This is a genomic window from Thalassospira sp. SM2505, from assembly GCF_054901115.1.
This window is the reverse complement of the sequence record NZ_CM142731.1, coordinates 3,750,687-3,863,953: the sequence shown is the minus strand read 5'-3', so window position 1 is coordinate 3,863,953 and position 113,267 is coordinate 3,750,687. Positions and strand designations below refer to the sequence as shown.

The following is a 113,267-nucleotide window of genomic DNA, read 5'->3' as shown; positions in this document are numbered from 1 at the left end:
AAACAGATGAAAATGTCCAAGCAGGAAATCAAGGACGAATATAAGCAGACCGAAGGTAGCCCGGAAATCAAGGCCAAGGTCCGTCAGATCAGGATGCAACGCGCCCAACAACGCATGATGTCGAACGTGCCAAAAGCCGACGTTGTCATCACCAACCCGACGCACTATGCGGTGGCCTTGCAATATGATGTTGGTGCGATGGCAGCCCCGGTTTGTGTTGCCAAGGGGCAGGATAATATCGCGCTTAAAATCCGTGAAGTCGCCGAAGAACACAAAATCACGATCATGGAAAACCCGCCGGTTGCCCGTGCCCTGTTCGCAACCGTGGAAGTCGATCAGGAAATCCCGCCAGAACATTATAAGGCCGTTGCAGAAATCATCTCCTTCGTCTTCCGCCAAAAAGGCAAGAAGCTGGGTTAGGGCGAACAGCACCTGTTCAGTTTCCTGTCATGTTTCCCCGTCATAGAAACTGTAAAAATTCTGAATTGTAGCGATCTGGATCAAGGCAGATTTGGTAGGTCGCGATAATCTGAATATTGCAGTTCCCTTTTGGTGGTTATCATACTATACGAATGTAATGCGTTCTCGTTCGTGTGAGTTCGTGCGACGGTCAGAGATGGTGAGATTAATCTGATGAATTTAAGGATATCCGGGCAGATTTTCCTGTCTAATGCGATCATCGTTGTTATGTTGATCATCGTAGCTATTGGTATCGGTGCTGTTAATTCAGACGGCCGTCAGGCAACATCGGAGGCGGTAAGGATCGGTGTTGTTGCCAGCACGGATATCCCTGATCTGATCAAAAGTATCGAAGGCGCACGCTATAACGTCATTCAGGTTCAGCAATGGCTCAGCGACATTTCCGCAACTCGCGGGCTTGATGGCCTTAATGACGGTTTTGACGAGGCAGAAGTCGCGGCAAAGGGGCTTGCCGAGAACCTTATTGTCGCGAAAAATCTGGCCAAAAAGCTTGGTCAGACAGAACTGTTGAGTTCGCTTGATATCGTCGAGGCTGCCTTCCCTGCTTATTATGAAGCTGGCAAGAAAATGGCGCAGGGTTACATCGATGGTGGCCCGGAAGTCGGCAACAAGATGATGAGCAGCTTTGACGATGCCGCCGAGAAGCTGTCTGCGGCACTGGAAGTTGCGGTCGACAATACAGATACCTACGCGAGTTCTGTCGAAGCGGAACTGGTTGAGAAGTTGGTCGGCCTCGAAAAAAATGTACAGTCGATTTTCTGGCTGACAACATCTGTTACCGTTGCCTCGATCCTGATCTGTGCGCTGATTGCGTGGGTCATGCATCGCCGTATTTCCAGCCCGGTCGCCCAAAGTGTCAATATGCTCGGTCAACTGGCCGATGGTAATTATGATCTGTCGCTCAATAAATCGGATCGCAAGGATGAAATCGGGGATCTGGTTCGGGTGATGCATGTCTTCCGCGAGACAGGTCTGAGTAACCTTAAAATGCGCGAGCAGCAGGAAGCTGATCGCAAAGAGGCTGAAAAACAGCGACAGCAATCATTGATGCAGATGGCTGAACGGGTTGAAAGTGAAACCCGCCGTGTTGTTGAAATGATTTCCGGGCAGACCAATGAGCTTGCAAATGCTGCCCAGCGTATGTCGAGCTCGGCTGATCTGGTTCAGGGGAATTCCGAAACCGTCGCGGCAGCATCTTCGCAGGCACTGGCAACCGTCGAAGCCGTCGCCGGCGCGGGTGAAGAACTCAATTCTTCGCTTGGTGAAATCAACGGTCAGATTGCACGGGCCAACCGTGTCAGCGAAGATGCTGTTGAAGCAAGCCGTTCGACCGAAACCACGGTTTCACAGCTTGCCGACAGTGTCCGCGGCATTGGCGAAGTGGTTGAGCTGATTTCCGGTATTGCTGAACAAACCAATCTTCTGGCCCTGAATGCGACGATTGAAGCTGCCCGTGCCGGTGACGCTGGCAAAGGTTTTGCCGTGGTCGCGCAGGAGGTCAAAAACCTTGCGACCCAGACCAGTCGTTCGACTGATGAAATCGCCCGCCAGATTTCTGAAATTCAGGCGGTAACGGACTCTGCGGTCAAGGCTATGGCAATGATTGCCGAGAAAATTCACGAGATGGACGAAGTTTCGACCGCGATTGCTGCTGCTGTTGAAGAACAGAGTGCTGCAACGGCCGAAATCGCGCGCAACGTCAGTGAAACAGCATCAGCTTCGCGCGAAGTCTCGATGCGGATCAGCGAAGTTTCAACCGAGGCTTCCGAAACTGGTCGTATGGCCGCTGAGGTCGGAACGCTTGCACAGAATGTGGCAGACGCCGTCCGTGATCTGCGCGTTGTTCTGGTGGAGGTTGTTCGTACCTCGACATCCGATGTTGATCGCCGGACTTCCAAGCGTCATCCGTCTGTTGTCGAGATTTCCTATCGCTATGGCGGCAAATCCGGACGGGCCAAACTTGAAAACGTCTCGGAAAAGGGGGCATTGCTGGTGTCGAATGAAAACTTTGGCAAGGGCAGCAAGATCGATCTCGAACTTCCGGGCATTTCTGGTTCCATGCGGGCGGTTGTCCGCAATGTCAGCGACGGCAATGTTAGTGTCGAGTTTGATGGAACAAAACTTGACGAAGCACAGGTTAAACGCTTGGCGCGTTAAAAGACAAAGCATCGCAACGGGCTTGCATCGTCGTGATCGCCCGACAATCTGATGAGAAGGCAGGACCGGAAATGGTTCTGCCTTTTTGCTGTTTGATCAGCGGTGTTTTGTGTGGTTGGTCGAAACAGTGACGGCGCGGGATAAAGGTGTCGGCAAAACTTGCCGGTAGCCAGTCGCGTGATAACCAGCTAAAAGTATAGACTATTTTGATAAGTTATTGTCGTTAAAGGCGGTCGCGTGCTGTTTCGGGGGCTCATCCTTGCTGTAAGTGTCGCATTTGTTGTGTTTGTCTTTGTCCTGATGGATGTTCTGGCAAAGGCAGGCCTTGATGCGCGTTTAATGTGGATCATCGGTGCGATGGTCACGGGCGTTGCCATTATTTCGGTGGCGGCGCTGGCCCTGTCTGCGCGCTGGCGCAATGGCGGTCATTCCGAGCTCGGACCGCTGATTTCCGGTTTTGGCAAATCCGACATCGGCATTGCGCTGATTGATGCCTATGGCCGCACCCTTTATGCCAACCCTGCCTTCTCACGCAAACTTGGTATCGAACCCGGATCGGACATGTTGTCCGCGCTTGAAGCGCGCCTGTCGTTTCTGGGGATCGGGAGTGACGATCTGGCCGAACTGCGCACACGTGCAATGCGTGGTGAGAGCGGTCAGATGTTTGTTGATCTGTCGCGTTCTGAAAAGTTCGAAGCCGATAACGCAACTTCCGAAGATGCCGCCGCGCCTGACGGCGGCGAAGCAGAAAATACTGACGTCGATAACACGGTTGATGCAGCCAAAAATGCGGAAGCGGGAGCAGTTGTCTGCCTGCGCATTTCCGTGACCGAGGCAAATGCCCGTGCCGGTCAGATGCTTTGGACGGTTGATGGTGTTGATGGCTCTGTCATGTCGGAAAGCGGTGCTTCGCTGTTGCTGCCATCGACCGAAAGCCAGCCCAGCTTTGCCCTGTCTGCACCGATTGCGCCTGAAATGGTGTCGAGCTTGCCGGTTGCCCAGGCCGCGGGCGGGTTTGAGCATGCCGATCAGATGATTGAACGGCTTCCGGTGGGGGTATGCGGGCTGGATGAAGAAGGCCGCATTCTTTATCTCAACCGTCGTCTGGCAAGCTGGCTTGGCGGGGAACCCGAAGAGTTCAATGACGGTACGGTCGAACTGGCTGACCTGATTGTTGGCGACGGGATCAACGGTGAAGTCAAATTCAAGGTGTCTGGCGGTGAACCCATTCGCTGCTTTGTGACCCATTCGATCAATGCACCGGGCACAGGTCCGGTCCGCAGTCAGGCCGTGATCTTCCCTGATCCGATGCCCGCCCATGAATGGGAACACGCCCTTGCCGAGACCGAGCGCCGGGTGCGCTGGTTCTTTGATGAAAGCCCGCTTTCGATCGTTCTGGCTGATATGTCGGGCACGGTGACCGATGCCAACCGTGCATTTATGCAAACCGCCGGTCAGAAGCATTCCAATGTCGTGGGGCGCTCGATCCTTGAGCTGATCCTGCCCGAGGATCGTGATGAAGTGGCCCGCTATTTGTCCAAGGCCGTGATGGGCATGGGTAAGGGCGGTCAGATCGAAGCCCGCCTTGCAGGTGCCCGAGGGGTGGCCGCGCAGATTTATCTGCAACGTGTGGCGGGCCGCTCAGGCGAAGCCGGGGCGTTGCTTCTGAACTTCCTGGATACGACCGAACAGAAGAACCTGGAAGAACAGTTCGCCCAGTCCCAGAAAATGCAGGCTGTCGGTCAGCTTGCCGGTGGGGTGGCCCATGACTTCAACAATCTTCTGACCGCGATGATCGGGTTCTGTGATCTGCTGCTATCGCGCCATGGGCCGGGTGATCCGAGCTTTGCCGACATCATGCAGATCAAACAGAATGCCAATCGTGCTGCCAATCTTGTCCGGCAGCTTTTGGCGTTTTCCCGTCGTCAGACCCTGCAGCCGAAAATCATCAATATCACTGATGCGCTTGCAGAAATGTCGAACCTGCTGCGTCGTCTGATTGGCGAGAAGATTGATCTTAAAGTCACCCATGGCCGTGACATTGGTCTGGTCAAGGTCGATCCGGGCCAGCTTGATCAGGTGATCATTAACCTTGTCGTCAATGCGCGCGATGCCATGGCGGGTGAGGGCGGAACGCTGACGGTTCAGACCAGCAGCGAGATCGTCGATGAACCGACTGCAACCGGCACCGAAGTCATTCCGCCCGGCGATTATATCGGCATCAAGGTGACCGACACCGGCATCGGCATTCCCAAAGACAATCTGACCCGCATTTTCGAGCCCTTCTTCTCGACCAAGCAGCGTGGCGAGGGGACCGGTCTTGGTCTTTCGACGGTTTATGGCATCGTCAAACAGACTGGCGGCTTTATTGCGGTCAATAGCGAGGAAGGCAAAGGCACGACCTTTACCATCTATCTTCCGCGCTATGAGGCGACCGAACAGGAACTGGCCGAAACCCAGGCCGTAACCGAAGAAGCCCCGTCACGCGATCTGACCGGGACCGGTGCGATCCTTCTGGTCGAGGATGAGGATGCAGTGCGGACCTTTGGCGCGCGTGCCTTGCGCAGCAAGGGCTATGACGTGCTCGAAGCCAATAATGGTGAAAACGCGCTTGAGGTCCTCAACAAGACCGACAAGACCATTGATCTTGTGATTTCCGATGTCGTCATGCCCGGCATTGACGGCCCCAGCCTGATCCGCATGCTGCGCGAGAAAAAACCGGAACTCAAAGTTATCTTCATCTCGGGCTATGCCGAAGATACCTATCGCGACGAGCTTGACGAGGAAAACGGTGTGCATTTCCTGCCCAAACCTTTCTCGCTCAAGGATCTTGCGACCAAGGTCAAGGAAGTCCTCTAATCACAAAAAAGGCGACCAGCATGCGGTCGCCTTTTTCTTTTGTTCTTCGGCGTGATCTTGTCACGGGATATCGGGCATTTGGGCGCGCGGGCGCATCCAGGCGGGCACAAGATTCAAGACCAGTGCGCAGCCAACCATGATCGTGACCCCGCCTGCGAACTGCATGGCGGAAAGCTTTTCATCAAGTACGGTGGCACCAACAAATACCGCGATCACCGTCACCAGAAACTCCACACTGATAGCCCGTGTCGGGCCAATGGATGCGACCAGTCGGAAATAGACGATATAGGTGCAAACACTCATCAGTACGGCCGCGATGATCAGATACATGTAGTCTTCTGCGACCGGTGTGCGTTCAAGCGGTACGGCAAGGATCAGTGGCAAGGTCATCAATCCGCCAGTCAGAAATGCGCCGATGGTGGTTTCCCAATTGCCCGTTTCGCGCAAGTGACGGCTGGCATAGTTGCTGCCAAAGGCGGCGCAGAATGCAGCTAGGACGGATGCCACACATCCCAGTGCAAATTCGGTCGTAACCGGAACAGCTGGAAAACCAACCAGAAGCACTATGCCGCCAATACCCAGAACAAGACCGGCAAAGCTTTGACGGGTGGCGCGTTCAAGGCCCCAAAGCTGGCTGATGATCATGGAAAACAGTGGAATGGCGGCAACAAAGATCGCCGCCATGGCGGTTCCGATCCGCGGGGCCGCATAAGACAGCCCGATCAATTGTCCGGCAACCGTGGTTGCCCCGACAATGGCAAACGGACGCCAGCCAGCCGCGAAATCCAGCTTCCGACGAAACAGGCGGGCCAACAGATAAAGCGATCCGGCGGCGATCAAAGCGCGGAACGTGACAGCGCCCACCCAGCCAAAGGCTTCAACGATTTTGATAACAACAAGGAATGAAAATCCCCACACGATGGCAAGGAACAGGTAACGGGCAATATCCCCGAATTTCATTTGGTCGACGTCCGGCGTTGGGGCACCTTCATCCGTCAGGGATGTGGCGCGACATTTTGAAAGACCGGGGACGTGTCATGGTGGTGGCGCAGGCCCCGAAGTTGCGGCAGGTCACCGCGACGCGATGGTGCGTGGGGCAATGGATTTGGTCAAGCGCGAAAAGACATCATGATGTCGTATTTCTAGATATAGCCAAATGACCGCAGCCGTCCTATCCTGACGAACAGCAAATCAGAATCGCTTGATAGAATGTAAAAGGTGTCGCTGAAATCGTGACGATTTGTTTGGGCCGCCATAGCCGGGAAAGCGGACGCCCTGCGACAAACAAGGTGACGCCAAATCACAAACGCGGTTTCGAACGAAACTGTGTTTTTGCAGCATACACTTTGCTCGGGCTGGTTTTGTCACTGGCTTCTATGTCACCGGTTCAGGCTGATCAGGTTTGTCTGCGTATTGCATTGCCGGAAATTCACGTCGATGACCAGAAACTGGAACTGTATCGTCGGGTGATGGAAGAGGCCGGTCTGTGTGTTCGTCCCGTCGCATTGCCACAAATAAGGGCATTTTCCGAGATCCGTTCCGGGGAAATTGATGGTGTGTTTGCCGCGCGGGATGATCTTCACGAACAGTTTGACGTGCCGATGGTGCATGGTGAGGTCGTTCTTGGCAGGCTTAAAGGTTTTCTGGTCGTAAGCAACGGCCCGATAGCTGGCATCCAGGATCTGAACAACGAGGTTCTTGGCGTGCCGTTGGGCGCGACCTGGCCAGAGAAGCTTATTGCGAACTATCCGAATGTTGTCAAAGTCCCCAAAGGGGCAGATATGCTAAAGCAGATGCTTCAAGAAGGGCGGATTGATGCCATGTTGCTTGACGCCTATTCGCTGGAAATCTCTGGGGGTGTTCCCGACGGGTTTAAGGCTGTCCCTGTTGACGAGTTCTTTGTTTATAGCTGGCTGAAAGCAGAATTTGCCTATTTGATGCCCCGGTTTGACATGGCAACTGCGAATTATCTTCGGATCGTAAATCCCTAGGCTGCGACGGTACGAAGCCATGTGATGTGCGCGATGTCCTGACTGGATATTTTAAATCCACGGTGGTGATTTAGATTTCTTGCATGTTTGTTTCGTTTTTATCTATAGTTGAATCCGGTTGGCGGTAACATTCCGCCGACAAGACCAAAAAAGAATACGAACAGGTCCGGTACTCAGTAAATGAAGACCGGAAAACAGGCGAGAAACAGTACATGAACAAGGTTCGATAAATGAACCTGTCGTGATGCTGGCTTGGGGGTAAGAATGGCGAAACGCACGTCGACCGGGATCGCACGATCCTGCATGGTGGCTATTATTTTTATCGTGGCCTTGTTGCTATCATTTGAATTGCTACCGTCTGCGCAGGCAGATGGGATTGATGCGCCAGCATCCTTCGTGACCGTGTCAGAACATAATTGATTCCGACAGGTATCCGGCGCAATTACAATGGCTTTACCTTCCCGGTTCTGCCATACAGACAATCATATATGTGCCGTCGGCACCAAGGGCATGTGAACACCGACAACCAGAACAACTGAATTCCTTGCCTGATACGGAGCTGATCTGCTAAGTGCCTGATCCAAAGTGATTGAAAAGGTTGAGACCGGAGTTGCGTCGTTGCCGTTATCGTCCGTTGCCCGGGTTTTTCTGGCCTCGTTAGTATGCTTGACCTTTATGTCGTCAGCACAGGCGCGTAACTGTCTGTCTTTATCTTCACCAAACGACTATCTTGGCTTGAAAGTCGGCGAAGAGCTTGAACATCTTTTTGCCCTGCAGAGTCCCTGTTTCATTGTCAGTTACAATCCGGCTGCCAGATCGGCACAAATGCTGCTTGATGGTGAAGTGGATGGTGAATTACTTCGGATAGAAGGGTTCGAGCCATACAAGACAGCAGACATGGTTATGGTGCCGGTTCCCCTGATCATCGGTGAGGCCATTCTTGTCACCCGTGATTTCAAGGTGTCAGCGATTGAAGATATCTCTCAGGCTACTCTCGGGATACGTCGCGGCACAGAATGGTCAGATAGTTTGTCGCAAGGCCATGAAAACACGATCACTGTGCCGAGCTACGAATTGATGGTCGAGATGTTCAAAAAGGGTCGTATTGATGCCTTTCTGATCGATGATCTGAACCTTCGCGAATACAGGGATACACTCGCCGGGATGAACAAGGTCGTCCTGAAACAGAGCGGTGCCTATATCTGGCTTTCCAAAGAACATGAAAACCTGGTGCCGGACGTCGCCCGTATTCTGCGTGAATTTTACGCCCAAGGACATTCATTCGCAGGCCTGTAAGCCCGGATATTCCTTACATTTCCGGTGTGCGTGTGGATTGAGGATCAGCTTCAATCGCCTGATTTGAGCCCAGATGGGTGATGTCGATCGGGGCGTTCTGGTTCTGATTGGCGTAAACGCGCCCAAAGAAATCCGACAGCTGCTTGGCGACATCTTCGGGATGGCTGACCTGATGCAGGGTGAAGGTATGCCCGATCCGGTCGGTGATATGCAGATCACCATAATCAAAGATATTGCCGACAACACTTTTGCTGATGCGGGTGGATTTGATCGCCTCAAACCCGCGATCATCCTGATCTTTGCGCAAAACACCGCTGCGCGTGACAATCCGGTTATTGGTAATGACGCGTTCAAAAAAGAACAGATCACGGATCGCGGTCAGGGGCAAAAGCAGGCTGTCTTTTGCGGCCCGTGTTGAAACACCAAGGACGCGGCGCAGGATGCTCCAGACAATCGAAATGGCTGCCAGGATCAAACCGATCAGGGCAAAGGAAAAGACGAATTCATATTCCTCCCAGATCCGGTCAAGGGCGGCAAATGCCTCGGGCCCGGTCAGAAGGCTCCGGAATTCCGGCATCAGGAAATTGTAAATTTCACGCCAGTGATAGGACGCATAGATCAGGGCGGCAATCCAGATGATCTTGATCAAACCGGGGACGAGAACCGACACCGCCGATATCGGCAAATCCATGATCACGACTTCACCGTCATGAAGGTATCGGCGAATTCCCTTGAACGGTTTACCGTTGCTGTCTTTTTGTCGGGCCTTGGTCATGCTTGGATCCTTAAATGCGTGATTTCATGAACATACGATGCATGCAGAAATTCGCAAGAAGTTGCGACCGCGATGCCGTTAGCCCCGATAATTCAGATTGCAAACGCCCCCAAATTTGCGCTTATGGATAGCTGGCCCCCAACGCCCGAAGCCGGTCAAAAGTCCGGTATGATATCAATGACAGGAAACGCGCCCCATGATCCCCCTGTTTGGTGAGGCAGCCGCCTTTACCGCCGCCCTGTGCTGGGCAACATCAAGCATGATCTTTTCCAATATTGGCGGCAAGGCCGGGGCCCAGACGGTCAATCGCGGGCGGTTGGCCTGTTCGATTTTCTGTCTGACGGTTTTGCATTTGCTGCTTGAAGGATCCCCCTGGCCTGCGGCCGTAAGTTGGGAACAGCTTGGCTGGCTCAGCCTGTCTTCCATTGTCGGGCTTGTGATCGGGGACGCCATGCTGTTTCAGGCCTTTGTCCTGATCGGGGCAAGGCTTTCGATGTTGTTGATGTCGACCGTACCGATCATGGGGGCAGTTCTGGCATGGTTGCTGTTTGACGAAACCCTGCGCCCGATTGAAATCGCGGGCATCGCCTTTGGCGTCAGTGGTGTTCTGATTGTTATTCTTGGTAAAAAGGGGCGACCTGTCGGCCTCGGCGGGCGCAACTATGTTCTGGGGATTTTGTTCGGGCTTGGCGGGGCGATCGGGCAGGTCGCCAATCTGATCACCGCGAAATATGCATTGATTGATGGCTATTCCGCCTTGTCAGCGACCTGGATCAGAACGCTGGTTGCCGTCATTGTCATGTGGGGCATTGCCATCCTTTTGGGTCGGGTGCGACGGACCGTTACTGCCTGTATTGCACCTGATGTTGGCAAGTGGTTGCTGCTTGGGGCGTTAATCGGACCTGCTATCGGGGTGTGGCTGTCGATGGCGGCTGTTCAGAATGCCAATGTCGGGATTGCCTCGACATTGATGGCTTTGCCGCCAGTCTTGCTGATCGTCTATGAAGGACTGGTCATGCGCAAGCCGGTCGGCTGGCAGGCCGTTGCTGGAACCTGCCTTGCCTTTGCCGGTGTTGCACTATTGTTCATGCACTGACAGTTTTTTCCAGGCATGTTGGCGCCAGATCAGCAAGCCGCCAAACAGGTTGGCCAAAAGGCTTAACCCGAACAGGATATCTGCCCAAAGGGGCAGGTCAAACAGCGCAGAGGTGCCTTGCATTGCATTGGATGATGCATGTTCGGTTTGTTCGGGGTTCGGTGCGCTGTCCGGCTGATGGCTTAGTTGCACGACATGCCCCATGCCGTCAGCGACCTTTAAGTGCCATTTTCCGGCGGGACCGTCCGTTTCTGAGGCGGGGTCTACGGCAAAGGCGAAATGGCCCGTCCGGTCTGTACGCGCCTTTTGCCAGATTTTCCCGTCCGGAGCGGTAATAACAATTTCGGCAAAAGCCATCGGGCTTCCGTCGGTATAGCCAAAGCGATAGCGAACCGTCGTATCGCTATCGACCAGCTGCCATCCAGCCCCATGGGCAAAAGCATCTTCTGGTCCGGCAAAAAGCAGGACCAGAAGAACTGGCAGCCATCGAAGAGGGCGTGCGAACATTATTCCTGACCATCCACATAGAAGCTCAGCGTGGCACGCAGGTTGTGAACCCGAACATCTTCTTGCGGGTCGGAAACGTCGGCTGCGACACGTACAACCCAAAGACCCGGTGACGAAATGCGGACTTTGGCAATTGCACTGCCGTGCTCGTCGGTGAGTGTTTCACTGTAATAGGCCCAGGATGACGGGGTATCGGTGAACCCGGCATAGGTCGCAAGAACAGTTGTCGTTAAAGGGTGGCCATCCAGCAGAATTTGAAACTCGGCATCGGCCCCGATTGCGGTTTTGCGCGGATCGGCAAGCGGCACGATTTCAAGTTTGTCACCAAGTGCTGCGGTGATGAGGTCGTTTTCTTGCGATCCGCCAACCAGGTGTTTGGCGAATTTTTCATACCGCGTTGATGTGATTGCATCGGCATGCTGATCAAGCCTGCCTTCAAGCCAGCCGTCAGGCGTTTGCGACCACACGACCGGAAGGCGATGGCTATGGAGCCAGGCTGATTGATCAGGATAGGTAAAGGACGCCACAAGATTGGGGGCATCGGGGTTTGTGACCACTTCAAGGTCGGTTTTTCCCGCTGGTGTGATCAGTTGGGCGCGCACATGGCTGGTAGCTTCGGCCTCTTCGGGGATGCCGAACTGATGGGTCGAATCCATCGTCAGGACCGCACTGCTGCCGGGGGCGACATCTGTCTGGCTCGTGCGGGCAATGAATTCATGGGCTGCCGCTGCGCTGCCCAAAAGGCATCCGGTCGCACCAATTATCAGGGCGCGTGCGAACTTTGATTGAAACATCTGCTATCCTTTGGGAAATTAGGTCTGTAAAACAGGTGGTATGAATTTTTCAAAATTGTTCATACATGTCAAGACGATGATTCTGAAAGGGAATTGCCATGACCCGCGTGACGGTATCGATTGAAGACGATCTGATGGAGGCCTTTGACGCCTTCCTCGAAGGCCGTGGCTATACCAATCGGTCCGAAGGGTTCCGCGATCTGATTCGGGAAAAGCTTCAGAACACCAAGCTCAGCGAGGATGCTGACGGCGTCGGTATCGCCGTTCTGAATTATGTCTATGACCATGAAGAACGCATGCTGGCATCCCGTCTGATGAGCACCCAGCATGAACACCACAACCTGACGGTCTCGACGGTGCATTTCCACATTGATCACGATACCTGTCTTGAAAGCGTGACCCTGCGTGGTGCGTTATCGGAAATTCGGACCTTCGCCGACAAGGTTCTTGCCCAGCCCGGTGTCCGTCACGGACAGCTTTATACGGTTCCGGGCGAACTGCATGTTGAAACCCATCATCATGGCAATGATCATCATGGTCATGCGCATAAGCATGAACACCTGAAAATCACCAACTAAAGACAGGTTTCTTATCCGGAAATGCTGCACCCCGACCGAATTCTGGTCGGGGTTTTTGATTCTGGCGATAAATTCTGGCATCGAAGAGAAAAAGAACAAACTTGCAACATCCGATTTTTTATGAGAGTGTTCACATTATGTTCTCAAGCGTTCTGCTGACGTGAACAGGGAAAACAGTCTGTCTGGGCAGCAGGTTCTTCAAGCGGTGGCGTTCCGCATTTAGGTCCGGGGAACCGCCTGCGTTGCATCCTACCCGGCCCTGTGGAATAAGAGAGTTCGAGCAATGATTCAGACCGCGCTGCATTTGGTGGATAAGGATACTATGGATAAGCAGAAGGCACTCGAAGCCGCCCTTGGGCAGATCGAACGGGCATTTGGCAAAGGTTCGATCATGAAGCTGGGTCAGCGGGATAGCGCCGTTGACATTTCAGCCATTTCGACCGGTTCACTCGGTCTTGATATCGGTCTTGGGATCGGCGGTTTGCCGCGTGGCCGTATCGTTGAAATTTATGGTCCGGAAAGTTCGGGTAAAACCACGCTGGCCCTGCACACCATTGCCGAGGCGCAAAAACTTGGCGGGACCTGTGCCTTTGTCGATGCGGAACACGCGCTTGACCCGGGCTATGCCCGCAAGCTGGGTGTGAATACCGACGAACTTCTGATCTCGCAGCCTGATGCCGGTGAACAGGCGCTTGAGATTGCCGACACGCTGGTCCGTTCCGGGGCGATTGATGTTCTGGTCGTTGACTCGGTTGCTGCCCTTGTACCGCGTGCCGAGCTTGAAGGCGAGATGGGCGACACCCATGTTGGTCTGCAGGCCCGCCTGATGAGCCAAGCCTTGCGTAAACTGACCAGCTCGGTTTCGCGGTCGAACTGTATGGTGATCTTCATTAACCAGATCCGTATGAAGATCGGTGTGATGTTTGGCAGCCCGGAAACCACCACCGGTGGTAACGCGCTTAAATTCTATGCCTCGGTTCGTCTTGATATCCGCCGTATTGGCCAGATCAAGGATCGTGACGAGGTCGTTGGTAACCAGACCCGCGTCAAGGTCGTCAAAAACAAGATGGCACCGCCCTTCAAGCAGGTCGAATTTGACATCATGTATGGCGAAGGCGTCTCCAAGATGGGCGAAATCCTTGATCTTGGTGTTAAAGCCGGGATTGTCGAGAAGTCGGGTTCATGGTTCTCCTATAACTCGACCCGGATCGGTCAGGGCCGCGAGAATGCCAAGACCTTCCTGCGCGAGAATCCGGAAATGACCCAGGAAATCGAAAAGAGCATTCGCGAGAGTGCCGGTCTGATTGCCGAAAGCATGACCAATATGAGCGAAGATGAACCGGTCAATGACGATTGATCGAGCTGATTTTTCAGCTTAGTTTTCCAAAGGACGGGCCGTGATTGCGGTCCGTCCTTTTGCTTTTGGACGTTAATATAGCTGCCACCGGTCAGGAGCCCCGCCATGATCACCTGCTATCTGAAATATATCATCGACAGCCATAAAATCCCCGAGTTCGAGGAATATGCCAAACGCTGGATTCCCATCGTCAACCGCATGGGCGGCACGCATCATGGCTATTTCCTGCCCCACGAAGGGGCCAGTAACGTCGCCTATGCGCTGTTCAGCTTTCCGAGCCTTGCCGAATATGAAGATTATCGAACCCGTATGGCTGATGACGGGGAATGTCAGGAAGTCCTGAATATGGAAGTTCGGAACCGCTCGATCATTTCCTATGAGCGCAGCTTCATGCGCCCGGTGATGGGCTGACAACGGTAAAAAGGGATACCCTACAGGGTCAGTCAGCTTGTGACTGTTGTTGCCACTGGCTGGGCGTCTTGCCAGTAATGCGCAGAAATTCCCGATTGAAGTTTGACTTGGTGTTAAAGCCACTCGAAAGCATGGCCGTTGTCACATTCTGACCGCGGCCAAGTTCGTTACAGGCATGTTCGATCCGGAATTTATTGATATAGCGCGATACGTTTTCACCGGTCGTGGCGTTGATCGCGGCCGAAATCTGCTTTAGCGGTATACCCATACGCCGCGAAATGCGCGCAAGTGTCAAATCCGGGTCGAGATAAAGCCGCTGCCCCACCAATAAATCCTCAAGCTGGATCATTGTGGATTTGTGTTCTGTGATGTCGACGTTTCGGGGAATGTGGCTGGATGCCGGATTTTCCGGCGGATCGTTTGTATCGATATCAATTGCAATATCCGGGGAAAGACACAGAAAGCCGATGGTGAGCAGAGCCATCGAAGATGTGACACTTAAAATGACACCGACAATCTGATCATTTCCGCCTGTCTTTGCGGCAATGATCATAACGTCACTTATGGCAGAAGCGATTAATGCCAACGCGATGAAACGCCAAACCAGTGATGGTATGTGGCCCGAGGCCAGTCGCATATGTGCAAAATCGCCAGCTTGGCGATGAAGCATGACCAAGATCGCGCATCCATACCCTACAAAAAGACTGCAAAGTACCACATCAATGATTGCAGGCAAAAAAAGCACGCACAGTAAAACAACGGCCGGTACCAGAAAATGCAACCAGTCCCGGCTATGCAGTCGGATACGGATACTGGCTTCGACAAATGCAATCCATGCCAGAGCGGGAATTACCGACGCAGTAACGGGTTGAAGCCACCTTAGACTGGTGAAGCCATAATATTGCACAGTCCCAACCAAAACACTTTGCCCTGCAGACGCAAGCAGGAGCGCCATAAGCATCTTGGGGGTTTTTCCCCCCACGGCCGCGCGGACAAAAAGAAAAACCAGAACCAGGGCAACAATGATTGGGACAGGGAGGACAAGCATCGGACAGTCAGTTCCCGACAAAGGTATCAAAACCGGTTTTGATACGTTCACAAACCCGTTCGAGGACGCAGGAAATTCTAGTTTGCGCCAGAAGGTTCCCACAAGCTTAAACTGCGAACAAGGAACCTGATCATGAAACTTAATTATGTCGTCGTCCTGCTTTCCCATCTTCTGGTGGCGGGTTTGTCCCCATCGTTTGTTCACGCAAAACAGCAATCAGATTACCCCGGATATGATCGGTTCGATGTGCGGGCAGCCCATCGTTCCATGCCATTGGCAGCATCAGTCTGGTACCCGGCTGATACCTTCATTTATCGTGCTCCTGTTGGCGGGAACGTCATCTGGAAAGGTACGGATGCTTATATTGGTGCTGCAATCGCGCCGGGACGCCACCCCCTGATCCTTCTTTCCCACGGTTCAGGAGGAAATATGGACGGACTTGGCTGGCTGTCTTCACAATTGGCTTTGCGCGGGGCGATCGTTGTTGCGCTAAACCATCCAGGTACAACATCGGGGGACTCTTCGCCCCGACGGACGCCATTTGTAGGTGAACGTGCTGAAGATATCAGTGCCACTCTTGATCAGATACTCTCCAATCCGGCTTTTGCCCCGTACATTGATCCTCGGAATATCGCGGCAATCGGGTTTTCTTTAGGGGGGACGACGGTGCTGAGTCTTTCCGGGGTGCAGTTCGATCAGGCGCTTTATGCTCAATATTGTAAAAGACTTGGTGATGCGGCGCAGGATTGTGACTTTTTGCGCAAAGGCGGTGTAGATGTCGATCATTTGCCAAATGACTTCGCCGCTTCGAAGTCGGACGACCGGATCAAACGCATCGTCGCAATCGAACCGGGCATGGGGTTTGCAGCCACGCAGGCCAGCCTGTCGAATGTAAGCAATGCCATATTGTTTGTTGGCCTTGGTGATGAAGACAGGTGGGCGGCTACCGACTTTGGCCCTTCGGGCAGCAATCTGGTTGCACGGATCAAAAACGCATCCTCGGCAATCTTTGCACCGGCAAATCACCTGACGTTTCTTGCGGAATGTGTGCCGGGGGCGGTTGAACTTCTGAAAGAAGAAGGAAGCGATCCAATTTGCTCTGATCCTCCGGGCACAGACCGTGGCCAGATTCATCAAAGGATTGTTACAGCGATTGCTGAATTCCTGAACCTGCCGGGGTCCTGAATTCGGGAAAGCTTCAAGGAAAAAGGAGGACCAATATGTCCTCTTTTTTTTCCCTGCCTCAAAATGATCACGATTGGTCAAGGGGCCCGGAATTAAAAGGGTTGAGGCTGCCTTAATTGTTTCAAATCAGGCAATTGGCGTGAGTTGCGGGAACATCACCCGTTTCTTCCCGTTTTGAGTGTTGTGAAACATTTCACTTACGAGCAAACAGGAGAACAAACATGTCGGACCTGATGAAAAAGATTTTTGCCGTTCTGATGATTGCGGGTATGGGCGTTGGCCTGGCCGCTTGTGAAACCGCCGAAGGTTTTGGCGAAGACGTCGAAGACGCCGGTGAAGCCATTCAGGATAGCGCACAGTAAATGTGACCGTCCGAAAATGTGACGGTCTGATCCGTTGCCAGATGTGCAACATCCCCCGCTCATCACAGGAGACAGGCCATGTTAGGTTGGGCCATATTCTGTCTGATCCTTGCCCTTATTGCCGCCGTTCTGGGATTTGGTGGTCTGGCCGGGACATTCGTCGGGATTGCCAAAGTCCTGTTCTTTGTCTTTATCGTGCTTTTTGCCATTTCACTTCTGGTGAATGCGCTGCGCGGTCGTCGTCCGCCGATGTAGGCCGATGATGCAATTCCAGGATTGGCCGTCCGGAACCCGGATCGGCACAAGGTCAGAAGGGCGCCATAATGGCGTCCTTTTGGTCTGTAAGGGTGATCGGGGCAAAGGGCTGCGTTATCAGTTGTAAGCTGTGCGCGGTCACGCCAGAATGGCCCCATAATCAATAAGCGGCATCTGATCCGCCCAGCTACGGAGCAACCTGGTACGATGGTAATGATAACGAAGCGTTTGTTGGCACTTGCACTGGTTCTTGGCTTTGGCGTGGCTCTTTCAGCCTGCGAAACCGCTCAGGGATTCGGCCGCGACGTGGAAAAGCTTGGTCAGCAAATTCAGGAAGGCATTAATGACTAACTCCTTTGTGGAGTTCTGAAGCGAACGGTTGTTCTATACGTCGTTGCAGGTCGCCGATATTGGCGACCTTTTTGCGTTCCTGGGAGATCCCGTCGCAATGCGCTTTACCCATTGCGACAAAACAATTGATGACTGCGAAAGGCGATTGAGTGCCTTTGAGGCGCGCCGCAAATCTGACGGTTTCGCCCCCTGGGTGATCCGGTTGCGTCAGGATCAAAGAATAATCGGCTGGGGTGGATTGTATATCGATCCGTTCGATCCTGACTGGGGGCCGGAACTGGGATATTTCTTTAATCCCGATTTCTGGGGGCAGGGCTATGCCACAGAGCTGGCAAAGACCGCAATTGATCATGCCCGCCACCAAACAGCCATTCCCGTGTTGACGGCTTTTGCCCATCCCGGAAACAGATCATCTGCCAAATTATTGCGTCGACTGGGTTTTGAGAAGCTTGGCTTTGTGAGGCAAATGAACAGGGATCGGTTTTCAATGGTCTTGAAGACTGTATAGCATCCAGCGGTTTCGAGCATGAGCCAAGCCGTAATCTCATAAATCTTGATACAATTGGCGCTGAACGCTTTCGCCTGACTGGACAGGGCAGGGCCGACCCGCTAAATAGGGCAGTCCGTCCGCCAACACGGCGGATGAATTTGTTCCGCGTTTTCCGGGTTGGAGAGATATGCAGACCGTTAACGATATCCGCACCACGTTTCTGGAGTTCTTCCGCAAGAACGGCCACGAAGTCGTTTCTTCCAGCCCGCTGGTGCCGCGCAATGACCCCACCCTGATGTTTACCAATGCCGGGATGGTCCAGTTCAAGAACGTTTTCACCGGTCAGGAACAGCGCGATTATACCCGCGCGACCACCTCGCAGAAATGCGTGCGTGCCGGTGGCAAGCATAACGACCTTGAAAATGTCGGTCATACGGCCCGCCATCACACTTTCTTTGAAATGCTCGGCAACTTTTCGTTTGGCGATTATTTCAAGGAAAACGCGATTGAATTCGCATGGAACCTGATCACCAAGGAATATGGTCTTCCCAAGGACAAGCTTCTGGTCACGGTCTATCACACCGATGACGAGGCCCATGGTTTGTGGAAAAAGATTGCCGGTCTTTCCGATGACCGCATCATTCGTATTCCGACCTCGGATAACTTCTGGTCGATGGGCGATACCGGCCCGTGTGGTCCGTGCTCGGAAATCTTCTTTGACCATGGCGATCACATCTGGGGTGGCCCTCCGGGCAGTGCCGACGAAGACGGCGACCGTTTCATTGAAATCTGGAACCTCGTCTTCATGCAGTATGAACAGATGGCAAATGGTGATCGCGTTGATCTGCCCAAGCCGTCGATTGATACCGGCATGGGTCTGGAACGTATTGCTGCCGTCCTTCAGGGCAAGCATGACAACTATGACATCGATCTGATGCGCGCACTGGTCGAAGCATCGGCCGACGCCACCAATACCGATCCGGATGGTCCGCATAATGTGTCGCACCGCGTGGTTGCCGACCATCTGCGTTCGACCAGCTTCCTGATTGCGGATGGTGTTCTGCCGTCCAATGCCGGTCGCGGTAACGTTCTGCGCCGTATCATGCGTCGCGCCATGCGCCACCTGCATATGGTCGGCACCCAGGATCCGGTCATGTATAAACTGGTCCCGGCACTGGTCCGCAAAATGGGCGGTGCTTTCCCGGAACTGGTGCGTGCACAGGCACTGATCGAAGAAACGCTCAAGCTGGAAGAGCAGGGCTTTAAAACCATGCTGGATCGCGGGCTCAAGATGCTTGATGACGCGACCGATGGCATGGGCGAGGGTGCGACCCTTTCGGGTGACGTTGCTTTCAAGCTTTATGACACCTATGGCTTCCCGCTTGATCTGACCGCCGATGCGCTTAAGGCGCGTAAAATCGGCATCGATGAAGACGGTTTCTCGTCGGCCATGGAAGAACAGAAAGCCAAGGCCCGTGCTGCATGGTCGGGTTCGGGCGAAGCGGCCACCGAAGAAGTCTGGTTTGACATCAATGACCGTGATGGCGCGACCGAATTCCTTGGTTATGAAACCGAAACCGCCGAAGGCGTTGTGACCGCGCTGATCAAGGATGGTGCCGAAGTCAAATCCGCATCGAAGGGCGACGAGGTTGCTGTTCTTGCCAACCAGACCACCTTCTTTGGTGAGTCCGGTGGTCAGCAGGGCGATGCCGGTGTGATCAAAACCGAAAAGGGTGCGGTCATTGAAATCACCGACACCCAGAAAAAGCTTGGTGCCCTTCATGTGCATTTGGGCAAGGTTGTCGAAGGCAATGTTGCTGTTGGTGATGCTGCGGAGTTCCGCGTTGATCATACCCGCCGCTCAAGCTTGCGTGCCAACCACTCGGCAACGCACCTGCTTCATGCGGTCATGCGCAAGCATCTTGGTGGTCACGTGACCCAGAAGGGCTCGCTCGTCGCACAGGACCGCCTGCGCTTTGACGTATCCCATCCCAAGGCCGTAACCGCCGAGGAAGCCGCACTGATCGAAGCCGACGTTAACCGTCTTATCCGCGAAAACAGCGAAGTCACCACTCGTCTGATGACCCCGGACGAGGCGATTGAACTGGGTGCGATGGCGCTGTTTGGTGAAAAATACGGCGATGAAGTCCGTGTTGTTTCCATGGGCCTGCCCGAAAGCAACGAACACGCTTATTCGCTCGAACTTTGCGGCGGTACGCATGTCAAGCGCACCGGCGATATCGGTATGTTCAAAATCGTTTCCGAAGGTGCGGTTTCAAGCGGTGTGCGCCGTATCGAAGCCCTGACCGGTGCCGATGCTGCCAAATACATGGCCGCACGCGAAAACGTGCTGGCAACTGTGGCAGCTGATCTTAAGGCCGTTGCCGAAGACGTCCCGGCGCGCGTGAAGGCGCTTCAGGAAGAACGTCGTCGTCTTGAACGCGAAGTATCCGATCTGCGCAAGAAACTTGCGACTGCCGGTTCCGGTGGTGCATCGGGTGGCGATGCCTTCAAGGAAATCAATGGCGTCAAACTTGCCCTGCGTTCGCTCGACGGTATTCCTGCCAAGGAACTCAAAGGCATGGTTGACGAACTGCGCGATCAGATGGGTTCAGGTATCGTGGCCCTTGTTTCGGGTGATGGTGGCAAGGCGTCCATCGTGGTTGGCCTGACCGAAGACCTGACCGCAAAATTCAGCGCGGTTGACCTTGTCCGTATCGGTGTCGAGAAACTCGGCGGCAAGGGCGGCGGTGGCCGTCCGGACATGGCGCAGGGTGGCGGTTCCGACCCGTCACAGGCCGACGCCGCACTGGCTGCCATCGAGGCGCATGTGGCTGGCTAATGCCGTCACAGACAAAAGTATGAATAATGAAAGGGCCCCCGTTCGGGGCCCTTTTTTTTTCGGTTATGGAACTGGGGTACTTAAATTATATCTGCTTAATAAATCTTTTGGTTGCGGTACTTGTGTTCTCAGGTCTAACCTTTGGTTGCATTTGAAGGGGGGAGACAGATGAGACCAGAATATTTGTCCCAAGGTGAAGCAGCGCGATTGTTTCCAGTTTTGGCGACAACTTCGAAAGAGGGCAGAACAACCGCAGTCGTGCTAAGTTGTTTAACAAGTATTCATGAGTTCGGACAAAATTTACTGAAGTCATTAGGTGTTCGTGTTGGTCGTACCTCTACGATTGACGCCTTTACCGAGATTGTTTTTGCTGGGGATAAAACAGCGTCGAAAGATCGCCCGGATGGCCTGTTAATAGTGCAGACTGGAAAACGCGAATGGCGGGCGCTCGTTGAAACCAAGGTCGGTTCAAACCTGCTGGATGATGACCAAGTAGAAAGATATCGCAACCTTGCTAAATTGCATGGGGTCGATTGCGTAATTACGATTTCCAATCAGTTTACATCCAAGCCTGAAAATCACCCGTTGCAATCTGTTCGCAAAAGTCGGTCTCGTATTCCAGTCTATCATTGGTCCTGGATGTTCATTCTTACGACGGCAGACTTGTTGATAAGCAACGATGAGGTTTCTGACCCAGATCAGCTTTATCTACTCAATGAATTAAAGCGTTTTTTAACCCACGAAAGTACGGGGATAAAAGGTTTTGACCGGATGCCGCAAGAATGGACAGAGCTGAACAAGCTTGTCTCTGCATCTGAAGGGATACCAGCTAAGTCCGAATCAGCCCAAGTTGTTCTTGAAGCTTGGCATCAGGAAACCCGCGATCTTTCCCTTATTTTGAGTCGGCAGACCCAGACACTGGTTCGTGAGAAGCTCCCAAGAAAGCACATGGATGATCCGAACCTGCGTATGAAAGAAGAGTTTGCCTGTCTGCGGGAAACAAAACGTTTAGGTACAACGCTCATCATTCCTGATGCCGCTTCTCCTGTAGAGGTTTATGCCAATTTGATGACGCGCTCCATATCAGTGGAGATGTTCCTCAGGGCGCCGGAGGATAAGAAATCAACCAAAGCCCGCGTCAACTGGCTTCTGAGACAACTGAAATCTGTCGAAACGCCGGATATCCACATTCGTTTGATGTGGCCTGGTAGCAGTGAGGCTACGCTCTATCCACTCGAAGAGCTTCGGGAAGATGCCACGATTGCGGAAACCGGGAAAGAAGGTATGCAAGTGCTTGGTTTCCACGTTTTACTGTCGCGCAGAATTGGTGCGAAGTTTACGCAGCAAACCAATTTCATCTCATCCTTGGAAGAAATTGTTCCAGAGTTTTACAAAGACATTGGGCAAAACCTTGTCGCGTGGCGGAAGGCTGCGCCCAAAATCAAATCTAAACGAGACGGGGCGTTGGATGTCAGTGTTGATGCTCTGGAGGAAGAAGCCGAGGAAATGGCGTTGGAAGGCTGAGGCGCGAAAGTATGAATAATGAAAGGGCCCCCGTTCGGGGCCCTTTTGTTTTGTGTGATGAATGTGCCGATGTCAGGTTTGCCAGACTTCAGAATACCACTTTGCGCGGAGTGCGCGGGCGGATGATCTGCCAGCCAAGATTCATGCCCGCCGCTGCAATCAGAATGGCAATTGCGCCGATGATCTGGCCCATATCCGGGCGATAGCCAAAGGCAATCAGATCGACAATGATCGCGACCACCGGATAGATGAAGCTGAGTGATCCTTGCAAATGGGTTGGCAGTTTCTGAACCGCCCCATACATCAGCACATACATGATCCCGGTATGAACCACCCCGACCGTGATCAGTGATCCCCAGCTAAGCGCGCTGTCTGGCAGATTTTCAAGATCGGCAAACGGGACAAGCATCAGGATGCCGACACAGACCTGAATAAGGGCGATCAGATGCGGCGGCGTGCCTTTGAGCTTTTTGGTGATGATGGCTGCCGTTGCCCAGAAAAATGCCGCACCAAGCGCCATCAGAATGCCCCCGGCATAGTCCGATCCGCCAAGACCACCCTGGGGTTTTCCGGCAATGATCAAAAGCAGTCCGGCAAAGGCGATGCCGAGCCAGATGAATTTGTTGGCAGTCAGTTTCTCGCCAAAGAAGGCTGCACCAAACAGCACCAGCATGAAGGGCTGGGTGTTGTAAACCGCAGTCGATACCGAGATCGAGGCCATCGGATAGGACTGAAACAGCATGTACCAGTTCGTCACAATGGCAACACCGCCAAGTGCTGCCCAGCCCAGCATGCGCAGGTTCAAAAGCCCGCGCAAAAGACCCATCACCGTGCAAATCACCAGAAGGGATGCCGCGCCAAACACGCAGCGCCAGAAAACCACATCCATTGCCGGGCGGTCAGACATCACCACAAACCAGCCAATGGTCCCCAGAATTGTCATGGCAGCCGTCATTTCGATGGTGCCGCGTACTTGTTCTTTCATCGGAAAGCTCCGTTCAGGAATTCATTTGATGGCATTACTTTCCGCTTTTTGCGACCGGTTTTATATGGCTTGTGAAAGGTAAAATTGCCATGTAGCCTTTTTAATGAAAGCACGGTTACGATTTTTACGGGATTTATAAAGTCATGGATGAAATCGATCAGAAGATTCTTAAAATCCTGATGCGCGATGCCCGAATCTCGCAAAAGGAACTGGCGGCCAAGGTCGGCCTGTCTGCACCCGGTGTGGCCGAGCGGGTCCGTCGGCTCGAAGAGCGCGGGGTCATTCGCGGCTTTACGATTGATGTCGATCCCGAGGCACTGGGCTATCCGCTTCAGGCCATCGTGCGTATCCGGCCACTTCCGGGGAAGTTACATATCGTACAGCAGCTGATTTCCGAAATTCCCGAGTTTGGCGAATGCGACAAGGTAACGGGCGATGATTGCTTTGTCGCACGGCTTTATATCCGGTCGATGAAGGAGCTGGACGGTTTGCTTGATCAGATTGTCGACAAGGCCGAAACCAATACCGCCATTGTCAAATCCAAGCCGGTAGAACGGCGCATGCCGCCCCTGTCACCCAGATAGCAACGCATCCTTGTCAGGCGGATTGCGCAGTGCAAAGGCCGCCAGTTCGTCGATAAACACCCGTTGGCGCATCGGCATGAAATCGGTTTCATGCCAGACCGCATAGAAATCGCGCATTTCCGTATCCCAGTCGGAAAGGATCGGGACCAGAGTGCCTGCGGCAAGATCATCGGCAATGATGTTATGGGCAAACAGTCCAAGCCCGTGGCCTTTGCGGACCATTTTGATGGCCATTTCCATTTCATCGACATTGAACCGGCCTGTCGCGGGAACGCTTTCTTCGGTCCCGGTCTTGCGATCATAAAATCGCCAGGTCAGAAGCGGGCGGGAGATGATCATGTCGTGATTGGCAAGATCGGCCGGTGATGTCGGGTATCCCTTGCGTGCCAGATAGGACGGTCCGGCGCAGGGGACAAGCCAAGTGCCTGCCAGCCTGCGCATCATCAGGGACGGGCGGGTTTGTTTGCCGACCCGGATGGCGATATCAAACGGAAAGTCTTCTTCGGGCAGAATGGCGTTGGACAGGGTCAGATGCAGCTCAATCCGCGGATAGCGCGTCATAAAATCCGAAAAGAAATCGGGCAGCCAATAGTTGGCAAGATTGACCGGAAGCGCCAGACGCAGAAGTCCGGCGCATTGGCTTTGGCGCTGATCGATCTCGTCCAGCTGCAGGGCAAGTTCGGACATGATCGGCTTGATGCGGTTATAATATTCCCGTCCTGCCTCGGTCAGGGAAAAGATTCCGCCACCCCGATCAAGCAATTTGCAGCCAAGGGCAGCTTCAAGCTTTTGCAAGCGCCGACTAAGGGTCGCAACCGGAATGCGCATCTGGGTTGATCCGCGGCGCAAGCTGCCCGCATCTACCAGATTTGCGAAAATCGCGAGATCATCAAGATTTTGCAGGTGTTCCATTTATGGGAATTTATCTTCCAGTATTATCGTCTTTTCTCAAAAACAAGAATAGGGGATGTTTGACCCAGACGACAGCCCCAATATGAGGATCCGATATGTTCCCCCCGCAGATGCAGCGCTTTGTGTTTTCCTTCTTCATGTCGCTTTGGCTGTGTTTCCTGATGACCGGCATTGTCACCCTGATCAATACCGGCATTGATGCCGGATACCCGTCCCGTTGGGCGCGTGCCTTTATCGTTGCATGGCCGATCGGTTTTACGCTGGTGATGATCAGTGCGGGCACCGTCAACAGGATTACATCGCGCCTTGTTCGGCAGATTGCCTGAAACACAACAGACCCCCGACGCGCCACCAAAGACGCGCTTGAAAGCTCGGCAGTTCTGATTGCCGGGCTTTTTCTATGTTTTCCTGTTCTTCGTAATTTCAGTGTTCTGTCGACCTGTCATGCGGGCGTGAAACCCACCCATGCAAAAACGGTGATTGTTTAAATCAAGAAATTGAACCAAATTCGATTTTACGTCAAAAATGATCCATTGGCAGAGGGCCGCATTGGCATGGTTGCGCAAAACCGCATGGAAAAACGCCGGCAACGCGAAGAAATGATCCTTGATGCTGCAGGGGAGCTGATTGCAGAAGTCGGCTTTTTCGAGCTCAAGATGTCCGATCTTGCGCGGGCCTGTGATATCTCGGTCGGCACCCTTTATGGCCATTTTGCCAGCAAGGAGGATTTGCTGATCGGGCTTGCCGTTATGGCCGGTGCCAAACGGGCCGACAAGTTCGATATCGCACGCAATCACGATGGCAGTGCAATTGAAAAATACATCATCGCCAATTTGCTTGATCTGAGCTTTTCCATCGATAATCCGCAATTGTTCGAGGCCGAATATCTTGCCCTTGCGCCGTCGGTCTGGAAGCGTGCCACACCGGCCCGACATCAGGCGCAGCTTGATCAGATCAATGCCATTACCACCATGTTTCAGACCTTCCTGACCGAGGGTGAGGACGAGCTTGGCATTGCATCGGACATGACCAGTCGTAGCCGCAACCTTAACCTTGGAAGTTGGGGGCTTGGTTACGGGATCAATGTGCTGGTTCTGTCTGAAATTACCGACCGGCATTACGGTCAGGAGCTGCGCAAGAACGCGCTGGGTATCCTGTGTGACGGTCTTGCCGATCTGATGATCGGGGCAGGCTGGCAGGTGGATGATGCCCGCGAAAAGGTCCGCGCTCTTGCTGTCACCTATGCCAGTGCCAGCGCCCTTTGATGATGACTTGAATAGCCCGTTTACCCCTTTTACGACGCCACCAATAGCGCCCCACGGAGTTCCCCATGTCGCAGGAAAACAAGGCAATGTCGGCAGTCTTTCTGACTGTGCTGTTTGGCTTTGCCGGTTTCAGTTTGCCCTATCCGGTGTTCGGTCCGATGTTCCTGAAACCCGAACTTGGTTTTCTTGATCCCTCGGTACCCGAACAATATCGCACCATCCTGCTTGGTGTTGCGATGGCGCTTTATCCCATCGGGCAATTTATTGGCGCCCCCTGGCTTGGCCGACTTTCAGACAGGGTCGGGCGCAAACCGGTTTTGGTGGCATCCCTTCTGGGAGCGGCGAGTGGTTATGTTGTGGTTGCGGTCGGCGTGGCGAATGCCAATTTGCCGATGGTTCTGATTGGCCGTTTTGTGTCGGGTCTGTGCGAGGGCAATATGGCAATCGCACAGTCGATTGCATCGGATATCAGCAAACCTGAAAACAAGGTGCGCAATTTCGGCCTGATCACGGTTGCGATCAATGTCGGCTGGATCATCGGACCCCTGATGGGGGGCTTTTTCTCGGACCCGTCCATTCATCCGTCCTTTAACGTGTCCTGGCCGTTCTTCTTTGCCGCAGGCATGTACGGGTTTAACCTTCTGGTTGTCGCGGTTGTTCTGCATATTCCCGAATATGCGCGCCGTCGCGGGCGGACCAAGGATGATCAGATCGTTGCCGGGCGTTCGGTATGGGCGACGCTGCGTGATCCGGTATTGCTGCCGGGCTATGCGGTGTCCTTTGCCAGCTATTTTGCGATCTATCTGTTCTTCTGCTTCTTTGGCGTCTATCTGGTCCAGACCCATGACGTCACCAGCAGCTTCCTTGGCATGTGTTCGGCAATCATTTCGATCCCGCTTATTCTGGCCGGATTGACGGTGGAACGCGCGCAGCGTCCGCTCGGGCTTCGCGGGGTTGCGACCCTTGGGCATCTGTTGCTGGCCATCGGCCTGATTACTTTTGTTTTGCCGGATGGTCTGGTCTGGGTGTTTGTGCCGATGTGCATTGCCGCCTTCGGGATCGCATGGTGCGAAGTCACCACCAGCCTGTTCATTTCAAACGGGGCCGGGGCCCATGAACAGGGGCAGGCATTGGGTATTTACAGATCCGTCCATGTTCTGGCCGAGGCTGCAGCCGTTCTGACCGGCGGTGTATTGGCGGGGCTCAATAACACGTCGCCCTTCATGGTCGGCGGGGTGGCGGCCATGATTTGTGTGATCGGTATTCTGGGCTGGGTAAAGTCGCGCGCACTGACACCCGCACCCGCGGAAGTCGCCGCCGAATAATCCGGGTCTGATGATCATGGAAAATCATGAAACGCCCGCATCGTTTGCGGGCGTTTTTTGTTTCAGATATCTGTGAGATCGTAAGGGGCAAGGGCGGCGCGTGCCATCAGCGCACTGGCGGCATCAGTTCCCTTGCGTTTGTCATCGGGCATTTTTGCCAGATCATCGGCAAGGCTGCGGGTGATATCGAGTTCATCAAGATCAGAGCATACCTCCATCACGCGCGCCCAGATCGCATCATGATCCATCCCGCCCATGACGGTCAGGGCAATGGCCCGGTTCAGGGTGGCTTCGATATGGTCGGGATCCTGCGACAGGATTTGCTCGAAAGCTTCAAAGGCAGCGATCAGATGGCCTTCGCGCAGATTGATCACGCCCAGATCATTCGATGCGGCAAGCGACGAAGGATCAATCCGAAGCAACTGTTCAACCGCTCGCCGTTCGCCTTCAATATCGTCATTGGCGCGATAACAGGCTGCCATCAGGCGATGGATGGTTTGCGAACCCGGACGGTGATGGGCGGCGGTCTGAAGTGATGACAGGGCCGTTTCGCTGCGATCAAGTTCCAGCAAAGCCTGCGCACGCAGCGTCAGCAGCGCAGCATCGGTCGGTTTGGTTCGCAGAACAATATCGACATGATTGAGCGCGCTGCGCGCATCGCCATTTTGCAACAGGGCGCGTGCAATGTGATAGAGGCAGTCGGCATTGTCCCCATCAGATTGCAGCACCGTGCGATATTCGCCAAGAGCTTCGGTAATCGAACCTTTTTCGTGAAGGGCGCGGGCCAGACCAAAGCGGGCCTCAAGATTATCCATATCTTCGCCAAGGGCCTGACGCAGCATATTGATGGCGGCATCAAACTGTCGCCTTTTCAGTGCTGCAAGCCCCATATCTGCAAAGGACATTGCATTCATAACCGGTTTCCCAATCCATTCCTGATCCGTTGCCCGGATCTTTAGATTTATCGATCAACGATAGGATTATAAGGTCCGGGACGGGCATTGCCAGCCCTATGTCACCAGCCTTATGTCATAAGTGGTGATTGATTGCGGGCGATGCTTTGGAAATGTCGCGAAACCGCGATCATCGGTTCACAAATGCACGATGGATTTCTGTTTTCGTGGCCTGTGCCCAATCCACAACAAGATCAAAATTGGACTGTCGCGTCAGATCTGAATAGGGACCGTCATAACGGGTATCGTTTGACGGCGCGTATCCGGGCAGCATTTCGGTTGGTGGCAGGCGGAAGTCAAAGCCGTAGGAAACCGAAAGGAATTGATGGTCGCGGGCGATCTGAAATGTCGCAAAAAACATCGTGTCGGGATGCACTATTTTGCGATCGGCAAGATAGCTTGATGCTTGTTTGAAGTGTGGTGGTGTCAGATTGTCAAACCGGCTGACCAGTTCTTCAAGGACAAGGCAACCGGTTTCCGATGGGGAGGATGGCGCTATTTCCCTGAAGAACAGGGCATCGGAGTTTCGCGCACACCATTTTTCAGTGCCGGGATGGTAATCCGCGCCGTCATTGAGCGAAACTGTCAGAAAGATCAGGCCATCAAGGGTGTGGTCCTGCCCGATCCGGGCAAGAACAGCTTTGCCAAGGGGGTATGGGCCATCAGCGTCAAAGGTTTTGACACCGGCAAGTGTCCAGTTCCCCTTTGGCAACATGACCTGACCGTGTGGCGTTTCAATTTGCTGAACCATCACTGTCCCGATGGGGGGATTGTCCTTAAACAGGCTTTCGGCAAAGGCCGAAAATGACATCAAGAGACCCGTTAAAAACACCAGCAACAGTTTGATCATCGGTTTCCCCGCAATGGTCGTGCCGGGGGCATTGATATGCCGCCCGGCACGCATGCATGAATTCGCTTATGGTTTATGCAGCATCTTGATTTCCATGAAATCTTCAAGGCCAAACAGGCCGCCTTCACGCCCGATACCCGATTGTTTATAGCCGCCAAACGGGCTTCCAGGACGCGGGAAGGCACCATTGATGCGGATCATGCCAGCACGCAATTTGCGGGCAACGCGATCGGCCTTTGCGGCATCCGGGGTCTGGATATAGGCCGCCAGCCCATAGGGCGTGTCATTGGCGATCTTAATCGCTTCTTCTTCGGTGTCGAACGGGATCATGGCGACAACCGGGCCAAAGATTTCCTCACGTGCGATGCGCATCGTGTTGTTCACATCGGCAAAGATGGTCGGCTTGGTGTAATAGCCTTCATTGATCCCGTCAGGTTTGCCAACTCCGCCAGCCAAAAGGGTCGCACCTTCATCGATGCCCGCCTGAATAAGGGTCTGTACCCTTTCAAACTGAATATGGCTGACCAGCGGGCCGATATGATCGCCTTCAACGGACGGATCGCCGACCTTTGCGGCTTCGCCAACGCGTTTTGCAACCTTGAGGGCCTCGTCATAGATGGATCGCTGAACAAGCATCCGGGTCGGTGCGTCGCAGGTCTGGCCGGTATTGTTAAAGACATCAAGGACGCTAAATGTGATGCGGTCTTCGACATCAACATCGTCAAACACGATATTTGGCGATTTGCCACCAAGTTCCAGCGTGACGCGCTTGATGTTTTCCGCGGCATCGCGCGTAATCGCCTTGCCCGCGCGGGTCGATCCGGTAAAGGACATCATCGAAATATCGGGATGCTGCGAAAGGGTGGCACCGGCGACCGGGCCTGCGCCTTGCACAAGGTTGAATGCCCCGGCCGGGAATCCCGCCTCGTGGATCATTTCGGCATAAAGGGTGGCATTAAGCGGGGTGAATTCGGACGGTTTAAGCACACAGGTGCAGCCGGTTGCCAGGGCCGGAATGACCTTGAGCACGATCTGGTTGATCGGCCAGTTCCATGGCGTGATCAGACCGCACACGCCTATCGGTTCGCGCAAAAGCGTTTCACCATTATGCAGGGTTTCTTCAAGCTTCAGATCGCGCAGCACATGAATGAAATCTTCAAGATGGGCGGTACCGGCATCGGCCTGCTGTTCGCGGGCCATGGTGATCGGCGCGCCAAGCTCCATGCTGATGGTTCGGGCGACTTCCTCGTAGCGGCGTTTATAGATCGCAAGCAGGTTTTCAAGCCAGCCAAGGCGCTGATCAATCGTCGTCTGGCTATAGGTTGAAAAGGCACGCTTGGCCGCGGCAACTGCAAGGTCGACATCTTCTTCGCTGGCCAGCGTGATCCGGGTGATGACTTCTTCGGTGGCCGGATTGATGACATCCATTTTCTGGGACGAGATCGGATCAACCCATTTGCCATTGATGTAAAATTTGCCTGCGTTTTCCATTAAGGAAGCCTTCCTGATCATATGGTGGTGACTGGTCGGGTTATGTGTTCCCGACGCTGAGTGCCTGAATTCAGGTCCGTTCCCTCAGCCAGTTTTTGATAATCTCGCGGTGGCGTTCGCCGCTGTAACTGGCAAAATGTCCGCCATGGACGATCCGGACCGGCAAATCATAAAGCCGCTCCATTGATCGCACGTAATCCTTTGCATTTGCATGATAAGTGTCTTCGATCAAAGGTCCATCATAAACAATATCGCCAGAAAACAGAATGCCGGTGGCCGCTTCCCAAAGGGCGATGCCACCCGGCGAGTGACCTGGTGTGTGGATCACCTCGAAATGCCGGTCGCCAAGATCAATCACATCGCCATCCTCGACAATCCGGGTTGCTGGGGCCGCCTTGACCGCATAGGTGGTTGACGAATATGGCAGCGGCGGGAGTTTGGTGAAAATCTCGTCAGTGACGTAGGGATCGGCCAGCGTGTTTTTGCGGGTTGGTGCAGCCAAAAGGTCGGCCTCACAGCGGTGGCAAATCCGGTGATCAAATTCGTGGTGGCAACCGATATGGTCAAAATGGGTGTGACTGGCAACCGCCTGAACCGGGCGTTCGGTTACCAGCGGGACCCACTCGGTCAGCGACACCACGCCCATACCGCTATCGACAAGCATGTCGCCGTCGCGTCCGCGCACATGCCAGATATTGCAGCGATAAAACTCCTCGATAAACGGCTCGCTGATATAGGTGACATCATCGCCGACGGTTTTTGTGCTGTACCAGTCTTCGGGTTTTGCATGATCAAGGGGCATTATGCGGCGTCCTCTTGCGCTGTGGCGGCGGGATGACCGGGCAGGATTACCACCGATGCGGGATCAATGGTCAGATCAACCCATGCGCCCGGTTCGATGATGGCCGATTGCGGCATATGGGCGGTGATCACCATATCCGGATAATCCAGCGGACTCAGATGGGCACGATGATGGGTGCCGAAAAACGATCCGTCTTCAACCTTGGCCTTGCCCAGCGTGATGCGCGGGCCGGTCCCCGTGCTGGCACGAAAATGTTCCGGGCGAATGGCAAGGGTGATCTTTTGCCCGGGCTTAAGGGCCTGATCACCAAGCGCCGCGTTCGGCAAGGTGACCGCACCAAGCACCGTCTTGACCGAAATGCTTTCATTGCTAAGGGCCTCAAGTGTGCCGGGGATAAAGTTGACTTCACCCATGAACCTTGCCGAAAACAGGGTTCTGGGCCGCATATAGATATCTTCCGGGCGACCGACATCTTCGATCTTGCCAGCATTCATCACCACAATCCGGTCGGCAATCGCCATGGCTTCTTCCTGATCGTGGGTGACATGAACGAATGTGGTGCCAACACGTTTCTGGATCGCCTTGAGTTCATCCTGCATCTGACGGCGCAGTTTCAGATCAAGCGCACCAAGCGGTTCATCAAGCAACAAGACATCAGGTTCGACCGCAAGCGCGCGGGCAAGGGCAACACGCTGTCGCTGACCGCCGGAAAGTTCATGGGGTTTCTTGCCTGCTGATGCCTTAAGCCCGACCATATCAAGAAGTTCTTCGGCTTTTGTCTGGCGTTCGCGCTTTGCGACATTGCGCATCTTAAGGCCGAACGCGACATTGTCGCGCAGGGTCATGTGCGGAAACAGGGCATAATCCTGAAACATCGTGGTGGTCGGGCGTCTGGCGGGCGGAACGTCGCCCATATCGCGCCCGGCGATTTCTATCACCCCCTTGGTTGGTGACAGGAACCCGCCCAGAAGGGACAGCAAAGTGGTCTTGCCACAGCCCGATGGGCCAAGCAGGACAATGAATTCACCAGCGGCGATGTCAAGGCTGACATCATCAAGGGCGGTAAAATCGCCAAAGGTTTTCGTTGCATTGCGAATGGATACAGGGGCGGTCATTTCTTTGCCGTCCTTCTAAAGACAATCAGTTCAAGAATAAGCAGCAGCGCAACCGAGACCAGAAAGACAACGCTTCCGACCGCGTTGGTTTTCGGGTTCAGACCCGAACGCAGCATGCTCCAGATTTCGACAGGCAGGGTGACGTCAAAGCGCGACAGCAAAAATGCGATGATGAATTCATCCCAACTGAACGTGACCGACAGGAAGAATGCGGCAAGGATCGATGGCATCAGCATCGGGGCGGACACCTGTGTCATGACCTGCCATTCGGCGGCACCAAGATCGCGCGCGGCGCGTTCGATGTTCTTTTGATGGTCGCCCATGGATGCATAAATGATCGCAAAGCATAGCGGCAAGTTGATCATCACATGCCCGATCCCCACCGTCCAGAGTGACAGGGAAATCCCCACCCAGTTAAAGGTCGAAAGCAGGCCAAGGGCAATGATCAGATAACTTACCGTCATGGGCGCAACCAGAAGCCCGCGCTGCAAGCGCGATGCCGGAAGGACATAACGTGCAAGACCATAAGCCGCACAGAAACCAAGCACACAGGCAACCAGCGACGATCCGATGGCAACCATCAATGAATTGCCAAGGGCAGACATCAGGCGACTATCGGCAAAGACCTCGCCATACCATTTAAGGGTCGCACCGTTAAAGGGCGGGACGGGCAGGCGGCCATCCTGAAAGGAAAACAGGACAAGCACGGCGACGGGTAAAAAGATAAAGCCGTAAAGTGTTGCCAGATAAACCCAGGAGGCGATTTTGGAAAAGCGTGAAGAGATCATTTTATGTTCTCTCCATCTTGAGCCAGCGCGCGCAGGCAATATAGGCCAGTGTCACAACCGCCATCAGAATGATCGAAAGCGTTGCTGCCATCGGGAAGTCGGCCCGGCGACCAAGTTGCAGCATGATGACCTGTGGCAGTGCCAGTTCGTTATTGCCGCCCAGAATTTGGGGCGTGATATAATCCCCGATGCACAGAACAAATGTCAGAAACGCCCCGACCATGATACCGGGCAGGGTCAGCGGCAAGACCACATGCCAGAACACCTGAAACCCGTTGGCACCAAGATCGGCTGCGGCACGGCGATAGTTTGGCGGCATCTGCACAAGATTGGCATAGATCGTCAGGGTCAAAAGCATGACAAAGAAATGCACAAATCCAATCACGGTGGCGGTGCGTGTACTTGCCAGTTCAAGCGGCTCGGCAATCAGGCCGATATGAAGAAGCGTGTTATTGATCACGCCGTTCTTGGCCAGAACCAGAAGCCATGAATAGGACCGCACGACATAGCTGGTCCAGAATGGCAGGATCGCCATGATCAGTGCCATGCGCTGCCATTTTTGCGGGACACGCTCGGCAATGATCCATGCCAGCGGATAGGCCAGAACGACCGAGATGATGGTGACGGTGAATGTGATCTCAAGCGAGACGAAAAGCCCCTTAAGCAGATGGGCTTTTTCAAAAAACGTAATGTAATTGTCCAGATTGAACGCCATGACGATTTCGCGGCCCTTGCGGGTGGCAAGGCTGATCGCGGCCATGACGATGAACGGAATCACGAAAAACGCGATGGTCCACAGCAAGGCAGGGGTCACAAATCCCCATGCGCGGCGGTTTTCGCGTGTTTCAAGGGTGGCTTGGGCCATCACGGTGTCCTTTGCTAGCAACGTATCGGACAATGGATCCGGTTGCTATTTTGGGTGTCGTGGAGGGTTTGGTCGCCGTTGTGGCAAGCTTAGCGCAAGTCGGAACCATTGCCCCGCAAAAAGCGGGGCAATGGCAGGTGGCAATAAGCAAGGGAAGCTTACTGCTGGAGCATCTCGACCCAGGCATCCTGCATCTGGGCATCCAGATCGGCATCCGGGATCGGATAAAGCTGCGAGTTTTGAAGATAGCCCGCCTGATCATCCCATCGCAGGGCAGCTTTTTGCGCATCGGTCAAATTTACCCCGGCCTTGGCATTGGCGGGCATTCCCCAGTAACAGGACGAGGTCGCAAGACGTGCCTGTCCTTCGGGGCTCAGGATGTATTGAACGAATTTAAGCGCAAGGTCGGGCTTGGCGGACTCTTTCATCACGCCAATCGACTGGGCCCAGCGCAGACCGCCCTGTTTGGGGATGACCCAATCAAGGTTCGGTTTGTCCTCGGACAGAACCGCCGTGATCCATTCACCACCACCAACAAGAATATCGACCTCACCCGTGGCCAGAGCCGTTTGCGAGGAGACAACTTCACCAACCTGCTTGGAAACCTTCTTCATCGCAAACAGCTTGTCCTTGATCGCGTCCATATCGTCCGCACCAAGATCAGCCGTATCGATACCAAGTCCCAGTCCGACAAGACCGATCACCGGCAGGTAATAATCATAAATGGCAATGCGTCCGGCATATTTGTCTGACCAGATCACCGACATGTCTTCCATGTCCTTGGGATCAACCTTGGTCTTGTCGAACGAAATGGTGTTGTAGCCGAACTTTTCAGTGACGGCATAGATCTTGCCATCCACCACATTGTTTTCCGCCATCACGACTTCGGGGAAGATATCAGACGTCGGCAGGGCATCCGCCGGAATTTCCGCCAGAAGATCCATTTCAACAGCGCGATGAACATCAACGCCGTCAATCACAAACACGTCCCAGTCCCCCGGACGCGATTGTTCGATGATCGAAAGGCCCGCACCGGTCCCTTCATATTCCTTGAGATTGACTTTGACGTCGTATTTCTTTTCGAACGGCTCGATCAATGCCGGGTCGGTGTGATCACACCAGACAAGCGCGTTCAATTCTTCGGTCGCCTGTGCGCCCTGGCCAAATGCAACAGCAGTCAGCAAGAAGGTCGCAGCACCACCCAAAAGCTTATTGCGGGTCTTCCCCGTGGAAACGTGACGAAACATAGGCTCTCCCTGATTTCATATTGAGGCCTCCCTTTTCTTGGGTAAATCGGCACTCATTGCGGTGCCGTTGAAAAAATATTGAACGCGTTCATTTTTTGAGTCAATGTAATTTTTGAACCCGTTCAGTTTTATCGGAGTAACGATGCCAAGTCTGCGCGCCCAGAAAAAAGCCGATAAAAACCGCCGAATTCTTGAGGCGGCGACAACCCTGTTTCGCAAGGTCGGTTATGACAGCGCACGCATAGAGGACATTGCCGAAATGGCCGGTGTGTCGGTCGGAACGTTCTATAATTACTATAAAAACAAGGGCGACATGCTGATGGCAACCGTCTCGATGGAGGTCGAGGAAGTGCTGGCAGCAGGTGACGTAATCATCGCCAAAAAGCATGATCAGGTTGCCAATGCCCTGTTTGAACTGATCGGAAAATATTACGACCATTCGCTGACATATCTGTCCAAGGAAATGTGGCGCACGGCGATGTCCCTGTCGATCGCGCAGCCCGAAACACCGTTTTCCAAACGCTATACGGCCCTTGATCACCGGCTTTCAAAACAGGTCTGCGATCTTTTCCGTGCGTTGCAGGATCGCGGGATTGTGCGCAAGGATGTCGATTGCAGCGCGATTGGCGAATTGGTCTTTAACAATGTGAACATGATGTTCATCGAGTTCGTCAAGGACGAGGACATGGATATTGACGGCCTCAAGGATCAGGTCGCACGCCAGAATATCCCACTTGCCCATCTGGTGTCACAAACCGGCTAGGACCGGGGGCTTCCGCATCACAGACATAAGTCTGAATATGCCGATATTCTAAAGTCGTCAGCAGATTGGCAGGAGCCGTTTATGGCCTGCTATTATTTATGGTTGTGTTCGCATCGTGATGTTATGACTTTTAATCCTTAGGGTTGAAACATGTGAACGGAGCCGAAAATAATGAGCTCACCGGCAGATGGTTATTTCAAGAAGGACGAAAACTGGCCGCTTGAGTCCGCCCGCCTTCGCGAAATCCTTTTGGGATGTGACCTTGAAGAAGACCTGAAATGGGCCAAGCCTTGCTATACCCATGATGGCAAGAACATCGCGATCATTCAGGGGATGAAGGATTTTCTGGCCCTGATGTTCTTCAAGGGGGCGATGATGGATGATCCGGCAAATATTCTGGTTCCGCCCGGTCCCAATTCAAATTCCGGTCGTCAGATCCGCTTTACCAGTGTTGATGAAGTTTCCGGATGCGAGAACAGCATCAAATCTTATATCGCAGCGGCCATCAAAATCGAGCAAGCAGGCCTGAAGGTCGAAAAAAGCAGCGAGATCGATTTGCCTGCTGAATTGCTTTCCCGGCTTGAGCAGGATAGCGCGTTAAAAGCAGCGTTCGAAGCTCTGACGCCGGGACGTCAACGCGGTTACGGTCTTTACATCGGTGGGGCCAAACAATCTGCGACACGTATGGCCCGGATCGACAAATACCGTCCCAAAATCCTTGAAGGCAAGGGCATTCACGACCGCTAGGGCGAGGCCGTTGTCACCGGACAGCTTGGAAACGTCGTTCCAATGGCTTGCCCATTTACGGCCAAAGTCCTAGGCTGTCATGATTATAAGCCATTGTTACAAGGAACAAATAAGGGTTCAGGGTGTTGGGGCACCGATGAAGCCAAGGACACCTTACCGGCCATCAGTCAAAAAAATCGACGGTGGATAGTATGAGCAAACTGTCAGGAACAAGCAGCTATGAGCGACCTTCGGAAAGGCGCGGGAGATGCGTTTGATATTCTTTCAAACGATGACCGCGTAGAAGGCATTGGTGAGCTCAGGCTTGCCGACGGGGATTTGTTTGAATTGCCCGGTGTCAGCGGACGTCTTGAACGGATCGATTTTGGCAATGGCATCTGTTTGCACCGCGCAGAACTGAATGTCCGTGAAGATTCCATATTTGATGTGCAAAATGCCCTGACGCCGGGTTGGGTGGCAGGGTCGGTGAATATTCTTGGCAATCTTGATTTCAATAGTCCGGATGGTCGTCAACACATGATGTCACCCGAGATCGGTTTGATGATGCGGGTTGATGTGGCTGGGACGCGCTATTTTCTTCCGGCCGGGCAGTTGATCCGTCACGCTGGTGTAACCATCAAGCTCGATGCGCTTCGGCAACGGTTTGGTCATGAGTTACCGGATGCACTTGATCCGTTTCTGTCTGACGAACAGAGCGTGATCGAAATCCGGCCACTTGTCCTTAACAGCAAGATCAGAAGCATCGTAAGCGCCATGTTCTCGGCACAAATGACGGGGATCGGGCACAAGTTCAAACTGGAAGGGTTGTCGACCCTGTTTCTGGCCGAGATGATAGATGCCTATTGTCTTGTTTGTGAAGATGCCGAAAGGGCACCCGAACCAAGTGTTCTTGAGAAGACGGTGATTGAGGACGCAATCGCCAAAATCACCGACGATCTGGCTTCACCGCTGGCAGTAGCGCAGTTGGCAGATGTGGCTGGTATGGCCGAAAGTCGCCTGAACACCCTGTTCAAGCGTGAGACGGGCAAAAGCTGTGCCGACTTTATTCGATCCCAAAGGATGGAGCGCGCACAGGAACTGCTCGCATCTGGTGAATTCACCGTCAAGCAGGTTGCCGCAGCGGTTGGTTTTGGCCATGTCAGCAACTTTTCAAGATCATACCGGGACTGGTATGGGGAAAGCCCTGCACAGGCGCTTAGTCGCAATAGCGCGTGATCGCGACGGGCAAACAGTTGATGCGATTGCATTCTTGGATGGTTGTTGCCTGTTGGTGCAAGGGAAGGTCGGTTTGGCCTCTTGCCCAAATTTCTTCAACGCCCTAGGTTAACGCAAACGTCAACTTATGTTGCAGGGCAAAAATGAAGTTTCAGGGTACGGAGAATTACGTCGCAACCGAAGATCTGATGGTGGCCGTTAATGCCGCGATCACGTTGCAGCGTCCGCTTTTGGTCAAGGGGGAACCGGGAACCGGCAAAACCGTTCTGGCCGAAGAAATCGCCAAATCCCTTGGCAAAAAACTGATCACATGGTCGATCAAATCGACCACCCGCGCCCAGCAGGGGCTGTATGAATATGATGCGGTGTCGCGTCTGCGCGATAGTCAGCTGGGTGACGAGCGCGTCCATGACATTGGCAATTACATCGTCAAGGGCAAGCTGTGGGAAGCATTCGAGGCCGAAGAAGATGCGCCGGTTCTTCTGATTGACGAGATCGACAAGGCAGATATCGAATTCCCCAACGATCTGTTGCAGGAACTCGATCGCATGGAATTCTTTGTCTATGAGACGCAGGAAACCATCAAGGCAACCAACCGGCCGATCGTCATCATCACATCAAATAATGAAAAGGAATTGCCCGACGCGTTTTTGCGCCGCTGTTTCTTCCATTACATCCGTTTCCCCGATGCCGATACCATGGCCGAAATCATCGAGGTCCATTATCCCGGTATCCAGAAACGTCTGGTCGCCGAGGCATTGAACCTTTTCTATGACATTCGCGATGTATCCGGGCTCAAGAAGAAGCCGTCAACGTCCGAGCTTCTCGATTGGTTGAAGCTTCTGATGGCCGAGGATCTTTCACCAGAGGCCCTTCGCGCCAAGGATGCCAAAACCGCCGTGCCGCCATTGCATGGTGCGTTGCTCAAGAACGAGCAGGATGTGCACCTGTTTGAACGGCTTGCATTCATGGCGCGCCGCGAAGGGCGTTAAGCATTATGTTCACCGGCTTTTTCTATAAGCTAAAGGATATGCGCATTCCCGTTTCATTACGGGAATACCTGACGCTGCTTGAGGCGGTGGAAAAGGGGCTGGCGGGGTATTCGGTCGAGGATTTTTATTATCTGGCGCGATCCGCACTGGTGAAGGACGAACGCCACCTTGATAAGTTCGACCGGGTGTTTTCCGAACATTTCAAGGGTGTGGTCAATCTGGCCGATGGCATGGACGAGGTTGCCGAAACCGAAATCCCCGAAGAATGGTTGCGCAAGCTTGCCGAGAAATTCCTGACGGACGAGGAAAAAGCCGAAATCGAAGCGCTTGGCGGCTGGGAAAAGCTGATGGAGACGCTCAAACAGCGTCTGGAAGAACAAAAGGGCCGTCATCAGGGCGGCAATAAATGGATCGGAACGGCGGGGACATCACCGTTCGGCGCCTATGGCTATAACCCGGAAGGCGTACGCATCGGGCAACATGAATCGCGTCATCGGCGCGCGGTCAAGGTCTGGGACAAACGCGAATTCAAGAATCTTGATGACAATGTCGAGATCGGAACGCGCAACATCAAGGTCGCACTGCGTCGTTTGCGCAAATGGGCGCGCACCGGGGCCGCCGATGAGCTTGATCTACCCGGCACCATTACATCAACCGCGCGGCAAGGCTGGCTTGATGTGCAAATGCGCCCGGAACGCCATAACGCGGTCAAGGTCTTGATGCTGTTTGATGTTGGCGGATCAATGGATGATCACATCAAGGTCTGCGAAGAACTGTTTTCGGCGGTCAAAACCGAGTTCAAGCATCTTGAATATTATTACTTCCACAATTGCCCGTACGAGGGATTGTGGAAGGACAATGCGCGGCGCTGGAACGAACAGGTTTCCACTTGGGATGTGATCAATACCTATGGGGCGGATTACAAGCTGGTGATTGTGGGCGATGCCACCATGAGCCCCTATGAAATCACCTATCCCGGTGGTGCGGTGGAGCACTGGAACCAGGAGGCCGGGGCTGTGTGGATGCAGCGCCTTGTCGATCATTTCCATCATGCCGCCTGGATAAACCCGCAGCCGGAAAACTGGTGGCGGCATCACCAGTCAATCCAGATCATGCATAAACTGATGGAAGGCCGGATGTTTCCTTTGACGCTGGATGGTCTTGATCGCATGACCGGGGAACTTAACCGCTAGGTCCGCGTTACCCAGACAGGGTAACAGTTTCATGAAGATTGTTGTCAGGTGCCCTGCGGGCATTCCTGAACCATGAAACCGCGCCTATAGTCCTGAACCCCTGCCAAAGGGGCAGCGATAAAAAAAGGAATTCTGGGATGCCGGTGAAAAAACTGATCAAGTCGGGCTTGCTTGTTGTCGGGTTGCTCGTCACAAGTGCCATAAACCCTGTCCAGGCACAGGATATTCAGGCCGAAATGGTTGTGATTGCCCATCGCGGGGCATCGGGATATCTGCCTGAACATACATTGCCGGCCAAGGCGCTGGCCTATGGCATGGGCGCGGATTACATCGAACAGGATGTCGTGTTGTCCAAGGACGGGGTTCCGGTCATCCTGCATGACATTCATCTTGATACGACAACCGATGTCAGCACCAAATTTCCGGATCGCAAGCGCGAGGACGGGCGCTATTACGCAATTGATTTTACGCTTGATGAACTCAAAACCCTGACTGTTACCGAACGGTTCAAGGCCGATACAGGCAAACAGGTTTATGAAAACCGGTTTCCCGGTGATTTCGGAATATTCAAAATCCCGACCCTTGAAGAAGAAATCAAGCTTGTCCGCGGTCTGAACCATTCAACCGGGCGCGATGTCGGGATTTATCCGGAAATCAAGGACCCCGCATTCCATCATGCCGAAGGTCAGGACATCTCCAAAACCGTGATCTCGGTTCTGGAAAAGTGGGGCTATAACAACCCGGATTCCAATTCCTTTGTCCAATGTTTTGACTGGGCAGAAACCAAACGTATCCGCAATGATCTCCGTTATCAGGGCAAACTGGTTCAGCTTCTGGGGGAAAACCGCTGGGGTCCGCCAGAAGGCACGGATTACGATTATCTGAAATCCGGTGATGGCATCCTTGAAATGGCCAAGATCGTTGATGGTATCGGTCCATGGTTGCCTCAGGTGATTTCAGGACTGGGTGAAAATGGCAAGGCGGTGATGACCCCGACACTGATTGCTGCCCAGCGCGCCCAGTTGCTGGTGCATCCATACACGCTGCGTGCCGATCAGTTGCCGAAATGGGCAGGGGACATGAATATTGCCCTCAAGGCGATTTTCGATGACGCGGGCATTGACGGCATCTTTACCGATTTCCCCGATCAGGTTGTTCAGTTTCTGGCGCAAAACCCGGCGTCATAAGGGCGATCTTTTCGATTTTCGAAGCAGTCTGTTTCCAATCTGGTCATTATCAGGGGAACAGCAGCAAGTCATTATTGTGCTTCGTCAAATTCAACCAAGGAGGTAGAAATGGCCAAGGTACTGGTTCTTTACTATTCGATGTATGGTCACATCGAAACCATGGCAAATGCGGTCGCCGAAGGCGCGCGCGGCGTTGCGGGAACGCAGGTCGATATCAAACGCGTACCTGAAATCATGCCCGAAGATGTGGCAAAGGCAGCCGGTGCCAAACTTGATCAGGCTGCCCCGATTGCAGATGTCTCGGATCTTCCGGAATATGATGCGATCATCTTTGGTGTTCCGACCCGCTTTGGCAATATGTCCGCACAGATGCGCAACTTCTTTGATCAGACCGGTGGTCTGTGGGCCAAGGGTGCGCTGATTGGCAAGATCGGTTCGGTCTTTGCATCAACCGGCACCCAGCATGGTGGTCAGGAAACGACGATCACCTCAACCCACACCACGCTTTTGCATCATGGCATGGTAATTGTTGGTGTGCCTTATAGCTGCGCAGGCCTGACCAATATGGACGAAATCACCGGTGGATCGCCTTATGGTGCTTCGACCCTTGCTGGTGCAGACGGTTCGCGTCAGCCATCCGAGAACGAGCTTGAGATTGCCCGTTTCCAGGGCAAGCATGTTGCCGAACTGGCTGCCAAGCTTGCCGGTTGATCCGCAAGACATGTATCTGAATGAAGTGGCAGTATCGGGTCAAACCGGTACTGCCCTTTTTGTTGCATCTGGGTAAACAATCAGGTGCCTGATTGTGCCTTGTTTGGCGACAGTTTTATGCGAAAGTGTCAGTCATGAAATTGTATCCGGTGTAACACACCGGCAGGAAGAGGAGTTTTGAAATGACTGATGCCATCAGTAATGCACGTTCCGTTGATCGCGTTTTACGCGCCATGGATACATCGGATGGTGCGGGTGTGTCGCTTAAGCGTTCAATTGGAACGCCACAGCTTGATATGCTTGATCCCTTCCTGATGCTTGACTCCATTTCGACCGATAATGCTGACGATTACATTGCCGGTTTCCCCGAACATCCCCATCGTGGCTTTGAAACCGTGACCTATATGGTCGAGGGGGCGATGGGCCATGAAGACAGCATTGGCTCCAAGGGCGTTCTGCGATCTGGTGGCGTGCAGTGGATGACCGCAGGGTCGGGGATCATTCATTCCGAAACGCCGATGCAGGAAGACGGTCTTTTGCAGGGCTTTCAGCTCTGGATCAATTTGCCGGCCAAGGACAAGATGATTGATCCGCGCTATCAGAATATCGAAGCGCCTGATGTTCCCGAGATTGCAGTTTCCAAGGGGGCAGACCTTCGCCTTGTCGCAGGCGATATGTTTGGCAAGACCGGTCCGATCAACGGTATTTCAACCGATCCGGTCTTTGTTGATGCCAAACTTGATGCCGGTGCCGAAGTCAGCATTCCGGTTCCGCAGGGGCATGCCGCAGTGGTTTATGTTTTTATCGGCGATGCCGTGGTGAGCGGCAAAGATGTTCCGACCCATCATCTGGCCATTTTGAAAGATGGCGATGGTGTCACGCTTAAGGGTGGCAAGAATGGTGGCCGGATGCTGGTGATTGCCGCACGTCCGATTAACGAGCAGGTGGTTCGCTATGGTCCGTTTGTTATGAGCAGCAAACAGGAACTCATGCAGGCCTTTGACGACTATCAGCGCGGAAATTTCGTGCGCAAGGCGGCGTCCTGACCAAATCGTATCAGCTATGCTTCTGGAGCATTTAAGAAGAAACACCCTGGTTCATGCGGATCAGGGTGTTTTTGTAATGCTTCCAATAAGCAGTCAACCAAGAGGCTTGTCGCCTCGGGATGGCGGCCCTATTGTCCGGGCTTTTGAGGCAAGGCAATAGAAAGGTAGCCGTCAGAATGATGAAGTCGCGGCAATGCGCGGTTATGTGGTTTTTGGTGCTGGTGGCAGGTGTTTTTGCATCCCCGGCCCATGCCGGAAACCTGCGATTTGTAACGGGTGATGCGTTTCCGCCCTTTGCTGATCGTGAAATGGATCATGGCGGCGTTGTGACCGATATTGTTCGCAAGGTGTTTGAGCGTGATGGTCATGACAGTGTCGAGATCATCTGGCGATCCTGGCTTAAGGGTTTTGAAATGACCATCGACGGGGAAGTCGATGGAACATTTCCCTATGCCTATACACGGGCTCGAAGCAAAAGCGTTCTGTTCTCAGATCCGATTACCAACCTGACGGCCTATGGGTGGTATGCGGTAAAGCGCGGATCTTTTGATGCCAATAGCGATCTGATTGGTAAAAACCTGTGTCTGCCGCTGGGGCATGCCGAACTTGGATTTACCGGCAAATTGTTTGCCAATGGCCGGGCCAAGCGCGTTTCCCCACCGGACATGAAAACATGTTTCAAACTTCTGGCAGCAGGCCGGGTTGATTGTGTCATCAGTCCGCGTCCCGAAGCTTTAAGCTCCATTCAGGCTGCCGAACTTTCCACAGATGATTTTGCCCATATCGAAGAAGGGCTTTCAAACGTGCCGCTGCATTTCATTGTCGGCAAAACCCATCCGGATGCCGAAACCATTATCAGCCTGTTCAATGCCGGTCTGAAGCAACTGCGGCAAAACGGGGAGCTCGACGCCATTCTTGATGCCGTCGAGTACTGATCCTCGGTCGGAAATGTTGCTTAAACCCGGATAAAAAGCCCCAACCCGTTAAGGATGGGGCTTTGATATTCAGGTTTATTTCGTGACTGCTGTCTTGTCGGCAACTTCGTCCTCGATCACCCAACCGTCATTGGTGCGACAGGCAGATTTGATTTGCTGGCTGGTGCGGTTGTGGGATGAAAGTTCCTGACGATAAGTCCGGCACCAGACCCCCTTGTCGGTCTGAACGGTTTTGAGCGGAGTGACGGCAATTGTGAGCTCTGCAACTTTGGTTCTTTCCTGATCGCCGGAATTATTGCTTTCAAGTGCGGTCTGAACCGTCATGGCAAGCTGATCGCGGGCCTTTTTCGGGATCTTGGCCGGTGCCGGGCCATAAGTCAGAAGTTCTTCGCTATGATCGGTTCCCGAATTCCAGGAACGGTCACGTTTGACGTAAAATCCGATTTCTGGCGCGTACCACCATTTTGTGGTCTGCATCCACCATTGTTTGTAATAGCGCGAACATTCGATGACATAGGTGTCAAAGGTGCCAGCAGGGACGTCAACCGTCTCGGTCGCGGGCACCTTGCAGGTCAGCCACTGGTCATAGCTGCTGGTTTTTCCTGTATCGGGATCAATGTTTTCCGAGACAGTCGAAATACGAACCATCTTGCCATATTCCAGCGGCCACAGGCTTTCGGAGCCTTTCTTGATGGTGGCTGATCCGGACCGCTTGCGATCTTCCTTGTCGGTATAGGACCATTCAAGATTAGGACCGGTGAAATCGGCGCTGGTCTGGAACAGATAATCACCGCCGCCATTCCAGACAAAGTTTTCGCCCTTGATATCCTCGACATAGATTGCGCGTCCGCTGTCATAGACAAAGGCATCCCCGATGCCGAAATCAGGAAGCGATGCAGGGGCAAGATCGGGGCCGGTATTCTCGGTCTTTTCGGCATACTGACCCATGCCGTCATTGAGTTCATTGAGCTTCGCGCCAAATTCATCAAGCGTTTGACACGCTCCGAGTGATGCGATGCCCAAAACGCAAGAAAGCGCCATAAGGTGGCGCTGAATAGTCGGCTTATTCATCTTCCTGATCCTGCATATTCTTTTGGTAGATTTTATGTCGCTTTTTTATCTGGTGTCTTGTGCCGCAACCGACAACGACGAAACCCCTTCTTCGTCGTTGTCGGCTGTCTTAGAGTTTGTGTTTCGAGGGGGTAGCTTCCTCAAGGTCGGGAAGTTCAACGCCGGGAATCAGGCGATAAACCGTTTCCCACTGTCCTTCGCCCGTGCGACAGGCACGGCCATAAAAACCGTCCTGGGTTGCGGTGGCCGCATCGACCGGGAAAGTCACCCGATATTCACGGCAGAAACGCCCGCCCTGACGGAAGGTCCGCAAGGGTTCGATCTGGATGTCGGATGCGCTGTCGCGGGTCTGGTTCTGCGCCAGTGCAACATGACGGATGTCACCGCTCAGGGTTTTTTCAAGGGTCAGGCTGATTTCGCGATCAAGAACCGGATTACCAATCTGCAAGAAGGACGCCAGATGGGTGTCGGTCTTTGGGGCCAATACCACCGGATCATTGGTCAGGTTTTCATTGAACCAGTTGCCTCCAACAAAGGCCAGCAAGACAGCGGCAGCCGCACCGACGCCGGTCCAGATCGCGGTATTGTTGTTTGCAGCACGCGCCTTAAGCGGACTTTCGGTCTGCTCATGGGCGGGATTTCTTTTGGCAACCGGCTTCTGATCAAGGATGTCGGCGATGCTTTTGCTCAGTTCCGGATAGACCCGGTCATTCAGCAAGCGGTCAGACTGGTTGCGCAAGACAATCGATTGCCCGGCCATGATGTTGAATTGCCGCGTCAGGACAGGACAATTTGCAATCCGGTCTTCAAGCTTGCGGCATTCCGTCGGCGCAAGTTCACCGTCGATATAGGCTGACAACAGGACGTAATCCTGTTCCTTGAGTTCAGTGGTCATGGCGAACCTCGCTGGATGCCGTCATATTTGTCAAATTGCTATCGTCGTCATGCAGGGCGGCCAGTATCTTGCGGGCGCGTGCAACGCGGCTCATGACCGTGCCATCGGGAACGCCCAATATGTCGCCAGCTTCGCGATAGCTGTATCCTTCAATCAAAACCAGTGTCATTGCCGCACGCTGATCTTCAACCAGTGATGCCATGGCTGCTTGCAGGAAAATCCGGTCGGTTCCGCCATGGTTTTGCATGGGAAGAGCCGTTTCACGCGCATCTTCAAACGAAATGACATTGCCACGTCGCTGGTCACGGCGCTTCTCGTCAATCCAGCTTGTCTGGATGATGCGATAAAGCCAGCTGTCAAGTCGCGTGCCCGGTTCGAATTGTTCGATCCGTTCGACCGCCTTTATATAAGCAGTCTGTACCAGATCCTCGGCAGCGACGGCGTCGCGCGTCAATGACCTGGCAAACCGCAAGGCACGTGGCAGAAGATCAGCCAATTCTGAGCGAAGTGCGGTGTCCAAACCTGATGTCCCGTTTCGGTTTTCTGGGTTCTATTGTGCATATAACGTTCGCGCGGGGCTGTTTCTTCCGTCACAGTTTAAAAAAAGTTTTGAAAATTATTTTCGAGGTTGGGGAAGAATATGTTCAACCGGTGCGTTGTCCCAGCAAAGAACGCGAAATCCTGGACAACGGACTGGAGCTTTAAGATGGCAATCCAAATGAACAAATCACTTCGCAACAAGATGGTGACGGCTGGAATTCTGGGCTTTGGTGCCTTTGCACTGGTTGCAGCTCCGGTCTCCTTTGATTTCACGAAGTTTGACCTGTCGGGCAATACCGCCGTTGCGCAAGGCAATGGTAATGGCGGTGGCAATGGAAACGGCGGCGGTAACGGTGGCGGTAACGGTAACGGTGGCGGTAACGGCAATTCCGGCGGCAATGGCGGTGGCAACGGTAATGGTGGCGGCAATGGCGGTGGCGCCAATGGCGACAGCGGTTCGGGCGGCCCCGATGGTCCGGGGAACAGCGGCAATGGCAATGGCAATGGTGGTGGCAACGGCAATGGAAACGGTGGTGGCAACGGTGCCGATGGTCCAGGAAACAGTGCCGCAGCACGGTCAAGCGCACAGGGTCTTGGTCTCCAGTCCGGGGGCGTAGGACGGGGTGCGGCTTCGGCCGAAGGTGAAGAAGGCGAGGAAGGCGAAGTTGGTGGAAAAAGCATGCCGCGGGGTATTGCAAATGCGCCTGGACTTGCCGGCGCGTTGCCGCCTGGTATCCAGCGCGTCTTTGGCGCGGCGACTGGCCCTGACGTTGATCCTGATGTCGAGCAGGAAATTATCACCCATGGCTGGAAAGAGCTGACCCGCCCGGATTCCGGCGATACCGGGGACACCCCCGATGATGGCGAGCCGGATACCGGTGACACGGGAGACACTGGTGATACCGGTGATACCGGTGACACAGGCGATACCGGTGATACGGGAGATACAGGTGATACCGGAGACACAGGCGATACCGGTGATACGGGAGATACAGGTGATGCCGGTGACACGGGAGATACAGGTGATACCGGTGACACAGGCGATACCGGTGATGCGGGTGACACAGGTGATACCGGTGACACGGGAGACACAGGTGATACCGGCGATACCGCAGCATAATAGTTCCCACGCAAAGCAGCTGATCCTGCTTTGACCGCTGCGGTCTGCACCCAGACCGCAGGTAACTGGAAACCCCGCCTGGTCCCCCGCCGGCGGGGTTCTTTTTATCCGCAATCAACTGGCAGAAATGCAAACCAGGGTGACAAAGAAAAAGCCCTCGCCGAGTGATCGGCGAGGGCCTTGATATTTGGCAAAGCAGCCAGCGTGATCAGATTGATCAGGCCATTGCAGCTTTCAGACCTTCGTCCAGTTTGTCGAGGAACTGGGTGGTGGTCAGCCATTTCTGGTTCGGACCGATCAGCAGTGCCAGATCCTTGGTCATGAAGCCTGCTTCGACGGTATCGACGCAAACTTTTTCAAGGGTTTCTGCAAACTTGACGACTTCCGGGGTACCATCGAACTCACCACGGTACTTGAGACCCTGGGTCCATGCAAAGATCGACGCAATCGGGTTGGTCGAGGTTTCTTTGCCCTGCTGGTGCTGGCGATAGTGGCGGGTAACGGTGCCGTGGGCCGCTTCTGCTTCAACGGTCTGCCCATCCGGGGTCATCAGAACAGAGGTCATCAGACCAAGCGAGCCAAAGCCTTGCGCAACGGTGTCAGACTGAACGTCGCCGTCATAGTTCTTACAAGCCCAAACGAAACCACCGTTCCATTTCATCGCACATGCAACCATGTCGTCGATCAGGCGGTGTTCGTAGGTGATGCCAGCGGCTTCGAACTTGTCTTTGAATTCAGTTTGGAAAACTTCTTCAAACAGGTCCTTGAAGCGACCGTCATAGGCTTTCATGATGGTGTTCTTGGTCGACAGGTAGACCGGCCAACCGAGCGACAGACCATAGTTCATGCAAGCACGTGCAAAGCCCTTGATCGAATCATCAAGGTTATACATCGACATCGCAACGCCCGAAGACGGGAAGTCAAAGACTTCGTGTTCGATGGCTTCGCCGCCGTCTGCCGGCTGGAACTTGATGGTCAGCTTGCCTGCGCCCGGAACCTTGAAGTCGGTCGCACGGTACTGGTCACCAAATGCGTGACGGCCGATAACGATCGGCTGGGTCCAACCCGGAACCAGACGCGGAACGTTGTTGCAGATGATCGGCTGGCGGAAAACGGTACCGCCGATGATGTTGCGGATGGTGCCGTTCGGCGACTTCCACATCTTTTTCAGGCCGAATTCTTCAACGCGCTGCTCATCAGGGGTGATGGTTGCGCATTTGACGCCAACGCGGTGTTCCTTGATGGCGTTTGCCGCATCAATGGTGATCTGGTCGTCGGTCTCGTCACGTTTCTGAACCGAAAGATCGTAGTATTTCAGGTCAACGTCGAGATACGGAAGGATCAGCTTGTTTTTAATGAAGTCCCAGATGATCCGGGTCATTTCGTCGCCGTCAAGTTCGACGATCGGATTCTTAACTTGAATCTTGCTCATAGAATACTCCCTTGCTGGCCGCGGCCGGAATGCAGCGCGGCTGCCATTCAAGATGGTTAATCTTTGTCTTCCGGCGCGCGAGGGAGCGCCCTGGCCGCGTCGGGAGCCCGCAACATACAGGAACCCATCAGAAAATCAAAGAGGGCGACGCAACTTACCTGTAGTCATTCGTTCAATTGCGGATTCTTGTGTTGTAAGAAGGTGCGTTTGTGCGGGTTCGCGCGTTGGAAAAGCGCATGTTTGTCCGGCATTTACGGGCATGATTGCGCAAATTTCAAAGCAGGTGACAGATCAATTGTATTTTGCAGTGCGCATGATCCGGATCAAAGAAGGTCGAACCGAAATGGTTCTAAACTGCATGCATTGATGCAAGGCGGCGAAGACTCCGCCACGCATTAAGGTTTGGCAAAAAGGGGGCTGTCATGAACTTGGCGACCGAAAACATCATTGTTCTGATCATCTGCGTTATCGGCTTTTGCCTGCTTGGTTTCGGGTTTACCAATCGTGATCGGAACTGGGGCGTCACTATGATGTGGGGCGGCGTCCTGACCATGCTTGGTCCGATAGCTTGGCGACTGCTGACCCTGTTTGCATAAAAAGTGTCAGATACTTTTAGGCGCGGGCTGCTCGCAGATCGGGCAGTTCTTGAAGTCTTCTGATCCGGTTCTGTTCTGGATAAGGGGCTAATCGCGCAGAATTTTTCTCTTCGTGCGACCAATGGGGCACTCAACGCCGATTAGCGCAAGATTACTTTTCGTGCTCAACACAAATTTTTTCAGCGTCCTTGTCTGACAACGGCACGTTCAAAAGCCCGCAACGATGTGACGCGCCAGCGTGTTCGGGGTTGTCCGTCCGCAGGAAAAAGCGGCAGCTTGCACAAATTCCAAAGCTTTTCGCATTGTTACGAAGGATTGCCTCATTCAGAACGTGTGAAAGGGCCTCTTGCAGGGACAAGCCGTTCCGGGTTGCTTCGATGCAGGAAGCGAGTTTTTGCCGCGGGTCATTTGTCAGGTGCTGTTGTCCCAGTGGGGTAAGGGCAATATCCACCGAGCGTTTGTCGCGAGCACTGGGCGTGCGCTTGATGCACTCTTTTTTCTCCAGTGAAATCAATGTTTGGGACACCGTCCCGCGCGTTGAGCCGAGATATTCTGCAAGTGCGGCTGGCGTTCTTGAAAAGCGGTTGGCTTTGGCAAGATAGCGTAATGCTTCCCATTGTGCCGGGTTTAGCTGGCCTTTTTGTTCTTCGGCCTGCATCAGGCGGGCGATCCGTTCGATCAGATCTGCCGCCTTATGTGCGTCGGTATTCATTTTGATAGCTACTCGATACTAAATAATTGACCTTCTCGCGGTCTGCGAATATAGATAATAGCGACTCGATACTATTATCACAAGGATCGCAAAATGACTGCACGTATTCTCCCCTTGGCTGGCGCCATCCTGATTTCAGGATTGATTGAAAGCTCAGCATATGCACACCAGATTGAAGCTCCCCTGACTGCGGATCACCCTGCATTTGACATTCATCATGCAGATATCGTTCGCAAACATACAAGCCTTGAATTCACCATGTATTTCAAGGGGCGTCCAGGAACCAAAACACCAGATGCACACGGACAATTGGCAGGCGCTCCGGTGTGGTCATATGTGTGGCCAACCTCGATTGATACCTCTGTAATCGGTTTTGATGCAGATGCTGGTATTCTGTCGTTTGCGGTAACGTCTCATCCAGACTTTGATGACACACCTCTTTTTGATGAAGACGGTGATGGAGATCCGGAAAATGACGGCCGTCGCTGGCATTCGCATTGGGTGGTTCTTGTGCCGGATGACGCCTGTGGGCAGAACGGGTTGAAGGTGCGCGATATTCCCGAGGGCGCAACACCCAACCTACCCAAAACCTGGCCGGGCCTTCCTATTCTGATCGACAGTCCCGGTTGGCATCCGCGCTTTACCCAGGACAGTCTGGTCGTGACGGTCCCATTTGATGCACAAGCTGATCTTGAAGGGGCCAATTTTGATGCGGTGACGGCTGCCTTGCAGGTGAATGCCAGCGTTCATGATCCACTTTTGTGTGTGACCGATGTCTTTGAAGCTGCCGGTGGTTTGAAAATGCCCGGCACGATAAACTAAGGGAGCCGCCGATGGGGAAAACAGCAATCGCCATTCGTCATGTCGGGTTTGAGAGCCTTGGTGCTTTTGCCCCGGCGATAAGGGCAGCGGGATATGAAATTCTCTATCATGATGTCGGTATCGATGACCGGGAACGATTGGCAACACTGGACCCCGATCTATTGATCGTCCTTGGGGGGCCCATCGGCGCGCATGATGAACGCAACTATCCCTTTCTTACGGATTATATCCGTTTTATTGCCAGTCGACTGGAACGTGGCTGGCCGACGATGGGAATCTGCCTTGGCGCACAACTGATTGCGCGGGCAGCCGGAAGCCGTGTGTATGCCGGGACAGTGAAGGAAATCGGTTTTTCTCCGATTACACTTACCGAAGCCGGGCAGAAATCATGTTTGGCGGTTTTTCATGAAAGCCCGACAACTTTGCACTGGCACGGTGATACTTTTGATTTGCCGCGAGGTGCGCAGCTTCTGGCAAGCAGTCAGCTATATGAAAACCAGGCCTTTTCCCTGGGTGAGAACATTATTGCGTTCCAATTCCATCCAGAGGCAACATCAACTGGTTTTGAGCAATGGCTGATTGGTCACACAGCAGAACTGGCGGGTGCTGGTATAAATATCCCCCGGCTTCGCGCTGATGCGAAGATGCTTGGGGAGTCACTGGACAAAAAGGCCGGCATTGTCTGCAGGTCCTGGCTCAATCAAATTCAGGTTTGATTGGCGAGCCATCTGCGTGGCTATTGCCAGGTTCAATGCCATAGCCGCGCAGAAACATATCGACCGCAGCGATGACATGGGCATGCAAATCTTTGGCCTGAGGTTCCCATCCCACATAGGTCATTTGCCGGAAGTCATAGTCGGCCTTAAGCAGGCTGGTGAAAAAGACAGCGGCCTGTTTCGGATCGTTCTTGGGAAACTTGCCTTCTTCCATCTGGCGTTCGAAATAGGATGTAATGATCCGGCGACCGGTCATAAGGCCGCTTTCATAAAACACCTTCCCAAGGTGCGGGAAGCGGGGCACTTCGGCCAGAAACAGCCGCATATAGCGAATGGTGTCTGGCGTGGTCAAAAGCGTCATCAAGGTTTCGCCAAAATGAATAAGCGCCTGCCGCAACGGCAATTGCGACAGTTCAAGATCGGCCATGATTGATGTGATCCGGCCGGTGCAATCGCGAATGACCGCCTCGAAGACACCATCCTTGTTGCCAAACAGCTCATAGATCGTTCGGCGTGATCCGCCAGCCTCGGCCGTGATCATTTCCAGTGTCGTGCCCGCAAGTCCATGTTCGCAAAACAGTTCTCTCGCCGCCTCGATCATGGCTTCGCGGCGTTTCAGTGTTCTGGGGTCGATCTTTTTTGCGTCAGACAAATGATTTGTTCCAATTCGGTACTTGACGGTTGGTACTGATTGGTACCATAAATGCACAAATGGTACTGATCAATACCAAAAGGATTTAGCAGGACAATGAGTGTGAAGAAAATCATCCTGCCCCTGATCGCTGTGGCGGTTATCGGTGGCGGTGGATATTACGGGTTCTACTGGGTGACCGAGGGTCAGTACTTTGAAAGTACCGACAATGCCTATTTGCAGGCAGACGAGGTTGCCATCTCACCCAAGGTATCTGGCTATGTTGGCGAGCTTGCAGTTGAAGAAAACCAGTCGGTCCGCAAGGGGGATCTTCTGATGTCGATCAAGGACGAGGATTATCGTCTTGAAGTCGCGCAGGCGACCGCAACCCTTGAAGCGCGCCAGTCTGCTGTGACTACCATGGACGAACAGATCACCTTGCAGGAAGCCGCAATCGAGCAAGCTGGTGCCAATGTTCGCATTGCCAGGGTCGAACTGGATCGTACGACCGAGGATTTCCAGCGCTATCAGGATCTGGTCAAAAAGGGTGCGGCAAGCCGTCAGAAATTCGACTATGCCAAGGCCGACCGTCAGAAAGCGCAGGCACAGGTTGCTGCGGCCAATGCGACGCTGGCCGTTGAAAAGGGCCGTCTGGGTGTTTTGCGCGCCCAGAAGATCGAAGCCGAGCGTGCCGTAAGTCAGGCTCAGGCAGCCCGCAACCTGGCGATGCAGGCACTTGATGACACCAAAATCTATGCCCCGTTTGATGGCGTGGTCGGGAACCGTTCGGTTCAGACCGGCGCGCTGGTCCAGCCGGGCGAGCAGCTTCTGGTTCTGGTGCCGTTGCCGGGCGTTTATGTTGTGGCCAATTTCAAGGAAACCCAGATCGAACACATGGCCCATGGCCAGAAGGTCCGGATTGAAATAGATGCATTCCCGAATGCAGATATCACTGGTCAGGTCGAAAGCTTTGCCCCGGCAACCGGCGCACAATTCAGCCTGTTGCCGCCGGAGAATGCGACCGGCAATTTCACCAAAATCACCCAGCGTGTGCCGATCCGTATCTCGCTTGACGATAGTAAATGGGCGGCTGCCTTGCGTCCGGGGCTTTCGGTTGTGGTTGATGTCGATACCCGCGATGCTGACGGATCCCGGCATATTGCAGGATCGGGACTTGCCGAAAATATCATTCCGTCCACGGAAGTCTCGGAGCTTAACTGATGAGCGGTTCGGCAACCAGCGCAGGCCCGTCCGCACCGCAAGCCATTCCCGATGCAGGCCAGCACGTGGACAATGCCCAGTTCATTGGCTGGGTGGCGATGGTTGTGGGGATGTTTCTGGCGATCCTGGATATTCAGATCGTGGCGAGCTCGCTTGAAAACATTCAGGCAGGCCTGTCTGCCAGCCCCGATGAAATCGGCTGGGTTCAGACCAGTTACCTGATTGCCGAGGTCGTGATGATCCCGCTTTCAGGGTTCCTGTCGCGGCTGTTTTCTACACGCTGGCTGTTTGTGATGTCGGCAATCGGTTTCACCGTCATGTCGATTGCGTCGGCCTTTGCCTGGTCGATTGAAAGCATGATCTGGTTCCGTGCGGCCCAGGGGTTCCTTGGCGGGGCGATGATCCCGACCGTCTTTGCCACGACCTATATCATTTTCCCGCCCGAAAAGCGCAATGGCGCATCGGTGATGATCGGCCTGATTGCGACCATGGCACCGACCATTGGACCGACGCTGGGCGGATTCCTGACGCAATCGATGTCCTGGCACTGGCTGTTTCTGATCAATGTTGTGCCGGGCCTTTTGATCGCAGCTGTGGTTGCCCTGACGCTCAGGATCGACAAGGGCGACAGATCGCTTCTCAAGGGGTTTGACGTTACCGGTCTTCTGGCGATGGCAGTGTTTCTTGGCAGCCTGGAATATGTTCTGGACGAAGGACCCAAGGATGACTGGTTTGATGAAACCGCAATTATCTATGGCACGATTACCTGTGTGATTGCGGGCGTCTTTTTCTTTTGGCGCATGTTCAGTTACGACAAGCCGATAGTTGATCTGAAGTCCTTTTCCGATCGCAATTTTACCATGGGCTGCATTTTCAGCTTTACGCTTGGCATAGGGCTTTATGGCAGTGTTTATATCATGCCGCTGATGCTTAGCCGCGTGCGAGGCTATGACAGTCTTGAGATCGGTATGATCATGGCCGTCACCGGTGTTGCCCAGTTCCTTTCGGCCCCGATTGCCGGTCGGTTGACCGCGAAATTCCCGCCGCGTGTGGTGCTGGGGATCGGGCTTGTGCTTTTTGCAACCGGTCTTGCCATGCACGGCTTCAATACCAGCGAAGTTTCGTTCAACGAGCTGATTTTCCCGCAGATCGTGCGCGGTGCCGCCTTGATGTTTTGTATGCTGCCGATCACCAACCTTGCGCTCGGCACCTTGCCGCCCGAAAAGATCAAGAATGCCAGCGGGCTTTATAACCTGATGCGCAACCTTGGCGGCGCGATCGGCATGGCGGCAATCAACACGCTTCTCGATAAGCGCATTGACTATCATTTCTCGCTTCTGTCCGAGCATATCAATCCGGCAAGCAACGCCTTCAAGGAATATCTGGCAACCGTGATCGCACGCTATTCCGAGATGGGCATTGCCGATCCGCATGCCGCGGCTATGAAGTTCATTGTCAATCTGGTCAATCGCGAGGCATCGATCATTTCGTTTAATGATGTCTATCTTGCGATGGCCGTAACCTTCTTTATCGCCTTCTTGTTGCTACCATTTGCCAAACCACCGCGCGCGCAGGCCGCTGGTGGCGGTGGCGGACATTAACAAACAGGAATACGCATCAGAAACGGGCCGCACATTTATTCCCCGACCCCGCGAGCTTTTCCCGCTCGAGTGCGGCCTGGCCGGCCCCCGTTTTACGGGGGTCGGCATTTTTTTATTTGTTGCGGATTTGTGTATTAGTTGGGTTTTTGGATTATCTTATTCAATTTCAGGTGGTTGTGCGGTATCATGGACGAAATATAAGAAAAGCCCCACCGGATACGGATACAACTCGGAGGCATCTGTTCCGTTGGCGACACATCGTCTTGGTCCCGCATCTACCAAAACCTGAACGTGATGGTCGTTCCTGTCCTGAAGGAAACACGTTGCCGCTCTCAATACCACCGACTGGTATGGATGCGGTCATTTGTGTGCACATCACACATGCCCTGTTTCAAGGAGCAGACGATGAAGCGATTTCTATTTACAGCAATGCTGACATGTTCGGTTATCGGAACGACAAGTGTCGTATCCGCGCAAGATAACTCGGGACAGAACAAACCCAATATCCTTGTGATCTGGGGCGATGATATCGGCTGGCAGAACGTGTCCGCCTATGGTCTTGGTACCATGGGCTACACGACACCCAATATTGACCGTGTTGCCAATGAAGGTATCAAGTTTACCGACCATTATGCACAGCCCAGCTGTACTGCTGGGCGCGCTGCCTTTATCACCGGTCAATATCCGATCCGTTCGGGCATGACAACGGTTGGGCAGCCCGGTGCAACACTTGGTCTGCAAAAAGAATCTCCGACGCTTGCCGAACTTCTCAAGGAAGAAGGCTATCGCACCGGTCAGTTCGGCAAGAACCATCTTGGTGATCGCAATGAACATTTGCCGACGGTTCACGGATTTGACGAATTCTTTGGCAATCTTTATCACCTGAACACGCAGGAAGAGTCCGAACAGCGTGACTACCAGCGTTTCGCCAAGGACTTTGCAGGTTCGGTCGAAGAATATGACAAGCGTTTTGGCACGCGCGGCGTTCTTCACAGCTTTGCCACCGACGAAGATAACAGCACCGTTGATCCACGTTTTGGCCGTGTCGGCAAACAGATGATTCAGGATACCGGCCCGCTGACACAGGAACGCATGAAGGAATTTGACAGCGCCGAGGTGATCCCGGCTGCCCTGAGCTTCATGACCGCTGCGAAGGACGCCAATGAACCGTTCTTTGTCTGGCTTAATACCAGCCGCATGCATCTATACACCCGCCTTGATGACAAGTGGCGTTATGCCGCCGAGGAATACACGTCCGAGGCCGATTATCACGGCAGTGGCATGCTTCAGCATGACCACGATATCGGCACTGTACTGGACTGGCTGGAACAGCAGGGTCTGGCTGACAATACCATCATCTGGTATTCGACCGATAACGGTCCGGAACATGCATCATGGCCCCACGGGGCAACCACGCCGTTCCGCGGTGAAAAAATGACGACCTACGAAGGCGGTGTGCGCGTTCCTTCCATGATCCGCTGGCCGGGTAACCTGCAACCGGGCCGGACCCTGAATGGTATTCAGGGCCATCAGGACATGTTCACATCCCTTGCCGCGGCGGCAGGCATCGACGATGCAGCCAAAAAGGTGATGGATGAACAGAGCCAGTATATCGATGGTGTGAACAACCTGCCGTACTGGCAAGGTGAAACGGACAAATCAGCCCGTGATCACATCTTCTATTACTTTGAAAGTCAGCTGACGGCTGTGCGCATGGGGCCATGGAAATGGCACTTTGCCACCAAGGAAGACTATTACGACAACATGACACCGCGTAACTTCCCCATGGTGTTCAACCTTCGGATGGATCCGTTCGAAAGTTATGACAGCATCGATTCCTATGGGCATCTCGCCCAAAAGGTATCCTGGCAGGTCCAGCCGATGAATGTCCTGATTGCCGATCACCTGCAAACATTGGCGAAATATCCGCCGGTACAGGGCGGGGCCACATTTGACATGTCGCGTCTTGTGGAAGATTTCCTTGCCAAAGGACGACAGTAACGTGGGAATGCGTTTGATACCTGATCAGCCCGGCCGTTTGGGCCGGGCTGTCCCGATCTTGCTGGCAGTGCTTTTTTCTTCTGCTGGCGCACTGGCCGAAGAAAAGCCGATGCCCGAATTTGTCGAAATCAAAGGCGGGACTTTCATGATGGGGGATACCCGTCATTACCGCGAGGAAACGCCGGTGCATCGGGTGACTGTTTCATCCTTTACCATCAGTCGAACTGAAATTACCAATGCCCAGTTTGCCGCCTTTGTTGCGGAAACCGGATATGTGACCTCGGTCGAACGGCCGCTCGACCCGGCTAAATATCCGGGCGTTCCAGACGAACTCCTTAAGGCGGGGTCCATGGTTTTTGCCCAGCCGACCGATGATGTGGATATGGGCGATCTGCGCAACTGGTGGCGCTATATCGCCGGGGCAGACTGGCGTCATCCGGCCGGACCGGGAAGCACGATCGAAGGACTGGAAGATCATCCGGTGGTGCAGGTCTCCGTCGAAGATGCCCGTGCCTATGCCAAGTGGGCTGGCGGGCGACTTCCGACCGAGGCCGAATGGGAATTCGCCGCGCGCGGTGGTCTTGATGGTATGGATTACAGCTGGGGTGACAGCTATAGCCCGCTTGAAGGATGGAAAGCAAACAGCTGGCAGGGAACCTTTCCGAAAACCGATCTGGCAGATGACGGACATCACGGCACGGCCCCGGTCGGCAGTTTTGACCCGAACGGGTACGGGCTTTCGGATATGGCGGGCAATGTCTGGGAACATGTGTCGGACTGGTGGGTGCCCGGGCATCCCCAAACCGATCAAACCGATCCCGATGGCCCACCTTTAAAGCTTGCGGCGCGCTTTGCCAGTCCTGCGGTCGGTCCGATGACCGTGGTCAAGGGCGGATCGTGGCTTTGTGCACCGAATTTTTGTCTGCGCTATCGTCCGGCTGCCCGACAGCCCGCCGAAAGCCATATCGGGTCAAACCATATCGGATTCCGGATTGCACGTGATGTGAATTGAAACAGGGATCGAAGAGGTTTCTGCCGCTTGTGAAGAACGAAGGAGACAGTGATGTCCAATCTGTTGAGAAGACTGTCGATCACTTTTCTGGGCGCATTGACCTGTGTTTGCGGGTTCTCGTCCCTGACATTGGCGCAGGAAGGCGATGCCGATCTTGCCAAGAAACTGTCAAATCCGGTGGCCAATCTGATCAGTTTGCCATTTCAGGCCAACTATGATCATGGCTATGGTTCCGAAGACGGCAGCAAGTTCTATGTCAATGTGCAGCCGGTCATGCCTGTCAGTCTTAATGAAGACTGGAACCTGATTTCGCGGACGATTTTGCCGGTCGTTTATCAGAATGACATCAATGGCAATAGCGGTACGGATACCGGCATCGGCGATACGGTACAAAGTTTGTTTTTATCGCCAACTGAACCGGGCCCCGGCGGGCTGGTTTGGGGGCTTGGGCCTGTTTTCCTGTTGCCCACTGCATCGGAAAGCAGCCTTGGTCTTGATCAATGGGGCGCAGGACCGACGGCGGTCGGATTGTTCATCAAGGATGCCTGGACGGTTGGTGTTTTGAGCAATCATATCTGGGGCACCGATGACGGATCGGCAGCATCGGCAACGAATGCCACATTCCTGCAGCCTTTCATCAATTACACGACGCCCGATGCATGGACCTTCGCACTTAATACCGAAAGTACCTATGACTGGAACGCCGAGAAATGGTCGGTTCCGGTCAACGGTATTGTGTCGAAACTGGTCGATGTTGGCGGGCAGAAAATCAGTCTGGGTGCTGGCGTTCGCTATTGGGTCGATAGCCCGGATGCCGGTCCTGACGGATGGGGGGCACGGTTCATCCTGACGTTCCTGTTCCCGAAATAGCTGCCATTCAGGGGCAGGAAGCGGCCGAACGGGGCTTGGTCGATGAACCCTGAACGAACAGAAACTCGTTCGGGGTTCTGATTGTCACTGTAAATTGTCTGCATGCAGATGCTTTTCCTGACGCAAATTTGCGCTAGACTGAACAATAAAAGAACCGGGTGGTTGGGGTTGGTTAAAAGTAGACGGCGTTCCGTTATCGGGGCGTGAGAAGGATTGCGATCAAAATAGTGCCATGGTGAGAAGCCGGTAAATGGCCATTGCAATCAAAGCGGGGAGCTGGGCGTGCGGCGATCAAAAGTGTATCAGTATGCGATGTGCGGGGTGGGCGCATTGCTGGTAAGTGCATCAATGTCCGCGGCGCGCGCAGCCAGTTGCTCGGCCGAAGGCGGGTTGATTTTCCTTGGCAAGACCTCGGATAAGGCAAATTCCTTGTGGTTGTCAGGCACAAGTTCAGGCGCTTTTCGTCTTGATGCCGCCGGGACAACCAAGGATACCTGGAGCCAGACACGTGGCGGATTGCATCTGACGCTTTCGGACGTTGTTTCGCCGGGAAATGGTGGTGTTCATCACCTTTATGACAATAGTGGTTCGGGCTGTTTGCTTGACAGTCAGAACCAGCGTGGCGGATTTAACCTGCCGCCGATCGGCAAGCTGTTTCCCGATTTCCTGACACCCGAAATTCCCGTGGCGACCAAACCGCCAATCTGGATCGTACCGCCGGTCGGGATTACCCCGGAAATTCCGGTCATAAGACCGCCGGGGATCGGGATTACTCCGGAAATTCCGGTCATAAGACCGCCCGGGATCGGTATCACGCCGGAACTCCCGATTATCGTCGCGCCACCGGTTGATGTCATTCCGCCAATCGGTGTATTGCCCCCGACGGGGATTACCCCGGAAATTCCGGTGATCACTCCGCCGCCGGTTGGTATTACGCCGGAAGTGCCGGTTGCTACCAGACCACCGATTGGGGTGTTACCCCCGACAGGGATCACGCCGGAAATTCCGGTGATCACCCCGCCACCGGTCGGTATTACGCCGGAAGTGCCGGTGATTACATCCCCGGACCCCGAAATACCAACGGTTCCGCCGACGATCAGTGTTCCCCAAACCGTTGCCAATGCCGAACTTTCAAAGCGGCCGGAGGACTTCCTTGCCGGTGATACCTGCGCCATTCTTGAAGGTGGCGGGCAGCTTTATCGTAACGAAGACGGTCTTGTTTTTACCGCCCCCTGTACGCTTGTCCGGCAGGGCGGATATCAGGGAATTACGGTTGCCTCCTTGCTTGAGCAATCAGATGTGCCTTTGACATCCGGGCGGCAGTTCGTGGCCGAACCCCTTTGGAATTTCTGGACAGAAACGCGCGGCGTCTATGCCCGGGACCGGCGTCACAATCTGGATATCGAAGGATATAGCGGATCAGTTATTGCGGGATTTGATCGCAATTTTGATAACGAAACGGTTGTTGGCGTTTCCGGATCGTTTGAAAGCAGTGGCTCTGACGGTTATGACGGCGGGCTTGTCAACGAGGCCTATGGTATTTCCGTCGGGCCCTATTTTGCCCATCGTCTGTCACGGGAATGGGCGGTTCAGGGATCGCTTGGCTATATGCTGCGCCATAACGATCTTGATGTTGTGGTGCTTGAGGGCGACTATTTTTCCCATCAGCTGTCGGCTGCCACCGCCCTTCACGGGCAGTATAATTATAAGGACTGGACGCTGCGTCCGCGCGTCGGCCTTTCCTATGCCGAGACCTTTACCGAGGCCTATGATCTCAGTGGTACTGTGTCCAATACCCCGGTCAAGGTCGATATCGGTTCGGATCATTTCAGCTTTGGCGAGGCCGAAATTGCCGGTGAGGCCAGCACCTATGTCGAGCTTGAGGGCAATCTTCTGGGCATACCCTATGGCGAGCTCGGCCTGCGTTATGCCTTTGACCGGCCCAATGACGGCAAGATCCTTTCGGGGAACCTGACGCTTGAGGAAACATCAGACGTGACCGGTACATTGCGCGGCGGGATGCGGTTTATTTATGATGACCGGATCTATTTTGATGTCGGGGCGGGCTATCTCAGTCTCGGGCAGAACGGCCTTGATATCTGGGAAGCCAAGGCACGTGTCTCATTTGCCTTCTGATCGCTTGCCCGGACAGTTGCACGCCCAAAAAAAACGCCCGGGTGGGGACCCGGGCGTTTTGACCTTTCGGGGGAGACTCCGAAAGGGGCAAGATGCAATGGGAACATAACGACCGGGGAAGTCGTACGGTATCTCCTTGGGACAAGGGGATACGCATCTTGCAGGGATCGACATTACGCCGGTTACTGGTCGAATACCGGGACGGGGTCAAAGGCGCCCGGTAGTCCAATCAGGTGGCCTTGCCCGGTGTCGGGGCAGGTGCCGCGATTTTTGCCAGTGCCTTGAGTTTCGCAGCATGGCGGTGTTTCGATACTGTTATCTGAATAATCCCGATCATCACCAAAAGGGAAGAGATCCAGAACACACTGTCATGGGTCGGTGGTGGCGTGAGGTCGAACCGCGATGCCAGCATCTCAAGCGCCAGAAGGACAAAGGGCAGGATCGTGGTCGACAGGATGTATTTCTCGATCCCTGCGACCTTGACAGAACGAAGTGACAAAACCATCGCAGGCCCGCGAAACAGAACCCCGATCAAAAGCCCTGCCAACAATGTTTCGGTGCCAAACAATCCGGCGGTGGAAATGTACGGGATCGGAACCGGACTGATCCGTTCGATAAAGGACGGCACGATCAGGAAGACTGACGCGGTAATCAGCAACAGGACGCCGGTGAAGCGCAGATGTGCCCATGTATCCTTGATCTGGTTATCAGGATGAAGTTCGGCCAGAACAGTTGATGCAATGGCGGTGACTTCGGATGCCAGCATCAGCAACACGGCTGGGTTGGAAAAGCCACCGGGTAAATGCCATGCCATCCACACAGCTCCCGAAATCAGGATCGCATGGCCCAGCCATTCCGACCGTCCCGGCGTGCGCCCAAGGATAAAGGTCGCGGCAAGGGCGGCCATCGGCATGCCGGTCTGCGACAGAATGCCGCTTTCCGGTGCGCTGATGTAAAGAAGCGACGCTGTCCAGGTTACGCCGGTCAGAACCCGCAAAACCCCATAGGCCCAGTTGATCGGAAGGGTGAATTGCCGCCAGGGGATCCTGCGACCGGGCGCAAGAAGCACCAGCGATACCCCGCCAAACACCAGTTGCCAGCATGTCATGGCATAAGGATCAATATCAAAGCTGGTCAATGCAATCCGGTTGCTCACCAAAAGCAGCGACCAGATCAGTGTGGTGCTGAAAAGCAAGATCATGACGGACATATGAAGAATTAAAAAAAGTTATGAAAATGATTTCGTATGCTGCACCATATAAGGAAAAATATCGACAGAAATATTTGGCTAAATTACTGAATTTAATCCATGAAGAGTCAGGTCTGCTACTTTCGGAATTTGGCCGACCTGATCTCAAATTCGCAGAGACATTGGCGATTGACGATTACTAGTCGAATGCCGGTTCGTCCAGAAAGTGATTGGCATAGGCAAAGATGCCCGGAGATCCGCCTGTCATTAAAAACAGGATTCTTTCGCCGCTTTGATAGTGACCGGAAGAGAGGTCCGAAAGCAGTCCGGCGAAGGCTTTCCCACCATATACGGGATCAAGAAAGAGCCCTTCTGTTCTTGCCATCTGGTGAACAGCGGCTTTCATGGCGTCTGTCGGGATTCCATAACCGTCCCCCAACTGTTCGTCAGATATCTCGATATCCATTGGATTGGCTTCAACAGAGGAACCAAGCAACTTCAACACAGCCTGTGTTTTCTCAACCGTCGCAGCATGAGCAATTTCTTTTGGCGCGAGGACAGAAAATGCTTTGATCAAAGCGGGATTTTTACCTGCCAGGTACATCCCTGCGGCAAGGCCTGCATGGGTGCCGGAACTTCCGTTTGGCAAGACAATTGAACTGACACTTTGCCCAAGTGCACGCATCTGATTCTCTATCTCGAACGCACATAGGGCATAACCGAGGGCGCCGATCGGCGATGAACCGCCCAGTTCGACGAGATAGGGATTGCATCCGCGCCGTGACAGTTTGGCAGCAATCTCGTGGGCAAATTCTCGGCCGGTTATCCCGGTTGGGACAATGTGGATGTGCGCACCCAATATACGATCAAGCACCATGTTGCCGTTACGTGCGAAGTCATTGGGCATTGAACTTGTCGGCGATGTCAAAACCAGATCACATTGCAAACCAAGCTTCGCGCAAACGGCTGCTGTCAGTCTGGCAAAATTTGATTGTAAACCGCCAACGGCAACCACGGTATCTGCACCCCTGTGCAGGGCATCACCCACAATAAATTCAAGTTTTCGCAGTTTGTTACCGCCACCACCCAGTGAATTGAAGTCATCGCGTTTCACAAATAACTGGATGTCTTTGGCTGGCAGTCCCAACGTTTGTTCAAGGCGTTCCAGACGCTGAATTGGTGTGGCGTCGTCCAGCAGGCTGACCTTCGGAAAGTGATCAAGGGTATCGTGCGAGAACATTGTCATCCCTTCTTTGCGGCAGTGAATAAGAATGTGATCGCGCGAACATTCTGAAAATATGATAGTTTTCATATGCGGGATTATCGGTGCTGATCACTGAGCGGATAAACGTCCCATAGATATTTACTTGCTGCAGTTTTGTTGTGAATATCTATCAATCAGCACTCAGCATCCCGAAAATCGGTGTAATCATGGACCAAATTGACTCAATCAAGGTATTCTTGGCTGCGATAGATGAAGGCAGTCTTGCCGGTGCAGCACGCCGTCTGAACAGGTCGCCAACGGCTGTTAGCCGTGCTTTGAATGCGCTTGAAAGTCATGTCGGTGCGGACCTGCTTTATCGAACAACAAGGTCGCTTCGTCTCAGTGAAACCGGCGAACATTATGCTGCTGCCTGTCGGCGCATTCTTGCCGATCTTGAAGAGGCAGAAATGGTGGCTGGAGGTGAGCGCTCCGCCCCAAGGGGAACGGTTACAATATCTGCGCCACCATTCCTGGGCGAAGAAGTTTTAAGGCCAATCATCGATGAGTTCCTAAAGGAGTTTCCGACGGTTTCTGTCCAGTTCCTGATGCTCGACAGGTTCGTTAATCTGGTAGAGGAGGGCGTGGATCTGGCGCTTCGGATTGGTGAGCTATCAGATTCTTCGAACGTCGCCACAAAGGTCGGCACCGCTGTTCGACGCGTTGTTACGGCTTCGCCCGACTATCTGCAACGCAATCCTCGCATCCATGAGCCAAAAGATCTGGAGAAACATCAAATCATCGCATTCTCCCATTTTGGACTCAATGCCTGGACCTTTTCGCCCGGACAAACAGGAAAAATCCCCAAGACCATAAGTTTTACGCCGCGCATCATCGTCAACAGCATTCGCGCCGCAGTTGGTTCAGCTGTTGCTGGTTTGGGGCTGACGAGATTGTATTCGTACCATGTTGCCCGGCAGGTATCCGCCGGGCAGCTCAAGATTGTTCTGGTTGACGCCGAAGCACCACCTTTGCCCGTACATTTGATTGCGCCGCATGGGAGAATGGCGGTTCCAAAGGTGCGTGCCTTTGTTGACTTTGCAGCACCGCGCTTGCGTGCTTCGCTTGCCAAGCTCGAAAAAGATGCCCGCTCGCTGGATATATAGGGACGCACGACACCGCTATGGTGAAAGTGGATTACCCCGCCAGTTCGGTTGCAAGTGTCTGCATCAGCTTTGCTGTCGTCATTGGCCGCGCAAGCGGGGCACCTTGACCAGCCCATTGCGCGCCGAAACCGTGCTCGTTTTGCGCCTTGGCTGCGCTGTTTAACGCCTTGCCCGCATCATAGGTCACCGGATAGTCGGGGACTTCCCCGTCAGATCTGCTTTCCGCCCAAGCGGTAAATTTGTTGGCAAGGCAGCGCGCAGGTCGACCAGATATTGCCCGCGTCATTACAGTACTGCTTGCAGATTCTCCGGTGAACCTTGCACGATAAGTAGCGTCGGCTTTACTTTCGTCACAGGTCACAAATGCTGTGCCCAACTGCGCGGCAACAGCGCCAAGACCAAGTGCAGCCCGTATGCCCGATCCATCCATAATGCCACCTGCGGCTATGACCGGAATGGAAACTGATTGAGTCAGAATCCGGGTCAGTGCCAGGGTTCCCAGTTTGCTGTCAAAGCTGTTTTCATCGAAGCATCCCCGATGCCCTCCGGCTTCCCAGCCTTGTGCAACAATCACGTCAATGCCCGCGGCTTCAATTTCCAGCGCTTCTTTCGGATTGGTCGCAGTTGCAAATGTCATAATGCCCCTGTTTTTGATTGCATCGAGTTGATCGGGACGGGGCAATCCAAAATGAAAACTTATGACGCGCGGGCATTCTTCAAGCAGCATCGTGTGCATCGCATCGTTTGTCAGAAATGTTTGGTAAATCTCTGATAGGTCGTTGGGTGCCGATGCGCCGAACCGCGCGAATTCGGGTTTCAGGGTATCCAGCCATTTTTGTTCTTTTATCGGATCACGAAGTGCTGGTTTGTGGCAGAACACATTTACGTTGAATACACCGGAGGAGAGCGCCTTTACCCGCTGGATTTGCGCGCGTGCGTCATCCACAGTGCTTGCGCCAACCGCGATTGAGCCCAAACCGCCAGCGTTTGTGACGGCGGCTGCCATCTCCGGCGTCGAGACACCTGCCATTGGTGCCTGAACCACCGGAATTCCGAGATCGAGCTGTTGAAAGGAATTTCCAATCCTGGTCATCGTTCTGTCCCCGTTTTCGATGTGCCAAAGCAGCGCGCTGATATTTGGTGCCGAAGGCGCTCAGCAATCAGGTTTTGCTGACAAAACCAGCTTGAATTTGCTCCGGTGTGCTGAATTTTCACCATGAACAATATGCCTTGCCCGTTGTAACCAGGCAGGCGCGACGGGCAAGGCTTTCTGAATTCAGATAGTGGAAGATTTTCTCTGCGCCAGTAACTGACGATAATGCTGGGTCGGCATACCGCCCCATCCCCAGTTTTCCAGATCAACTTCCTCGATAATCACATATGTGGATTCAAGCGGTTTATTCAGGACGTCGCGCAAGACTTCGCTCACGCCCTGAATGATTGCGGCTTTTTCTTCTGCGGTCACTTTGTCGGAACCGGGTTGGGTACCTTCGCGTGTAACCTGAACTGTTACGATCGGCATGTTGATTACCCTTTGTAAAATGTGATCGGGGGGGCAGGATCGATCCCGAAAGTCGATCCTGCGTTTGTGATCGCGTGAACGATTACCAGCGACCTGCGGCTTGACCGCCGTCAACATGAAGGATTTCACCCGTGACGAAGTTGGCGTTTTCAAGGTAAAGCACGGCATCAGTGATGTCGCTGATATTACCCATCCGTCCAACAGGGTGGAGTTTCGAAAGGAATTCGTGGGATTCCTCGGGGTGCATCGGTGTTTTGATAATGCCTGGCGACACTGCATTCACTCGGATGCCGTTCTGCGCAAATTCGATCGCAAGGGATTTGGTAACGGCATTCAACCCGCCTTTCGTCAGAGACGCCAGAGCAGACGGCATGCCGGCAATCGGCTGATCGACCAGACTGGTGGTGATGCTGACGATGTGGCCGGAACCCTGCTTGAACATTTCGGCAGCAGCAAGGCGGGTGATGTTAAAGAAACCGGCAACGTTGACGCCCAGATTATGGTCGTAGTCTTCCTGCGTCATTTCAATGAACGGTTTCGCCAGAAACACGCCTGCATTGTTGACGAGCGTGTCGATACGGCCAAAGCGTTCGAGGCCTTCACGAACGACTTGTTCGGCAGTTGCAGGATTGCTGATGTCGCCTGCAACAGTCGCCACATCAATCTCGTTACCTGGCTTGATTGATCGGGAAGTTGCGACAACGTTGTAATTGCGGTCACGATAGGCTTGAACAAGTGCCGCACCCATACCCTGGGATGCGCCGGTGATGATGACTGTTTTTTTCTGCGTGGTCATAGCTAGTCCTTTCACAAAAGCGAGAGCCGCTAGTTGGCTCGTCTGCGCGATCTGCGCTGTTGTGAACAGGATAGATATGCCGGTTAATAAGGTGAATTATCGAAAAAAGCTTTTCACTATGCCGATTTTCGGTGGAATAGTTGTGTATTTTGGTTTCAGTTTAAACGATCCGTTATCGGATGCCGGCGCGCAGGAAGGCCTGAATGAATTGGCGCTGGAAAATCAGGAACGCGATCAGAAGGGGCGCTACGGTCATGATGGTTGCGGCACTGATGACTGAAATATCCACCCCGGTTTCCGGTGCTCCGAACAGCGACAATCCGACGGTTAGCGGGCGGGTATCAGGCGAGTTGGTGACAATCAGCGGCCACAGGAAATTGTTCCAGTGGGTCGCAATCGACACCAGGGCATAGGCCAGATAGACCGGCTTGGCCGCGGGCACATAGACCTTCCATAAAACGCCCATCCAGCTGCATCCCTCAATCCGGGCGGCTTCTTCAAGTTCGACCGGCACCGATTTGAAGGCCTGACGCAACAGGAAAATGCCAAACGCGCTGGCCATATAGGGAAGCCCGATGCCAAGCGCGGTGTCAAACAGGCCAAGCTTGGAAACGATGGCATAGTTTTCGACAATCAGAACTTCGGGCAGGATGAAGAGCTGCAGCAGAACAAGGATAAAGATCGTATCGCGGCCCCTGAATTCAAACCGGGCAAAGGCAAACCCTGCCAGCGTGCAAAGAACCAACTGACCGGCAAGGATCAGGGTGACAAGAACCACCGTATTGGCAAAATACCCTGCCCATGGCACCGCGTTCCAGACATAGACGAAATTCTCGATTGTCAGCGGGCTTGAAAAATCAAGACCAAGGGCGGTGCCCGATGGCTGCAATGCGGCCCATGTTGCAAACAGAAGCGGCGATATCCAGACAATCGCCAGAGCCCATGCGCCGATGGTATCAAGGATCTTGTCGAAATCAGGCAGGGTGCGTTTGGCCGGATGCGAGGCAAATGCAGTATTCATCTGTAATGGGTCCGTTTTTCAACCAGTCGGAACTGAATGACCGCAACAAGGCCAAGCGTCAGAAGAACAAGAATGGTCATGGCGGCGGCATGCGGGCTGTCGAAATAGGAAAATGCCATTTCCCAAATCCAGTACAGGATCAGCTTTGACGCGTTATTCGGCCCGCCCTTGGTCAGGATGAACAGATGGTCGATCAGTTTGACCGAATTGATCATCGCATTCACAAAGACAAAGATCGTGGTTGGCATCAAAAGCGGTAGCAATACCCGGCGCGTATAGGTCCATCGACCTGCCCCCTCGATCCGGGCGGCTTCGCGCAGGTCAGGCGGAATTGTCTGAAGGGCAGCAAGGTAGAAGATCATGAAAAATCCGGCTTCTTTCCAGATTGTCACCATGATGACGGATGCCAGTGCTGTTTCAGGTTGTCCCAGCCAGTTGGTCGGGGACGCGCCAAAGAACCCGGTGATCTGGTCAATCACGCCAAGGTCGGGTGTATAGAAAAACAGCCACAAATTGGCCGCAGCAATCATCGGCAGGATCGTCGGCGTGAAATAGGCGCTGCGCACGAATGACCGTGCCGGAATATGGGCATTGGCCCAAAGCGCCATGATCAGGGCAAAGATGATCGAAACCGGAATGGTGATTCCGGCATAAATGATGTTGTTCCAGGCCACGGTCCAGAATGTCGGGTCGGCAAACAGGTCGCCGTAATTGTCAAATCCGGCAAAGACCGACGGGCGGCGCGTGGTGCCGCGGGTAAACAGGCTGTGCCACAAGGTTGCAATGGCCGGGTAAAAGGCAAACAGGCTCATCAGCGCCAAAGCCGGTGCCACAAGCATCCAGCCATAAAGTGCCAGCCTTTGTTTCTGAAGTCGGGCCATGTCATTCATGGTCGGCACGTCCGTATAAGATAATGGATTAAACAAGTCACAAACAAGGGTGCCGAAGCGGGCGTGAAACCCGCTTCGGCGTGCAGATCGGGTTAGTGGAACGCCCGAAGAAGACGGGTTGCTTCGGCCTGTGCACCTTCAAGGGCTTCTTTCGGTGACTTTTCACCGGTCAGAGCAGCCTGAATGGCGTTGTTCAGACCTTCGCGGACACGCGCAGTGTCATAGGTGGAGAATTCCGGGATCGCGACTTCAAGCTGATCACGGGCAACAACCGCCTGCGGGAATTCAGCCGCATAGGATTTCAGCGCGTCGGTTTCATAGGCTTCTGGCGTGACGCCAACATAACCGGTCGCAATCGACCATTCAGCAGCACGTTCCGGTGCGGTCATGTATTTGATCAGCGCAAGCGATGCTGCTTTCTGTTCGTCACTGGAGTTTTTGAACAGATAGAAGTTCCCGCCACCGGTCGGTGAGCCCGGCTTTTTATGTTTCGGCAGCATGGCGACGCCGAAATCAAACTTGGCTTCGCGTTTGACAGCCGACAGGTTGCCAGTCGAATGCCACATCATGGCCGTCTGACCCTGAACGAAGGCCTGACGAAGCGTGCCCCATTCAATCGTGCCTTCGGGCATGATCTTTTCGTCGGTGGCAAGGCCACGCCAGAATTCAAGCGCCTCGACAACAGCCGGATCATCGAAATAGGTTTCGGTACCATCCTTGCTCATCAGTTCCTTGCCATTCTGGATGGCAAAGCACTGGAACATCCAGTACGGGTAACCGGTCGACGGAACCATCAGGCCCCATTTGCCGTCCTTGGCAAGGGCCTTGCCAGCCGAAACCAGTTCTTCCCAGGTGGCCGGTGCGTGTTCCGGATCAAGACCGGCTTCGCGGAACATGTCCTTGTTATAGTACATGACAATGGTTGAACGCTGGAACGGGATGCCCCAGGTTTTGCCATCGACTTCGCCATTGGCCATCAGCGCCGGATAGAAGCCCTTGAGCCATTCCTTGTCTTCTGCGGTTTTGACGACATCATCAAACGGAACAATCAGGTCCTGTTCGATCAGGTCATAAACATCGATAGAGAACATGACAGACAGCTGTGCCGGATCGCCGCTTTTAAGCGCGGATACGGCACGCAGACGGGTATCGTCATAATTGCCAGCATAGATGGCATTGACTTTGACATCGGGGTGTTCGGCTTCAAAACCTTCGATCATGCCGTCAATCACGTTGGTCAGCGGGCCGCCAACAGCAATCGGATAATACATGGTCAACTCGGTCGCAGCAAAAGCAGGTGATGCTGCCGTTGCCATCAGTCCGGCCGCAAAGGCGGCACTGGTTACGATATTCCGCATGGATTTGTTTTCCCTGTTACAAACTCGGAATTGCAGTGTCAGTTTCGATAGAGGTATTTGGTTCCTGCGCTGTTTGACGGGGCATCGCCGGTTCAAGACGATGGCCGTCCTCGCCATCAAACCAGTGGGCCGCAGCGCCAGCCCAACTGAGCGAAACTTTTGTCCCCGGCGCGATATGGACCTGACCGGGCAGGCGGGCGGTTGCGCCCTCTGTTCCCGGGATCGCAACAGAAACAAAGGTTTCCGCGCCAAGGAACTCACTTCCGGTGACCGTGGCGGCAATGCTCCATGCCGATTGATCTGCACTGGTGGTCAAAACCAGATCTTCGGGGCGAATGCCAAAGGTCAGTTTGGTCATATCCAAACCAGCCGGGATCACGTCACCCGGCAAGGCCGATGCCGGTATCAGTGCCATGGGCGGGCTTCCGACAAATCCGGCAGCAAAGGATGTCGCGGGTTTGAGATAAAGATCGGCCGGGTTGCCCGCCTGCTCGATGCGGCCATCCTTCATCAGGATGACGATATCGGCCATGCTCATGGCTTCGGTCTGGTCATGGGTGACATAGACAACCGTGATACCAAGGCGCTGTTGCAGTTCGCGGATATCGCGGCGGACGGAATGGCGCAATTTGGCATCAAGGTTCGAGAGCGGCTCGTCCATCAGACACAGCGGATGACCGGCGACAATGGCACGCGCAAGGGCAACGCGCTGACGCTGACCGCCTGAAAGTTCGGCAGGTTTGCGATCTTCATATCCGGCAAGTCCTGTGACACTGAGCGCATCATCAAGGCGGGTTCTGATTTCTTCCTTGCCGGTTTTGCGGACCTTAAGGCCAAAGATGATGTTTTCGGCAACGCTGAGATGCGGGAACAGGGCATAGGACTGAAACACCATCGACAGGCCGCGTCTGGAGGGCGGCATATTGGTTACATCCTTGCCGTCTATGGCAATTGTGCCCTGATCGGCGGTTTCAAGACCGGCAATCAGTCGAAGAGTTGTTGACTTGCCACAGCCCGATGGCCCCAGAAGGACGACAAAGCTTCCACGTGGAATGTCGATGGACAGATCATGCACGCCATTGCAGCCGTTAAAGACGCGCGATACCGCTTTGATCTGGATGAAAGGCGATTGGGCACTCATTTGGAATTTTCGCTTTTTGCAATTTGCAGACGTGCGCGGACGTCCTGACGATTAAACAGCGGGGCGAACGATCCGCCGGGCACGCCATCCACCACAATCAGGTCAGGGGCCGTGATATGACCGCCCTTGGCCGGGGCCGGGCGGCCGAATTTGGATTGATCGGCCACAAGGATCGAATTGCGGCAATTGGCGGCAATCGCCTGACGCAATGACACTTCACGATGATCAAAGTCGGTAAGCGTGCCGTCGGGCTCGATCCCGCCAACCCCGAACAGGCCGTAATCAACCTTGTAATTGTTAAACATCGCCTCGGCATCGGGGCTGATGACATCGCGATCAGGCAGGCGCAAGGTGCCACCGGGAATGACGATCCGGTTGCTGGTATTGTTGCCAAGAGCCATGGCGGCATTGAGATTGTTGGTCACCACCGTCAGATGCCGGTGTTCGACAAGGTTCAGCGCAATCAGTTCCAGCGTGCTGCCGATCCCGATCAGGATTGATGCCCCGTCCGGGATCAGGTTTGCGACATGCAATGAAATGGCGTGCTTGGCGGCAATATTGGTGACCTGCCGACTTTCATAGGACAGGTTCATGCCCGGTTCGCCAGCATATTCAACGCCGCCGTGACGCCGACGCACAAGATTGGCGTCGCTTAGCATATTGACGTCGCGCCGCACGGTTTGCGGGGTAACGTCAAAATGTTCGGCCAGTTTGTCAATCGAGGCAAAGCTGTCGCGGCGCAGAATGTCGATGATGTCGCGTTGTCGTGTCGAAATATTCATTTGATCGTTCAATTTGTTGCTTTGAACATGAAACGATCATACGCGGCTTCGTTGTCACTAAGATTTCAGAAGCATGACATTCATATGAATATTCAGGCGGTTATAAGAGCCGCGGAAAACCTTGGTTTCGTGGAAATGATCAAATGAAAGTCCGGTGATCAGAGATTGCGGGCGGTCACATTGTGACAAAAACGCCGCCCGAAAAATCGGGCGGCGTTCGGGCCATCAGACAAGATGACAATGTCAATTTTGATCGATTAATGCAGACAAATCATAAGGTTGTCTGTTTCGCAGCGCGATCAGAAAAGCTTTTCGCGCGGGTCGAATTTCGGTGCCGGTTCTGCCGCAAGCTGTTCGAATACTTCTTCAAGCGTATCGGCAACCGTATAGAGGTTCTTGTGGCTTTCGCGTGCAAAGCCTTCCTCGATAATACCGTCGATCATGTCAAAGCACTTGTCCCAATAACCAAGCGCATTGAGGAATACCATCGGCTTGTCATGAATGCCCAGCTGACGCAGTGTCATGGCTTCAAAGGCTTCATCCAGACTGCCAAGGCCACCGGCAAGGGTAACGAAGGCGTCGGATCTCTTGAACATCTCGACCTTGCGCTGATGCATGGATTTGCAGACGATCAGCTCGGAAAGGCCTTTATGGCCAACTTCGATATCATGCAGGTGTTCGGGGATGATTCCGATAACTTCGCCGCCATTCTGCATGACGCCATCGGCGACCGCGCCCATCAGGCCAATGCGACCCCCGCCATAAACCAGTGCGATGCCCCGTTCGGCCATCATTTTGCCAAACGCGACGGCATTTTCCATATGCTGTGGATTTTTGCCGTTCGAAGCGCCGCAGAATACACAGATTGATTTTACTTTTGTCATGGCGACCTGCCTTTTGTTTCTTGTTTCGCAGGTAGCGGTGCAACATTTTTCAATGATGCCCCGTACTCGAAACGAACATAGCCGATCAAATCAGCGATGGGGCAGGAATTTGTGCATGGCAGCAGTTTAAATTTAAATGACGTGTTTGCGCCGCATTTTCGTTGCTTTTATTTGCCAGAACGGTGATGCCCACGGACAGTCACCGCGAAGGGCTCCTGTTCTGATTAATCCGTGCTGCTGTGGCGCAGGGTTAACAAGTTATGAACCTGATTGTGGGATGGGTAATGCTGCGCACGGATTTGTGCCTGGCATAAAGAAGTACATCGCGAAGCAACGAAAAGAAGGCAGGACCGCCCAACGTGTTTGTCGACAATCCCTTTATACTCGCCCTTCTGGTATCGGGCATCATCGCTGCGGTTTTGATGCTGGCGCTTTGGCTGGGACTTGAACGTGCCCTGGCCCGGCGTCTGGTGCTGGCAGCGATCATTCCCGCTGTGGCCGTTGCGGTTCCGGCAGCCATCGGCTTGCCTGATACGGCGCGCGGTGGTGTTGGTGCGGCATTATTGATGCTGGTGCTGGGCGGTGTTTGCGGGGCGATCCTTGATTTTGCAAGGCTGTCTGAACGTGTTTGCCTGATTGTCTCGGGCGTTCTTTTGTTGCTTGGCGGCTGGCTTGTTCTGGCGGCGCCGGTCAACGGATTGTCCTATCATCCGGGCGGGATCAAGTTTCTGGCCTGGCTCGCATTTCTGGTGATTGGCGGCTGTTTCCTGTGGGTGACGCGTCCCGACTTTACCGAGGATGACGCACCTGATGGCAAAGCAGCCAAAGGCAAAAAGACCAAGATCGCCAAAACCAGATCGTCTAAATCGACGACCACTGAAAGTGGGGGCGATGTGGCAAATGCGGCAAAGCCCGGCCCGGTTGCCGTTCTGATGACACTGGCACTGGGGCAGGGGATCATTGCCCATCAGTTCGCCCTTGATCAGCATGTTGTCTTTCAGGCCGCACTTTGGATCGCGCTGATGGTGGCGCTGGTCTCGGAAAAGGCAGCCCCGCAATATCGTGCGGCGGTATGGCTGGGTGTGGTCGGGGCCCTGATGGCAAGTGCAGCGGTGATGATGATTGCCATACCCGCATCGGCCGTTTCATTTGCGGTATTGCTGCTGGTGGTGTCTTCGGGGCGTGGGGCGGCAAAGCTTGGCGCGCTTGTCCCCGAAGCCAATCCGGCACAGGCGGTTGTGATTGGCAGCGTGATCCGGTTCGGAGTTTTGGCACTACCATTGATCATGGCGGCATTGGTCGCCTATGTCGGTGCTCAGATGGCAGGGACGGTTTCGTAACATCGCGCTTCTGATGGATAGATGAGCTTCCTGTTAATTAAGCAAAGAGACTGATTCTATTCATCTTTACCTAACGGTTCCGCGGTATCGTTTGTTCGTTACGTTATGGAAACTGTGATCTGAAAGTAGTACAAGTTTCTAATTAACGTGCCCAAAGGAATTGGTTGAGGGGAATATGGCAAGCAATTCCAGTGTTTTGGGTGCGACCATGGGGGCAAACCCCGATAACATAAACATCGTTCAAGGATATTTCCGGTGAAACGACCCTATATCCTCGTCATTGTCGGCGTTGTACTGATCATTGCGGCGATTGCGCTGAATTACATGTTGACCAAAAGTGCGGATGAAGAGACTGCACCGGTCACTCAGGCGCCCGCGGTTACGACCACTGATACCTCCGAGGTCAAAACCCCCGAGCCGGCGACAACGCCGGAATCCGACGCCCCGGAAATCACCAATCCAAGCTTTGATGTCGTGCGCATCGGACCGGACGGTAATGCCGTGATTGCCGGTCGTGCAGCCCCCAACAGCAAGGTTCGCATTCGCGAAGGTGAAGAAGTTATCGGCGAGGCAACCGCAGACGAGCGCGGCGAGTGGGTGGTCCTTCCGGGCAAGCCGCTGGCAAGTGGTGATCGCGAATTGTCGCTTGAATCCGAAGACGCAACCGGTGCTGTGGCCAAGGCCGAAGACAAGGTTGTCGTTCTGATCCCCGATGCCAAGCCGGAAGACCGCGCCGCATCCGAGGCAACGGAAAATGGCGAAGCCACGGAAAGCAAAGAAGAATCCCAACCGATCATCGCCCTTAAGGTCCCGACCGAAGGCGAGGGTGCCGCAACCGTCCTGCAGGGACCGGCCAAGATGGACGATGCGGGGGATGCCGATGATGCCGCCTCCGACGAAACCGCACCGGGTCTGCCGCGTCTTTCCATCGATGTTGTCGATTATGACCAGCAGGGTCGTGTCGCGATGTCGGGCAAGGCGGATATGGACCACACCGTTCAGGTCTATCTTGATAACAAACATGTCGGAACTGCCCCGGCCGATGAAAATGGCAACTGGGCGCTGACGATTGGCGAACCGATCGAACCGGGCAATTACACCATGCGCGCCGATCAGCTTGATGATGGCGGCAAGGTAACCGCGCGTGTTGAAATTCCGTTTGAGCGTGCAAAGCCGGATGAAATTCTGGAACCGGGTTCGCGCTATGTGGTTCAGCCGGGCAACAGCCTGTGGCGGATTGCGCGCCGGACCTATGGTGACGGCCTGAAATACTGGGTCATTTACAACCAGAACCGTAAACAGATCCGTGATCCGGACCTGATTTATCCGGGGCAGATCTTTGCACTGCCCAACGAAGAAAAAGCGCAGTAAGCACTGCTTTTCTTTCCCGGGGGCAAAACACATGGTAAGTGTGTTTTGCCCCTTTTGAATTTTGGGTGAACAGTTTTACACGGGTTGCGTTGCCCTTTGTCATCACTAGATGCTAAGAACGCCCCCGCATGGTACCAATCGTACCAATTTGATATGCCCAATCGATGGCAACCAGGGAATTAAGACTTTGAAATCCGTTCTTGTACCGATCAATCCTGAAGGCTGGAAATTCGTTGCGATCTTCGCGGCGATCACTGTGGGTTTGTTCCTGATTGCGGAACCGCTGGGCTGGATCGGTGTGATCCTGACACTTTGGTGCGCGTATTTCTTCCGCGACCCGGACCGTATCACCCCGACCGATGAAAATCTGGTGATTTCGCCGGCAGATGGCCGCGTATGCATGATTTCGCAGGCGCCGCTGCCCAAGGAACTGGAACTTGACGACAAGACCCCGCGCACCCGCGTTTCGATCTTCATGAACGTTTTCAACGTCCATGTGAACCGTTGCCCGGTCAATGGCGAGATCGTTGGCGAAGCCTATGTTCCGGGCAAGTTTGTTAATGCCGAGCTTGATAAGGCATCGGAAAACAACGAACGTCAGATCCTTCTGGTCCGCGACAAGGAAGGCCGTGAATTTGGTGTGGTCCAGATTGCCGGTCTGGTTGCGCGTCGTATTCTGTGTGATGTCGGTACCGGTTCGCAGCTTAAGGCAGGTGAACGTTTCGGTCTGATCCGCTTTGGTTCGCGTGTTGATGTGTATCTGCCCGAAGGCGTGTCACCCAATGTGATTGTCGGTCAGACCACGATTGCCGGTGAAACTGTTCTTGCCGATGTTTCGGTCAAGGGCAAGGAAGCCGCAGTTGGGGAGATCCGCTAATGAGTGGCGGCATCGATCCCATTCGTCGTCCGCGTCGCTTCAAGGCGATGTCGCTTACGCGGCTGGTGCCTAATGTCGCAACGATAATGGGCATGTGTGCCGGTCTGACCTCGATCCGCTTTGCAATGCAGGATCGTTGGGAAGCCGCCGTTGCCGCCATTCTGATTGCCGGGATTATTGACGGTCTTGATGGCCGTCTGGCCCGTATGCTGAACGCATCCAGCCGCTTTGGCGGCGAGCTTGACAGTCTGTCGGACTTTGTCTGCTTTGGCGTTGCACCGGCGATGATGCTGTATTTCTGGTCGCTCCATGAATTTGGGGGCATTGGCTGGGCATTGTCATTGCTGTTTGCGGTTTGCATGATGCTGCGTCTTGCACGCTTTAACACCCAGATGCTGGGCGAACCGGAATTGCCAACCTGGGCATACCGGTTCTTTACCGGGGTCCCGGCCCCGGCGGCAGCGGCCCTTGCGATGTGGCCGATTGTTCTGACCTTCCAGTTTGGCGAAGGCATTTTTGACAGCCCCTATATCGTTGCGCCCTATGGCGTGATTATCGCGGGTTTGATGGTGTCGCGGTTGCCGACATTCAGCTTCAAGAAGGTCAAGGTGCCGCGTGCCTGGGTGCTGCCATTGATGTTGGCATTCGGGGCGTCGGTGGCGTTTCTGGTATCCTCGCCCTGGCTGACGCTGTCTGCCATCGCTGCGATCTATTTCATCACCTTCCCGCTGTCTTATCGGTCCTATCGTCGTATGGGGGTCGAGCACCAGCAGGAAGAGGACACAGCCGATGAAGAAGATGATGATGGCGAACCCGATGACGACCCCGAAGAGGGACTGAACCGCGTCCATCAGAACTGATCTGATTTCCGGTCTGAATTGAAAAAGCCGACGCATGCGTCGGCTTTTTTGTTGTTTTCGCAGATGACTGAAACCGGCCTACTGATCAACCGCCAAATTCAGTACGGGTGGGCCATTACGGATATAGGCTTGCAGTTTTTGTTCGTAATGCTGCTTGTCCTGACGGGACAGGGCGGATGCATAAAACCTTGTCCAGGGCATGTCAGGATTGTCTTTGGCAAGCCTGTTGATCGCAGCAACGATGGCATCGCCGGTTGCTGTCTTGCTACATGAAATCGATGCAGGCATTAAGTGGTCGTTCCCGGCAATATGCCAGCTTGCAAACATTTCTTCGGGAAGTTTGGCGCGCCGATAAAATTCGGCCTCTGCGGGCAGATAAAGCGTCCAGTCCAGACGCCCCAGAGAAATCAGTTGCAGGAAATTGGCGTCATTGCCAATAAAACTCAGTCCCGGATTATTGATGTTGCGTCGAAGAATGGCGTCAATGACCGGGCCATAGGAACGCTGTGAACGCAGGGCACCATTCATTTTGCCAAAGGCAATCATGCGTTCAAGATCGACTTCACCATCCTTGTTGATGAATGGCTTGAACTGCTCATTGCGTTCGGCTTTGGTTATCAGGCTGACGGGCAAATGGGGAAGAACCGCGTTGGAAAAATGCAGGAATTCCCTGCGTTCCGGCGTGGCGTTCATGCCGATATTGCAAAAGGTCCCCGGTCCGGTAATGGTTTTAAGCAACCGTGGAAGCGGTACGATTTCCCTGATGTGATTGTATTGTGGCAGGCGACTGGAAAACCAGTTGAGGATATCAACCCCGTAACCAACAATCTGCCCGTCCTTTTCAAGCATTGCTGGCGGCAAAGGGGTAAGCGTCCATGTCACAGACTGCTTTTCACCCGTTTGCGCAGAGGCAGTCGAGGTCAAGGGGATCAGGCATCCCAGCCCGATCAGAAAAGCAAACATGCTGCGCGCCAATAGGCGACGGGAACAGTGGCCTGCAGGCCGCATCCGGATCATCTCCCCATTCAGGCAGGCTATAAGAGCTGCCTACTTAATAAGGGTATTTGTATCCATAAATGCAAATAAATCGTTATGTAATTCTATTTTGGGGTGTCTTGTCGATATTGCAGGCGTGCTTCGAACTGGTCGGAATTGATGAATTGCTCGCGGGCGGCCTTGAACCATTCCCGGTCTTGCGGGCTCAGCCAGTCGGCATAGAAATCTGTCCAGGGCATGGACGGATATTCATCGACAATCTTGCTGATTTCAGCAACCGCCTGTTTCCCTTCCGGGGTGTCGGCACAGCCGATCGTTGCTGTCAGCAAGGAGGTGTTTCCGGCAATCGGGATGGCCATGATATCAAGATCGGGCGCATGGCGACGGCGGTAAAATTCCGCCTCGGACGGGAAATAAAGGGTCCAGTCAATCCGGTTGAGTTCAAGCATGCGCAAAAACTTGGTGTCATCGGCGACCTGCATGACATTGGCGTCTTCGCGATGCGTGTCGAGATATTTGTCAACCTGTGTACCATAGGCCCGCCCGATGCGAATGGCGGTTGTCATGTCCTTGTTTGCGATCAGCTGTGCAAGATCGATGTGGCCCGCTTGGTTCACATAGGGGGCAAACATCGCCTTGTCCTTGACGCGAATGACAACCGAGATCGGCAGATGCAAAAGGATTGTCTTGGCAAAGGTAATATATTCGCGACGTTCTTCTGTCGGGATCAGGGTTGTCGAGCAGCGTAATTCGCTGTTTCCGTTTTTCATCTCGGCCAGAAGTCTGGCCAGCGGAACCTGAAGGATTTCGTGCTGATATTGCGGAAGTTTTTCAACAAACCAGTTCTGGGTGTCGGCGGCATAACCACGGAGTTCATCACCATCCGTAATAAAGGCTGGTGCAAATGGCGGAACTGCCCAGCTCAACGTGGTTTGCGAAGATTGTGCATTCGCATTTTCACCGGCAAGTGACGCAAAAAGCCATGCGGCGATATACAAGCCCGACCTTGCAGAACATTTCATGCGCAACACCACTCCATTCCGCTGCTCCTCGCATTCACTTTTTTTGTTTTGCTTTATCGCAAGGATACAGGTCAGCTTGTTAGTAAAGTATGTATTTGAGTGCCGCGACGTCTTGATCCGAACAATATAAGCAATATCTACCTTAAAAGAGTATTTTAGCGAGGTTGGGTGATGTCGGTTAATCAATCAAGGGTAGTGGCCGGAAGATGGCTTGGCTGGTTTGTCGGCGGTCTTGCGGCTGTTTTCCCTGTCCTGACCTTTGCGGCCGACCTGCGCGTGATGACAACATCCTTTCCGCCTTATGTGATTTTTGATGAAGCAACCAACGAGGCGCACGGCCCAGCAGTGGATGTGATCAACAGGATCTGCGTGCTGAGCCAGACCAAATGTGAAATCCATGTCGAACCCTGGGCGCGGGCCTATGCGACGGCGCTTGAACAGCCGAATACCCTGATTTTCAGTATCGCCCGCCGACCGGATCGTGAAACAAAATTCAAATGGATTGGTACCGTGGCCCCCTATCAGGTGCGTTTGTTTGCGCTAGACAGAAACGGCGTGCAGGCTACGGACAACTGGCGGGAACTAAGCGATTTTCACGTGGCCGGACAGCTGGGCGACGTAAAGGCGCAATATTTGCAAAAGTCGGGCTTCGATGTGGAAATGGTCCCGTCCGCAGAAGCCACCATTCGCATGTTATATGCCGGAAGGGCCGATCTGATTGCTGGTGATGCCCTGTCATTGCCCTATCGGGTGCGCATGCTTGATGTCGATAGCAATCGGCTTAAGGTTGTTGCCCGGATACCCGAACTTTCAAGCGATCTTTATCTGGCGGCCAGCCTTGCGACCGATGATGATGCGGTAGAAGTTCTGCGTGCAGCACTTGATCAGCTCAAAAACAGCGGCAGCTATGATCAGATCTGGGCGATGACGACATCTTCCCCATCCAACTGATCAATACAATTTCCCGGAAATAAATCACCGGCCCCCTCGGGGGAGGGGGCCGGTGTAACCGCGCGGCGGGGTCGGGGGAAAAGTCGCGCGGCTATTCTGTTCTAGGCGTTCGGATCATGCTGGGTCTTGTTGGCACGTCCCGTCCAGACGCTGACAAGCGACCTGATCCATGGGCCAAAGCCGCGGAACTTGCCGCCAAGCTTGTGACGCATCATCAAGGCGCAGGGCGTAAAGATCAGTGTCAGTGCCGTGGCAAAGGCCAGACCGAATGCGATGGATGTCGAAAGCTGTACCCACCACTGGGTCGATGGTGCGCCAACCGAAACCGCACGGGCGGCGAAGTCGATATTGATCTGAAGCACCATCGGCACCAGACCAAGAATGGTCGTCACCGTCGTCAGCATCACCGGGCGCAAACGTTGTGCGCCGGTTTGAAGAATGGCGGCTTCGATGCTGCCTGCTGTGTGTTTAAGCCGGTCAAAGGTATCGATCAGAACGATATTGTTGTTCACAACGATACCGGCCAGCGCAACCACCCCGATCCCGTTCATCACAATCGAGAAAGCTTGTCCTGTAATCATCAGACCAAGGAACACGCCCGCCGTTGACATGATAATCGCGATCATGATCAGAAGCGAACTTGTGATGCTGTTGAACTGGGTGACCAGAATGATGAACATGATGAAAAGTGCGACAGTAAAGGCATTCACAAGGAATTCTGCCGACTTCTTCTGTTCTTCATCCTGACCCTTGAATTCGACCGACACGCGCGGATCAATTTCAAGGGTGCTCATCCATGCCTTGACCTCGCCAAGCTTGGTATCGACCAGAATCCCATCCTGAACGTCTGCCTTGACGGTGAGCGCACGGCGGCTGTCAACGCGGGTCAGTGTTCCGGTTTTGGGTTTCGGGGTCCGCGAGATGAAGTTTGCAAGCGGCACCAGACCCTTTTCGGTAACGATCTGAAGGTTTTCAAGCTCGTCAAGCGACCGGTAACGCGCCGGATAACGGCCGACAATATCGATTTCCTCGGTCGAATCATCCGGGCGATAGGTCGAGAAATTGATCCCATTGGTCACCAGTTTGACGACGTTGCCGATCTGGTTGATATCAGCCCCGAATTTAAGCGCCTGGGCACGGTCGACTGTGTATTCCCAGTCAATGCCCGGGGGCGACTTGCCGTCTTCGAAGTTATACATACCCCCCATGTCCTGCAGACCGGTCAACAGCATGGTTGCTGTTTGATCAAGCAGTTCGGGATAGAAGGATCGCAGCTGGATCTGGATATCCTTGCCTTGTGGCGGACCTGCTTCCTGGGCGCGTACTTCGATCTGAATACCGGCAAGATCGGCCGTATCTTCGAGAATGCGTTTTTCAATCTCGGTTGCCTTCGGGCGGGTCTGCCAGTCAGCATATTCAAGTTGAACCACCCCGATGACATCCTCGGGGGCTTCGTTGCCACCGGCACTTTTGCCCGACCGGGCATAGACCGTGTCAAACCAGTTCTCGCCTTCATGATGGGTATCAAGGGCAAGAATACGGTCTTCGACTTCCTTAAGCAGCGCATCCTGTTCGTAATAGGACAGGTTGCCGCGTGCGCGGACCTGAACAACAGCGACTTCAGGTTCTACTGCCGGGAAGAATTCAACACCCTTGCCAAGTTTGCCAAAGGCACCCCAGACAACGATCAGTACGACAAAGGCCAGTGGTACAATCAGCCAATAGAAACGAAGCGACCCCTTAAGGATGCGAACATAAAGGCCCGTGCCGCCCGTGACCTTGTCAATGTCATCGGCATGATCTGCGGCGATGGCTTCAAGGCTTGCATTGTTTTCGCTGCCCGGTTTGCCAAACCATGCACCCACAGTCGGTACAAAGATCAGGGCCATGGCAAGCGACGCACTAAGCGTAAACAGTACCGTAATCGGCAGAAATTTCATGAATTCGCCGACGATATCGGGCCAGAAGGCCAGTGGCAGGAAGGCCGCAAGGGTGGTTGCGGTTGAGGCAATGATCGGCAAAGCCATGCGTTTGGCCGCCAGCGGATAGGCTTTCTTGCGGTGCATGCCCTCGATCATTTTGCGATCGGCATATTCGGTGACAACAATCGCGCCATCAACCAGCATCCCGACTGCAAGGATCAGACTGAACAGAACAACGATATTGACCGTCATGCCCAGCGCCCAAAGGATCAGGATCGCTGTCAGGAAGGAGCCCGGAATGGACAAACCAACCAGCAGTCCCGACCGCCATCCAAGCGACCAGATGACAACCACCATCACCAGAAGGATCGCAAGGATCACGCTGTTCTGAAGATCAGACAGCATGGTGCGGATATCAGATGATTTATCCTGCGAATAACTGATTGTCAGGTTCGGCGGGAAAGCCTGCTGAGCCTCGGCTGTGGTGGCCTTGATTGCATCAATCACCTCGATGATGTTTTCGCCAACACGTTTTGAAACCTCGATCGCAATCGCCGGTTCGCCATTAAGGCGCGCAAAGCTTGTTGCATCCTTGAATGTCCGGCGGACATCGCCGATATCGCGGAACCGGATGACAGAATCCCCGTCCACAATCAGCGGCATATCAAGAATGTCATTCACGCTTTCAAAAAGGCCGGGGACCTTGATGTTAAAGCGCCCGGTACCGGTATCAACCGCACCTGCTGCAACCAGCGAGTTTGAGCTGCGCACCAGTGATACAATATCGATCCCGTTCAGGCGATAGGTCTCGACCTTCATCGGATCAATGACGAATTCGACAAGCTCCTCGCGGTCACCGGCCAGTTTGGCTTCCAGAACCGCCGGGATACCTTCGATTGAATCCTTAAGATCACGCGCCATACGCAAGAGCGCACGTTCGGGCACGTCCCCTGACAGGGTGACAACCAGAACCGGGAACAGCGACAGGTTGACTTCGTGAACTTCGGGATCGTCGGTTTCTTCGGGCAGTTCGGACTTGGCAATGTCAACGCGTTCGCGAACATCAGCCAATGCCTCGTCGATCTCGACATCTGAATAGAATTCAAGCGTTACCGATGCCCCGTCCTGATAGGACTGCGAGCTCATTTCCTTGACACCCTCGATGGAGCGCAATTCCTGTTCCATCGGACGCAAAAGAAGGCGTTCAGCGTCTTCGGGCGATATGCCATCATGATGCATGGTGACATACAGCACCGGGATCTGAACATCCGGATCGGCTTCCTTGGGGATGGTGTTATAACCTACCCAGCCAGCTGCAAGCAGCAGGACCAGAACCAGAATGACGGTGCGCGACCTGTGTAACGCGTGATCAATCAGGGACATTTTCTATCTCCTCATGCACGCGCTTATTGCGCGGTCCGTTCCGAAATTGTCGTACCGTTTTCCCCATCGATTGATGCGGGATCGGGTGCTATCGGAAGACCGGCCTCGTCGGTTTCAAGATGGACAACATTCACAAGTGCCCCTTCCTTGACCCAGTCATGACCGACCACGATCAGTTCGAATTCCTGTGGCAGGCCGCCAATCCAGACGCGTTCACGCGAGCCGCCCTGAAGTTCGACCGGAAGGAAGTCAACCTTGTTGCCATCGGTGATGGCGCGCACGCCCAGCTCACCGTCATCATTAAGGGTCAGAACAGATGGCAGAACCTGATGGGCACGCTTGGTACCAACCGGAATTTCAAGTTCGGCCGTCATGCCATCGGGGATTTTCAGATCGGCATTGTTGATTTCGACCTCAACCCGGAAGGTACGGGTATTGTTGTCAGATACCCGCGCGGTGTAACGCACAATCCCGTCATAGCGGGTGCCGTCATAAAGCGATACGGATGCCAGCTGACCAAGTTCGATGGCGCTGATCGAATGTTCGGGGACCTGGGCTACAACCAGCATCGGGTCAGCCTGGATCATGGTTGCAACCGGATCACCAATCGACAGAAGATCACCGATCTCGGCCGGGCGATTTTCGACAATGCCATCAAACGGAGCGCGAATTTCGGTATTGTTCAGTTCGGTCCGGGCAATGGTCAGATCAGCCTTGGCTTCTTCAAGCAGCGCAAGTGTCTGGGCAACGCCGGTTTTGGAACGGTAATTTTTCGCGGCCAGACTTTTGGCTGCCGAATGTTCAAGTTCACGCTGGGCAACAAGGGCACGGGCCTTTTCCACACGTGCCTGACGATCATCGACGGACAGCTTGGCAATCAGATCGCCTTTCTTGACGGTCTGCCCCTTGGTCGCGCCGATTTCGGTTACGCGGGCCTCTGTCTCGGCGCGGATTTCAACAGAAATCACCGCTTCGGTACGGCCCGAAATGCGCAGATAATCAACGTGATCAACCGCCTTGCTGGTGATGGTGCGGACACTCGCACGCGGCTTGGCTGTCTGTTCGTCAGCTTGCGCTGCCTGTTGTTCGGACGTGTTCGCGGCCTCTGCGGGATCATCCCCGAGATAGGCGCTGCCGACCCAAACAACGGTCCCCAAGACCAGAAGGATTGCGATCAGGCGTGAAGCGTTCATGTTCTTTCCCTCAAATATTCCGTCGGCGGAATGTGTTTTTGGCGCTTTTGCAGGCACGTCTTTTTGCGTGTTTATTCAAGACAATTCAGGGCTTCCCGATCATGGTTTGCGTGCCTTGAAATCTCGCAGTTCATCAAGCAGACCCTGTTTGTTTTCACGGATGAATTTCAGGGTTGCCTCGCACATGGCCTGTCCCAGACCGGCGACAAAACAACATCCCGGTTTCGGGGCCCCGTTTTCATCGCGGCCATAGGTCGACATGGTTCCGGGCTTGTCGTCATTTTCCGGGTCGATCTGATGGCTCATCAATTCATGACGGGCGGCAAATTCATCAATCAGGGCTTCGGTCAGTTCTATCGGCATTTCTTCGGCGAAGGTCAGCATGAACAGAATGTCGGAACGGTAACGGTCCTCGGCCGGGCGCGTTTGCAAAAGCGTGCGCAGGAATGTGCGCCGTCCCTCGGAGGTCAGTTGATAGACCTTTTTATCGGGACGGTTTTCCTGCTCATGCTCGACAAAGGTCACAAGACCGTCTTGCGTCAGTTTGGTCAGTGCCGGGTAAATCGAGCCAAGCGATGCAATCTGAAAATGGCTGAAGGTGCCATCTTCGAACATCTTCCGGATTTCATATCCCGTTGCCTCGCCGCCCATTAGAGCGCCCAGACAAAGTGTGCGTACGTCCATCTTCTGTTCTGTGTCCTTGTTTCTTCCCCCGAACTGAATGCGAACTGGCGGGGGAAGCTGCCAGTTTCGCTATATCAGTTCGATATATGTCGGAATATCATATATCAATTCGATACAGTCAATCGATTATGATAGAAATTTTTATGACGCTGCCTCTACCGGGACGATTATGGAAACCGATTTGTTACGGATCGGATCATCCAGTTTCGGTGACAGGCGTCTGGTAACCAATCTGGCGAAAAGTGCGGATGGTTGCGTCCGTTTGTGCATAGTCGGACGCCTTTTATGACCGACTGTGTCTATTGAAACGGTATAGTTGGTTCGGACAGGCAAAGTCCGGGCAAGATGTAGCCAGAAAAAGCAGGTGGTGATTTAAGATGGTGGTCGGGTTTCCCGAAATTTTTGACATGACGATTTCCGTGATCGGCGTGATGCAGGGCATTTTCCTGTGCCTGTTGCTACGGTCCGAAGGCGTAGGGGCCTTCGCGGCAAACCGCTGGATGATGCTTTTTCTGGCCGCAGTCATGGTCAATCTGCTCGAAGATATCGGTGAAGTTTTCCTGAACGGTGCAAGCAAGGATGTGTTGCTGGTATTCTTTTTTCCCGCCAATTTCCTGATTGCTCCGGCGATTTATCTGTATTTCCGGGAAATTTCGGGCACGCCATCGCAGCGGCCATGGGGGCATTTCCTGTTGGCCGGGCTGATCTTCAATCTGATGTTATGGTTGCTGACGGTCGGGGGGCTGGACAGTCTTGAAGACGCAGATGCGGCGGCAGGACAGTTGTCGACAGGTTATCTGAGTATTCTGATTGCCGGGATCAGGGTGTTTTGCTGGCTTGCGATTCTGACGCAGTCATCGCTCTATATCTGGCTGATCTGGCGTGTGTCGCGGCGTTATTTCCGGAAGACCCAGGAACAGCTGGGCGCAGACCGGCAGGCAATGCAACGCTGGATCACGGTGATCCTTGGCGGGGTGAGCCTGATGTTCGTTACCGTGTTGATCGGCAAGATCGCGGGTCTTTATCTGCCCGACAGGATGGAAATGACCGGTGTCGGGATTGCAATTGTGCTGGTGCTGTTTGCGATGAGTTATGTGATCGCGACGCAGCCCACACTATTTGTCCTGCCGGACTGGCCGGGCGATATGGCTGATGCTGACTCCGATGCCATTGCGACGGGAACATCAACCCCGGTATCGAACAGAAGTTCGGATAGTCTGTCGAACAGCATGTCGGGCGAAGAAAATACGCTATCTGATCGGGAAAACCCGGGCGACATGCGCGGGAATGTCGCACGCCCGCTTCTGGATGAAGACGGGGTGAGGGCGGCTGTCGCGCGGCTTTCGGCCATATACAAGCAGCGGGAAATATTGCTCGACCCGCTGGTCTCGCTTCCGAAACTGGCAAAGGCGGTTGGAATTACCCCCAACCAGCTATCCTATGTCCTCAACCGGCATGTTGGGCAAAGTTTCTTTGATTTCGTCAATAGTGCCCGGATCGAGGAGGCCCATGCGGTACTGTTGCTTGAGCCTGATCGGACGATCCTTGATATCGCACTCAGTGTCGGCTTCAATTCGAAATCGACCTTTAATCTGGCTTTCAAAAAGATCACGGGCGAAACGCCCAGTGCCGTGCGCGAAGCCGCCAGAGACAAGTATCTGTCAAATCGGGAAAGCAACAGGGGCGATGCATCGGGCACTGCGTCCGAAGCTGCATCCGAACGACCGGATGCGCAGCACAGGACGTCAGACGCGGTCTGACAGGAATAGGGTTCCTGTATCACAACCAGATACAGGGTGCCCTGAATGTCCGAACCGAATATCTCCCGTCTTCCTGACAGTTCCGAACCGGCTATCAGGATTGGTTACGACGATCTGCAAAATGTCCAGCGCCGCCGAAAGCGGGTCATTCGTCTTGGCGTGCTGGTACTTTTGGTTGTGGTCGGTGGAAGCGGCTCTGTTCTGGCACCTGACAGCCCGCTTCATGATTTGATCGAGGGGGCTGGCGTCGGGGCAATTGCCATTTGCATTTTCGGTCGCGGCTGGTGTTCGCTTTATATTGGCGGGCGCAAGAAAGCCGAACTGGTAACAAGCGGACCCTATTCCCTGTGCCGCAACCCGCTTTATGTCTTTAGCATCATCGGGGCGTTTGGTGCCGGTTTGCAAACCGGAAGCCTGAGTATCGGGGTGATCTTTGCCGTGGCAGGCTGGCTTGTGTTTCGCGGTGTTGTCATCCGCGAAGAAAGACTTCTGGCTGAACGGTTCGGTGTTATGTACGCGCGCTATCGCAACTATACGCCGCGTTTCCGCCCCGCATGGTATCGCTGGCGTGATGAGGCTGACCTTGTCTGCAAACCGGCCCTGTTTTTAACGACCACACGCGATGCATTGTGGTTTTTGATGGCAATACCGGTGTTTGAAGCGGTGAAAATGATGCAGTCCATGGGGTGGCTGACACCGGTGATCCGGCTGCCATGAATGCCGGAAACACCCGATCAGGCGGAAGGGATGCGCTGGGACGCTTACCTGTTGTTCAGGCGGCAGTGTCTTCTGATACGCCGCCAAAGGATTTGATCATCCGGTTACGTTCATCTTCGCGTAGTGGATCGGAATCAAGGGCAAGGGCTGCTTCGAGTTCCTGGGGCATGACTGTCAGGCTTTTGATCCCCTGTGCCAGATCTTCCTCGGACCAGAGATGAAGCTGGCATTCCAGTTTGATATAGCTGCGCGTTGCGGCTTCGATATCAAGCTTTTCAAGTGTATCGACTTCATATTCACCCGCGCGAAGCAGTCCGTCGTGGCAAGACAGGTGGAACGGATGAAAGAACGTCACCGTGCGATGGGTTGTACGGGTAATGCTCATGATCATGGCTCCTTCGAGCATCCGGAAGATGATCGTTCTCGGGGCTGATCTGGTTTTTATTGTGATATCGCACCCGTCGGGCGATCAATCCGGCCATGGGCCGAACTTTCCGGCTGTTAAACCAGGCGCTTCTGCCCCGGATTTGCTCATCACCACGGGGGTATATGGCGAAGCGCCATAGCCGTTTTGCGATCCTTCGTTGAAACGGCTGATGTCTTATATATGGGATGGTTGCAGGCAAAGGGCAAATTGCCCCCGAAAAGCGGCCTGTATGCAGGTCGATGACGGATTAGTGGATATCAGGACCCGCTTCCTGTTCACCATCCTTTGAAAGTGCCAGATCAAGATCAATCGGATTGACGTTCAGGATACGGTCAACCAGCATCCCGTTCAGCTTTGCCTTAAGGTGAAGTTCCGTCGATACCCGGCGATAGACGGTAAATGAAATGCCTTCGACCAGTTCTTCGGTGGTTTCAACAACATAGCTGCCGGACGGGAACAGATCGTTAAACCCCTTGAGATGAAACGGATGGTCAAAGGTTACTGTTTTTTGTGAGGTGCGCTCATGGGACATCGGACAGGCTCTTTTTGATGGTGGAATATGCCCTGCGATGGTGTCTTGCCCCTGGCAAGGTCAGCGTAACAATGCCGCTGCACGAAACAGGGCAGGACGGAGGGTATGACCCCTCCGCGATGCAGGTCAGTCGTTCGCGCCCTGATGGGGGACTGCTGCCGGGGCTTCTGGCCCGGCCGGCTCGGTATCAGGTGCTGGCTCGGCGGTTTTGGCCGGGGATGTCGGGGCGGCTGTAGCAGATAGGGCTTCGGTCTTGTTAGCCGCGTTCGCATGGTCTTTAGAGAAACTGCGAAATGACATGATAAATACTTTCCATATGGCGGCGCAAAATACGCCCGCTTCTTGGAAGTGGTTGTTTTCACGGCAATAGCAAATGCAGGGACACGCATCCATGGATGGCAAAACCCTGATGCCCATGAAAAGGATCAGCTATTTCGCATAAAATATATTTTTCCCGATCCCGCTTTAAATCCCGACATTTGGCGGATTTGAACGCTGCCCGGATCTGGAGCTGATCCGGGGTGCGGCATTATCGGTATTGCCGGGAATGGACGGGGATCAAACCCCGCGCAAATTGCCCCAGACATGGACATGCCACTGCGGCAGGACGCGCACGTCAAACCATTTGCGTTTGGCAACCTCATCCACCAGCCAGCGATAACGGGCAGTCAGGCCATCGATATCAACACCGTTCACACCATCGGGATGAGGTTCGGCGGGGGTAGTATTGACCGGCTGCAAACAGACCGGAATGCTAATGTGAAGGTTCCTCACATAATCGGCAAACATCAGATCGGCCTCGTCACGGACCGGGAATTTAAGGGTGATGGCCGGGCCATCCAGCATTCCGCGCGCCTGTGCGGCATCAATGCAGGCGCGAAGGGCGTCGGCCTCAAAGCTGGTCGATGAGCTTGGCGGTTTTGGACTGAGTGTCAGGTAGTCAAGGTCCGCAAACCAGTCCCTGGCGATGCTGCCCTGGGTTTCAATCGCAAAGGTGAACCCTTCCTGTTTGCCCATGGCAATCAGGGTGCCCAGCGGCTGGATCGCCGGATTGCCGCCCGAAAGCGTGATCAGGATCGGCTTGCCACCCGAAAGCCTTTTGACCTCGTCCAGAACCTCGGTCGCAGACATTGGCTTCCAGTCGGCCCGAAAGGCCGGATCGACCGCATAAAGCGTATCGCACCAGGAACAGCGAAAATCACAACCACCGGTGCGCACAAACACGGTCGGCACCCCGATCAGCGCGCCTTCGCCCTGAACGGTGGGACCGAAAATCTCGGAAATGCGGATTTTGCCCCGCTGTTCGGAGATTTCGGCAATCTGGGGATCAAGGACGGTCATGGACGATATTCCGCCCAGGTTTTCGGCGTTTCGGACACGCGCACCGCCGATACTTCTTCCCAGCGATCGTGCGCCCATTCGTAAAAGAACAGGGCAAGCTGTTCTGCGGTCGGATGATCATGGCCCAGAACATCATTGAGGTGGCGGTGATCAAATTCGTCATCAATCAGGCGTTTAAGCGGGCCAAGTTCGCGGTAATCGCGCACAAAACCGCGCGCATCAAGGTTGGCCCCCTTAAGTTCGACCTCGACGATATAGTTGTGGCCATGCAGGCGCGAACAGGGATGGTCTTCTTCAAGACCGGCCAGCTGATGGCTGGCGGAAAAGGCGAATTGTTTGGTGATGGTAAACATCGGTTTTCTTTCGGTGTAGTCATGCCTTGCAGTATGAGCACGCGGATCGAGGTCCCCGCTTTTGCGGGGATGACGGTGCCAGACCAGACAGGTTCAACTCTTATCCGTCACGCCCGCAAAGGCAGGCATCCATGCTGCAAGGAAGTTATAGGGATTACTCGGCCGCGCTGGTAACGCTGGTGGCGCTTTCGCTATTTGCCAGCTGACGTGCACGATGTTCGGCACGGGCCTGTTTCCAGTAATCGCGATCGACATAAACGGTCGGGTCCTTGACGCGCGCCAGTTCAAGCGCCTCGCGCCGCTCGACACAGGTGCCGCACCGTCCGCAATGGGTTTCCCCGCCCTTGTAGCATGACCAGGTCAGATCAACCGGCACGCCAAGGCGACCGGCCTCAAGCGCGATGTCGGCCTTGGAGACATTCACAAACGGGGTATAAAGCTTGACGTCCCTGACCCCTTCAAGCGCATGGTCCTGCATGGCCTGAAACGATTTGATGAAATCGGGGCGGCAATCGGGATAGATGAAATGATCCCCGCCATGAACGGCTGCTGCAACCGCGTCGGCACCGGCACTGGCGGCCGCACCAAAGGCAACCGCAAGCATGATGGCATTGCGGTTGGGCACCACAGTCACGCGCATGGTTTCTTCGGCGTAATGGCCATCGGGCACATCGACATCATCAGAAGTCAGCGACGATCCGGTCAAAAGCGCCCCCACCGGGGTCAGATCAACAATGTGATGTTTGACGCCAAGATCGCGTGCCGTGCGCGCAGCGAAATCGAGTTCCTTTTTATGGCGCTGGCCATAATCGAACGAAATCAGGGAATGGAGCTTGTGCTCGGCTGCAACCTTATAGGCCAGCGTGACGGAATCGAGCCCGCCAGAGCAGACGACAATCGTCTTCATAATCATATGTCTTTCGTGTTTTTAACCTGGTGCTACGACAGGGAAGCGAACATCGCTTCAGGGCGGGCATTTGCCACGCTGTGCTTCAAAAGGCAAGCAAAAATCCACGCATGCAACCATGCGTTACGCGCAGGAATGCTGTGATTTTTATACAATCAGGCGGTAACGGGAATGCGCATCTTAGGCCCGCTTGGCGCTAAGCACATGAAAACAAATCGGAACCTGAAAATGACCGTTTTCGATATAGGGTGAAAGTGTTTCAAACATCGCCGCATCAATCGCCCCGCGATCCATATCCGATGCGGTGCGCAACACATTGCCAAACAGCATATCCATCTGCGGCTTCCAGAAGGCCACCTTTTCGGGGATGCGCCCGGCCGGGCTATGGGTGGTGGCAGCAATATCGGTAAAGCCCGCATCCTCAAGACGCATCATCGATTTATCCGGATGGCCAAAGGCAAAGGGATCAAGCCCGGCGCTTTCAAACCCGACGCCAAGGATGTTGCCCAGAACCGCATCCATGGCGGCAAAAAGCGGGTTATCAACCATCGGTGCCCAGACCATATAAACCGCCCGCCCGCCAGAGCGCAAAACCCGGTGGGCCTCGCACAATGCCTGATCCGGATCCGTGCAAAACATCACGCCAAACCGGCACGACACCACATCAAAGCTTTGGTCGGAAAATGGAAGCTTTTCCATATCCGCCGGGATCACCGAAATATTGGTAATGCTTTCCTCGACCGCGCGGGCCGACAGGCCATCACACATTTCCGGCACGATATCGGATGCGGTGACATGACCGCCCGCGTCGCCCAATGCACGGGCAAAGGAAAAGGCCGGCTCGCCAACCCCGGATGCCAGATCAAGCACATCAAGCGGCGCAGCAGCGCGCAATCGCGCCAGACCTTCCAGATCAGCCGCCTCAATCATGTGACGGTTGATCTTCTCGGCTGCCGGGGCCAGCCGGTCTGCCCAGTTGATCCAGTCTGAGGAGAGGTGGTGCCAGGTGGTTTGTGTCTGTGCGGTCATGGTGTCTCGTTTCTTTGATCTGCTGGCTTTGACAATAGGAGAAATGTCATTTGAAACAAAGGCAGAGTTGATCCTTTGTTGCCCTCACATGCGCAGAACTTGTCCGTCGATATAAAGTGTCGATGGAGAACATGATGCATGGTCGAAGCACCTGAACAACGCATTACCTTACGGAAAGCTGCCGGATCAGGCATTCTGGTTGCCCTGACCTGTGTTCTCTATGTCGGGTTCGTGGCGATCCTGTTCGCCGGATTTACCGCCGATATCCAGCGCGATTTTCTGGGGCGGGAGCTTGGGGCGTCAACGCCCGGCAAGCTCGAGCGGATTGTTCTTCAAAGTTATCTTGAGGCCGAGTTGCGCCAGGATTTGCGGCGCTCAAAGCGTGATTTGCGCATGCTTGAGGCCGGTTCGGCCGAGGATATGCGGGTCGGGCTTCTGGCGCGCAAGGAGGCGATTGCGGGCTGGTGGGCGGCCTATGACAAATATGCCGGTTTGCGCGATATCGTGATGCGTAACCGCGCGGCCTTTGATCCGGGATTTGTCGCGGGTTTAAGTGATGCGGTCAACCGGGCCTTTGCACTTGTCACGGATCTGGAGGCCTCGGGCCTTGTCAGCGAGGCGGGCGGCGATCCGTGGGAAAATACGGTTCCGCTGGGATTGCTTGATGTGCCGGTCGGCGAGGCAGGCGATGATGCGGAACGCCGGGCGGCTGGTGTTCAGGTCATGGTCGAGTTGCGCAGGGTTCTGGAAGGCCTGCAATTTGGTGCTGATGCCGACCCGGCCTTTGAGGAACAGATCGCGCGTGAGGTCGAAGCTGTGCGTGCGGCGGCCAAGGCGTTTGATGCCAAAAGCGTGCGGGCGCAGATCGAATGGGCCAATATCCGGTCCGGGCAGGACCATGAGGACCGGTTGCGATCCAACCTGACAGCCGAAATTGCCGAGACCAGTCGCGAGATCGAACGCCTTGAGCGCGAAGGCGGGCCGGAATATAGGGCGCTGGTCGCACTTTTTGCCCATCCGGTCGGCAATGCGCTTTTTTACCTTATTCAGTTGCCGACCATCATGTTGACCCTTTTGGTCACAATCGCCGCAGGTGGGCTTGGCGCAGTGGTGGCCTTTACCCGCGATAATTTCGCAGCACGTACACAGCCGATTGCCAAGGCCAGCCGCGAGGGCCATGCGAATGAGGATGCGGATCTGGATGTTATTGCACCGGCAGCGATCAGGGACGGGCGGCAGGCACCGGCAAATGGCTGGGCGGCGGTGGCAAGGTTGCTGGTTTTGACCGGCGAGGGGATAGCGGCTGCCATGGCGATATTCCTGTTTACCGAGGCCGGGATGCTGATGTTAACCCAAGGCGGGCCCGATGGCACGGGGCAGGTCGATATCAGCCCTTATCTTGTGACCTTCATGGCCTTTGTTTCGGGCTTTATGGCCGAGGATGCCTTTGCCCGTATCCAGTTTGCCGGAAAGAAAATCTTTCGCGTTACGGCCGATGAGAACGGGGGAAAGGGCCCTGATATTCCAATGGCTTAGGCATCGCATTCAGGCAAAAGAAAACCGGCGAAACAGCGCGCCGGTTTTCCTTTCGTTGGGACTTTTGGGTAGTGGGGTCTTACCCCTGCAGAAGTCGCAAAAGGTTTTGCGGCATCTGGTTGGCCTGGGCCAGCATGGCGACGCCTGATTGAACCAGAATTTGCTTTGAGGTGAAGTTGGTCATCTCTGCAGCGACATCAAGATCAAGCAGGGTCGAGCGGGCTTCTTCGACATTTTCAAGCATGGTCGCAAGGTTTTGCCCTGCGAAATCCAGCCGGTTCTGATAGGTGCCGACATTGGCGCGCGCGCGTTGCAAATCATCAATCGCACGCGTGACAACCTCGACCGCGTTCTGGGCATTGGCCGCAGTTGAAATGGCGTTGGCTCCCAGATCATCAAGCCCGTCTTCGGTGCCGGTTGCCCCCGATCCCAGCGCGCTGCTGTCAACGGACTGGAAGGAGATGGCAAGACGGTCATTGGATGTATTTCCCGCCCCGATCTGGAACGAGATATTGTCCGAAAGCTTTTGACCATTATCGGCCAGCATCTGAACAGTGCTGTTGTCGCCGACCGTTGCACCACCACCGATCACCTGTGCGGTGGCATAACCATCAGCCCCGGCACCATCAGAACCAAGGGTGATGGCATTGGCAATGATCGTGCTGATATTGTGGTTGAGATCAAAGGTCAGCCCAAGCTCGTCAAAATTGACAGTCGTCTTTTCGCCTGCCGTCAGGGCCCTTGTCCCGCCGGTGGCAAAATCGGTCACATCAATGCTTTGTTCGCGGTCGGTGGCACCGTCAATGGTCGTAAACACATTGAGCATGACGGTATTGCCGACCTTGACGAAATGCAGCTTGAACTGGTTGTCGGTCACACCGTTATTATTGGCATCTGTTGCCCAGTAATTATTATCGGTGATGCCGATGCTATCAAAACCGTTGGCAGGCGAAAGGTCTTCGGCAAGGCCAGCGGAATTGAGGTTGGCATAATTGACCGACACATCGCCGCCATCGCCCAGCAGCTGAATGCCGTTGAAGTTGGTCGAGGATGAAATACGGTCAATCTCGTCACGGAGCTGGGTGAATTCATCATTGAGAAAACCGCGTTCGGTATCGGACAGGTTGCCCGACGATGCCTGAACGGCAAGCGTCTTCATCCGAACAAGGATATCGTCAATTGTTGCCATGCCGCCATCGGCGATCTGCAGCATGGAATTGGCCTGCCCGACGTTAACGGTGGCAGTTTTAAGTGCCTGGGCCGTGGCATTCAGCCGCGCCCCGATGGCCATCGAGGCCGCATCGTCACGCGCAGAAACCACGCGCGTACCCGATGAAAGTTTGGCAAGCGAACGCGTTGCCGATGCATCGGACGCCAAAAGGTTCCGATGGGCAAGATTCGCCGCATAGTTGGAAATGATGTTCAAAGCCATGTCGCAGTTCCTACCTGAACAAGCAAGGCGTTTCGAAAGTCACAGAATGTGATCTGCTCTACATGAGCAGTTTATTATTTATCAAAATAGACCAGCCAACCGGATAGTACAAGTGTATAGGGAAAGAATTGATTCAAATTAAGTTATTGAAATTAAACGATTTAATTTCAGGCTACCCTTAAGTGTGGGGCTTTTTTATCTGTGGTTCATAGGTTGAGCCAGTGGCAACTATCGCCGCGAAGGCGATCTTCTTGTTTACCGAAGCCGGGATGCTGATGCTGACCCAAGGCGGGCTGGATTGCACCGGGCAGGTTGATATCAGCCCCTATCTTGCGACCTTTATGGCGTTTGTTTCTGGTTTCATGGCCGAGGATGCTTTTGCCCGGGTTCAGTTTGCTGGAAAGAAATTGTTTCGGGTTGCAGATGATCAGAGGGCGGGTTGGGGAGCGGCCTATGGTTGAGAAAACGAGATTGTCAGGGCAGTTAAGTAATGCTTCATATTGAGTTTGTGTACGGGAGGCTTGGGCTATCCTTCGGAGTGATTGGAAAGTGCTAAGTAACCCCGTAAGATAAAATTCGCTGATATAAACCCAGTAAAATCATGATGAAAGGCAATTTAAACACATCGTATTTAAATTGGTTTGACGGGCGATGTTAGGTGAGTTAAGTTTACCAAAATGGAAATTGTAATTGAGAATCCTGAACTGGAATTTCTGCATAGTGATGGTTCCGTGCTGCGGACCCAGGTGCCTGTTAAAGTAATCAGGTCGGCTAGAGAGAAGTTCTTGCTGATAAAAGCTGTTCCTGCGCGCGAGTATCTCACCAATTGGCGGAGCTTGGGTTATCGTTCAGATCCAGAGCTCGGGGATGGTTGTTGCTCAGTTTCTTTGCATGGTAGTTGGAGAATGGGGATGGTTCAAGCTGTGCGAAATGACCGAGAAATGATGTTGGTGAATAGAATTTGGAATGCATCTAATGACTTCTGATGTTTTACCCGAAGTACAGCATCCCGGATTTTACATCAAAGCTGAGTTGGAAGCTCGTGGCTGGGCCCAGTCAGACTTAGCTTTTGTTATGGGGAAGTCTGTTCAGCAATTAAATGTTATCCTGTCAGGTAAAGTTAGCATTACAGCAGACATGGCGTTCCTTTTGGGAGAAGCCTTCAGTATGCCTGCTGAATTCTTTACAAATCTAGAGAGCCAATACCAACTTTCCAAGGCTCAGGTTTCTCATCCTGATGTGCGTAAGCGAGCGCACTGGCAGTCTGTTTTCCCAATCCGCGATATGCTCAAAAGGGGATGGATTGAAGAAAGTGATGCCTCGCTGTTGGATGTTCAGATGTTGCGTTTTTTTGAAAAGAACGATCTGAACGATATACCGTTCTTGAACGACAACGTAGAGGTAGTTGGCTACGCAGCAAGGAAAACGGAACCTTACTTGCCAACTGCTGAGGAGCTTGTTTGGTTGTACAGGGTCCGGCAAGTCGCGCGTCAATTAGATGTGCCTGCGTATTCAAGAGATAGGTTGGTTTCAGCGCTTCCAGAGCTTAAGCAACTGATGGGGGATACCGAAGATGTGTCTAGTGTTTACAATATCTTGGCGCAGTGTGGTGTTCGGTTTGTAATTGTCGAGTGTTTGCCGAAGGCGAAGATCGACGGTGTTTGCACTTGGCTCGATGATCAGCCTGTAGTTGCTATTACAACTCGCTACGACCGCGTGGACAATTTCTGGTTCGTGTTGAGGCATGAGATCGAACATGTCTTGCAGGAGCATGGGAAGCAGCGGGGGTTCACTGCAATTGATAACATTGATGATCAAAACTCAGAAAAAAGTCATGAGATAGTGGAGGAAGAGCGTCTTGCGAATGCTGCTGCTTCTGAATTCTGTGTGCCTCAAGACCAATTGATGTCCTTCATTGCCAGGAAGAGTCCTTACATCTCCGAGAAAGATGTTGTCGGGTTTTCGAGGCGGCTGGAGGTGCACCCGGCAATCGTTGTCGGGCAATTGCAGTTCGCAATGAAGAAGTGGAGTTTCTTGCGAAAATACATGAGCGCGAAGGTTGGTGGTGTTCGAGGAATACTGATCCGAGAGCTCAAAGGTTTGAATGTGGTTGATGGTTGGGATGAAACAGTAACGTTGGAGTTATAAGCGTCGGCATGACCTACAAAGAGCAACTCAGAAAAATTTGGCGGCAATACGAAGTCGAAAACGGTGAAGAACCGCATACAGTCCGAGAGTGTTTTGATTGGGCTGTAGAACGTGGTTTATGGGCGCCTCGACCGCAAGACATAGCAAAGATTTTTGGCAGAGAGATGTCGGAAGCATTGCGCCAAGAAATCAGGGTTGATGAGCAAGGCCGCCACTATAGAGCCAAGCATTGCGTGCGAGAAAATAGGGGCGGCGTCCAGCTGGCGTTATGGAATGATATCGATCGAGCTCCGCGCTCGTTCATGGAAAAATCGTTTCAACAGCGCCGTCAAGGTATCGTGCGTGACAGTTATCAGTTGAAGATGGATGTTGATCATTTCAATGACAGCCGTTCAAAAGGTAACCCAATCCAACTGATTCTGAACTTTGAGGATGACGTTGCCGAGATTGAGGCAGAGAAAGCATACGGCGATGGGGAAGTTGCGTGAGAAAACTGCTGCATAAAAAAGAATCTGGTCATTTGGGGCAATACGAGGACTGGTGGTATTTGATTGAGGATACTGAAGGTTTGCATGTGTTGCATAAATGGAACCATGTGCGGGTCAACGGATTGTCGGTGACTGAGGGGGACGAGAAGTTCGGCATTGACGAGTTTTTGGCTGGGAACTTTAGTGTTCCGGCGCAAGCGAAACTCAAAGAGCTTATCTCTTAGTAGGCAAAGGAAAACCCGGCTCCATTGGAGCCGGGTTTTTTTTGTACGAACGGAATGTTCGGATGGGTTAGCCGGTGGTGCCATAACGCGGCGCATTGCGCTGGGCGTTGGTGCCAGCTTCGGCATAGGCCTGACTTGCCTGTGCGGTCTGGGTGATCTGCGATTGCAGGACCTGTTCATCGCGAACCGGGGTCGATGCCTCGGCGGCTTCCTCGGATGCGCTGCTGTTAAACAGTTCGGTCAGGCGCTGCTCGATCGATTTAAGGCCTTCGTTCAGGCGATCTTCGGTCTCGGTGATATTGCCGTTGATTTCCTCATTGAGCGCACCAAGGCCTTCAAGGAATTCACGGGCATTATCAAGGCCCTTCTGGATGCCTTCGCTGGCCTTGTCGAAAATGTCGCGGGCTTCGGATTCCGAGCTGGCATTGGCGGCAATCAGATCGCCAACACGGGCAAGAATACGGTCGGCAACAGCTTCGGGGGTGTAATCGCCCGGATCAACATTGCCAATTGAAATCCCGGTCGAGGACAGGCTTTCATTGATTGCCGAGACAACCTGATCAGCGGTCAGACGATTGGCAGAACCCGATGACAGCGACACAGAGGTCGCCGCCGCAAAGGCCGAAGTGCCGCTATTGCCGGTCTTTTCAGAGTCACTCTGTCCGGGCAAATAGGACTGGGCCGAACGCGAGGACGCGCCGGACTGCTGGGACGTGAGGCCACCAATGGTGATATCCATAATCGTCCTCCCTGGACGAGATCTTTGAGAGCTGTGCCACACACAAATCGTTTGCGATCAGCACTTTCGCCAGACAAAAGCCGCGTGGCATTTTCATGCGCGACCGGTTGCCTGATAAATCCGTGACCCTAATATGGCATGGCGCAGGTGAAAAATCCAGTCCTGTCACGCAAGCGCGGGTTGATGGGGCTGCAATGCCGCCTTGCAAATTGCGGATGGGGGATTGCGAAAATCGTCTGTATTTCCGCTGATTCCAGTCGATCTGATGTTGCACGCGGGCCAAATCCCGCTTATGAACACTGCTTAAGATTATTTTTGAACCCGGTTGGGTATGGCAGGCGCGGTTTTGGACCGGCGCCCGATGCCGACCACGGGCCCCGACATGCAGGAGTTGAGAGAGCGTGGCGAACTATCAGGAAAGTGCGCGGGAATTTGAAAAGCGCTGGCAGGATTACTGGCGGGAAAACGATACCTATCGTACCCCGAACCCGGGCGATGCCGATTTTGACGCGTCCAAAAAGAAAAGCGTCATCCTTGATATGTTCCCTTATCCAAGTGGGGTTGGCCTGCATATCGGTCACCCGCTTGGCTATATCGCGACCGACGTAAAGGCGCGGTTCGAACGCATGCGTGGCTATAACGTTCTGCATTCCATGGGCTTTGATGCCTTTGGCCTGCCCGCAGAACAGTTCGCGATCCAGACCGGTCAGCATCCGCGCATCACGACCGAAGCCAATATCGACAATATGCTGCGCCAGTTGCAGGTGATCGGCCTTGGCCATGATCCGCATCGTCGTTTTGCCACCACCGATGTCGACTATTACAAATGGACGCAGTGGATTTTCCTGCAGCTGTTTAACAGCTTCTATGATCCGACTGTTGAATGGAAAGGCCCGCAGGGTCAGACCATTTCCGGCCGTGCCCGCCCGATTGCCGAGCTGCGCCCGTTGCTTGAAAGTGGTGCGTGGTTGCTGGACGAAGATGGCGTGCCGCAGCCCAAAGCCGTGATCGGCGAAGGTGTTAAGGCCGAAGGCAAGGAAATCGACCGTGCGATTGATCGCGGGCGTCTGGCCTATGTCGATGAAGTTCCGGTCAACTGGTGCCCGATGCTGGGTACGGTTCTGTCGAACGAGGAAGTCACCAACGAAGGCAAGTCCGAACGCGGTGATTACCCGGTTTACAAGCGCCCGCTGAAACAGTGGATGTTGCGCATTACCGATTATGCCGATCGTCTGGTGGCCGATCTTGAAGGGCTGGATTGGCCAAACGGTGTTGTTGAAATGCAGAAGGGCTGGATTGGCCGTTCTGTTGGCGCGCGTGTCAATTTCCCGGTCAAACTTTCGAACGGTTCTGAAGACAAGATTGCCGTTTACACCACCCGCCCGGACACGATTTTCGGTGCGACCTATATGGTTCTGGCACCCGAACATCCGCTGGTCGATGCGCTGTGCGCGGACGACAAAAAGGCCGATGTTGCTGCCTATCGTGCGCAGGCGTCCGAGCTTAAGGCCGTTTCGGCCAAGGATGATGCCGAACGCGAAAAGACCGGTGTGTTCATTGGTGCCCATGCGACCAACCCGGTCACGGGTGAAGAAATCCCGGTCTGGATTGCCGATTATGTCCTGATGGGCTATGGCACCGGCGCGATCATGGCGGTTCCGGCTGGCGATCAGCGCGACTTTGAATTTGCCCATAAATTCGGCCTGCCGATCAAGGCAACCACCAAGCCGTCTGATAGCTGGCTTAAGGACAATGCGCCGGCGGATGCGGGTGAATTGGATGCGCAAGCGTTGCTCGCACGCTATGAAGCAGAGCCGGGCAGCTTCAAGGTTGCCCAGACCGAAATTGGCGAGACGATCAATTCCTCCAATGACGAGGTTTCAATCAACGGTCTTTCGACCCCCGATGCCAAGGCCAAAATCATCGACTGGATGGAAGGCAAGGGCATTGGTCGTGGTCGTGTGCAGTATAAACTGCGCGACTGGCTGTTCTCGCGTCAGCGGTACTGGGGCGAGCCGTTCCCTGTTCTGTTTGATAAGGAAACCGATCAGGTTCACGGCATTGCGCAGGCGGCCTTGCCCGTTGTTCTGCCCGAAATGACCGATTTCAAACCGCAATCGAACGAAGACCCCAATTCCGAGCCAGAACCGCCACTGGCGCGCGCCAAGGAATGGATGGAAGTCACCGGGATTGTTCTTTCAGATGGTTCGGTTCTTCCGGTGGATGCTGCGGTCGGCTCAAAATACGCCCATGATGGTGCAGATTACGAAGTACGCGCGTTCAAACGCGATGCCAACTCCATGCCGAACTGGGCGGGGTCTTGCTGGTATTATCTGCGCTATTTCGATGCCAGAAATGATGTGAAATTTGCCTCCGACGATGCGGCTGCCTATTGGGCAAATAGTACGGACAAGGATGGCAAGGCGCTTCCGGGCGCGGTTGACCTTTATGTTGGCGGGGCGGAACACGCGGTTCTTCACCTGCTGTATTCGCGCTTCTGGCACAAGGTTCTGTTTGATCTTGGCTATGTCGGAACCCCTGAGCCGTTCCAGAAACTGTTTAACCAGGGCATGATTACGGCCGATGCCTATACCGATGCGCGTGGCGTTTATGTCGATATCCATGATGTTGAAATGCGCGATGTTGACGGCAAAAAGGCACCGTTCAACGCCAAAACCAACGAGGCCCTGATTACGGTTCCGGGCAAGATGGGCAAGCGTTACAAGAACGGTATCCCGCCCGAGGAAATCTGCGACCAGTACACCATCGATACGTTCAGAACGTACGAGATGTATATGGGGCCGCTTGACAGCTCCAAGCCATGGCAGTCCGATGCCATTGTCGGCATGATGCGTTTCCTGTCCAACGTCTGGAAAGTCACGACCCAGATGGAACGGACCGATAACGTTGATGGCAAGATCGAAACGCTTCTGCACAAGACCATTGCCAAGGTCACCGGCGATATTGCCGATCTTCGCCTTAACACGGCGATTGCGGCATTGATCGAACTGACCAATGCGCTGACCAAGCAGAATGCGGTTCATGATGACCATGCCAAGGCATTGGCCCTGATGGTTGCTCCGTTTGCCCCGCATCTGGGTGAAGAGCTGATGAGCCGGATGGCAGCCGATGAATTCGGGACCAGGAAGTCGGTGATCAGGTTCGACTGGCCGGAATACGATGCCGAGAAGGCCAAGGATGACGAGTTCGAAGTCCCGGTTCAGGTCAATGGCAAGAAACGCGGTTCCGTCATGGTGGCAGCCGATGCCGATCAGGCAACGGTTGAAGCCCTTGCCAAGGCAGACGAAAACGTTGCCCGTCATATTGAAGGCAAAGAGATCGTCAAGGTGATCTACATCGCCAAGCCGACCCCGAAGCTGGTCAATATTGTTGTGAAGGGCTAAGGCCCGTCGCACATTGATTTTTCAGACAGGGCACCAAAAACTTTGGTGCCCCGTTTCTATTTGATCTCGATTATTGACGGTTGGACGGGGGCTGGCTAGAAGTCAGTTCAGCATATCTTGTAAGGGTTGAGCAATGAGCCACGGGCGTAAGGTTTCAGTTATCGGTTTGGGCTATGTCGGATTGCCGGTTGCAGTTGCATTCGGGACCGCGACAGGGCGAACTGTTGCCTTTGACATTAACAAGACACGCATTGCGCAGCTCAAAGCCGGGCATGATGCGACGGGCGAAGTCGATGATCATGAGCTTGCCGCTGCGGACCTGTTATTGACTGCAGATCCGCAAGATCTGCGTGCGGCGGATTTCCATATTGTGACGGTCCCGACCCCGATTGACAGCTCAAACCGTCCGGACCTTTCCCCGCTTCGTTCCGCATCAAAAACCGTTGGCGCCATCCTTAAAAAGGGCGACATCGTTGTCTATGAAAGCACGGTCTATCCGGGGGCGACCGAAGAAGAATGCGTTCCGATCCTTGAAGAACTTTCTGGTCTGAAAGCCGGATCTGATTTTACGGTCGGTTATTCGCCAGAACGCATCAATCCGGGTGATCGCGAACATCGCTTCACCACGATTACCAAGGTCGTATCGGGTCAGGATCAGGCGACCCTTGATATTGTTGCCGATGTGTATGGCAGTGTTGTCACCGCCGGTATTCACAAGGCACCGACGATTAAGGCCGCCGAAGCCGCCAAGGTGATTGAAAACACCCAGCGTGATTTGAATATTGCGCTGATGAATGAATTGTCCCTGATCTTTGATCGCGCAGGCATTGATACCCGTGATGTGCTTGAAGCCGCCGGGACCAAGTGGAACTTCCTGAAATTCACCCCGGGGCTGGTCGGCGGTCATTGCATCGGTGTTGATCCCTATTACCTGACCCACAAGTCCGAAGAACTCGGCTATTACCCGCAGGTGGTTCTGGCCGGTCGTCGTGTGAATGACGGGATGGGCGAGGTTGTTGCCAATAAAGTGATCCGCGCACTCCTGCGTGAAGGGGCAACCAGGAACCCGACGGTTACCGTCCTTGGCCTCACCTTCAAGGAAGATGTTCCTGACATCCGCAATACGCGTGTGATTGATATCATCCGTTCACTTGAAGATGCCGGTATCACGGTACAGGTTCATGATGTTCATGCCGATGCCGAGGAAGTCACCCATGAGTTTGATGGCCTCAAGCTGTGTGGTGATGCTGATCTGAAACCGGCGGATGCGCTTATTCTTGCGGTATCGCACAAGGAATATGTCGCCAAGGGCTGGCCTTTGGTTCAGGGTCTTCTGAAAGATGGCAAGGGCTTTGTTGCCGACGTTCGGGCGGTTCTGCCGCGCGATGCGGTTCCGGCCGGTATTGACCTTTGGCGTTTGTAAGCCTGTTCAAGACCTTCGCTTATTCATCCTGATAAAGATCAAGCGCGCGCTGCAGCTTTCTCGTCAAACCCTTGGCGACGATGTGGTGCGCGCTTTTGATATGATCACGAAGATCATCATCCCCAAGTCCGGGCTCGTCATAATGCTGGATCCATTTCATCCCGCGTGATGCCAGATAGGGGGCAGGGCGCAGCCCCGGCATTTCCTTTAGAACCTCATAGCCGATTTCAGATGTCTTGAAAGTGATGCCAAGCGTCTCGTTTTTGGTCCATCCGGCAATGGCAAAGACCTTGCCACCAACTTTCCAGACATCGGCACCACCCCACTGAACCACATGGGTGGTTTGGGGCAGGGATTTGCAAAAGGCATTGAACTCATCGCGGGTCATGTGTTTCTGCTCGATCTACTGAATTGGCGTCATTGTGGGATGGTTTGATCACCCTGTGAAGAGGTCAGGTGACTTATTTCATCTCACCTCATCGCATTCCGAATGGTGGATATGATTTCCTTTGTAAAGCGGTCGCGTGTGAAACGGGTTTCACAGACTGAGCGCGCATTTACCCGTACCTGATGGGTTGTATCTGCTGAACGGGTCACATCGATGATGGTTTGGGCAAGGTTTTCTGGGCTATTTGGCCTGCAAAGCCAACCGGTTTGGCCATGGATGACAAATTCCGGAAGGGTTGCGATGCCACTTGTAATCACCGGAATACCCGCAGCCATGGCTTCGAGCACAACAAGCGGCTGTGCTTCGTTTGCGTAGTTGGTGGGAAAGACGAACAGATCGGTGCTCCGGAACAAAATCTTCCGTTCATGTGCCGTTGCAGGGCCGATATATCGGGTATTGGCATCGATGCCATAGCTGTGCAGTAACTCGCGCAGCATCGGCGGATTGATGTCGCCAGCTGCCCCGGCAATGGTGAGTTCAAACGCGACGTCCTGATTATCAAGAAGAGCACATGCTGCAAGCAGGGTTTCAAGGCCCTTGGCGCGAAACAGGTTGGACAGCCACAATATCCGCAAGGGTATCCGGGGCTTCCAGTGCTCGGATACGGGCTTGGCGAAGGCATCATCATCAAGGCAATTGGCAATGATGGTGCTTGCGCAATTCAGACCGGTGATTTCTGAACGCAGTGTTTCGCCAAGAAGGATGACGGTTTGGTCGGAGAAGACCCCTTTCTGGAACCATGCGGAAAAACGCGTTTGTCGCATTGCGGGTAACCCGCGCCCATGCAGGTGGATGATGGCCGGAACCTGAAACAGTTTGGTAATCAGGACATAAAGGCTGTCGCGGTAGTAGGCCGCACCACGTGGTGCAAAGCATATGTAAAATGCCCGGCTGGCAGGCAGGGCGCAGATCAGGCGAAGCGCCAGCCATATGGCATGAAAAACTTTGCCAAAGGTCGGGCGACCGATATCGGACAAATCCTTTGAAAAATGCATCTCGATGACATGAAGATCGAACACCCGTGACAGGGCGTCGATGGCATGCCGGTTCATTTTCGCAGCCCCATGCATGGGGGGCGGGAGTTGTACCATGGCGATAATCTTGGCGCGCTTGCTCATGCGTTTGTTCCGCCCCGTCTTTTGCGAAAACGTGCAAGCAGCAACCACAGAGAGCTGGCTATTTCCGGGCGATATTGATCAAGAACCTTGCGTCGCGTGGCGTCATAAATATCCGGTTCAATGGTGGCGAAATAGCGCCCCGTCGGATCGAGGTTGCGACTGATCAGGGGCGCAGTTAATTGCCGCAAGGTCGCACCGGCATGGATGCTTGCGCGCAGATAGAATTCAAGATCAATGCAACAGCGAAGATCGGTGGCGTATCCGCCTGCTTTGGTCCAGACGCGACGGTGAAAGGCGAGGGACGAATGATGCAGGCGATTGCCAAGATACAAGCGCGCTGGATTAATCTTGCGGAGGCGCGCGTTGAACAGGGTGTTTCGATCCGTCAGAGAGCGCGCAAAAACAAGGTCTTCAGGATATTTGGCAAGAATGTCTGCCTGTTGTGCCAATCTGTCGGGAAGCGAAATGTCATCAATGTCCTGAATGGCAATCAGGTCTGTCGAGCTGTTTTCAATGGCAAGGTTAAGCGCCGCACCCCGCCCGATCCGTGCAGAGGTGATCAGCTTGAAACGATGATCCTTTGCAAGGTCCTCAGGCAGTGCTACAGGGCAATCTGATCCATCATCAACAAGAATAGCACGATCAATCGGCCGAAGGACAGATTGCAGGTTGTCGGCCCAGGATCGCAGAAAGCCCTCGCCATTATAAACCGTTGTGACGACGGTGATCGCGTCAGACATGGCGCGTCTCCCAACGGATCGAAAGTTTTGCCAGATTGCAACCCGGCGCCGTTATGCGCTGCGCAGGTCCGGCAGCCGTGTAGGTATCGTTTTGATCAATCGAAATGGGGTGATCGCAGTGAATTCGGACACCCAGCCTTGCAACAAAAAGCTCATGATCTGAAATACGGGCAAGGCCCAGCTCGCCGTTGAATAACAATCGAAACAGGTCGGGTTTCCCGGAAACAGGGTCGGGACAGCAATCCGTGATGCAGATTTCGTCATCGGCAAAGGTGAGGGTTCGGGACCCCTGTTTTCCGGCAAGGGAGAATTGTATTCGGACTTCCGTTTTGGAAACGCGTTGGGCCTTCTGGAATAGGCCGACCTGTCCGTCGGAGGCCATCGGTAACGGGGTGGACGTGGGGGTATAAAGGCTTTGCTGATCCGTTTCCCCACCCGTCGGGGGCAGAAGCAATATCGCATCCTGCCCATGCCCGGCGATAATGACGGGCGATGATGAAACGTCGAAGGACTGCTTTCCAACAAGGGCCATTTGGACGTGATAGGATTGGGTGGTTTTCAGAAATATCAGTTGTGACTGAATGGATTGCCCGGCTGGCGAATCAGCGGGTTTGAGGGTCGCTGCCCGGTGTAACCAGTATCCTGCAAAGGCCAGATAGTCATCATGGCGGTTATAGCTGTACCAGCCCGGTGTTTGCGGGTTCGCCGGGCCCGGATTTTCAGGTAATGGCCTTGCCGTCAGAAGATTGAGCGGCATTGTGCCAGCATTGAGGATGGCTTCTTCAAGTCGATAAAGGACGGCTTCCGCCTGTGGGGAGAACCCGTGTTTCATCAGAACATAAAGCGCGCAAACAGCGCCAAAGCTTTGTCCTGCACCACGCCCCAGCAAATTGGCATAACCATGATCCCCAACCAGTGCGGCGATCAATCCGGTTGCATTTGACGCAATGACCCGATCAGAAGGGGTCGGACTGTCCGAAAACAGGGCTGCGCAAAATGCGTGATATTGCGCTGAAAAGCATCCGGGGCGGTCAAGGAAAACGGGTGAACGCCAGTAACGATAACGAATGAAACCCGTATGCAGAAGTCCAAGCAATTTGTTGAAAAAGCTGGAAGCTTTTGCCTGATGGTTCCCTAGCCCAAGGATTTGCCAGTTCGCGACGTCAGGGGCCAGATTGCGCGCGTTTTTAAGGATGCTGTTACGGGTTTCTTTGCTTAAGCCGGGAATGGCGAGCAGGGCATATTTGATGAATTCGCGATGATATGTCCGATCTGGAACTTCTGCGATCAGGGCATCAAATGCGCGATTTATGTTCTTCTTGTAGCGATGCGCATCAAGCTCCGTCCAGAGGGCGCATGCAAAACCCTTTGCGTAAAACTCCGGGAGCGGGAAATTGCCATCGCGGGTCTGCCGGTCTGCAAGGTCATCGGCGATGATCCGCGCCAGTCTGTTGCACCGCCGGGTGATATCATCTGGGGTTAGCGGAAGTGACATGTGACCTCCAGCGACAGGGACTGGCCACGCCTGATTTTATTAAGCGGTATGGCCTGAAATTCGGGCCAGTTTCGCCCCATCCGTTCGCGAAGACGCCACAGGAAATTGCGTGTCGGACCGAAATGCCAAAGCAGCCGGGCAAGGCAATCGGGAGCTGAGAGGGTGAAAAACCGATTGGCCCAGCGCAGCCAGACATGATCAACCGGTTCCAGTGGTAGCAACCGGGCATGAATGATCCAGTGATCATCGCGATCCCGCAGGTAAAGATACGGCGCAAATCGTTCCGCGCCATCGGCAGTTTTGAGGGTGACCAACACGTGCTTGCCTGATGTGCTGGTCAGTTGAGCGTGATCAACGGAATGAAGACGGTATTTATCACTATTGGTGTGCCGGTATTTTTTGTCGGCGATCACGCCATGGTCGATACCCTGCCTGTCAAAGACAAGGCGGACGACAGCATCCTGAAGGGCGATGTCATCAAGTGCGGTAAATCGGGCCTGAATGCTGAGGACGTCAGGTTCAATCAGTCTTGTTTCCAGATCGATCTTGAGACGTCCGCCTGCAAGATGCCAGACGCCGTCCGTCTGGTGTGCATTGCGCGCGATATCCGTCAGGGTGACAAAGGAATGACGGTCAGAGCATTCAACGCCCCAATTCGAAAACCTGACATCACCAAATTGCCCGGTGACCAGTCGATTATTTGCGATCCTGACATCGAGTTTGGTCATAAGCGGGCCTCACGACCTTTGGACCAAAACTGGAAAGCAGAAAGGGCGATATAGATCGCGGCAAGGCGAAGTTGGCAGGTGATGATCAGCTCAATTGTGTCCTGATGGTTCGGCAGAATGGCCGCTGAACCCACAAGCATGAAAAGAAGAAACCATCCCACCCCAGCAGCACGAGCTGTTTCCTGCAAGATCAGGCATTGCCGGGTGACAAGTGCCAGAAGCAATGGCCAGAACGCGCCGTTTTGAAGAACTGAAATCAGCGTGGCCTCAGGCGATCCATAGATCAGGTTTGCTATCTGATCCGGGCCGACAAGCAATGCCAGTGAGACCAGCGACATCGGAACAAAAAGCCATAAATCACGTGCCAGTCCGCCGTGTTGTTTGGCAAACAATGTCGCGGAAATGGCTGCAATCAAGCCGCCACAAAACAGGAAAATGCGTTGAGCAAGGAACAGGCTGTGTTCATCATTGCCAAGCAAAACGAAATCAAGATTGGGCAAAAAACCCGCAAGCAGGGTGAAGCCGATCAGGCCAATACTTTGTCGAATATCCAGCGCATCTGCATTGACGGGTTTTCGTCGCGATGTGGTGGGCCTAAGGGCCAGAAATATGGCTGATAAAAATGCTGTAAAAGAGATCACGGGGGCGATGGTAAACAACAGAAAATCGTTGGTTTGTTCCGCTGCAATGACGGCGAAGGTGATGCCGGTTGCCTGCGCGATCAGTGCAATTTTTCCAAGACGGCCAAACTCCGTTCGTGCTGCGATCACCCAGTCCGGGGACAGGGCTGCTGCAACCGGCATGATCAGAAACGGCCAATGCATATTGAGTTCGAATTCAGGTCTGCTTACAAGGGTCGATACAGCCAGCCCGGCAATCAGCAATCTGATCGCAACAACAAACAAGGCTTTGGGCAATGCGCCACCTTGCATAAGGCGGATCAGGAGCGGGCCACTTCCGGCCTGGGTTGCGGTGACGGCAAGCCCGGCCGTTGCCAGCATTGCAAAATAGCTGCCCAAGATTTCCGGGGAAAAGCTGTGCCCGATCAATAGAAGGATGATCATCCCGCCCAGCCGCGCAATCAGGTTTGCCCCGACCAGCCACAGTGGAAAAAGATTGCCTGCAACGATGCTGATGACTTTATCCATTACGCGATAAAACGGCGTCATAGGCCGCATCTACCCGGTTGCCATAGCCGGTCTTTATATCTTCCGAAATCTGATCGCGGGCAGACTGCGCCAGACTTTTGCGCATCTGCGGATTTTCGATCACTGCGGAAATGGCAGTGGTGATTGCACCGGAATGTCGCGGCGGGATGATCAGGCCGGATATATGGTTAACCACCGGGCTTCCGGCATCAAAGGTGTTGATGACACAACAACCTGCTGCCATGGCCTCCATCACGGCCAGACTGCTGCCTTCCGACAGGCTGGGGAACACGAAAATGTCCGAGCCCAGCATCAACTCTGCGACCTTGTCTTGCGACAAGGGACCAAGCCATTCACATCCATCGGGAAGATTTTCGATCAGTGATCGGGCGCACGGCTGAACCCGCCCGACCAAAGTCAGTTTGATGCGCACCCGGTATGTCACGCGTAAGGAGGACCAAGCGTCAAGCAGATGCGCGATCCCCTTGGCAAGCGACAGATTGCCGACATATAGAACACGGATGACGGTTTCCTGTCGCTCAGGACGTGCGCGGGTGAGCAGTGCATGGCAATGCGGTGAAAGAAAGGGAACCAGAAAAATCTTCTGCGGTTCGACGCCGCAATCAAGAAGGCCGCCCGCAACCGTATCGGATGGCGCAAATACGGCATCGGCAAAAAGGGCTTCCCTGGTTCTTCGACGGGAAAGAAAACCGGAAATTTCGCGATAGGTCCGGTTATGGGATGCATATTCCTCGCCCAACTGCTTGTGGCGGGTTTCGGCGAGTTGGCCGGTAATATCCGCGATGGTTATCATGCCGCGGGCCTTGGCACGCTGCATGGCGGGTAGACTGTAATTGCCCTGACCATGAAAAATATCGGCTCTCGGGGCGTGCAGGGTTGCGAGCATCGAAAGGGGAACATCCGAATAAAGATTATAGGCCGGCAGATGAATTTTGCGCGCGACCTTGGCCAGAAGATCGGGGATCAGATGTCGACCGGAAACCTTGGCCAATACCGGATCGGTCAGACGGTTGGCCGGGGTAAGGGGGCCGGTTCCGTCATGCCGCCAGAAACTGTCCCAACGGATCAGCCGGTTGTGACGGGCAAGATGGGATGCAAGAATGGCTGCCTGATCAACCCGGCTGACCATCCATACGGTCGGGGCAGATTTTTGTGGTCGGGATACAGGCCGGATCAGTTCCATTGCCTTACCCCTGCGGGTTTCTGTACTGCCTGATTGATCGCCTGCCACAGGGTTTCGGCATGATGTGTCGGGGTGTTTTGCGTTATTCGGGACGCCTGATTTTGTCGGGTTTGCTCCCAAATAGCGGGATTGTCGAGCAGTCTTTGACAGGCGCGAACCCAGTTCGCCAACACGTTCGCGGACAGGATTTCATCGGGATCAAGCATGTCAGGTGCGCAACCAACCGCATCACTTGCCAGTGCAACAGCCCCGCAAGAAATCGCCTCGATCACACCAAGGCCATAGGCATCATTCTGGCTTGGAAACAGGCAAAGTTTGCTATTGGCAAGAAATGCCTGAAGCTGATCCGGGGGCAGTTGAGGATAAAGATCGATCTGATCAGGAAGGCCGAAATTTTGCAGCTCGGATTTGGTTCGATCTGTATCGATGCAGCCAATGATGCCGATCTTGCTGATGGTCCCGGAAGTAATCAGAGCACTGGCAATCTCAAGAAAACATCCAAATCCCTTGCGCGTTGTCGTCCGCCCGCACCACAGAAGATCATATTCGCGGTCGTCAAATCTGCGATGTGATTGAAGTTCTCTATCCCCGTTGACGGAGAAAGATATCGGGATTGGCGAGATCAGGATGCGGTTATCTGAAACGCCCTGCAGTTCAAACCAGTGCCTGCCCAACATACTGGCGGCGATAAATCCATCGGCCTTTTCCAACATGTGACGGCGGATATAGCGGCGAATGGGATTGCTATAGATATCGTCCGATCCGGACCAGCCATCAAACTGCACGATAACCGGAATACCGGCCTTGGCGGCCCAATTGCATGCCCGCCACTGGGCGATGCCAAATCCGACAAGAACCAACACATCCGGGGCAGTTGATCGAACTGCATCAGAGATCCCGGACGGGATGGTCAGCAGACGATTTTCACCAAGATGAACATGCAGTCCGCGCAGATGTTGCTGTGAGAAAGGGGGCGTGCGTTCCGGCCAGTTGCGCTGGGGTTCTGTGTTGCTGGTACAGATAACCGTCAACGCGCCACCGGCATTACAGGCGCGCTGATGCAGGGCGCAATAACTGGCAAACCGGTAAGGGGCAACAAGGTTTGTCAGCAATGTTACTTTCACCGGAACAATCACCCCAAGATGCTATTGTTGCTGTTAACTCAATCATAAGTTACCATCGATATCAATGAATTAAGTGACGCCTGTTCTTCGGCACAAGTATCGAGGGACACACAATAAAAAAGCAATCTGGTTGGATATCCGGGCGGTCAGAACGGGGCTGGCGGGGATGATGAATGCGACAGGGGAAAGCGGCTTTATTTGGACTGCGCCTTGATCTGCGGCGGCGTGACCAACTCTGTACTGATATCTGCGAACGGTTGGTGCATCGCCATCGAACCGGGCATGTTTCGTGTTTCCGGCAACATTCCCTGAATGCTTTGAAATTACCGCAATCAATTGCGGACAGGCAGCTGTTTGACGCACTTGCCAATGCCGATAGCCTGAATGCCGATGGTATGGGCATTGTCTGGACGGCAAGGCTTTTGGGTATCACGGTTCCCGAGCGTGTTGCGGGCATTGATGTCATGGCGGATTTGCTGCCACGCTTTGCAAAACAAGGTCTGCGTGTCTTCCTTCTGGGGGCGCGACAAGATGTCCTGGTCGCGCTT

Annotated in this window: 109 protein-coding genes (2 of these 109 cut by a window edge); 55 read left to right on the top strand and 54 right to left on the bottom strand. The window is 53.9% G+C overall.

Features of this window, described 5'->3' with window-relative positions; genetic code table 11:
* From flhB to ACTU44_RS18140, 3 genes are all read left to right on the top strand, one after another.
* Positions 1-420 carry the 3' portion of a flagellar biosynthesis protein FlhB gene (gene flhB / locus ACTU44_RS18150; protein WP_114098506.1) on the top strand. 651 nt of this gene lie to the left of the window's left edge, so the window shows 420 of its 1,071 coding nt (coding positions 652-1,071); the start codon falls outside the window, past its left edge; the stop codon is at positions 418-420.
* Between the two features lie 213 nt (positions 421-633).
* The gene (locus ACTU44_RS18145; protein ID WP_114098507.1) at positions 634-2,637 is read left to right on the top strand and encodes a methyl-accepting chemotaxis protein; all 2,004 of its coding nucleotides are present in this window, start codon (positions 634-636) and stop codon (positions 2,635-2,637) included.
* Between the two features lie 237 nt (positions 2,638-2,874).
* Positions 2,875-5,496 (top strand): hybrid sensor histidine kinase/response regulator, encoded by a 2,622-nt coding sequence (locus tag ACTU44_RS18140; protein ID WP_114098508.1) that lies wholly within the window; start codon positions 2,875-2,877, stop codon positions 5,494-5,496.
* A 60-nt stretch (positions 5,497-5,556) separates the two neighbouring features.
* On the opposite strand, the gene ACTU44_RS18135 is transcribed toward ACTU44_RS18140, so the two are convergent.
* Positions 5,557-6,456: a DMT family transporter gene (locus ACTU44_RS18135; protein WP_114098509.1), complete on the bottom strand. Its 900-nt coding sequence runs from the start codon at positions 6,454-6,456 to the stop codon at positions 5,557-5,559.
* Between the two features lie 401 nt (positions 6,457-6,857).
* Between ACTU44_RS18135 and ACTU44_RS18130 the strand changes: the two genes are divergently transcribed.
* Positions 6,858-7,487 (top strand): substrate-binding periplasmic protein, encoded by a 630-nt coding sequence (locus tag ACTU44_RS18130; protein WP_147251989.1) that lies wholly within the window; start codon positions 6,858-6,860, stop codon positions 7,485-7,487.
* Between the two features lie 675 nt (positions 7,488-8,162).
* Complete coding sequence (locus ACTU44_RS18125) at positions 8,163-8,783, top strand: substrate-binding periplasmic protein (protein WP_114098511.1); 621 nt, start codon at positions 8,163-8,165, stop codon at positions 8,781-8,783.
* A gap of 13 nt (positions 8,784-8,796) precedes the next feature.
* On the opposite strand, the gene ACTU44_RS18120 is transcribed toward ACTU44_RS18125, so the two are convergent.
* Positions 8,797-9,558 carry a PH domain-containing protein gene (locus ACTU44_RS18120; RefSeq protein WP_114098512.1) on the bottom strand — a complete coding sequence of 254 codons (762 nt, stop codon included), beginning with the start codon at positions 9,556-9,558 and terminating at the stop codon, positions 8,797-8,799.
* Positions 9,559-9,754: 196 nt separating this feature from the next.
* Between ACTU44_RS18120 and ACTU44_RS18115 the strand changes: the two genes are divergently transcribed.
* The gene (locus tag ACTU44_RS18115) at positions 9,755-10,654 is read left to right on the top strand and encodes a DMT family transporter (protein ID WP_114098513.1); all 900 of its coding nucleotides are present in this window, start codon (positions 9,755-9,757) and stop codon (positions 10,652-10,654) included.
* Here the strand turns inward: ACTU44_RS18115 and ACTU44_RS18110 are convergent.
* On the bottom strand, positions 10,637-11,161 hold the full coding sequence (locus ACTU44_RS18110; protein ID WP_114098514.1) for a carboxypeptidase-like regulatory domain-containing protein: 525 nt from the start codon (positions 11,159-11,161) through the stop codon (positions 10,637-10,639). The genes ACTU44_RS18115 and ACTU44_RS18110 overlap by 18 nt on opposite strands.
* Entirely contained in the window at positions 11,161-11,955 is a 795-nt protein-coding gene (locus ACTU44_RS18105; RefSeq protein WP_114098515.1) for a DUF4198 domain-containing protein, read from the bottom strand. The genes ACTU44_RS18110 and ACTU44_RS18105 overlap by 1 nt, the downstream gene beginning before the upstream one ends.
* A gap of 98 nt (positions 11,956-12,053) precedes the next feature.
* Between ACTU44_RS18105 and nikR the strand changes: the two genes are divergently transcribed.
* From nikR to ACTU44_RS18090, 3 genes are all read left to right on the top strand, one after another.
* Positions 12,054-12,533, top strand: a complete 480-nt coding sequence (gene nikR / locus ACTU44_RS18100) for a nickel-responsive transcriptional regulator NikR (RefSeq protein WP_114098516.1) — start codon at positions 12,054-12,056, stop codon at positions 12,531-12,533.
* Positions 12,534-12,816: 283 nt separating this feature from the next.
* Positions 12,817-13,890, top strand: coding sequence for a recombinase RecA (gene recA / locus ACTU44_RS18095; protein WP_114098517.1), 1,074 nt, complete (start codon positions 12,817-12,819; stop codon positions 13,888-13,890).
* A 105-nt stretch (positions 13,891-13,995) separates the two neighbouring features.
* Positions 13,996-14,301: an NIPSNAP family protein gene (locus ACTU44_RS18090; protein WP_114098518.1), complete on the top strand. Its 306-nt coding sequence runs from the start codon at positions 13,996-13,998 to the stop codon at positions 14,299-14,301.
* Positions 14,302-14,329: 28 nt separating this feature from the next.
* On the opposite strand, the gene ACTU44_RS18085 is transcribed toward ACTU44_RS18090, so the two are convergent.
* Entirely contained in the window at positions 14,330-15,517 is a 1,188-nt protein-coding gene (locus ACTU44_RS18085; RefSeq protein WP_258548719.1) for a helix-turn-helix domain-containing protein, read from the bottom strand.
* Between ACTU44_RS18085 and ACTU44_RS18080 the strand changes: the two genes are divergently transcribed.
* The 7 genes from ACTU44_RS18080 to ACTU44_RS18050 all read left to right on the top strand — a co-directional run bounded on the left by ACTU44_RS18080 (position 15,482) and on the right by ACTU44_RS18050 (position 22,358).
* Complete coding sequence (locus ACTU44_RS18080; protein ID WP_114098519.1) at positions 15,482-16,534, top strand: alpha/beta hydrolase family protein; 1,053 nt, start codon at positions 15,482-15,484, stop codon at positions 16,532-16,534. The genes ACTU44_RS18085 and ACTU44_RS18080 overlap by 36 nt on opposite strands.
* A 221-nt stretch (positions 16,535-16,755) precedes the next feature.
* Positions 16,756-16,896 (top strand): entericidin A/B family lipoprotein, encoded by a 141-nt coding sequence (locus ACTU44_RS18075; protein ID WP_114098520.1) that lies wholly within the window; start codon positions 16,756-16,758, stop codon positions 16,894-16,896.
* Between the two features lie 78 nt (positions 16,897-16,974).
* The gene (locus tag ACTU44_RS18070; protein ID WP_114098521.1) at positions 16,975-17,151 is read left to right on the top strand and encodes a DUF1328 domain-containing protein; all 177 of its coding nucleotides are present in this window, start codon (positions 16,975-16,977) and stop codon (positions 17,149-17,151) included.
* Positions 17,152-17,358: 207 nt separating this feature from the next.
* Positions 17,359-17,502: an entericidin gene (locus tag ACTU44_RS18065; RefSeq protein WP_462096088.1), complete on the top strand. Its 144-nt coding sequence runs from the start codon at positions 17,359-17,361 to the stop codon at positions 17,500-17,502.
* 28 nt (positions 17,503-17,530) lie between these two features.
* The gene (locus ACTU44_RS18060) at positions 17,531-18,010 is read left to right on the top strand and encodes a GNAT family N-acetyltransferase (protein ID WP_114098523.1); all 480 of its coding nucleotides are present in this window, start codon (positions 17,531-17,533) and stop codon (positions 18,008-18,010) included.
* 169 nt (positions 18,011-18,179) lie between these two features.
* The gene (gene alaS, locus ACTU44_RS18055; RefSeq protein ID WP_114098524.1) at positions 18,180-20,834 is read left to right on the top strand and encodes an alanine--tRNA ligase; all 2,655 of its coding nucleotides are present in this window, start codon (positions 18,180-18,182) and stop codon (positions 20,832-20,834) included.
* 168 nt (positions 20,835-21,002) lie between these two features.
* Positions 21,003-22,358 (top strand): hypothetical protein, encoded by a 1,356-nt coding sequence (locus tag ACTU44_RS18050; protein WP_114098525.1) that lies wholly within the window; start codon positions 21,003-21,005, stop codon positions 22,356-22,358.
* A gap of 88 nt (positions 22,359-22,446) precedes the next feature.
* On the opposite strand, the gene ACTU44_RS18045 is transcribed toward ACTU44_RS18050, so the two are convergent.
* Positions 22,447-23,343, bottom strand: a complete 897-nt coding sequence (locus tag ACTU44_RS18045; RefSeq protein ID WP_114098526.1) for a DMT family transporter — start codon at positions 23,341-23,343, stop codon at positions 22,447-22,449.
* 143 nt (positions 23,344-23,486) lie between these two features.
* Between ACTU44_RS18045 and ACTU44_RS18040 the strand changes: the two genes are divergently transcribed.
* Positions 23,487-23,927: an Lrp/AsnC family transcriptional regulator gene (locus tag ACTU44_RS18040; RefSeq protein ID WP_114098527.1), complete on the top strand. Its 441-nt coding sequence runs from the start codon at positions 23,487-23,489 to the stop codon at positions 23,925-23,927.
* Here ACTU44_RS18040 and ACTU44_RS18035 read toward each other — a convergent pair.
* Entirely contained in the window at positions 23,916-24,839 is a 924-nt protein-coding gene (locus tag ACTU44_RS18035) for a LysR family transcriptional regulator (RefSeq protein ID WP_114098528.1), read from the bottom strand. The genes ACTU44_RS18040 and ACTU44_RS18035 overlap by 12 nt on opposite strands.
* Before the next feature lie 95 nt (positions 24,840-24,934).
* Between ACTU44_RS18035 and ACTU44_RS18030 the strand changes: the two genes are divergently transcribed.
* The 3 genes from ACTU44_RS18030 to ACTU44_RS18020 all read left to right on the top strand — a co-directional run bounded on the left by ACTU44_RS18030 (position 24,935) and on the right by ACTU44_RS18020 (position 27,429).
* Positions 24,935-25,165, top strand: a complete 231-nt coding sequence (locus tag ACTU44_RS18030) for a DUF2798 domain-containing protein (protein ID WP_114098529.1) — start codon at positions 24,935-24,937, stop codon at positions 25,163-25,165.
* 228 nt (positions 25,166-25,393) lie between these two features.
* Positions 25,394-26,104: a TetR/AcrR family transcriptional regulator gene (locus ACTU44_RS18025; protein WP_147251992.1), complete on the top strand. Its 711-nt coding sequence runs from the start codon at positions 25,394-25,396 to the stop codon at positions 26,102-26,104.
* A gap of 65 nt (positions 26,105-26,169) precedes the next feature.
* A complete protein-coding gene (locus ACTU44_RS18020) occupies positions 26,170-27,429 on the top strand; it encodes an MFS transporter (protein ID WP_114098531.1) in 1,260 nt (419 codons plus the stop codon).
* A 62-nt stretch (positions 27,430-27,491) separates the two neighbouring features.
* Here ACTU44_RS18020 and ACTU44_RS18015 read toward each other — a convergent pair whose 3' ends face one another.
* From ACTU44_RS18015 to ACTU44_RS17980, 8 genes are all read right to left on the bottom strand, one after another.
* The gene (locus ACTU44_RS18015) at positions 27,492-28,343 is read right to left on the bottom strand and encodes a tetratricopeptide repeat protein (RefSeq protein WP_114098532.1); all 852 of its coding nucleotides are present in this window, start codon (positions 28,341-28,343) and stop codon (positions 27,492-27,494) included.
* A gap of 169 nt (positions 28,344-28,512) precedes the next feature.
* Positions 28,513-29,232 (bottom strand): hypothetical protein, encoded by a 720-nt coding sequence (locus tag ACTU44_RS18010; RefSeq protein WP_181850274.1) that lies wholly within the window; start codon positions 29,230-29,232, stop codon positions 28,513-28,515.
* A gap of 66 nt (positions 29,233-29,298) precedes the next feature.
* On the bottom strand, positions 29,299-30,723 hold the full coding sequence (locus ACTU44_RS18005) for an aldehyde dehydrogenase family protein (protein ID WP_114098534.1): 1,425 nt from the start codon (positions 30,721-30,723) through the stop codon (positions 29,299-29,301).
* A 70-nt stretch (positions 30,724-30,793) separates the two neighbouring features.
* Positions 30,794-31,525 (bottom strand): MBL fold metallo-hydrolase, encoded by a 732-nt coding sequence (locus ACTU44_RS18000; RefSeq protein WP_114098535.1) that lies wholly within the window; start codon positions 31,523-31,525, stop codon positions 30,794-30,796.
* Entirely contained in the window at positions 31,525-32,640 is a 1,116-nt protein-coding gene (locus ACTU44_RS17995) for an ABC transporter ATP-binding protein (RefSeq protein ID WP_114098536.1), read from the bottom strand. The genes ACTU44_RS18000 and ACTU44_RS17995 overlap by 1 nt, the downstream gene beginning before the upstream one ends.
* A complete protein-coding gene (locus ACTU44_RS17990; RefSeq protein ID WP_114098537.1) occupies positions 32,637-33,428 on the bottom strand; it encodes an ABC transporter permease in 792 nt (263 codons plus the stop codon). Before ACTU44_RS17990 ends, ACTU44_RS17995 begins: the two co-directional genes overlap by 4 nt.
* A 1-nt stretch (position 33,429) precedes the next feature.
* On the bottom strand, positions 33,430-34,293 hold the full coding sequence (locus tag ACTU44_RS17985; RefSeq protein ID WP_114098538.1) for an ABC transporter permease: 864 nt from the start codon (positions 34,291-34,293) through the stop codon (positions 33,430-33,432).
* A gap of 158 nt (positions 34,294-34,451) precedes the next feature.
* Entirely contained in the window at positions 34,452-35,540 is a 1,089-nt protein-coding gene (locus ACTU44_RS17980) for an ABC transporter substrate-binding protein (protein WP_114098539.1), read from the bottom strand.
* 142 nt (positions 35,541-35,682) lie between these two features.
* Between ACTU44_RS17980 and ACTU44_RS17975 the strand changes: the two genes are divergently transcribed.
* The 9 genes from ACTU44_RS17975 to ACTU44_RS17935 all read left to right on the top strand — a co-directional run bounded on the left by ACTU44_RS17975 (position 35,683) and on the right by ACTU44_RS17935 (position 44,329).
* Complete coding sequence (locus tag ACTU44_RS17975) at positions 35,683-36,303, top strand: TetR/AcrR family transcriptional regulator (protein ID WP_114098540.1); 621 nt, start codon at positions 35,683-35,685, stop codon at positions 36,301-36,303.
* 171 nt (positions 36,304-36,474) lie between these two features.
* Entirely contained in the window at positions 36,475-37,050 is a 576-nt protein-coding gene (locus ACTU44_RS17970; protein WP_114098541.1) for a YdeI/OmpD-associated family protein, read from the top strand.
* 219 nt (positions 37,051-37,269) lie between these two features.
* The gene (locus ACTU44_RS17965) at positions 37,270-38,265 is read left to right on the top strand and encodes a helix-turn-helix transcriptional regulator (RefSeq protein WP_114098542.1); all 996 of its coding nucleotides are present in this window, start codon (positions 37,270-37,272) and stop codon (positions 38,263-38,265) included.
* Between the two features lie 143 nt (positions 38,266-38,408).
* Positions 38,409-39,257, top strand: coding sequence for an AAA family ATPase (locus ACTU44_RS17960; RefSeq protein WP_114098543.1), 849 nt, complete (start codon positions 38,409-38,411; stop codon positions 39,255-39,257).
* Between the two features lie 5 nt (positions 39,258-39,262).
* Positions 39,263-40,450 carry a vWA domain-containing protein gene (locus ACTU44_RS17955; RefSeq protein ID WP_114098544.1) on the top strand — a complete coding sequence of 396 codons (1,188 nt, stop codon included), beginning with the start codon at positions 39,263-39,265 and terminating at the stop codon, positions 40,448-40,450.
* A gap of 137 nt (positions 40,451-40,587) precedes the next feature.
* Positions 40,588-41,637 (top strand): glycerophosphodiester phosphodiesterase, encoded by a 1,050-nt coding sequence (gene glpQ, locus ACTU44_RS17950; protein ID WP_114098545.1) that lies wholly within the window; start codon positions 40,588-40,590, stop codon positions 41,635-41,637.
* Between the two features lie 108 nt (positions 41,638-41,745).
* On the top strand, positions 41,746-42,348 hold the full coding sequence (wrbA, locus tag ACTU44_RS17945; RefSeq protein WP_114098546.1) for an NAD(P)H:quinone oxidoreductase: 603 nt from the start codon (positions 41,746-41,748) through the stop codon (positions 42,346-42,348).
* A gap of 182 nt (positions 42,349-42,530) precedes the next feature.
* Positions 42,531-43,394 (top strand): pirin family protein, encoded by an 864-nt coding sequence (locus ACTU44_RS17940; protein WP_114098547.1) that lies wholly within the window; start codon positions 42,531-42,533, stop codon positions 43,392-43,394.
* A 176-nt stretch (positions 43,395-43,570) separates the two neighbouring features.
* The gene (locus tag ACTU44_RS17935; protein ID WP_181850276.1) at positions 43,571-44,329 is read left to right on the top strand and encodes a substrate-binding periplasmic protein; all 759 of its coding nucleotides are present in this window, start codon (positions 43,571-43,573) and stop codon (positions 44,327-44,329) included.
* A gap of 75 nt (positions 44,330-44,404) precedes the next feature.
* Here ACTU44_RS17935 and ACTU44_RS17930 read toward each other — a convergent pair whose 3' ends face one another.
* The 3 genes from ACTU44_RS17930 to ACTU44_RS17920 form a co-directional block, all read right to left on the bottom strand.
* Complete coding sequence (locus tag ACTU44_RS17930) at positions 44,405-45,400, bottom strand: TapB family protein (RefSeq protein WP_147251993.1); 996 nt, start codon at positions 45,398-45,400, stop codon at positions 44,405-44,407.
* Between the two features lie 109 nt (positions 45,401-45,509).
* A complete protein-coding gene (locus tag ACTU44_RS17925) occupies positions 45,510-46,295 on the bottom strand; it encodes a hypothetical protein (RefSeq protein WP_114098550.1) in 786 nt (261 codons plus the stop codon).
* Entirely contained in the window at positions 46,285-46,815 is a 531-nt protein-coding gene (locus ACTU44_RS17920) for a sigma-70 family RNA polymerase sigma factor (protein WP_114098551.1), read from the bottom strand. Before ACTU44_RS17920 ends, ACTU44_RS17925 begins: the two co-directional genes overlap by 11 nt.
* A 198-nt stretch (positions 46,816-47,013) precedes the next feature.
* On the opposite strand from ACTU44_RS17920, the gene ACTU44_RS17915 reads away from it, so the two are divergent.
* Complete coding sequence (locus tag ACTU44_RS17915) at positions 47,014-47,955, top strand: hypothetical protein (RefSeq protein WP_462096087.1); 942 nt, start codon at positions 47,014-47,016, stop codon at positions 47,953-47,955.
* A gap of 217 nt (positions 47,956-48,172) precedes the next feature.
* Here the strand turns inward: ACTU44_RS17915 and ACTU44_RS17910 are convergent, their stop codons facing one another.
* Positions 48,173-49,387, bottom strand: coding sequence for an NADP-dependent isocitrate dehydrogenase (locus ACTU44_RS17910; protein WP_114098553.1), 1,215 nt, complete (start codon positions 49,385-49,387; stop codon positions 48,173-48,175).
* Between the two features lie 422 nt (positions 49,388-49,809).
* On the opposite strand from ACTU44_RS17910, the gene ACTU44_RS17905 reads away from it, so the two are divergent.
* Positions 49,810-49,983, top strand: coding sequence for a hypothetical protein (locus ACTU44_RS17905; protein ID WP_181850277.1), 174 nt, complete (start codon positions 49,810-49,812; stop codon positions 49,981-49,983).
* Positions 49,984-50,134: 151 nt separating this feature from the next.
* Here the strand turns inward: ACTU44_RS17905 and ACTU44_RS17900 are convergent, their stop codons facing one another.
* On the bottom strand, positions 50,135-50,641 hold the full coding sequence (locus ACTU44_RS17900; protein WP_258548721.1) for a MarR family winged helix-turn-helix transcriptional regulator: 507 nt from the start codon (positions 50,639-50,641) through the stop codon (positions 50,135-50,137).
* A gap of 147 nt (positions 50,642-50,788) precedes the next feature.
* On the opposite strand from ACTU44_RS17900, the gene ACTU44_RS17895 reads away from it, so the two are divergent.
* Together ACTU44_RS17895 and ACTU44_RS17890 are read left to right on the top strand one after the other, a co-directional pair.
* A complete protein-coding gene (locus ACTU44_RS17895) occupies positions 50,789-51,517 on the top strand; it encodes a hypothetical protein (RefSeq protein WP_114098555.1) in 729 nt (242 codons plus the stop codon).
* 11 nt (positions 51,518-51,528) lie between these two features.
* A complete protein-coding gene (locus tag ACTU44_RS17890; RefSeq protein ID WP_114098556.1) occupies positions 51,529-52,233 on the top strand; it encodes a glutamine amidotransferase in 705 nt (234 codons plus the stop codon).
* On the opposite strand, the gene ACTU44_RS17885 is transcribed toward ACTU44_RS17890, so the two are convergent.
* Positions 52,214-52,885 (bottom strand): TetR/AcrR family transcriptional regulator, encoded by a 672-nt coding sequence (locus tag ACTU44_RS17885; protein WP_114098557.1) that lies wholly within the window; start codon positions 52,883-52,885, stop codon positions 52,214-52,216. The two genes, ACTU44_RS17890 and ACTU44_RS17885, sit on opposite strands and share 20 nt — an antisense overlap.
* A gap of 96 nt (positions 52,886-52,981) precedes the next feature.
* On the opposite strand from ACTU44_RS17885, the gene ACTU44_RS17880 reads away from it, so the two are divergent.
* The 6 genes from ACTU44_RS17880 to ACTU44_RS17855 all read left to right on the top strand — a co-directional run bounded on the left by ACTU44_RS17880 (position 52,982) and on the right by ACTU44_RS17855 (position 61,705).
* A complete protein-coding gene (locus tag ACTU44_RS17880; RefSeq protein WP_114098558.1) occupies positions 52,982-54,085 on the top strand; it encodes an HlyD family secretion protein in 1,104 nt (367 codons plus the stop codon).
* Entirely contained in the window at positions 54,085-55,686 is a 1,602-nt protein-coding gene (locus ACTU44_RS17875) for a DHA2 family efflux MFS transporter permease subunit (RefSeq protein ID WP_114098559.1), read from the top strand. The genes ACTU44_RS17880 and ACTU44_RS17875 overlap by 1 nt, the downstream gene beginning before the upstream one ends.
* Before the next feature lie 405 nt (positions 55,687-56,091).
* On the top strand, positions 56,092-57,687 hold the full coding sequence (locus ACTU44_RS17870; RefSeq protein ID WP_114098670.1) for an arylsulfatase: 1,596 nt from the start codon (positions 56,092-56,094) through the stop codon (positions 57,685-57,687).
* Between the two features lie 7 nt (positions 57,688-57,694).
* Positions 57,695-58,699, top strand: a complete 1,005-nt coding sequence (locus ACTU44_RS17865; protein WP_220150315.1) for a formylglycine-generating enzyme family protein — start codon at positions 57,695-57,697, stop codon at positions 58,697-58,699.
* Between the two features lie 51 nt (positions 58,700-58,750).
* Positions 58,751-59,569: a transporter family protein gene (locus tag ACTU44_RS17860; protein WP_181850279.1), complete on the top strand. Its 819-nt coding sequence runs from the start codon at positions 58,751-58,753 to the stop codon at positions 59,567-59,569.
* Between the two features lie 282 nt (positions 59,570-59,851).
* Positions 59,852-61,705: an autotransporter outer membrane beta-barrel domain-containing protein gene (locus tag ACTU44_RS17855; protein WP_147251999.1), complete on the top strand. Its 1,854-nt coding sequence runs from the start codon at positions 59,852-59,854 to the stop codon at positions 61,703-61,705.
* A gap of 229 nt (positions 61,706-61,934) precedes the next feature.
* Here ACTU44_RS17855 and ACTU44_RS17850 read toward each other — a convergent pair whose 3' ends face one another.
* Both ACTU44_RS17850 and ACTU44_RS17845 read right to left on the bottom strand, forming a co-directional pair.
* Positions 61,935-62,906: a DMT family transporter gene (locus tag ACTU44_RS17850; protein ID WP_258548722.1), complete on the bottom strand. Its 972-nt coding sequence runs from the start codon at positions 62,904-62,906 to the stop codon at positions 61,935-61,937.
* A 187-nt stretch (positions 62,907-63,093) separates the two neighbouring features.
* Entirely contained in the window at positions 63,094-64,134 is a 1,041-nt protein-coding gene (locus tag ACTU44_RS17845; protein WP_114098673.1) for a D-cysteine desulfhydrase family protein, read from the bottom strand.
* A gap of 191 nt (positions 64,135-64,325) precedes the next feature.
* On the opposite strand from ACTU44_RS17845, the gene ACTU44_RS17840 reads away from it, so the two are divergent.
* Entirely contained in the window at positions 64,326-65,261 is a 936-nt protein-coding gene (locus tag ACTU44_RS17840) for a LysR family transcriptional regulator (protein WP_114098674.1), read from the top strand.
* A gap of 31 nt (positions 65,262-65,292) precedes the next feature.
* Here ACTU44_RS17840 and ACTU44_RS17835 read toward each other — a convergent pair whose 3' ends face one another.
* The 9 genes from ACTU44_RS17835 to ACTU44_RS17795 form a co-directional block, all read right to left on the bottom strand.
* Positions 65,293-66,354, bottom strand: a complete 1,062-nt coding sequence (locus tag ACTU44_RS17835; RefSeq protein WP_114098562.1) for an NAD(P)H-dependent flavin oxidoreductase — start codon at positions 66,352-66,354, stop codon at positions 65,293-65,295.
* Positions 66,355-66,537: 183 nt separating this feature from the next.
* Complete coding sequence (locus tag ACTU44_RS17830) at positions 66,538-66,783, bottom strand: tautomerase family protein (RefSeq protein ID WP_114098563.1); 246 nt, start codon at positions 66,781-66,783, stop codon at positions 66,538-66,540.
* A gap of 82 nt (positions 66,784-66,865) precedes the next feature.
* The gene (locus tag ACTU44_RS17825; RefSeq protein WP_114098564.1) at positions 66,866-67,579 is read right to left on the bottom strand and encodes an SDR family NAD(P)-dependent oxidoreductase; all 714 of its coding nucleotides are present in this window, start codon (positions 67,577-67,579) and stop codon (positions 66,866-66,868) included.
* Between the two features lie 172 nt (positions 67,580-67,751).
* Entirely contained in the window at positions 67,752-68,600 is an 849-nt protein-coding gene (locus ACTU44_RS17820) for a carbohydrate ABC transporter permease (RefSeq protein ID WP_114098565.1), read from the bottom strand.
* Complete coding sequence (locus ACTU44_RS17815) at positions 68,597-69,490, bottom strand: carbohydrate ABC transporter permease (protein WP_114098566.1); 894 nt, start codon at positions 69,488-69,490, stop codon at positions 68,597-68,599. Before ACTU44_RS17815 ends, ACTU44_RS17820 begins: the two co-directional genes overlap by 4 nt.
* 92 nt (positions 69,491-69,582) lie before the next feature.
* Positions 69,583-70,848, bottom strand: a complete 1,266-nt coding sequence (locus ACTU44_RS17810; RefSeq protein WP_114098567.1) for an ABC transporter substrate-binding protein — start codon at positions 70,846-70,848, stop codon at positions 69,583-69,585.
* A gap of 16 nt (positions 70,849-70,864) precedes the next feature.
* A complete protein-coding gene (locus ACTU44_RS17805; protein WP_114098568.1) occupies positions 70,865-71,989 on the bottom strand; it encodes an ABC transporter ATP-binding protein in 1,125 nt (374 codons plus the stop codon).
* On the bottom strand, positions 71,986-72,771 hold the full coding sequence (locus tag ACTU44_RS17800) for a DeoR/GlpR family DNA-binding transcription regulator (RefSeq protein ID WP_114098569.1): 786 nt from the start codon (positions 72,769-72,771) through the stop codon (positions 71,986-71,988). Before ACTU44_RS17800 ends, ACTU44_RS17805 begins: the two co-directional genes overlap by 4 nt.
* Positions 72,772-73,070: 299 nt before the next feature.
* Complete coding sequence (locus ACTU44_RS17795; protein WP_114098570.1) at positions 73,071-73,655, bottom strand: LOG family protein; 585 nt, start codon at positions 73,653-73,655, stop codon at positions 73,071-73,073.
* Between the two features lie 359 nt (positions 73,656-74,014).
* Between ACTU44_RS17795 and ACTU44_RS17790 the strand changes: the two genes are divergently transcribed.
* The 4 genes from ACTU44_RS17790 (at position 74,015) to pssA (ending at position 78,103) form a co-directional block, all read left to right on the top strand.
* On the top strand, positions 74,015-74,995 hold the full coding sequence (locus tag ACTU44_RS17790; protein ID WP_114098571.1) for a hypothetical protein: 981 nt from the start codon (positions 74,015-74,017) through the stop codon (positions 74,993-74,995).
* Between the two features lie 255 nt (positions 74,996-75,250).
* Positions 75,251-76,366: an Ig-like domain-containing protein gene (locus tag ACTU44_RS17785; protein ID WP_114098572.1), complete on the top strand. Its 1,116-nt coding sequence runs from the start codon at positions 75,251-75,253 to the stop codon at positions 76,364-76,366.
* 187 nt (positions 76,367-76,553) lie between these two features.
* A complete protein-coding gene (locus tag ACTU44_RS17780) occupies positions 76,554-77,243 on the top strand; it encodes a phosphatidylserine decarboxylase (protein ID WP_404969465.1) in 690 nt (229 codons plus the stop codon).
* Positions 77,243-78,103, top strand: coding sequence for a CDP-diacylglycerol--serine O-phosphatidyltransferase (gene pssA, locus ACTU44_RS17775; protein WP_114098573.1), 861 nt, complete (start codon positions 77,243-77,245; stop codon positions 78,101-78,103). The genes ACTU44_RS17780 and pssA overlap by 1 nt, the downstream gene beginning before the upstream one ends.
* Positions 78,104-78,181: 78 nt before the next feature.
* On the opposite strand, the gene ACTU44_RS17770 is transcribed toward pssA, so the two are convergent.
* Complete coding sequence (locus tag ACTU44_RS17770; RefSeq protein WP_114098574.1) at positions 78,182-79,066, bottom strand: hypothetical protein; 885 nt, start codon at positions 79,064-79,066, stop codon at positions 78,182-78,184.
* A 137-nt stretch (positions 79,067-79,203) separates the two neighbouring features.
* The gene (locus tag ACTU44_RS17765; RefSeq protein ID WP_114098575.1) at positions 79,204-80,121 is read right to left on the bottom strand and encodes a TIGR02285 family protein; all 918 of its coding nucleotides are present in this window, start codon (positions 80,119-80,121) and stop codon (positions 79,204-79,206) included.
* A 171-nt stretch (positions 80,122-80,292) separates the two neighbouring features.
* On the opposite strand from ACTU44_RS17765, the gene ACTU44_RS17760 reads away from it, so the two are divergent.
* Complete coding sequence (locus tag ACTU44_RS17760) at positions 80,293-81,072, top strand: substrate-binding periplasmic protein (protein WP_114098576.1); 780 nt, start codon at positions 80,293-80,295, stop codon at positions 81,070-81,072.
* Between the two features lie 101 nt (positions 81,073-81,173).
* Here ACTU44_RS17760 and ACTU44_RS17755 read toward each other — a convergent pair whose 3' ends face one another.
* The 3 genes from ACTU44_RS17755 to ACTU44_RS17745 all read right to left on the bottom strand — a co-directional run bounded on the left by ACTU44_RS17755 (position 81,174) and on the right by ACTU44_RS17745 (position 86,254).
* The gene (locus tag ACTU44_RS17755) at positions 81,174-84,377 is read right to left on the bottom strand and encodes an efflux RND transporter permease subunit (RefSeq protein WP_258548723.1); all 3,204 of its coding nucleotides are present in this window, start codon (positions 84,375-84,377) and stop codon (positions 81,174-81,176) included.
* A 23-nt stretch (positions 84,378-84,400) separates the two neighbouring features.
* On the bottom strand, positions 84,401-85,570 hold the full coding sequence (locus ACTU44_RS17750; RefSeq protein ID WP_114098577.1) for an efflux RND transporter periplasmic adaptor subunit: 1,170 nt from the start codon (positions 85,568-85,570) through the stop codon (positions 84,401-84,403).
* A gap of 99 nt (positions 85,571-85,669) precedes the next feature.
* Positions 85,670-86,254 (bottom strand): PadR family transcriptional regulator, encoded by a 585-nt coding sequence (locus tag ACTU44_RS17745; RefSeq protein WP_114098578.1) that lies wholly within the window; start codon positions 86,252-86,254, stop codon positions 85,670-85,672.
* A gap of 407 nt (positions 86,255-86,661) precedes the next feature.
* On the opposite strand from ACTU44_RS17745, the gene ACTU44_RS17740 reads away from it, so the two are divergent.
* A complete protein-coding gene (locus ACTU44_RS17740) occupies positions 86,662-88,014 on the top strand; it encodes a helix-turn-helix domain-containing protein (RefSeq protein WP_181850281.1) in 1,353 nt (450 codons plus the stop codon).
* A gap of 45 nt (positions 88,015-88,059) precedes the next feature.
* A complete protein-coding gene (locus ACTU44_RS17735; protein WP_114098580.1) occupies positions 88,060-88,731 on the top strand; it encodes a methyltransferase family protein in 672 nt (223 codons plus the stop codon).
* A gap of 55 nt (positions 88,732-88,786) precedes the next feature.
* Here ACTU44_RS17735 and ACTU44_RS17730 read toward each other — a convergent pair whose 3' ends face one another.
* The 7 genes from ACTU44_RS17730 to ACTU44_RS17700 all read right to left on the bottom strand — a co-directional run bounded on the left by ACTU44_RS17730 (position 88,787) and on the right by ACTU44_RS17700 (position 93,320).
* On the bottom strand, positions 88,787-89,116 hold the full coding sequence (locus ACTU44_RS17730) for a hypothetical protein (RefSeq protein ID WP_114098676.1): 330 nt from the start codon (positions 89,114-89,116) through the stop codon (positions 88,787-88,789).
* Positions 89,117-89,405: 289 nt separating this feature from the next.
* Entirely contained in the window at positions 89,406-89,690 is a 285-nt protein-coding gene (locus ACTU44_RS17725; RefSeq protein ID WP_114098581.1) for a hypothetical protein, read from the bottom strand.
* Positions 89,691-89,816: 126 nt separating this feature from the next.
* A complete protein-coding gene (locus ACTU44_RS17720; RefSeq protein ID WP_181850283.1) occupies positions 89,817-89,990 on the bottom strand; it encodes a hypothetical protein in 174 nt (57 codons plus the stop codon).
* Positions 89,991-90,248: 258 nt separating this feature from the next.
* Entirely contained in the window at positions 90,249-91,031 is a 783-nt protein-coding gene (queE, locus tag ACTU44_RS17715; protein WP_114098583.1) for a 7-carboxy-7-deazaguanine synthase QueE, read from the bottom strand.
* Positions 91,028-91,384 carry a 6-carboxytetrahydropterin synthase QueD gene (gene queD, locus ACTU44_RS17710; protein WP_114098584.1) on the bottom strand — a complete coding sequence of 119 codons (357 nt, stop codon included), beginning with the start codon at positions 91,382-91,384 and terminating at the stop codon, positions 91,028-91,030. The genes queE and queD overlap by 4 nt, the downstream gene beginning before the upstream one ends.
* A gap of 154 nt (positions 91,385-91,538) precedes the next feature.
* Positions 91,539-92,291, bottom strand: coding sequence for a 7-cyano-7-deazaguanine synthase QueC (queC, locus tag ACTU44_RS17705; RefSeq protein ID WP_114098585.1), 753 nt, complete (start codon positions 92,289-92,291; stop codon positions 91,539-91,541).
* A 180-nt stretch (positions 92,292-92,471) separates the two neighbouring features.
* Positions 92,472-93,320 (bottom strand): class I SAM-dependent methyltransferase, encoded by an 849-nt coding sequence (locus ACTU44_RS17700; protein WP_114098586.1) that lies wholly within the window; start codon positions 93,318-93,320, stop codon positions 92,472-92,474.
* A 138-nt stretch (positions 93,321-93,458) separates the two neighbouring features.
* On the opposite strand from ACTU44_RS17700, the gene ACTU44_RS17695 reads away from it, so the two are divergent.
* Positions 93,459-94,856, top strand: a complete 1,398-nt coding sequence (locus ACTU44_RS17695; protein WP_114098587.1) for a hypothetical protein — start codon at positions 93,459-93,461, stop codon at positions 94,854-94,856.
* 79 nt (positions 94,857-94,935) lie between these two features.
* Here the strand turns inward: ACTU44_RS17695 and ACTU44_RS17690 are convergent, their stop codons facing one another.
* Positions 94,936-96,288, bottom strand: coding sequence for a flagellin N-terminal helical domain-containing protein (locus tag ACTU44_RS17690; protein WP_114098588.1), 1,353 nt, complete (start codon positions 96,286-96,288; stop codon positions 94,936-94,938).
* A 221-nt stretch (positions 96,289-96,509) separates the two neighbouring features.
* On the opposite strand from ACTU44_RS17690, the gene ACTU44_RS17685 reads away from it, so the two are divergent.
* The 4 genes from ACTU44_RS17685 (at position 96,510) to ACTU44_RS17670 (ending at position 99,148) form a co-directional block, all read left to right on the top strand.
* Complete coding sequence (locus ACTU44_RS17685; RefSeq protein ID WP_114098589.1) at positions 96,510-96,749, top strand: hypothetical protein; 240 nt, start codon at positions 96,510-96,512, stop codon at positions 96,747-96,749.
* A 514-nt stretch (positions 96,750-97,263) separates the two neighbouring features.
* Positions 97,264-98,436, top strand: a complete 1,173-nt coding sequence (locus tag ACTU44_RS17680; protein ID WP_181850285.1) for an ImmA/IrrE family metallo-endopeptidase — start codon at positions 97,264-97,266, stop codon at positions 98,434-98,436.
* 8 nt (positions 98,437-98,444) lie between these two features.
* On the top strand, positions 98,445-98,924 hold the full coding sequence (locus ACTU44_RS17675) for a hypothetical protein (RefSeq protein WP_114098591.1): 480 nt from the start codon (positions 98,445-98,447) through the stop codon (positions 98,922-98,924).
* Positions 98,921-99,148, top strand: coding sequence for a hypothetical protein (locus tag ACTU44_RS17670; RefSeq protein WP_114098592.1), 228 nt, complete (start codon positions 98,921-98,923; stop codon positions 99,146-99,148). Before ACTU44_RS17675 ends, ACTU44_RS17670 begins: the two co-directional genes overlap by 4 nt.
* Positions 99,149-99,215: 67 nt before the next feature.
* On the opposite strand, the gene ACTU44_RS17665 is transcribed toward ACTU44_RS17670, so the two are convergent.
* A complete protein-coding gene (locus ACTU44_RS17665) occupies positions 99,216-99,887 on the bottom strand; it encodes a DUF5610 domain-containing protein (RefSeq protein ID WP_114098593.1) in 672 nt (223 codons plus the stop codon).
* 401 nt (positions 99,888-100,288) lie between these two features.
* On the opposite strand from ACTU44_RS17665, the gene ACTU44_RS17660 reads away from it, so the two are divergent.
* Together ACTU44_RS17660 and ACTU44_RS17655 are read left to right on the top strand one after the other, a co-directional pair.
* On the top strand, positions 100,289-103,291 hold the full coding sequence (locus ACTU44_RS17660; protein WP_114098594.1) for a leucine--tRNA ligase: 3,003 nt from the start codon (positions 100,289-100,291) through the stop codon (positions 103,289-103,291).
* A gap of 133 nt (positions 103,292-103,424) precedes the next feature.
* On the top strand, positions 103,425-104,714 hold the full coding sequence (locus tag ACTU44_RS17655) for a nucleotide sugar dehydrogenase (protein ID WP_114098595.1): 1,290 nt from the start codon (positions 103,425-103,427) through the stop codon (positions 104,712-104,714).
* Between the two features lie 19 nt (positions 104,715-104,733).
* Here ACTU44_RS17655 and ACTU44_RS17650 read toward each other — a convergent pair whose 3' ends face one another.
* The 8 genes from ACTU44_RS17650 to ACTU44_RS17615 all read right to left on the bottom strand — a co-directional run bounded on the left by ACTU44_RS17650 (position 104,734) and on the right by ACTU44_RS17615 (position 112,719).
* Positions 104,734-105,102, bottom strand: a complete 369-nt coding sequence (locus ACTU44_RS17650; RefSeq protein WP_114098596.1) for an MmcQ/YjbR family DNA-binding protein — start codon at positions 105,100-105,102, stop codon at positions 104,734-104,736.
* Positions 105,103-105,185: 83 nt separating this feature from the next.
* Positions 105,186-106,280, bottom strand: a complete 1,095-nt coding sequence (locus tag ACTU44_RS17645; RefSeq protein ID WP_114098597.1) for a glycosyltransferase family 4 protein — start codon at positions 106,278-106,280, stop codon at positions 105,186-105,188.
* Positions 106,277-107,020, bottom strand: coding sequence for a glycosyltransferase family 2 protein (locus tag ACTU44_RS17640; protein ID WP_114098598.1), 744 nt, complete (start codon positions 107,018-107,020; stop codon positions 106,277-106,279). Before ACTU44_RS17640 ends, ACTU44_RS17645 begins: the two co-directional genes overlap by 4 nt.
* On the bottom strand, positions 107,013-108,515 hold the full coding sequence (locus ACTU44_RS17635; protein WP_114098599.1) for a hypothetical protein: 1,503 nt from the start codon (positions 108,513-108,515) through the stop codon (positions 107,013-107,015). Before ACTU44_RS17635 ends, ACTU44_RS17640 begins: the two co-directional genes overlap by 8 nt.
* Complete coding sequence (locus ACTU44_RS17630) at positions 108,500-109,243, bottom strand: hypothetical protein (protein WP_114098600.1); 744 nt, start codon at positions 109,241-109,243, stop codon at positions 108,500-108,502. Before ACTU44_RS17630 ends, ACTU44_RS17635 begins: the two co-directional genes overlap by 16 nt.
* Positions 109,240-110,412, bottom strand: coding sequence for a hypothetical protein (locus ACTU44_RS17625; protein WP_147252001.1), 1,173 nt, complete (start codon positions 110,410-110,412; stop codon positions 109,240-109,242). Before ACTU44_RS17625 ends, ACTU44_RS17630 begins: the two co-directional genes overlap by 4 nt.
* On the bottom strand, positions 110,384-111,595 hold the full coding sequence (locus ACTU44_RS17620) for a glycosyltransferase family 4 protein (protein WP_114098602.1): 1,212 nt from the start codon (positions 111,593-111,595) through the stop codon (positions 110,384-110,386). The genes ACTU44_RS17625 and ACTU44_RS17620 overlap by 29 nt, the downstream gene beginning before the upstream one ends.
* Positions 111,586-112,719, bottom strand: coding sequence for a glycosyltransferase family 4 protein (locus ACTU44_RS17615; RefSeq protein WP_147252002.1), 1,134 nt, complete (start codon positions 112,717-112,719; stop codon positions 111,586-111,588). The genes ACTU44_RS17620 and ACTU44_RS17615 overlap by 10 nt, the downstream gene beginning before the upstream one ends.
* 173 nt (positions 112,720-112,892) lie before the next feature.
* On the opposite strand from ACTU44_RS17615, the gene ACTU44_RS17610 reads away from it, so the two are divergent.
* Positions 112,893-113,267 carry the 5' portion of a WecB/TagA/CpsF family glycosyltransferase gene (locus tag ACTU44_RS17610; protein WP_114098604.1) on the top strand. 1,098 nt of this gene lie beyond the right edge of the window, so only the first 375 of its 1,473 coding nucleotides appear in the window; it begins with the start codon at positions 112,893-112,895; its stop codon lies beyond the right edge, outside the window.

What these genes read in the sequence shown, in the direction of transcription:
- glpQ (WP_114098545.1), top strand. Translation starts at nt 40,588, where the DNA reads ATGCCGGTGAAAAAACTGATCAAGTCGGGCTTGCTTGTTGTCGGGTTG.
- queD (WP_114098584.1), bottom strand. Translation starts at nt 91,384, where the DNA reads ATGTTTACCATCACCAAACAATTCGCCTTTTCCGCCAGCCATCAGCTG.
- ACTU44_RS17810 (WP_114098567.1), bottom strand. Translation starts at nt 70,848, where the DNA reads ATGCGGAATATCGTAACCAGTGCCGCCTTTGCGGCCGGACTGATGGCA.
- ACTU44_RS17850 (WP_258548722.1), bottom strand. Translation starts at nt 62,906, where the DNA reads ATGATCTTGCTTTTCAGCACCACACTGATCTGGTCGCTGCTTTTGGTG.
- ACTU44_RS18045 (WP_114098526.1), bottom strand. Translation starts at nt 23,343, where the DNA reads ATGAAAGAACAAGTACGCGGCACCATCGAAATGACGGCTGCCATGACA.
- ACTU44_RS18085 (WP_258548719.1), bottom strand. Translation starts at nt 15,517, where the DNA reads ATGGGAAAGCAGGACGACGACATAATTAAGTTTCATGATCAGGTTCCT.
- ACTU44_RS17760 (WP_114098576.1), top strand. Translation starts at nt 80,293, where the DNA reads ATGTCGGTTAATCAATCAAGGGTAGTGGCCGGAAGATGGCTTGGCTGG.
- ACTU44_RS17990 (WP_114098537.1), bottom strand. Translation starts at nt 33,428, where the DNA reads ATGATCTCTTCACGCTTTTCCAAAATCGCCTCCTGGGTTTATCTGGCA.
- ACTU44_RS17645 (WP_114098597.1), bottom strand. Translation starts at nt 106,280, where the DNA reads ATGAGCAAGCGCGCCAAGATTATCGCCATGGTACAACTCCCGCCCCCC.
- ACTU44_RS17995 (WP_114098536.1), bottom strand. Translation starts at nt 32,640, where the DNA reads ATGACCGCCCCTGTATCCATTCGCAATGCAACGAAAACCTTTGGCGAT.
- ACTU44_RS17765 (WP_114098575.1), bottom strand. Translation starts at nt 80,121, where the DNA reads ATGAAATGTTCTGCAAGGTCGGGCTTGTATATCGCCGCATGGCTTTTT.
- ACTU44_RS17675 (WP_114098591.1), top strand. Translation starts at nt 98,445, where the DNA reads ATGACCTACAAAGAGCAACTCAGAAAAATTTGGCGGCAATACGAAGTC.
- ACTU44_RS17960 (WP_114098543.1), top strand. Translation starts at nt 38,409, where the DNA reads ATGAAGTTTCAGGGTACGGAGAATTACGTCGCAACCGAAGATCTGATG.
- ACTU44_RS18075 (WP_114098520.1), top strand. Translation starts at nt 16,756, where the DNA reads ATGTCGGACCTGATGAAAAAGATTTTTGCCGTTCTGATGATTGCGGGT.
- ACTU44_RS17640 (WP_114098598.1), bottom strand. Translation starts at nt 107,020, where the DNA reads ATGTCTGACGCGATCACCGTCGTCACAACGGTTTATAATGGCGAGGGC.
- ACTU44_RS17955 (WP_114098544.1), top strand. Translation starts at nt 39,263, where the DNA reads ATGTTCACCGGCTTTTTCTATAAGCTAAAGGATATGCGCATTCCCGTT.
- ACTU44_RS18010 (WP_181850274.1), bottom strand. Translation starts at nt 29,232, where the DNA reads ATGATCAAACTGTTGCTGGTGTTTTTAACGGGTCTCTTGATGTCATTT.
- ACTU44_RS17800 (WP_114098569.1), bottom strand. Translation starts at nt 72,771, where the DNA reads ATGAATATTTCGACACGACAACGCGACATCATCGACATTCTGCGCCGC.
- ACTU44_RS17895 (WP_114098555.1), top strand. Translation starts at nt 50,789, where the DNA reads ATGACTGCACGTATTCTCCCCTTGGCTGGCGCCATCCTGATTTCAGGA.
- ACTU44_RS17755 (WP_258548723.1), bottom strand. Translation starts at nt 84,377, where the DNA reads ATGTCCCTGATTGATCACGCGTTACACAGGTCGCGCACCGTCATTCTG.
- ACTU44_RS18135 (WP_114098509.1), bottom strand. Translation starts at nt 6,456, where the DNA reads ATGAAATTCGGGGATATTGCCCGTTACCTGTTCCTTGCCATCGTGTGG.
- ACTU44_RS17740 (WP_181850281.1), top strand. Translation starts at nt 86,662, where the DNA reads ATGACGATTTCCGTGATCGGCGTGATGCAGGGCATTTTCCTGTGCCTG.
- ACTU44_RS17860 (WP_181850279.1), top strand. Translation starts at nt 58,751, where the DNA reads ATGTCCAATCTGTTGAGAAGACTGTCGATCACTTTTCTGGGCGCATTG.
- ACTU44_RS18105 (WP_114098515.1), bottom strand. Translation starts at nt 11,955, where the DNA reads ATGTTTCAATCAAAGTTCGCACGCGCCCTGATAATTGGTGCGACCGGA.
- ACTU44_RS18090 (WP_114098518.1), top strand. Translation starts at nt 13,996, where the DNA reads ATGATCACCTGCTATCTGAAATATATCATCGACAGCCATAAAATCCCC.
- alaS (WP_114098524.1), top strand. Translation starts at nt 18,180, where the DNA reads ATGCAGACCGTTAACGATATCCGCACCACGTTTCTGGAGTTCTTCCGC.
- ACTU44_RS17635 (WP_114098599.1), bottom strand. Translation starts at nt 108,515, where the DNA reads ATGTCACTTCCGCTAACCCCAGATGATATCACCCGGCGGTGCAACAGA.
- ACTU44_RS18080 (WP_114098519.1), top strand. Translation starts at nt 15,482, where the DNA reads ATGAAACTTAATTATGTCGTCGTCCTGCTTTCCCATCTTCTGGTGGCG.
- ACTU44_RS17830 (WP_114098563.1), bottom strand. Translation starts at nt 66,783, where the DNA reads ATGCCGATCGTAACAGTTCAGGTTACACGCGAAGGTACCCAACCCGGT.
- ACTU44_RS17795 (WP_114098570.1), bottom strand. Translation starts at nt 73,655, where the DNA reads ATGACAAAAGTAAAATCAATCTGTGTATTCTGCGGCGCTTCGAACGGC.
- ACTU44_RS17665 (WP_114098593.1), bottom strand. Translation starts at nt 99,887, where the DNA reads ATGGATATCACCATTGGTGGCCTCACGTCCCAGCAGTCCGGCGCGTCC.
- ACTU44_RS17890 (WP_114098556.1), top strand. Translation starts at nt 51,529, where the DNA reads ATGGGGAAAACAGCAATCGCCATTCGTCATGTCGGGTTTGAGAGCCTT.
- ACTU44_RS18070 (WP_114098521.1), top strand. Translation starts at nt 16,975, where the DNA reads ATGTTAGGTTGGGCCATATTCTGTCTGATCCTTGCCCTTATTGCCGCC.
- ACTU44_RS17630 (WP_114098600.1), bottom strand. Translation starts at nt 109,243, where the DNA reads ATGACCAAACTCGATGTCAGGATCGCAAATAATCGACTGGTCACCGGG.
- recA (WP_114098517.1), top strand. Translation starts at nt 12,817, where the DNA reads ATGATTCAGACCGCGCTGCATTTGGTGGATAAGGATACTATGGATAAG.
- ACTU44_RS17735 (WP_114098580.1), top strand. Translation starts at nt 88,060, where the DNA reads ATGTCCGAACCGAATATCTCCCGTCTTCCTGACAGTTCCGAACCGGCT.
- ACTU44_RS17970 (WP_114098541.1), top strand. Translation starts at nt 36,475, where the DNA reads ATGAGCTCACCGGCAGATGGTTATTTCAAGAAGGACGAAAACTGGCCG.
- ACTU44_RS17925 (WP_114098550.1), bottom strand. Translation starts at nt 46,295, where the DNA reads ATGACCACTGAACTCAAGGAACAGGATTACGTCCTGTTGTCAGCCTAT.
- nikR (WP_114098516.1), top strand. Translation starts at nt 12,054, where the DNA reads ATGACCCGCGTGACGGTATCGATTGAAGACGATCTGATGGAGGCCTTT.
- ACTU44_RS18125 (WP_114098511.1), top strand. Translation starts at nt 8,163, where the DNA reads ATGTCGTCAGCACAGGCGCGTAACTGTCTGTCTTTATCTTCACCAAAC.
- ACTU44_RS17690 (WP_114098588.1), bottom strand. Translation starts at nt 96,288, where the DNA reads ATGGCTTTGAACATCATTTCCAACTATGCGGCGAATCTTGCCCATCGG.
- ACTU44_RS17825 (WP_114098564.1), bottom strand. Translation starts at nt 67,579, where the DNA reads ATGACCACGCAGAAAAAAACAGTCATCATCACCGGCGCATCCCAGGGT.
- ACTU44_RS18020 (WP_114098531.1), top strand. Translation starts at nt 26,170, where the DNA reads ATGTCGCAGGAAAACAAGGCAATGTCGGCAGTCTTTCTGACTGTGCTG.
- ACTU44_RS18115 (WP_114098513.1), top strand. Translation starts at nt 9,755, where the DNA reads ATGATCCCCCTGTTTGGTGAGGCAGCCGCCTTTACCGCCGCCCTGTGC.
- ACTU44_RS17655 (WP_114098595.1), top strand. Translation starts at nt 103,425, where the DNA reads ATGAGCCACGGGCGTAAGGTTTCAGTTATCGGTTTGGGCTATGTCGGA.
- ACTU44_RS17835 (WP_114098562.1), bottom strand. Translation starts at nt 66,354, where the DNA reads ATGACCAGGATTGGAAATTCCTTTCAACAGCTCGATCTCGGAATTCCG.
- ACTU44_RS18040 (WP_114098527.1), top strand. Translation starts at nt 23,487, where the DNA reads ATGGATGAAATCGATCAGAAGATTCTTAAAATCCTGATGCGCGATGCC.
- ACTU44_RS17700 (WP_114098586.1), bottom strand. Translation starts at nt 93,320, where the DNA reads ATGACCGCACAGACACAAACCACCTGGCACCACCTCTCCTCAGACTGG.
- ACTU44_RS17680 (WP_181850285.1), top strand. Translation starts at nt 97,264, where the DNA reads ATGACTTCTGATGTTTTACCCGAAGTACAGCATCCCGGATTTTACATC.
- ACTU44_RS17730 (WP_114098676.1), bottom strand. Translation starts at nt 89,116, where the DNA reads ATGAGCATTACCCGTACAACCCATCGCACGGTGACGTTCTTTCATCCG.
- ACTU44_RS18015 (WP_114098532.1), bottom strand. Translation starts at nt 28,343, where the DNA reads ATGAATGCAATGTCCTTTGCAGATATGGGGCTTGCAGCACTGAAAAGG.
- ACTU44_RS17845 (WP_114098673.1), bottom strand. Translation starts at nt 64,134, where the DNA reads ATGTTCTCGCACGATACCCTTGATCACTTTCCGAAGGTCAGCCTGCTG.
- ACTU44_RS17815 (WP_114098566.1), bottom strand. Translation starts at nt 69,490, where the DNA reads ATGAATGACATGGCCCGACTTCAGAAACAAAGGCTGGCACTTTATGGC.
- queC (WP_114098585.1), bottom strand. Translation starts at nt 92,291, where the DNA reads ATGAAGACGATTGTCGTCTGCTCTGGCGGGCTCGATTCCGTCACGCTG.
- ACTU44_RS17975 (WP_114098540.1), top strand. Translation starts at nt 35,683, where the DNA reads ATGCCAAGTCTGCGCGCCCAGAAAAAAGCCGATAAAAACCGCCGAATT.
- ACTU44_RS17625 (WP_147252001.1), bottom strand. Translation starts at nt 110,412, where the DNA reads ATGACGCCGTTTTATCGCGTAATGGATAAAGTCATCAGCATCGTTGCA.
- ACTU44_RS17985 (WP_114098538.1), bottom strand. Translation starts at nt 34,293, where the DNA reads ATGGCCCAAGCCACCCTTGAAACACGCGAAAACCGCCGCGCATGGGGA.
- ACTU44_RS17940 (WP_114098547.1), top strand. Translation starts at nt 42,531, where the DNA reads ATGACTGATGCCATCAGTAATGCACGTTCCGTTGATCGCGTTTTACGC.
- ACTU44_RS18035 (WP_114098528.1), bottom strand. Translation starts at nt 24,839, where the DNA reads ATGGAACACCTGCAAAATCTTGATGATCTCGCGATTTTCGCAAATCTG.
- ACTU44_RS18065 (WP_462096088.1), top strand. Translation starts at nt 17,359, where the DNA reads ATGGTAATGATAACGAAGCGTTTGTTGGCACTTGCACTGGTTCTTGGC.
- ACTU44_RS17875 (WP_114098559.1), top strand. Translation starts at nt 54,085, where the DNA reads ATGAGCGGTTCGGCAACCAGCGCAGGCCCGTCCGCACCGCAAGCCATT.
- ACTU44_RS17935 (WP_181850276.1), top strand. Translation starts at nt 43,571, where the DNA reads ATGATGAAGTCGCGGCAATGCGCGGTTATGTGGTTTTTGGTGCTGGTG.
- ACTU44_RS17900 (WP_258548721.1), bottom strand. Translation starts at nt 50,641, where the DNA reads ATGCAGGCCGAAGAACAAAAAGGCCAGCTAAACCCGGCACAATGGGAA.
- ACTU44_RS17865 (WP_220150315.1), top strand. Translation starts at nt 57,695, where the DNA reads ATGCGTTTGATACCTGATCAGCCCGGCCGTTTGGGCCGGGCTGTCCCG.
- wrbA (WP_114098546.1), top strand. Translation starts at nt 41,746, where the DNA reads ATGGCCAAGGTACTGGTTCTTTACTATTCGATGTATGGTCACATCGAA.
- ACTU44_RS17870 (WP_114098670.1), top strand. Translation starts at nt 56,092, where the DNA reads ATGAAGCGATTTCTATTTACAGCAATGCTGACATGTTCGGTTATCGGA.
- ACTU44_RS18110 (WP_114098514.1), bottom strand. Translation starts at nt 11,161, where the DNA reads ATGTTCGCACGCCCTCTTCGATGGCTGCCAGTTCTTCTGGTCCTGCTT.
- ACTU44_RS17880 (WP_114098558.1), top strand. Translation starts at nt 52,982, where the DNA reads ATGAGTGTGAAGAAAATCATCCTGCCCCTGATCGCTGTGGCGGTTATC.
- ACTU44_RS18025 (WP_147251992.1), top strand. Translation starts at nt 25,394, where the DNA reads ATGGTTGCGCAAAACCGCATGGAAAAACGCCGGCAACGCGAAGAAATG.
- ACTU44_RS17910 (WP_114098553.1), bottom strand. Translation starts at nt 49,387, where the DNA reads ATGAGCAAGATTCAAGTTAAGAATCCGATCGTCGAACTTGACGGCGAC.
- ACTU44_RS17840 (WP_114098674.1), top strand. Translation starts at nt 64,326, where the DNA reads ATGGACCAAATTGACTCAATCAAGGTATTCTTGGCTGCGATAGATGAA.
- ACTU44_RS17745 (WP_114098578.1), bottom strand. Translation starts at nt 86,254, where the DNA reads ATGGACGTACGCACACTTTGTCTGGGCGCTCTAATGGGCGGCGAGGCA.
- ACTU44_RS17620 (WP_114098602.1), bottom strand. Translation starts at nt 111,595, where the DNA reads ATGGAACTGATCCGGCCTGTATCCCGACCACAAAAATCTGCCCCGACC.
- ACTU44_RS18000 (WP_114098535.1), bottom strand. Translation starts at nt 31,525, where the DNA reads ATGCCCCTTGATCATGCAAAACCCGAAGACTGGTACAGCACAAAAACC.
- ACTU44_RS17750 (WP_114098577.1), bottom strand. Translation starts at nt 85,570, where the DNA reads ATGAACGCTTCACGCCTGATCGCAATCCTTCTGGTCTTGGGGACCGTT.
- ACTU44_RS18120 (WP_114098512.1), bottom strand. Translation starts at nt 9,558, where the DNA reads ATGACCAAGGCCCGACAAAAAGACAGCAACGGTAAACCGTTCAAGGGA.
- ACTU44_RS17770 (WP_114098574.1), bottom strand. Translation starts at nt 79,066, where the DNA reads ATGTTTGCTTTTCTGATCGGGCTGGGATGCCTGATCCCCTTGACCTCG.
- ACTU44_RS17650 (WP_114098596.1), bottom strand. Translation starts at nt 105,102, where the DNA reads ATGACCCGCGATGAGTTCAATGCCTTTTGCAAATCCCTGCCCCAAACC.
- ACTU44_RS18030 (WP_114098529.1), top strand. Translation starts at nt 24,935, where the DNA reads ATGTTCCCCCCGCAGATGCAGCGCTTTGTGTTTTCCTTCTTCATGTCG.
- ACTU44_RS17805 (WP_114098568.1), bottom strand. Translation starts at nt 71,989, where the DNA reads ATGAGTGCCCAATCGCCTTTCATCCAGATCAAAGCGGTATCGCGCGTC.
- ACTU44_RS18145 (WP_114098507.1), top strand. Translation starts at nt 634, where the DNA reads ATGAATTTAAGGATATCCGGGCAGATTTTCCTGTCTAATGCGATCATC.
- ACTU44_RS17820 (WP_114098565.1), bottom strand. Translation starts at nt 68,600, where the DNA reads ATGAATACTGCATTTGCCTCGCATCCGGCCAAACGCACCCTGCCTGAT.
- ACTU44_RS17695 (WP_114098587.1), top strand. Translation starts at nt 93,459, where the DNA reads ATGGTCGAAGCACCTGAACAACGCATTACCTTACGGAAAGCTGCCGGA.
- ACTU44_RS18050 (WP_114098525.1), top strand. Translation starts at nt 21,003, where the DNA reads ATGAGACCAGAATATTTGTCCCAAGGTGAAGCAGCGCGATTGTTTCCA.
- ACTU44_RS17725 (WP_114098581.1), bottom strand. Translation starts at nt 89,690, where the DNA reads ATGTCCCATGAGCGCACCTCACAAAAAACAGTAACCTTTGACCATCCG.
- ACTU44_RS17930 (WP_147251993.1), bottom strand. Translation starts at nt 45,400, where the DNA reads ATGAATAAGCCGACTATTCAGCGCCACCTTATGGCGCTTTCTTGCGTT.
- ACTU44_RS18005 (WP_114098534.1), bottom strand. Translation starts at nt 30,723, where the DNA reads ATGGAAAACGCAGGCAAATTTTACATCAATGGCAAATGGGTTGATCCG.
- queE (WP_114098583.1), bottom strand. Translation starts at nt 91,031, where the DNA reads ATGACCGTCCTTGATCCCCAGATTGCCGAAATCTCCGAACAGCGGGGC.
- ACTU44_RS17720 (WP_181850283.1), bottom strand. Translation starts at nt 89,990, where the DNA reads ATGTCATTTCGCAGTTTCTCTAAAGACCATGCGAACGCGGCTAACAAG.
- ACTU44_RS17965 (WP_114098542.1), top strand. Translation starts at nt 37,270, where the DNA reads ATGAGCGACCTTCGGAAAGGCGCGGGAGATGCGTTTGATATTCTTTCA.
- ACTU44_RS17980 (WP_114098539.1), bottom strand. Translation starts at nt 35,540, where the DNA reads ATGTTTCGTCACGTTTCCACGGGGAAGACCCGCAATAAGCTTTTGGGT.
- pssA (WP_114098573.1), top strand. Translation starts at nt 77,243, where the DNA reads ATGAGTGGCGGCATCGATCCCATTCGTCGTCCGCGTCGCTTCAAGGCG.
- ACTU44_RS17915 (WP_462096087.1), top strand. Translation starts at nt 47,014, where the DNA reads ATGAACAAATCACTTCGCAACAAGATGGTGACGGCTGGAATTCTGGGC.
- ACTU44_RS17905 (WP_181850277.1), top strand. Translation starts at nt 49,810, where the DNA reads ATGAACTTGGCGACCGAAAACATCATTGTTCTGATCATCTGCGTTATC.